117 protein-coding genes, 1 pseudogene, 2 riboswitches and 1 other annotated feature (1 of these 121 cut by a window edge) are annotated in these 115,343 nt (G+C 41.0%); of the genes and pseudogenes, 97 read left to right on the top strand and 21 right to left on the bottom strand.

Features of this window, described 5'->3' with window-relative positions; all coding sequences use genetic code 11:
• The 7 genes from BrL25_RS03355 to BrL25_RS03325 form a co-directional block, all read left to right on the top strand.
• Window positions 1–855: the 3' portion of a glycosyltransferase family 2 protein gene (locus BrL25_RS03355; RefSeq protein ID WP_018673398.1), read on the top strand. It extends 99 nt beyond the left edge of the window; only the last 855 of its 954 coding nucleotides appear in the window; the start codon falls outside the window, past its left edge; its stop codon occupies window positions 853–855.
• Between the two features lie 160 nt (window positions 856–1,015).
• On the top strand, window positions 1,016–1,750 hold the full coding sequence (locus BrL25_RS03350) for a sugar phosphate nucleotidyltransferase (RefSeq protein WP_018673397.1): 735 nt from the start codon (window positions 1,016–1,018) through the stop codon (window positions 1,748–1,750).
• Window positions 1,751–1,773: 23 nt separating this feature from the next.
• On the top strand, window positions 1,774–2,229 hold the full coding sequence (locus tag BrL25_RS03345) for a dTDP-4-dehydrorhamnose 3,5-epimerase family protein (RefSeq protein ID WP_018673396.1): 456 nt from the start codon (window positions 1,774–1,776) through the stop codon (window positions 2,227–2,229).
• 14 nt (window positions 2,230–2,243) lie between these two features.
• Window positions 2,244–3,299: a dTDP-glucose 4,6-dehydratase gene (gene rfbB, locus BrL25_RS03340; protein ID WP_018673395.1), complete on the top strand. Its 1,056-nt coding sequence runs from the start codon at window positions 2,244–2,246 to the stop codon at window positions 3,297–3,299.
• A 27-nt stretch (window positions 3,300–3,326) separates the two neighbouring features.
• Entirely contained in the window at window positions 3,327–4,193 is an 867-nt protein-coding gene (gene rfbD, locus BrL25_RS03335; protein ID WP_018673394.1) for a dTDP-4-dehydrorhamnose reductase, read from the top strand.
• Entirely contained in the window at window positions 4,183–5,004 is an 822-nt protein-coding gene (locus tag BrL25_RS03330) for a glycosyltransferase family 2 protein (protein WP_018673393.1), read from the top strand. The genes rfbD and BrL25_RS03330 overlap by 11 nt, the downstream gene beginning before the upstream one ends.
• A gap of 20 nt (window positions 5,005–5,024) precedes the next feature.
• Window positions 5,025–6,122, top strand: a complete 1,098-nt coding sequence (locus BrL25_RS03325; protein WP_018673392.1) for a tetratricopeptide repeat-containing glycosyltransferase family 2 protein — start codon at window positions 5,025–5,027, stop codon at window positions 6,120–6,122.
• Between the two features lie 71 nt (window positions 6,123–6,193).
• Here the strand turns inward: BrL25_RS03325 and BrL25_RS03320 are convergent, their stop codons facing one another.
• Complete coding sequence (locus BrL25_RS03320; protein WP_018673391.1) at window positions 6,194–6,427, bottom strand: hypothetical protein; 234 nt, start codon at window positions 6,425–6,427, stop codon at window positions 6,194–6,196.
• Between the two features lie 207 nt (window positions 6,428–6,634).
• On the opposite strand from BrL25_RS03320, the gene BrL25_RS03315 reads away from it, so the two are divergent.
• From BrL25_RS03315 to BrL25_RS03240, 16 genes are all read left to right on the top strand, one after another.
• Entirely contained in the window at window positions 6,635–6,865 is a 231-nt protein-coding gene (locus BrL25_RS03315) for a hypothetical protein (RefSeq protein ID WP_018673390.1), read from the top strand.
• Between the two features lie 144 nt (window positions 6,866–7,009).
• Window positions 7,010–7,786 (top strand): HipA family kinase, encoded by a 777-nt coding sequence (locus BrL25_RS03310; protein WP_018673389.1) that lies wholly within the window; start codon window positions 7,010–7,012, stop codon window positions 7,784–7,786.
• Window positions 7,787–7,850: 64 nt separating this feature from the next.
• Complete coding sequence (locus tag BrL25_RS03305) at window positions 7,851–8,261, top strand: phage holin family protein (protein ID WP_018673388.1); 411 nt, start codon at window positions 7,851–7,853, stop codon at window positions 8,259–8,261.
• Window positions 8,262–8,660: 399 nt separating this feature from the next.
• Complete coding sequence (locus tag BrL25_RS03300) at window positions 8,661–8,975, top strand: YbjQ family protein (RefSeq protein WP_018673386.1); 315 nt, start codon at window positions 8,661–8,663, stop codon at window positions 8,973–8,975.
• A 242-nt stretch (window positions 8,976–9,217) separates the two neighbouring features.
• Entirely contained in the window at window positions 9,218–10,372 is a 1,155-nt protein-coding gene (locus BrL25_RS03295) for an MFS transporter (protein WP_018673385.1), read from the top strand.
• Window positions 10,373–10,479: 107 nt separating this feature from the next.
• Window positions 10,480–11,307: an amino acid ABC transporter substrate-binding protein gene (locus BrL25_RS03290; protein WP_018673384.1), complete on the top strand. Its 828-nt coding sequence runs from the start codon at window positions 10,480–10,482 to the stop codon at window positions 11,305–11,307.
• A gap of 15 nt (window positions 11,308–11,322) precedes the next feature.
• Window positions 11,323–12,003 (top strand): amino acid ABC transporter permease, encoded by a 681-nt coding sequence (locus BrL25_RS03285; protein ID WP_018673383.1) that lies wholly within the window; start codon window positions 11,323–11,325, stop codon window positions 12,001–12,003.
• Window positions 12,004–12,018: 15 nt separating this feature from the next.
• A complete protein-coding gene (locus BrL25_RS03280) occupies window positions 12,019–12,762 on the top strand; it encodes an amino acid ABC transporter ATP-binding protein (protein WP_018673382.1) in 744 nt (247 codons plus the stop codon).
• Window positions 12,763–13,075: 313 nt separating this feature from the next.
• Window positions 13,076–14,251, top strand: coding sequence for a WG repeat-containing protein (locus BrL25_RS03275; RefSeq protein WP_018673381.1), 1,176 nt, complete (start codon window positions 13,076–13,078; stop codon window positions 14,249–14,251).
• Between the two features lie 140 nt (window positions 14,252–14,391).
• Window positions 14,392–14,574, top strand: a complete 183-nt coding sequence (locus BrL25_RS03270; protein ID WP_018673380.1) for a hypothetical protein — start codon at window positions 14,392–14,394, stop codon at window positions 14,572–14,574.
• Between the two features lie 146 nt (window positions 14,575–14,720).
• Entirely contained in the window at window positions 14,721–14,987 is a 267-nt protein-coding gene (locus BrL25_RS03265) for a hypothetical protein (RefSeq protein ID WP_018673379.1), read from the top strand.
• Between the two features lie 74 nt (window positions 14,988–15,061).
• Window positions 15,062–15,246: riboswitch (Lysine riboswitch) on the top strand.
• 134 nt (window positions 15,247–15,380) lie between these two features.
• Complete coding sequence (gene dapD, locus BrL25_RS03260; RefSeq protein ID WP_018673378.1) at window positions 15,381–16,091, top strand: 2,3,4,5-tetrahydropyridine-2,6-dicarboxylate N-acetyltransferase; 711 nt, start codon at window positions 15,381–15,383, stop codon at window positions 16,089–16,091.
• Between the two features lie 73 nt (window positions 16,092–16,164).
• Complete coding sequence (locus BrL25_RS03255; RefSeq protein ID WP_018673377.1) at window positions 16,165–17,385, top strand: aspartate aminotransferase family protein; 1,221 nt, start codon at window positions 16,165–16,167, stop codon at window positions 17,383–17,385.
• Window positions 17,386–18,528, top strand: coding sequence for an N-acetyldiaminopimelate deacetylase (locus tag BrL25_RS03250; protein WP_018673376.1), 1,143 nt, complete (start codon window positions 17,386–17,388; stop codon window positions 18,526–18,528).
• A 332-nt stretch (window positions 18,529–18,860) separates the two neighbouring features.
• Complete coding sequence (locus BrL25_RS03245) at window positions 18,861–19,454, top strand: hypothetical protein (RefSeq protein WP_018673375.1); 594 nt, start codon at window positions 18,861–18,863, stop codon at window positions 19,452–19,454.
• Window positions 19,455–19,550: 96 nt separating this feature from the next.
• Complete coding sequence (locus BrL25_RS03240) at window positions 19,551–19,916, top strand: DUF4912 domain-containing protein (RefSeq protein ID WP_018673374.1); 366 nt, start codon at window positions 19,551–19,553, stop codon at window positions 19,914–19,916.
• 60 nt (window positions 19,917–19,976) lie between these two features.
• On the opposite strand, the gene BrL25_RS03235 is transcribed toward BrL25_RS03240, so the two are convergent.
• Both BrL25_RS03235 and BrL25_RS03230 read right to left on the bottom strand, forming a co-directional pair.
• Window positions 19,977–20,615, bottom strand: a complete 639-nt coding sequence (locus BrL25_RS03235) for a glycoside hydrolase family 73 protein (RefSeq protein ID WP_018673373.1) — start codon at window positions 20,613–20,615, stop codon at window positions 19,977–19,979.
• A 137-nt stretch (window positions 20,616–20,752) separates the two neighbouring features.
• Window positions 20,753–21,181, bottom strand: coding sequence for a DUF1885 family protein (locus tag BrL25_RS03230; RefSeq protein WP_018673372.1), 429 nt, complete (start codon window positions 21,179–21,181; stop codon window positions 20,753–20,755).
• Window positions 21,182–21,362: 181 nt separating this feature from the next.
• Here BrL25_RS03230 and BrL25_RS03225 point away from each other — a divergent pair, with 181 nt between their 5' ends.
• From BrL25_RS03225 to BrL25_RS03210, 4 genes are all read left to right on the top strand, one after another.
• A complete protein-coding gene (locus tag BrL25_RS03225) occupies window positions 21,363–21,887 on the top strand; it encodes a MarR family winged helix-turn-helix transcriptional regulator (RefSeq protein WP_018673371.1) in 525 nt (174 codons plus the stop codon).
• 226 nt (window positions 21,888–22,113) lie between these two features.
• Complete coding sequence (locus BrL25_RS03220; protein ID WP_018673370.1) at window positions 22,114–22,410, top strand: DUF3055 domain-containing protein; 297 nt, start codon at window positions 22,114–22,116, stop codon at window positions 22,408–22,410.
• A 283-nt stretch (window positions 22,411–22,693) separates the two neighbouring features.
• Entirely contained in the window at window positions 22,694–22,816 is a 123-nt protein-coding gene (locus tag BrL25_RS03215; RefSeq protein WP_081476759.1) for a GapA-binding peptide SR1P, read from the top strand.
• A gap of 179 nt (window positions 22,817–22,995) precedes the next feature.
• Window positions 22,996–24,909 carry a TolB-like translocation protein gene (locus tag BrL25_RS03210; protein WP_018673369.1) on the top strand — a complete coding sequence of 638 codons (1,914 nt, stop codon included), beginning with the start codon at window positions 22,996–22,998 and terminating at the stop codon, window positions 24,907–24,909.
• Between the two features lie 75 nt (window positions 24,910–24,984).
• Here the strand turns inward: BrL25_RS03210 and BrL25_RS03205 are convergent, their stop codons facing one another.
• Both BrL25_RS03205 and BrL25_RS03200 read right to left on the bottom strand, forming a co-directional pair.
• A complete protein-coding gene (locus BrL25_RS03205; protein ID WP_018673368.1) occupies window positions 24,985–25,500 on the bottom strand; it encodes a hypothetical protein in 516 nt (171 codons plus the stop codon).
• 160 nt (window positions 25,501–25,660) lie between these two features.
• Window positions 25,661–27,133 carry an aminotransferase class I/II-fold pyridoxal phosphate-dependent enzyme gene (locus BrL25_RS03200; RefSeq protein WP_018673367.1) on the bottom strand — a complete coding sequence of 491 codons (1,473 nt, stop codon included), beginning with the start codon at window positions 27,131–27,133 and terminating at the stop codon, window positions 25,661–25,663.
• A gap of 167 nt (window positions 27,134–27,300) precedes the next feature.
• On the opposite strand from BrL25_RS03200, the gene BrL25_RS03195 reads away from it, so the two are divergent.
• Window positions 27,301–28,269, top strand: a complete 969-nt coding sequence (locus tag BrL25_RS03195) for an NAD(P)H-dependent flavin oxidoreductase (protein WP_018673366.1) — start codon at window positions 27,301–27,303, stop codon at window positions 28,267–28,269.
• A 119-nt stretch (window positions 28,270–28,388) separates the two neighbouring features.
• Here the strand turns inward: BrL25_RS03195 and BrL25_RS03190 are convergent, their stop codons facing one another.
• Complete coding sequence (locus tag BrL25_RS03190) at window positions 28,389–29,021, bottom strand: YktB family protein (protein ID WP_018673365.1); 633 nt, start codon at window positions 29,019–29,021, stop codon at window positions 28,389–28,391.
• A 405-nt stretch (window positions 29,022–29,426) separates the two neighbouring features.
• Between BrL25_RS03190 and BrL25_RS03185 the strand changes: the two genes are divergently transcribed.
• The 4 genes from BrL25_RS03185 (at window position 29,427) to speD (ending at window position 32,419) form a co-directional block, all read left to right on the top strand.
• Window positions 29,427–30,029 (top strand): hypothetical protein, encoded by a 603-nt coding sequence (locus tag BrL25_RS03185; protein ID WP_018673364.1) that lies wholly within the window; start codon window positions 29,427–29,429, stop codon window positions 30,027–30,029.
• A 217-nt stretch (window positions 30,030–30,246) separates the two neighbouring features.
• Window positions 30,247–30,753: a DUF4446 family protein gene (locus BrL25_RS03180; RefSeq protein ID WP_018673363.1), complete on the top strand. Its 507-nt coding sequence runs from the start codon at window positions 30,247–30,249 to the stop codon at window positions 30,751–30,753.
• A gap of 340 nt (window positions 30,754–31,093) precedes the next feature.
• Complete coding sequence (locus tag BrL25_RS03175) at window positions 31,094–31,690, top strand: hypothetical protein (protein WP_018673362.1); 597 nt, start codon at window positions 31,094–31,096, stop codon at window positions 31,688–31,690.
• Window positions 31,691–32,014: 324 nt separating this feature from the next.
• Window positions 32,015–32,419, top strand: a complete 405-nt coding sequence (gene speD / locus BrL25_RS03170; RefSeq protein ID WP_003336632.1) for an adenosylmethionine decarboxylase — start codon at window positions 32,015–32,017, stop codon at window positions 32,417–32,419.
• Between the two features lie 112 nt (window positions 32,420–32,531).
• On the opposite strand, the gene BrL25_RS03165 is transcribed toward speD, so the two are convergent.
• From BrL25_RS03165 to BrL25_RS03155, 3 genes are all read right to left on the bottom strand, one after another.
• Window positions 32,532–33,275, bottom strand: coding sequence for a YhcN/YlaJ family sporulation lipoprotein (locus tag BrL25_RS03165; RefSeq protein ID WP_018673361.1), 744 nt, complete (start codon window positions 33,273–33,275; stop codon window positions 32,532–32,534).
• A gap of 51 nt (window positions 33,276–33,326) precedes the next feature.
• Entirely contained in the window at window positions 33,327–34,517 is a 1,191-nt protein-coding gene (locus BrL25_RS03160; RefSeq protein WP_018673360.1) for a hypothetical protein, read from the bottom strand.
• 102 nt (window positions 34,518–34,619) lie between these two features.
• Complete coding sequence (locus tag BrL25_RS03155; protein ID WP_018673359.1) at window positions 34,620–35,933, bottom strand: hypothetical protein; 1,314 nt, start codon at window positions 35,931–35,933, stop codon at window positions 34,620–34,622.
• A 194-nt stretch (window positions 35,934–36,127) separates the two neighbouring features.
• Here BrL25_RS03155 and typA point away from each other — a divergent pair, with 194 nt between their 5' ends.
• From typA to BrL25_RS03130, 5 genes are all read left to right on the top strand, one after another.
• The gene (typA, locus tag BrL25_RS03150) at window positions 36,128–37,954 is read left to right on the top strand and encodes a translational GTPase TypA (RefSeq protein WP_018673358.1); all 1,827 of its coding nucleotides are present in this window, start codon (window positions 36,128–36,130) and stop codon (window positions 37,952–37,954) included.
• Between the two features lie 159 nt (window positions 37,955–38,113).
• Complete coding sequence (locus BrL25_RS03145) at window positions 38,114–38,944, top strand: deoxyribonuclease IV (RefSeq protein ID WP_018673357.1); 831 nt, start codon at window positions 38,114–38,116, stop codon at window positions 38,942–38,944.
• Window positions 38,945–38,964: 20 nt separating this feature from the next.
• A complete protein-coding gene (locus tag BrL25_RS03140; protein WP_018673356.1) occupies window positions 38,965–39,303 on the top strand; it encodes a YlaH-like family protein in 339 nt (112 codons plus the stop codon).
• Window positions 39,300–39,572: a hypothetical protein gene (locus tag BrL25_RS03135; RefSeq protein WP_018673355.1), complete on the top strand. Its 273-nt coding sequence runs from the start codon at window positions 39,300–39,302 to the stop codon at window positions 39,570–39,572. The genes BrL25_RS03140 and BrL25_RS03135 overlap by 4 nt, the downstream gene beginning before the upstream one ends.
• Window positions 39,573–39,792: 220 nt before the next feature.
• Complete coding sequence (locus tag BrL25_RS03130) at window positions 39,793–41,247, top strand: hypothetical protein (RefSeq protein ID WP_018673354.1); 1,455 nt, start codon at window positions 39,793–39,795, stop codon at window positions 41,245–41,247.
• A gap of 102 nt (window positions 41,248–41,349) precedes the next feature.
• Here the strand turns inward: BrL25_RS03130 and BrL25_RS03125 are convergent, their stop codons facing one another.
• Window positions 41,350–41,688: a DUF5665 domain-containing protein gene (locus BrL25_RS03125; protein WP_018673353.1), complete on the bottom strand. Its 339-nt coding sequence runs from the start codon at window positions 41,686–41,688 to the stop codon at window positions 41,350–41,352.
• Between the two features lie 119 nt (window positions 41,689–41,807).
• Between BrL25_RS03125 and BrL25_RS03120 the strand changes: the two genes are divergently transcribed.
• Window positions 41,808–42,260, top strand: a complete 453-nt coding sequence (locus tag BrL25_RS03120) for a pyridoxamine 5'-phosphate oxidase family protein (protein ID WP_018673352.1) — start codon at window positions 41,808–41,810, stop codon at window positions 42,258–42,260.
• 211 nt (window positions 42,261–42,471) lie between these two features.
• Here the strand turns inward: BrL25_RS03120 and BrL25_RS03115 are convergent, their stop codons facing one another.
• The 4 genes from BrL25_RS03115 to BrL25_RS03100 form a co-directional block, all read right to left on the bottom strand.
• Window positions 42,472–43,740: a helix-turn-helix domain-containing protein gene (locus BrL25_RS03115; protein ID WP_018673350.1), complete on the bottom strand. Its 1,269-nt coding sequence runs from the start codon at window positions 43,738–43,740 to the stop codon at window positions 42,472–42,474.
• 331 nt (window positions 43,741–44,071) lie between these two features.
• The gene (locus tag BrL25_RS03110) at window positions 44,072–45,253 is read right to left on the bottom strand and encodes a tetratricopeptide repeat protein (protein WP_018673349.1); all 1,182 of its coding nucleotides are present in this window, start codon (window positions 45,251–45,253) and stop codon (window positions 44,072–44,074) included.
• 298 nt (window positions 45,254–45,551) lie between these two features.
• Entirely contained in the window at window positions 45,552–46,595 is a 1,044-nt protein-coding gene (locus BrL25_RS03105; protein ID WP_018673348.1) for an aldo/keto reductase, read from the bottom strand.
• Window positions 46,596–46,802: 207 nt separating this feature from the next.
• Window positions 46,803–47,474, bottom strand: a complete 672-nt coding sequence (locus BrL25_RS03100) for a YhcN/YlaJ family sporulation lipoprotein (protein ID WP_018673347.1) — start codon at window positions 47,472–47,474, stop codon at window positions 46,803–46,805.
• Between the two features lie 262 nt (window positions 47,475–47,736).
• Here BrL25_RS03100 and BrL25_RS03095 point away from each other — a divergent pair, with 262 nt between their 5' ends.
• From BrL25_RS03095 to BrL25_RS03085, 3 genes are all read left to right on the top strand, one after another.
• Entirely contained in the window at window positions 47,737–49,071 is a 1,335-nt protein-coding gene (locus tag BrL25_RS03095; RefSeq protein WP_018673346.1) for a PhoH family protein, read from the top strand.
• Window positions 49,072–49,547: 476 nt separating this feature from the next.
• Window positions 49,548–49,985: a hypothetical protein gene (locus BrL25_RS03090; protein WP_018673345.1), complete on the top strand. Its 438-nt coding sequence runs from the start codon at window positions 49,548–49,550 to the stop codon at window positions 49,983–49,985.
• A 118-nt stretch (window positions 49,986–50,103) separates the two neighbouring features.
• Window positions 50,104–50,673 (top strand): hypothetical protein, encoded by a 570-nt coding sequence (locus BrL25_RS03085; protein ID WP_018673344.1) that lies wholly within the window; start codon window positions 50,104–50,106, stop codon window positions 50,671–50,673.
• Window positions 50,674–50,765: 92 nt separating this feature from the next.
• Here BrL25_RS03085 and BrL25_RS03080 read toward each other — a convergent pair whose 3' ends face one another.
• Window positions 50,766–51,269, bottom strand: coding sequence for a hypothetical protein (locus BrL25_RS03080; protein WP_018673343.1), 504 nt, complete (start codon window positions 51,267–51,269; stop codon window positions 50,766–50,768).
• Window positions 51,270–51,363: 94 nt separating this feature from the next.
• Between BrL25_RS03080 and BrL25_RS03075 the strand changes: the two genes are divergently transcribed.
• The gene (locus tag BrL25_RS03075; protein WP_018673342.1) at window positions 51,364–51,999 is read left to right on the top strand and encodes an MBL fold metallo-hydrolase; all 636 of its coding nucleotides are present in this window, start codon (window positions 51,364–51,366) and stop codon (window positions 51,997–51,999) included.
• 82 nt (window positions 52,000–52,081) lie between these two features.
• On the opposite strand, the gene BrL25_RS03070 is transcribed toward BrL25_RS03075, so the two are convergent.
• Together BrL25_RS03070 and BrL25_RS03065 are read right to left on the bottom strand one after the other, a co-directional pair.
• A complete protein-coding gene (locus BrL25_RS03070) occupies window positions 52,082–53,059 on the bottom strand; it encodes a coiled-coil domain-containing protein (protein ID WP_018673341.1) in 978 nt (325 codons plus the stop codon).
• A 97-nt stretch (window positions 53,060–53,156) separates the two neighbouring features.
• Window positions 53,157–54,260, bottom strand: coding sequence for a hypothetical protein (locus tag BrL25_RS03065; RefSeq protein ID WP_018673340.1), 1,104 nt, complete (start codon window positions 54,258–54,260; stop codon window positions 53,157–53,159).
• 126 nt (window positions 54,261–54,386) lie between these two features.
• On the opposite strand from BrL25_RS03065, the gene BrL25_RS03060 reads away from it, so the two are divergent.
• The gene (locus BrL25_RS03060) at window positions 54,387–55,574 is read left to right on the top strand and encodes a class I SAM-dependent methyltransferase (protein WP_018673339.1); all 1,188 of its coding nucleotides are present in this window, start codon (window positions 54,387–54,389) and stop codon (window positions 55,572–55,574) included.
• Between the two features lie 90 nt (window positions 55,575–55,664).
• Here BrL25_RS03060 and BrL25_RS03055 read toward each other — a convergent pair whose 3' ends face one another.
• Both BrL25_RS03055 and BrL25_RS03050 read right to left on the bottom strand, forming a co-directional pair.
• The gene (locus BrL25_RS03055) at window positions 55,665–55,937 is read right to left on the bottom strand and encodes a DUF2626 family protein (RefSeq protein WP_018673338.1); all 273 of its coding nucleotides are present in this window, start codon (window positions 55,935–55,937) and stop codon (window positions 55,665–55,667) included.
• Between the two features lie 94 nt (window positions 55,938–56,031).
• A pseudogene (locus tag BrL25_RS03050) lies at window positions 56,032–56,740 on the bottom strand (helix-turn-helix transcriptional regulator).
• A 231-nt stretch (window positions 56,741–56,971) separates the two neighbouring features.
• On the opposite strand from BrL25_RS03050, the gene BrL25_RS03045 reads away from it, so the two are divergent.
• The 3 genes from BrL25_RS03045 (at window position 56,972) to BrL25_RS03030 (ending at window position 59,334) form a co-directional block, all read left to right on the top strand.
• Window positions 56,972–57,352, top strand: coding sequence for a Spx/MgsR family RNA polymerase-binding regulatory protein (locus BrL25_RS03045; RefSeq protein ID WP_003336663.1), 381 nt, complete (start codon window positions 56,972–56,974; stop codon window positions 57,350–57,352).
• A 317-nt stretch (window positions 57,353–57,669) separates the two neighbouring features.
• Complete coding sequence (locus BrL25_RS03035) at window positions 57,670–58,431, top strand: enoyl-CoA hydratase/isomerase family protein (protein ID WP_018673337.1); 762 nt, start codon at window positions 57,670–57,672, stop codon at window positions 58,429–58,431.
• Window positions 58,432–58,572: 141 nt separating this feature from the next.
• Entirely contained in the window at window positions 58,573–59,334 is a 762-nt protein-coding gene (locus BrL25_RS03030) for an RsfA family transcriptional regulator (protein ID WP_018673336.1), read from the top strand.
• A 116-nt stretch (window positions 59,335–59,450) separates the two neighbouring features.
• Here the strand turns inward: BrL25_RS03030 and BrL25_RS03025 are convergent, their stop codons facing one another.
• Window positions 59,451–59,918 carry an N-acetyltransferase gene (locus tag BrL25_RS03025; RefSeq protein WP_018673335.1) on the bottom strand — a complete coding sequence of 156 codons (468 nt, stop codon included), beginning with the start codon at window positions 59,916–59,918 and terminating at the stop codon, window positions 59,451–59,453.
• Window positions 59,919–60,121: 203 nt separating this feature from the next.
• On the opposite strand from BrL25_RS03025, the gene BrL25_RS03020 reads away from it, so the two are divergent.
• Genes BrL25_RS03020 through BrL25_RS03000 form a run of 5 tightly spaced genes read left to right on the top strand, consistent with a single transcriptional unit; the run spans window position 60,122 to window position 64,965 of the window.
• Entirely contained in the window at window positions 60,122–61,468 is a 1,347-nt protein-coding gene (locus tag BrL25_RS03020) for an acetyl-CoA carboxylase biotin carboxylase subunit (RefSeq protein ID WP_018673334.1), read from the top strand.
• Window positions 61,469–61,473: 5 nt separating this feature from the next.
• Entirely contained in the window at window positions 61,474–61,686 is a 213-nt protein-coding gene (locus BrL25_RS03015) for an acetyl-CoA carboxylase biotin carboxyl carrier protein subunit (protein WP_018673333.1), read from the top strand.
• A 49-nt stretch (window positions 61,687–61,735) separates the two neighbouring features.
• Window positions 61,736–62,620, top strand: coding sequence for a hydroxymethylglutaryl-CoA lyase (locus BrL25_RS03010; RefSeq protein ID WP_018673332.1), 885 nt, complete (start codon window positions 61,736–61,738; stop codon window positions 62,618–62,620).
• Between the two features lie 13 nt (window positions 62,621–62,633).
• A complete protein-coding gene (locus BrL25_RS03005; RefSeq protein WP_018673331.1) occupies window positions 62,634–63,407 on the top strand; it encodes an enoyl-CoA hydratase-related protein in 774 nt (257 codons plus the stop codon).
• Between the two features lie 16 nt (window positions 63,408–63,423).
• On the top strand, window positions 63,424–64,965 hold the full coding sequence (locus BrL25_RS03000) for an acyl-CoA carboxylase subunit beta (RefSeq protein ID WP_018673330.1): 1,542 nt from the start codon (window positions 63,424–63,426) through the stop codon (window positions 64,963–64,965).
• Between the two features lie 90 nt (window positions 64,966–65,055).
• On the opposite strand, the gene BrL25_RS02995 is transcribed toward BrL25_RS03000, so the two are convergent.
• The gene (locus BrL25_RS02995) at window positions 65,056–65,745 is read right to left on the bottom strand and encodes a TIGR00266 family protein (RefSeq protein ID WP_018673329.1); all 690 of its coding nucleotides are present in this window, start codon (window positions 65,743–65,745) and stop codon (window positions 65,056–65,058) included.
• A 149-nt stretch (window positions 65,746–65,894) separates the two neighbouring features.
• On the opposite strand from BrL25_RS02995, the gene BrL25_RS02990 reads away from it, so the two are divergent.
• From BrL25_RS02990 to BrL25_RS02760, 46 genes are all read left to right on the top strand, one after another.
• Window positions 65,895–66,836 (top strand): ketopantoate reductase family protein, encoded by a 942-nt coding sequence (locus BrL25_RS02990; protein WP_018673328.1) that lies wholly within the window; start codon window positions 65,895–65,897, stop codon window positions 66,834–66,836.
• A gap of 5 nt (window positions 66,837–66,841) precedes the next feature.
• Entirely contained in the window at window positions 66,842–67,252 is a 411-nt protein-coding gene (locus BrL25_RS02985) for a DUF3397 family protein (RefSeq protein WP_018673327.1), read from the top strand.
• Between the two features lie 18 nt (window positions 67,253–67,270).
• Window positions 67,271–67,828 carry a helix-turn-helix domain-containing protein gene (locus BrL25_RS02980; protein WP_018673326.1) on the top strand — a complete coding sequence of 186 codons (558 nt, stop codon included), beginning with the start codon at window positions 67,271–67,273 and terminating at the stop codon, window positions 67,826–67,828.
• A gap of 119 nt (window positions 67,829–67,947) precedes the next feature.
• A complete protein-coding gene (gene bshC, locus BrL25_RS02975; protein WP_018673325.1) occupies window positions 67,948–69,573 on the top strand; it encodes a bacillithiol biosynthesis cysteine-adding enzyme BshC in 1,626 nt (541 codons plus the stop codon).
• A gap of 148 nt (window positions 69,574–69,721) precedes the next feature.
• A complete protein-coding gene (locus BrL25_RS02970) occupies window positions 69,722–69,973 on the top strand; it encodes a hypothetical protein (RefSeq protein WP_018673324.1) in 252 nt (83 codons plus the stop codon).
• An 87-nt stretch (window positions 69,974–70,060) separates the two neighbouring features.
• Entirely contained in the window at window positions 70,061–71,143 is a 1,083-nt protein-coding gene (locus tag BrL25_RS02965; RefSeq protein WP_018673323.1) for a YheC/YheD family endospore coat-associated protein, read from the top strand.
• A 137-nt stretch (window positions 71,144–71,280) separates the two neighbouring features.
• Window positions 71,281–72,540, top strand: a complete 1,260-nt coding sequence (locus BrL25_RS02960; RefSeq protein ID WP_018673322.1) for an adenosylhomocysteinase — start codon at window positions 71,281–71,283, stop codon at window positions 72,538–72,540.
• Window positions 72,541–72,682: 142 nt separating this feature from the next.
• Window positions 72,683–73,845 (top strand): IS3 family transposase gene (locus tag BrL25_RS02955; RefSeq protein ID WP_099327220.1). Its coding sequence is split into 2 segments (ribosomal slippage): window positions 72,683–72,962 and window positions 72,962–73,845, totalling 1,164 coding nucleotides; the frame shifts between segments, so codons are not numbered across the junction.
• 132 nt (window positions 73,846–73,977) lie between these two features.
• Window positions 73,978–74,409, top strand: coding sequence for a division/cell wall cluster transcriptional repressor MraZ (gene mraZ, locus BrL25_RS02950; RefSeq protein ID WP_026315176.1), 432 nt, complete (start codon window positions 73,978–73,980; stop codon window positions 74,407–74,409).
• A 19-nt stretch (window positions 74,410–74,428) separates the two neighbouring features.
• Window positions 74,429–75,361, top strand: a complete 933-nt coding sequence (gene rsmH / locus BrL25_RS02945; protein WP_018671868.1) for a 16S rRNA (cytosine(1402)-N(4))-methyltransferase RsmH — start codon at window positions 74,429–74,431, stop codon at window positions 75,359–75,361.
• 61 nt (window positions 75,362–75,422) lie between these two features.
• Window positions 75,423–75,851, top strand: a complete 429-nt coding sequence (locus BrL25_RS02940; protein WP_018671867.1) for an FtsB/FtsL family cell division protein — start codon at window positions 75,423–75,425, stop codon at window positions 75,849–75,851.
• A gap of 62 nt (window positions 75,852–75,913) precedes the next feature.
• Window positions 75,914–78,160 carry a PASTA domain-containing penicillin-binding protein gene (locus BrL25_RS02935; RefSeq protein WP_026315175.1) on the top strand — a complete coding sequence of 749 codons (2,247 nt, stop codon included), beginning with the start codon at window positions 75,914–75,916 and terminating at the stop codon, window positions 78,158–78,160.
• Window positions 78,161–78,231: 71 nt separating this feature from the next.
• Window positions 78,232–80,154 carry a stage V sporulation protein D gene (locus BrL25_RS02930; RefSeq protein ID WP_018671865.1) on the top strand — a complete coding sequence of 641 codons (1,923 nt, stop codon included), beginning with the start codon at window positions 78,232–78,234 and terminating at the stop codon, window positions 80,152–80,154.
• A gap of 117 nt (window positions 80,155–80,271) precedes the next feature.
• Window positions 80,272–81,750, top strand: a complete 1,479-nt coding sequence (locus BrL25_RS02925) for a UDP-N-acetylmuramoyl-L-alanyl-D-glutamate--2,6-diaminopimelate ligase (protein ID WP_018671864.1) — start codon at window positions 80,272–80,274, stop codon at window positions 81,748–81,750.
• A 47-nt stretch (window positions 81,751–81,797) separates the two neighbouring features.
• On the top strand, window positions 81,798–82,763 hold the full coding sequence (gene mraY / locus BrL25_RS02920; protein WP_018671863.1) for a phospho-N-acetylmuramoyl-pentapeptide-transferase: 966 nt from the start codon (window positions 81,798–81,800) through the stop codon (window positions 82,761–82,763).
• A 1-nt stretch (window position 82,764) separates the two neighbouring features.
• Complete coding sequence (murD, locus tag BrL25_RS02915; RefSeq protein ID WP_018671862.1) at window positions 82,765–84,138, top strand: UDP-N-acetylmuramoyl-L-alanine--D-glutamate ligase; 1,374 nt, start codon at window positions 82,765–82,767, stop codon at window positions 84,136–84,138.
• 67 nt (window positions 84,139–84,205) lie between these two features.
• Entirely contained in the window at window positions 84,206–85,297 is a 1,092-nt protein-coding gene (gene spoVE, locus BrL25_RS02910) for a stage V sporulation protein E (protein WP_018671861.1), read from the top strand.
• A 30-nt stretch (window positions 85,298–85,327) separates the two neighbouring features.
• Window positions 85,328–86,428, top strand: coding sequence for an undecaprenyldiphospho-muramoylpentapeptide beta-N-acetylglucosaminyltransferase (murG, locus tag BrL25_RS02905; protein ID WP_018671860.1), 1,101 nt, complete (start codon window positions 85,328–85,330; stop codon window positions 86,426–86,428).
• Between the two features lie 99 nt (window positions 86,429–86,527).
• Window positions 86,528–87,433, top strand: coding sequence for a UDP-N-acetylmuramate dehydrogenase (gene murB, locus BrL25_RS02900; RefSeq protein ID WP_018671859.1), 906 nt, complete (start codon window positions 86,528–86,530; stop codon window positions 87,431–87,433).
• Between the two features lie 15 nt (window positions 87,434–87,448).
• Window positions 87,449–88,705: a UDP-N-acetylglucosamine 1-carboxyvinyltransferase gene (murA, locus tag BrL25_RS02895; protein ID WP_018671858.1), complete on the top strand. Its 1,257-nt coding sequence runs from the start codon at window positions 87,449–87,451 to the stop codon at window positions 88,703–88,705.
• 89 nt (window positions 88,706–88,794) lie between these two features.
• On the top strand, window positions 88,795–89,928 hold the full coding sequence (locus BrL25_RS02890) for a cell division protein FtsQ/DivIB (RefSeq protein WP_018671857.1): 1,134 nt from the start codon (window positions 88,795–88,797) through the stop codon (window positions 89,926–89,928).
• Between the two features lie 71 nt (window positions 89,929–89,999).
• On the top strand, window positions 90,000–90,713 hold the full coding sequence (locus BrL25_RS02885; protein ID WP_026315174.1) for a DUF881 domain-containing protein: 714 nt from the start codon (window positions 90,000–90,002) through the stop codon (window positions 90,711–90,713).
• Between the two features lie 11 nt (window positions 90,714–90,724).
• Complete coding sequence (locus BrL25_RS02880; RefSeq protein WP_018671855.1) at window positions 90,725–91,465, top strand: DUF881 domain-containing protein; 741 nt, start codon at window positions 90,725–90,727, stop codon at window positions 91,463–91,465.
• A gap of 2 nt (window positions 91,466–91,467) precedes the next feature.
• Complete coding sequence (locus BrL25_RS02875; RefSeq protein WP_003336699.1) at window positions 91,468–91,818, top strand: small basic family protein; 351 nt, start codon at window positions 91,468–91,470, stop codon at window positions 91,816–91,818.
• 232 nt (window positions 91,819–92,050) lie between these two features.
• Window positions 92,051–93,247, top strand: coding sequence for a cell division protein FtsA (gene ftsA, locus BrL25_RS02870; RefSeq protein ID WP_051088592.1), 1,197 nt, complete (start codon window positions 92,051–92,053; stop codon window positions 93,245–93,247).
• Window positions 93,248–93,364: 117 nt separating this feature from the next.
• On the top strand, window positions 93,365–94,513 hold the full coding sequence (gene ftsZ / locus BrL25_RS02865) for a cell division protein FtsZ (RefSeq protein ID WP_018671853.1): 1,149 nt from the start codon (window positions 93,365–93,367) through the stop codon (window positions 94,511–94,513).
• A 487-nt stretch (window positions 94,514–95,000) separates the two neighbouring features.
• Window positions 95,001–96,017: a sigma-E processing peptidase SpoIIGA gene (gene spoIIGA, locus BrL25_RS02855; RefSeq protein WP_018671851.1), complete on the top strand. Its 1,017-nt coding sequence runs from the start codon at window positions 95,001–95,003 to the stop codon at window positions 96,015–96,017.
• A gap of 1 nt (window position 96,018) precedes the next feature.
• On the top strand, window positions 96,019–96,741 hold the full coding sequence (sigE, locus tag BrL25_RS02850; RefSeq protein WP_018671850.1) for an RNA polymerase sporulation sigma factor SigE: 723 nt from the start codon (window positions 96,019–96,021) through the stop codon (window positions 96,739–96,741).
• Window positions 96,742–96,934: 193 nt separating this feature from the next.
• Entirely contained in the window at window positions 96,935–97,714 is a 780-nt protein-coding gene (gene sigG, locus BrL25_RS02845) for an RNA polymerase sporulation sigma factor SigG (protein WP_018671849.1), read from the top strand.
• Between the two features lie 211 nt (window positions 97,715–97,925).
• Window positions 97,926–98,204, top strand: a complete 279-nt coding sequence (locus BrL25_RS02840; protein WP_018671848.1) for a YlmC/YmxH family sporulation protein — start codon at window positions 97,926–97,928, stop codon at window positions 98,202–98,204.
• A 116-nt stretch (window positions 98,205–98,320) separates the two neighbouring features.
• Entirely contained in the window at window positions 98,321–99,151 is an 831-nt protein-coding gene (gene pgeF / locus BrL25_RS02835) for a peptidoglycan editing factor PgeF (protein ID WP_018671847.1), read from the top strand.
• Window positions 99,148–99,852, top strand: a complete 705-nt coding sequence (locus tag BrL25_RS02830) for a YggS family pyridoxal phosphate-dependent enzyme (protein ID WP_018671846.1) — start codon at window positions 99,148–99,150, stop codon at window positions 99,850–99,852. Before pgeF ends, BrL25_RS02830 begins: the two co-directional genes overlap by 4 nt.
• 39 nt (window positions 99,853–99,891) lie before the next feature.
• Window positions 99,892–100,326: a cell division protein SepF gene (locus BrL25_RS02825; protein ID WP_018671845.1), complete on the top strand. Its 435-nt coding sequence runs from the start codon at window positions 99,892–99,894 to the stop codon at window positions 100,324–100,326.
• 25 nt (window positions 100,327–100,351) lie between these two features.
• Window positions 100,352–100,615, top strand: coding sequence for a YggT family protein (locus BrL25_RS02820; RefSeq protein WP_018671844.1), 264 nt, complete (start codon window positions 100,352–100,354; stop codon window positions 100,613–100,615).
• 16 nt (window positions 100,616–100,631) lie between these two features.
• Entirely contained in the window at window positions 100,632–101,405 is a 774-nt protein-coding gene (locus tag BrL25_RS02815) for a YlmH family RNA-binding protein (RefSeq protein WP_018671843.1), read from the top strand.
• Window positions 101,406–101,510: 105 nt separating this feature from the next.
• Window positions 101,511–101,993, top strand: a complete 483-nt coding sequence (locus tag BrL25_RS02810) for a DivIVA domain-containing protein (RefSeq protein ID WP_018671842.1) — start codon at window positions 101,511–101,513, stop codon at window positions 101,991–101,993.
• Between the two features lie 82 nt (window positions 101,994–102,075).
• Window positions 102,076–102,326 (top strand) — a binding site (T-box leader).
• Between the two features lie 117 nt (window positions 102,327–102,443).
• Complete coding sequence (gene ileS / locus BrL25_RS02805) at window positions 102,444–105,224, top strand: isoleucine--tRNA ligase (protein ID WP_026315173.1); 2,781 nt, start codon at window positions 102,444–102,446, stop codon at window positions 105,222–105,224.
• Window positions 105,225–105,378: 154 nt separating this feature from the next.
• Complete coding sequence (locus BrL25_RS02800) at window positions 105,379–106,149, top strand: TraR/DksA C4-type zinc finger protein (protein WP_018671840.1); 771 nt, start codon at window positions 105,379–105,381, stop codon at window positions 106,147–106,149.
• 15 nt (window positions 106,150–106,164) lie between these two features.
• Window positions 106,165–107,286 carry a mandelate racemase/muconate lactonizing enzyme family protein gene (locus BrL25_RS02795; RefSeq protein WP_018671839.1) on the top strand — a complete coding sequence of 374 codons (1,122 nt, stop codon included), beginning with the start codon at window positions 106,165–106,167 and terminating at the stop codon, window positions 107,284–107,286.
• A gap of 45 nt (window positions 107,287–107,331) precedes the next feature.
• Window positions 107,332–108,822 carry an MFS transporter gene (locus BrL25_RS02790; RefSeq protein WP_081621610.1) on the top strand — a complete coding sequence of 497 codons (1,491 nt, stop codon included), beginning with the start codon at window positions 107,332–107,334 and terminating at the stop codon, window positions 108,820–108,822.
• A gap of 166 nt (window positions 108,823–108,988) precedes the next feature.
• Window positions 108,989–109,090: riboswitch (SAM riboswitch) on the top strand.
• Between the two features lie 193 nt (window positions 109,091–109,283).
• Entirely contained in the window at window positions 109,284–110,210 is a 927-nt protein-coding gene (locus tag BrL25_RS02785; protein ID WP_018671837.1) for an ABC transporter permease, read from the top strand.
• A gap of 3 nt (window positions 110,211–110,213) precedes the next feature.
• On the top strand, window positions 110,214–111,167 hold the full coding sequence (locus tag BrL25_RS02780) for an ABC transporter permease (protein ID WP_018671836.1): 954 nt from the start codon (window positions 110,214–110,216) through the stop codon (window positions 111,165–111,167).
• A gap of 15 nt (window positions 111,168–111,182) precedes the next feature.
• Complete coding sequence (locus BrL25_RS02775) at window positions 111,183–112,196, top strand: ABC transporter ATP-binding protein (RefSeq protein WP_018671835.1); 1,014 nt, start codon at window positions 111,183–111,185, stop codon at window positions 112,194–112,196.
• A gap of 2 nt (window positions 112,197–112,198) precedes the next feature.
• Window positions 112,199–113,191 (top strand): ABC transporter ATP-binding protein, encoded by a 993-nt coding sequence (locus BrL25_RS02770; RefSeq protein ID WP_018671834.1) that lies wholly within the window; start codon window positions 112,199–112,201, stop codon window positions 113,189–113,191.
• Between the two features lie 33 nt (window positions 113,192–113,224).
• Window positions 113,225–114,850 (top strand): peptide ABC transporter substrate-binding protein, encoded by a 1,626-nt coding sequence (locus tag BrL25_RS02765; protein ID WP_018671833.1) that lies wholly within the window; start codon window positions 113,225–113,227, stop codon window positions 114,848–114,850.
• Between the two features lie 190 nt (window positions 114,851–115,040).
• Window positions 115,041–115,340: a DUF3899 domain-containing protein gene (locus BrL25_RS02760; protein ID WP_018671832.1), complete on the top strand. Its 300-nt coding sequence runs from the start codon at window positions 115,041–115,043 to the stop codon at window positions 115,338–115,340.
• Window positions 115,341–115,343 lie beyond the last annotated feature (3 nt).

The following is a 115,343-nucleotide window of genomic DNA, read 5'->3' as shown; positions in this document are numbered from 1 at the left end:
GATCAGAGTTATTCCAATTTGGAGATTATTGTTGGTGATGACAGCACGAACGATGAAACCGAGCAGCTGATAAAACCTTATTTGGAGAAGTATCCACAGCTTATTTATTACAAAAATCCGCAAAATTTAGGGCAATTTGAAAATGACTTAAAGCTGTTGGAGCTGGCAAGTGGGGAATACATTAACTTTTTAATGGATGATGATTTATTTCATCCAGATAAAATTAGTAAGATGATGGTCTATTTTCTACAGGATCATCAAGAAGAGATTGCATTGGTAACTTCTAAACGGGCAATTATCAATGAGAATGGTGCCGTTCAACCAGATATCGCGGAAACACAAACAGGCTTCTTACAAGATACAATCTTAGATGGTAATGAATTAATTAATATGTTAGTTGGCTTACAATGGGGGAATTTTATTGGGGAGCCGACGACGGTATTATTTCGGAAAAAATATTTAACAGAACCCTTTGGCAGCTTAGTAAATAGAAAATATACATGCACAGTGGATATGGCCTCCTGGATCGTATTGCTACGAAATAGAAAAGGTGTTTATATGACGGATACATTGAGCTATTTCCGCATGCATCCTGCTCAACAAATCAAGCAACGTGAGATCATCATTGCCGGCTCTATTGATTTAGTACATTTGATTTTACAGGCACCTTCCCTTGGATATTTACAGGAAAAAGATAAGCTGGTCATGGCCTACATTAATACACTTCGTTTTATTCACGGTGCACTCTGCATTACTGATCCGAATGAAGTGTCAGATGATACGTTAGAATTACGTTCTTACCGAGAACAAATCATAGCAAAATTATTTGAAGTCACGAAGATCAAACCACAATGAAATCATTCATGCCTAGGCTTTTGTTACAGGACTGAAGCTGGATTTCTATACTTAATGAGCGGATATTGTCTGTAAGCATACTATAACATATCGTGCGGATATGTAGATCTGTGCTATTCATGATTGACCTGAACGTCAAACCATTTAGGGAGGCCTATACATGAAAGGAATTATTTTAGCCGGCGGAACAGGTTCTAGATTGTATCCCTTAACAAAGGTTACCAATAAACACTTGTTACCGATTGGAAAATATCCGATGATTTATCACCCTATTCATAAGTTAAAAGAGGCAGATATTCATGAGATATTAATTGTCACTAGCCGTGAGCATATGGGAGACGTAGTTAATTTGTTGGGAAGTGGCGTAGATTTTAATATGCAATTCACGTATAAAGTACAAGATGAACCCAAGGGAATTGCACAGGCATTAGGAATGGCGGAAGATTTTGCAAATGGAGAGCTGATTACGGTTATTTTAGGTGATAATGTATTCTCCGATAATATTTCGAACTATGTTACGAGGTATAGAGAACGTGGTACTGGAGCCAATATCTTGATAAAACAAGTTGTTGATCCTGAGCGTTATGGTGTACCAAAGTTGGAGGATGGAAAAATTGTTTCCATCACAGAAAAGCCGTCTCAACCAGACAGTCATTTTGCTGTAACAGGTATATATATGTATGATTGGAAGGTATTTGAAATTATTAAAACTCTACAGCCTTCAGCACGTGGAGAATTAGAGATTACCGATGTGAACAATGCGTATATTGAGCAAAATGAGATGACTTACGATGTACTTCAGGGATGGTGGACAGATGCAGGCACCCACCATTCAATTTTACACGCAAACCAATTAGCGGCCACATTAGAGCTGGATAAGTTAGTAGAAGACTAAGCAGATAGAGGAGGAGATAAAACGTGATTGAGGGCGTGAAAGTAAAAAAGCTAGTAAAGTTCGCTGATGACCGGGGATATTTTATGGAGGTATGGCGTGATGATGACCTATTGTTAGAAAAATTCGGTCAATTATCTGCCTCCTTGACATATCCAGGTGTGATTAAAGCATTCCATTACCATAAAAAGCAGGACGATATATGGTTCTTCCCCGTTGGTAATGCGCAGGTCGTCCTGCATGATCTAAGAGACGATTCACCGACTAAGGGAAAGACAGACGTCTATTATATGGGTGAGAACCACTTAATATCTCTGTTTATTCCGCGTGGAGTGGCGCATGGATATCGGGTGTTAGGGCAACAGCCAGCCGTCATTACTTATGTAACGAACATTTCTTATGATCCCAAAGATCCGGATGAATACCGGATTGCCCATGATGATAAAACAATAAATTTTAATTGGAACACGGTATTTAAATAAGGAGGAAATAGACTATGAAAGTATTGGTGACAGGTGGAGCGGGATTTATTGGGAGCAATTTCATTCATTATCTCCTGCATCAATACCCCCATTATAAAATCATTAATTTAGATTACCTCACATATGCCGGTAATCTAGAGAATTTACAAGACATTGAAGAACATCCTCACTATCGTTTTGTGAGAGGATCTATTTATGACAAGAAATTAGTAGAAAGCATTTTGGCAGGAGAAAAAGCTTTATATTCCGATGATGAAGCTCCGATTGATATTATTATTAACTTCGCAGCAGAATCGCATGTTGATCGTAGTATTTCAGATCCAAGCTACTTTGTGAAAACGAATATAACAGGCACACAAGTGCTCTTGGAATTTGCTAAACGACATAAGATCAAACAGTTCCTTCAAGTATCCACTGATGAGGTATATGGTTCATTAGAAGAGACAGGATTGTTTACAGAGGATTCCCCGCTGGCCCCCAATAGCCCATACTCCGCTTCCAAAGCAGCAGCAGATTTATTAGTCCGTTCCTATCATCAAACGTATGACATGTATACAAATATCACACGTTGTTCTAACAATTATGGACCATATCAATTTCCAGAAAAATTAATACCACTGGCTATTACCAATGCGATTTCTTATGAAAACATTCCCGTATATGGAGATGGACTACACGTTCGCGATTGGTTGCATGTAGAAGATCATTGCCGAGCTATTGATCTTGTTATGCATAGTGGCAAGCCCGGCGAAGTATATAATATTGGCGGCAATAATGAATGGACGAATCTGAGTTTGCTCCAGACATTGCTCCGCGAGTTACATCGTGAAGAGAATTTGCTTCAGTTTGGTAAGGATCGCCCAAAACACGATCGACGCTATGCTATTGATTCCACTAAAATACGAACAGAATTAGGGTGGGAGCCCATTCATACATTTGAAGAGGGTCTTACTAATACGATTCGTTGGTATCAACAAAACGAACAATGGTGGAAGCGAGCTAAAACAGGGGCTTTTCGCGAATATTATAAGCAACAATACGGTCATATCATCCAAGACCATATGCATTAGCGTGTGAAGGAAAAGGGAGGGAGCAGTGTGAAAGTGCTGGTCACTGGGGCACAAGGGCAACTAGGCCGAGACCTGGTTGCATGCTCACAGGGCATGGATCATGTAAAGGGATACAGTCGACAAGAATTAGATATTACACAATTGCATCAGGTAAGAGAGCAAGTGCAAGCTTATCAACCTGATGTTATTATTCATGCAGCAGCTTATACCAATGTGGATCAGGCTGAAAGCGAACCTGATCGAGCTTATGCAGTTAATGCTTGGGGAACACGTAATGTAGCACTTGCTGCTCAAGAAGTAGGTGCCAAAATGATTTATATTAGCTCAGACTATGTATTCTCTGGGCAGGGAAGTGAGCCGTATGTTGAATTTGACCGTCCTGCTCCGAAAAGTATCTACGGAAAAAGTAAGCTAGCTGGAGAAGATTTGACAAGATGCTTATGTCACAAACATTTTATTGTTCGGACTTCCTGGGTATTTGGGAAGTACGGTCATAACTTTGTGAAGACAATGGTAAAGCTTGGACAAAAACAAACAGAAATCTCAGTTGTCTCTGATCAAATTGGATCACCGACCTATACTGTTGATCTTGCATTATTTTTAATGCAAGTAGCTAAAAGCGAGTGTTACGGCACTTACCATGTTTCAAATCAAGGGAGTTGTTCGTGGTACGAATTTGCCGAGACGATATTTGCCGAATATCAGCTTAATGTAAAGGTTATTCCAATAACAACGAAAGATTTTCCTCGACCTGCCCCCCGCCCGGCCTATTCGGTTATGGATCATATGGCCATTCGTTTACATGATTTCCAACTGCTTCGCCATTGGCGAGATGCATTGCATGCGTACCGTCTAGATTGTAACGAAGCAAAGGAGGAGAGTTATGACTCCTAACCTCTCGATTGTGATTTTGACACGTAATGGCTTACCTTTTACTAAAATGTGTGTTGAAAGTATTAAAAAGCATACAAACGATTATGAACTTATCTTTGTTGATAATGGCTCTACTGACGGGACGATTTCATATCTGAATTCTCTTCCCCATGCAGTTGTTATCTCTAATGGTGAAAATCGTGGTTTTGCAGCAGGCAATAATCAAGGATTTCGAAAGGCTCGGGGTAAGTATATTGTTATGCTAAATAATGATACATTGGTCACTCCCAAGTGGAGCCAGTTACTCATTAATTGGCTAAATAAGGATTCGTCACTATGCATGGTTGGCCCCCGGTCCAATAATTTATCAGCAGAACAGCAAATTAGTACAGAAGAAACGGTGGAGATTGCTACTGTTGATTCCTTTGCGATTGATTGGACCAATCGTTATGCCAATCATGGCTTCTATGGACGCAAGTTGATAGGGCATTGCATTTTATTTAGACGGAGTCTTCTTGAGCAAATTGGTGGATTAGATGAACGATTTTATCCAGCAAGCTATGAGGATGATGATTTTTGTCTACGTGCTCGTCTGTATGGGAAAAAGCTATGGGTTGCAAATGATGTATTTATCTATCACTTTGGCCATGCTTCCTTTTTAGTAAATAGAATTACGTATCGAGAATATTCGTGGGATAACGCAAGGCGGTTTATACAAAAATGGCAACTTCCCTTTAGCATCCATCAGTTAGAAACACGGGGGTATGACCCAAATGATATTGTGGAGCGGGTTGGAATATTTGATCCGCAAAGGCATGTCGAGCCTATGTAACAGGAGATTGGGGGGAAGGTATGGCTACGATCAGTTTATGTATGATTGTAAAAAATGAAGAGAAATCTATTGCTCGTTGTCTGCGCTCTGTCAAGGGAGCTGTTGATGAAATCATTATTGTGGATACCGGTTCAACTGACAAAACGATTAAGGAAGCAAAGGCATTCACCAAGAAGATTTTTCACTTCAAATGGGTAAATGATTTTTCTAAAGCACGTAATTTTTCTTTTCAACAAGCTACGATGGATTACATTATGTGGATGGACGCAGATGATGTACTAGAGGAAATTGATCGAAAAAAATTACAGCTGTATAAACATAAGATTGACCCGAATATTGATGTAATAATCATGCCTTATCATACTAGTAAAGATGAATTTGGCAATGTCATTCTTCCTTATTCTCGTGAAAGAATTATAAAGCGAACCCATAAACATTCCTGGGTAGGCATGGTTCATGAATATATTGAGTTTTCCTTTGGCAGAAGCTTTAAGATTGATATTGCTGTTACCCATCGTCCACGTCAGCAAAAAAATCATCAACGAAATTTACAACTATATGAAAATGCGATAGCAGATGGCATTTTGCTAACTCCAAGGGATAAATATTATTATGCCAATGAATTAAAGGATAATGAAAGATATGAAGAGGCAATCGAAATTTATCAGAAATTTGTAAACAAAGAATTACCACGAGTAGAGGAACCAGAGCTGTTAATGGAGCACATATGCTTTTGCTATGAGAGATTACATCTCCCAGAAGAAGAGATCAGATATGCATTAAAAAGCTTGGAATATGGCCTGCCACGAGCTGAGGCATGCTGTCGGCTGGGATATTATTGGTTACAAAAAAATGAACCTAAAAGGGCGCTTTTTTGGTATGATCTCGCTACTACATTAACCAAACCTAAATCGTGGGGGTTTCGTAAAGAAGCGTGTTGGACCTGGCTCCCACATTTGCAATTATGTGTTTGCTACGATCGCTTAGAACAGTTCGAGCAGGCTTACAAGCATAATGAATTGGCACGAGCATACCGACCAGCAGATCCAATTATTCTGGGCAATCGTGCGTATCTAACAAATCGGCTGGAAGAAGAGGGTATTCCCATTCCTTCGTAACCATAAAGAGTGGAAAAACAGCGCTTCTCGGGAAAAAGAGAAATGCGCTGTTTTTTTGAAAAGAAATACTGTTAGTAGCTATTGTCTTCGTTTTGGTGTTTTCCCTGATGTGAATTAACTTCCATATGTCTCAAAGTCGACTTTACTTTATCCGTTTGTGACTGATAGTCAGTGATAACTTCTGTTAGAACGGCTACGGATTCCTTTAATGTAGGCTCATTGCTAATATGATCAATGGCTCTATGGATATGCATCATTTTATTTTCTGTTTCTCGTAAGAATTCCACTAATTCCATGCCATTCATTTTTGTTCACCTCATCATTCTGATTCGGGTTAAGACCGTTTCTTTATCATAAGTGTGTGTTACAGAGCTTTATTGTATGCATGATGAAATCAAGAAAATGAGAAGTTCTATACATAGCAAAAATTTGGTCATATCTACTGTTTCTATCGTCCAAGCAATGCTTTTCTTTTACTCATATCTTAGAGTATCACAGTAGGAGGTGTTTTTATGGGGAAAAAGCATTGTAAGTGTAAACAACGTCATCATCGCCATCATCATGAAAGTCGTTCTGTAGAGCATCATTGGGAAAGTTCTAAATCTAGTAGTAGTTCAGTATGGAGTAACCATGAAAGACCAAAAAAACGTCAACATCGCCATGTCACTGTCATTTTAAATCCAGGGGAAACTTTAGTGGTTCATGCAAGACACGAAAGAAAACATAAGAAGCATTTTTCATAATTTTTGTACTAACAAGGGGCCATTGGCTATAGCCAGTGGCTTTTTGTTTAAAGAATAGATTATCAACCATTTATGTTCCGAAAAAAAATAAGCCGTGCCAAACCTTACATGAGGAAAATAATAATAAATAGAGGAGGCATGGCTATGAGAAAGGAAGGGATAAGCTGGGTACCTGTTCGAAAATATGACCGCCCTTTAGGCCCTGTTTGGCAGGTTAGAAAAGGAAAGAAAGGAAACCAGCAAACTGGTTTCTTTAAATATATGAATAGAAGTACAGTAAAAAAGCTTGGCCCTGTTTTAGCTATGGAATTACTTTCGTATAGGCTTGCACGCAAATTAGGAATTTCAGTAGCTAAAATCGAAGTAGTCACAATTCAAGGGAAAAGGGGCGTAGTTTCTCATAAAAAAAGGAAAGGGCGCCTTTATAGCTGGGAAGAGTTTTATCAGCGAAAAGGACCAAGGGCTATCAACGAATTGCAATCCCCAGAAAGATTGATAGAGCTATTCATCTTTGATATTTGGATTGTCAATGTAGATCGTCATAATGAGAACATCATAATATTCCCTACTCAAAAAGCATATGATTTTTATGCTATTGATCATAGTATGTCCCTGTTGGGGACCTTTACTTTTCGAAAAATCCCATGGTATTCCAAACAGTGGGAACATGTAGCTCTATATAATCATCACTACTTACAGGGTCTTACCCACTTTATCAGAGAATATAATCAGGTAAAGCCATTTATTCAAAAGATTCAACAGCTATCACCTGTGGTTATAAAACAAACAGTAAGGCGAATTCCCCTTTCTTTATTAAGTAAAAGGCAAAAACAGCAGGTGGAACGAGTTCTATTGAATCGACAAAAAAAATTACATTACTTGGTACAACTCTGGTTATTGGAATATAAGGGACAGTTATAAGCATAAGAAAAGGAAGGTACCTCGGTTTATACCAGCCAACAGGCAGGAGGAGGTAGCCAGAAATATGATGTACTCAGGGGAGGACAGCTCTCATCTCATTTGGACTGGGGCCGTAATTGCCATTTTCACCTATTTAGTGGGAGGCATTGATAAGCTTTTTACGGCATTTTGCATTTTTATCGTTGTCGATTATATAACAGGAGTACTTGCTGCTTGGTATACGAGGTCGCTTAGTAGTCAGGAAGGGTTTCGAGGAATTGCCAAAAAGGTTGGCATGTTTGCCTTTATCATTATAGCGAATCAATTGGATTTAATCAGCGGGAGTAGTCAAGGATTCTTACGAGATACAATCATTTTATTTATGATTGGGAATGAAGGGATTTCCATAATAGAAAACTGTCATCGGTTAGGTTTGCCTGTACCGGATTTTTTATTGCGAGCGCTGGAAAGTGTAAAGAAGATAAAAAGAAAATGATTAATTTTATGGTTACAGGGTACTTTGTCCATGCACAAAGTACCTTGCCTCGTTCATACATAAAAGAAAGAGACTGGAGATATATATTTTCTTACGAGTGTTTTACAAAAATAGACAGTTTTTTTAAGAAAGAAAGCGTATAATACAGCGTACTGGGAGGAGGAGTGACAGATGAAATTTACCTGCATTTATTGCTGTAGTATATTTCATGATAAACAAAGGTGCCCGATATGTGGCAGTTCAGAGGTAAAGCCAATTATTGTAGAGGTGCAAAATGCTACTGAAACTATTGTGATTCCAGCAAAAAGAGATTTTCTTTAGCACAAATTTGAAACCTGCAGTCACTGTGAGACGTAATACTTGTTAAGACAAGAGATCTAACAGCTTAAGGAGGACAACATGCTAATAACCACAACACACACTGTTCAGGGTAGAGATGTCGAGGAGTATCTTGATATTGTAACGGGCGAAGCAATTATGGCTGCCAACATTGTTCGAGATTTCATGGCAGGAGTCCGAGATATTATTGGCGGCCGAAGCGGTGCCTATGAGAACAAGCTAGCAGAAGGAAGAGATATTGCCATTAGCGAGATGAAAGAGAAGGCTACTCAAATAGGCGCTAATGCAATTATTGGTATTCATTTAGATTATGAAACGATCGGTAACGGTATGTTGATGGTTGTTGCCTCTGGCACAGCCGTTCGAATTCGTTAATTTTTTATTGAAAATCATTGGATTCAGATACCCGAAGAAAGGCCTCTCTTTGCTAACGTGAAGAGGGCTTTTTTATATGGAAATAAAATTGAGGAAAATCAGTCATTGCAAAACGAGCCCAGATCACTACAATTAAGTTATTATACAACACGTACATAACGGAGCTGATTACAATTCAACCCATTCATAAGAACAAGTCATTTCTTTTATTAATGTCAGGAGAAATCGTTGCTGGAATAACTATGTGGGTATGTCTGTTACTAAATCTACAGTTTATGTCACAGATTATGAAAACCAATTTAGGAACCGGCCTGTTACTCATGACAGGGATGCTTGCTAGCATTCTATTTTTACCAACAGTAGGGAAAATGATTGATCTGTACGATAAGCAAAAGATTTTGATTGCCTCTTCCTGTATCAGATGTTTGGCCCCTGTTTTTATGTATTTTGCTATTAGTTACACTTCTATTGGCTGGCTAGTTGCTTCGTTAATTGTAAATCAAGTAGCTGGTTCCATGTATTTACCAACAGTACGGGCAGGCTTACCAGCTTTGGTTGGAGAGGCTAATCTTCTGTCTGCAAACACACTTTATATGAACATTGCTACCATGGCTAGAATTGCGGGTACAGCTGTTGGGGGCTTGCTACTAACATTGTTTACGATGCAGACGGTTACTATGGGGGCGTTTATCGGTTTTCTGATGCTAGTAATCATTGTATTGTTTGTTCGAATTCCGCAATCGCATCATAAACGCAAACAAACAGGTGAAAAACTGAAATTCACAGAAGTTTTTGAAATAATGAAAAAAGAGCCATCGGTAACCGTTGGGCTGATTAGCACTGGGGTAGTGACACTCTTCTTAGGCGGATTTAATCTATTGGTCTTGGCTTTTGGTAAATTGCAGGATTCCTCGACGATTATGGGATATATCTATGCGGTAGAAGGTTCAAGTGTACTTCTTGCAGGAGTTTTCGTACAAAAATTGGTAAGTCAAGTAAACTTAGTAAGGATATCATCCTTGCTCGTAGTGGTCATTGGAATTGCAGAATGGGGAATGTCATTTAGTACAAGTTCAGTCATGGTTTTACTTTCATTTGGATTGCTTGGTTTTACATTAGGCTTTATATTCCCGATGGTAACTACCGTGTTTCAAAAAAGGTTACCAGAAATGGTACAGGGACGTTTTTTTAGTTTTAAAGAAATTGTGGACCGTATTATTATTCAGGTGGCTATGCTTATTACGTCTGCAAGTTTGGATTTTATTGGGTTATCTTCCTTTCTTATACTAATGAGTATCTTCACGGTATGTACGGGGCTTCTTACATACCTATACGGAAAAAGACAAAACCTAGTGGTAACACATCTTGGGGGAAAGAATGAATCGATACAAAGATAAATACATTTCATGCAAAAATTTACTCTAATCATTATTGACAAGTTGCGAAAATGTTACTATGATTTTTAAAGGGGTAAAATACGATAAGATAACTGGGGGTTTAACAAATGAAGAAAGCTTGGTACTCTACTGCACTTGTTTCTATTTTAGCGCTCTCTCTATTTGTAGCTGGTTGTGGGTCATCTAATCAGGGAGCCACAGGCGAGCAAGGGGGAAACACAACAGCGAAAAACTCCTTGGAAGCGATCAAAACAGCCGGGAAGATTCGCATTGGTACGGAAGGTACCTACGCACCTTTCACCTTCCATGATTCTACAGGACAGCTGACTGGCTTTGATGTGGAAATCGCTCGTGAAGTTGCAAAACGTCTTGGGGTAGAACCTGAATTTATTGAAAGCAAATGGGACGGGATGATTGCAGGACTTGAAGCAAATCGTTTTGAAATGGTTGTAAACGAGGTGGGCATTCGAGCGGATCGTAAAGAAAAGTTTGATTTCTCCGATCCGTATATCGTGTCAAAAGCGGTGCTAATTGTTAATGAAGATAATAATGAAATCAAGACTTTTGCAGATTTAAAAGGAAAAAAATCAGCACAGACATTAACAAGTAATTTAACAGACCTAGCCCGAGATAATGGAGCTGAAATTGTACAATCAGAAGGATTTAACCAAGCTATTGAACTTTTATTATCCAAACGAGTGGATGCAACAGTTAACGACGGTTTATCTTTCCTCGACTTTAAAAAACAAAAGCCTGATGTGAAAATTAAAATTGCAGCTGAGCATCCTAATGCTACTGAAAATGGGATTATGTTTGCAAAAGGCAAACATCCTGAACTAATTGAAGCAGTAAATAAGGCTCTGCAAGAGATGAAAGCTGATGGTACTTATTTGAAAATATCCGAGAAATATTTTGGTGCAGACGTCTCCAAATAATACAGATAGGACTGAATGGAAGTGGAACAATCTGATCGTATTATCGGTATTATCGTGGATTCATTTTTCCCGCTGTTAAAGGCGGGAATTTTGTTCACGATACCTCTTACGTTACTTTCTTTTATCATAGGATTAATACTTGCCTTTTTTACAGCGATTGCTCGTTTATCCACGAATAAATTGTTGTATGGAATTTCCAGCTTTTATGTATGGGTTGTTCGAGGTACCCCATTGTTAGTGCAATTATTTATTATTTTCTATGGGTTACCTAAGCTAGGCATTACAATTGATCCATTTCCTGCTGCCATTATTGGTTTTTCCTTGAGTGTGGGAGCGTATAACTCCGAAGTTATCCGTGCAGCTATCCAATCGGTGCCTAAGGGGCAGTGGGAAGCGGCATATACAATTGGGATGACCAGAAATCAGGCAAGACGTCGAATTATTCTTCCACAAGCTCTTCGTGTAGCGATACCTCCGCTTGGAAATTCGTTTATCAGTTTAGTGAAAGATACCTCTCTAGCCGCTACCATTACGGTGACAGAGATGTTTCAGATATCGCAACAGATTACTGCGATGACATACGAGCCCTTGGTACTATACTGCGAGGTTGCGGTCATCTATCTGTTTTTCAGTACGATATTGTCAGCATTGCAAAGCCGTGTGGAACATCGTCTGGAACGCCGTATGGCTAGGTAGGAGGAGAGAACCAGCATGATTGAGATAAAAGGACTTCATAAAAGCTTTCAACAAATTGAAGTATTAAAGGACATATCTGTAACTATTAATAAAGGGGAAACCGTCGTCATCATAGGTCCCTCAGGTTCTGGAAAAACTACACTGCTTAGATGCATGAATCTTTTGGAAATACCTACAAGAGGAAGCATGCAAATAGGAGACCAACGTCTAGACTTTATTCCTACTACTAAAATGAAGGAAAAGGAGTTGCTTCCTGTTCGTAAGCAGTCAGGAATGGTTTTTCAGAGTTATAATCTTTTTCCACACATGACAGCGTTAGAAAATGTGATGGAAGGACAGGTTATCGTTAAAAAACGTTCTAAGGAAGAAGCGAAGGCGAGAGCGGAGGAAATGCTTACAAAAGTGGGCCTCTTTGATCGGATGAACATGTATCCTCATCAGCTATCTGGAGGACAGCAGCAGCGGGTAGGTATTGCCCGTGCGATGGCATTAGATCCGGAAGTGTTACTGTTTGATGAACCAACTTCTGCGCTAGACCCAGAATTGGTTGGTGAGGTATTGAAGGTCATGAAACAGTTGGCAGAAGAAGGTATGACAATGGTGATCGTGACACACGAAATGAATTTTGCGCGAGATGTAGCCGATCGCATTATTTTCATGGATGGTGGTGTCATTTTGGAGCAAGGAACTCCTGAAGAAATCTTCGAGCATTCGAAAAACGAACGAACTCACCAATTTTTACGTCGTATACAAGCTTAAATGAAAGAGCACTGGAGCTAATCCAGTGTTTTTTTTGCTTTCTTTTACCAATAATAAGCTCAGATCAGAATGTAGGTATAGCGTTATTTTTTACGTAAAAAAATTGGTAAAAAAAAGATGAAAACGTTTTGGCAACTGAGTACGTCTAATAAATAAGTAAACAGGAAAGCCTAAAAGACGAGGCCAAGGAATGAGACAACTTTAATAAATAGCACTTATTTTTTATGTAAAGAATACATAGCGAGTAACTTAGTAAAAACGACGTGTCTCTTCTTCAATAATGATAGGAAATTTGCGGAAGCAGGTGGATAGTATGAACATCTCTAAATGGACAAAAACAGGTATTGTCGCAGTACTTTGTCTGCCATTAATACATGTAGCGGGTTCACAAAATTTTTTACTGGCAGCCGAGAAACCAGCATTTGTAGCTCAGGTGTCCAAAGAGACAACAGGGGCTACAGTACCAGGAGCACAAACGATAACAAGCCCCTCTGGTGTAAAAGAAACTGTTTCAGCTGATGATAGACAAGAGGTTCGCCTATATTCCATTCAGGATCAAGATAAACATGGTTTTATTGATGCAACTGGAAAGGTAGTGATCGCTCCTCAATTTGAAGTGGTTGGTGAATTTCATGAGGGGCTTGCCGTTGCTAAGAAGGATGGGAAATACGGATTTATCAACCAACAGGGCTCATTTGTTATCCCAGCTCAATATGACGAAGCAGATTCATTCTCAGAAGGAGTAGCTGCTGTTAAAACAGGGGCTCATTTTGGTTTTATCAGCAAAGATAATAAGATGGTGATTCCAGCAAAGTTCCAATTTGCTCGTAGCTTTCAAAATGGTCTAGCTGCCATTGGTGAAAATCATAAATATGGTTTTATTAATAAGCATGGGCAAATCGTGATTCAACCAGAATATGAGATTGTCTGGGGCTTTCAAGAAGGCACTACTGTAGCGTATAAGGATGGAAAAGCAGGTTATCTTGACCAAACAGGAAAAGTCATTATTCCCTTTACCTATCAAATTGCTAATCCATTTCAAGAGGGGCTAGCCTTAGTATATGAAGGTGAAGAAAAAGGATATAGTCTCATCAATAAGCAAGGCCAGGAAGTTGTGAAACCAGATGGGTTTGAACCTGGAAGCTTTTCAGAAGGAGTAGCCGACGTGATGGTAGCTGTGGACGGAGATTATAAAGCTAGCTATATTAACAAAAAAGGGGAGTTTTTACTTCCACCTACCTATGAACGTACATTACCTTTTTCAGAAGGACTCGCTTCCGTCAAGGTGAATGGCAAATATGGTTTTATTAATAAGCAAGGTAAAATGGTCATTAAACCTCAGTTTGAATCAGGCGGTGTATTTCACAATGGCTTAGCTTATGAGGTGACCCATGACGAACAAGGATATAGCTTTTGTTATGTAAATAAACAAGGTGAAATCGTTTGGAAAAGTTCAGTTATGAAGGAGTTTCCAGGGGATTTGGAATAGCTGTGTCGAAGCTCTCGCGAATTAGTAGCGAGAGCTTTTATTGTGAATAAAAATATGTCTAAAATGTGTCTAAAGTCATTTGAATGTTCTGTCAAATAAAGTATAATATTGGTAATGATTTGGAAAGGGGAAATAAAACCATGGAAATCGGCATTGCTATGTATCCGATCATAGGTTTCATAGTCTTCTCTTTCATCTTGTTCTACTACTTGTATAAAGGTCTTATGAAGGATACAACAAAGCACGATGAGGAGCATGTATGGGTTGAATACGATACTAGCTTTATGAAGGAGACTCCTCACTCACAGAAGAAAAAAGCGTAATCAGCAAATGTAAACACAAAAATGGATAAAGCACTCCTTAAAGGGGGTGCTTTTTTACTTCTGTAATTTTTAAATTTGCTGAATTGTATGTTATAAATAAATGGAAAGGATTCGAATTAGGTAGTTTCTTAAAAAGGAGAGCGTTCATGCGTAAACCATATCTGATTGGACTTGTGCTTCTAGCTGTTTGGTTTGTTTGGTTCCTCTATGGATTAAGGTTTTACCGAGGAGAACAATTTAGTTCCTTATTTTTATTAGTTGCTTTTGGAACTGGAGTTTTTCCCATCTATTTTAGTTTTGTTCATTTATTAATTGGTAAACGTTCTAAGCAATGGATCAGTTGGGTTGGGATTGTTGCTACAGCGTTTGTGATCGTACCCGTTTCCCTTTTTCTTTTATACCGATTTGCTTAAAAAATCCATTTGTACAAAGCGGTTGTCAGGTAAGGGTTTATCTGATAAAGTGAAGTGAAAATTACATAAGAATAATCCAAAATAGAGGTGCGCAGCGGATGAGTCATCCTGTTTGCTTTACATCGCCGGGACGATGAGAACAGGATAAAAGGTCAATGCGCCGAAGTCGTTGCTGACCGGCAATCTACGGCTGGGGTGTACGTGAATAACGTACGTCTTGTCATGAAAGGTGTGCCTTTCGTGGAGCGCTATTTATGAGTTGCCATGGTAAAACCAGCAATGAGTAGGCGAATCCGCTCATTGCTTTTTTGCTTATCAAGGGGTTATTCTTTTTCCAAACAGTAATTTTGCAAAAGCTATTACATAAACCAAATTGGTAGGAGGAAACAATCGATGAACATGATGGATGCCCACGAAATTATCAGCTTTATTCAAAAGAGCGAGAAGAAGACGCCTGTGAAGGTACATGTAAAGGGTAATTTAGAAGGAATTGATTTTGGTAAAAATACAAAAACCTTTATTACAGGCAATGTAGGTGTGTTGTTTGGCGAATGGAAGGACGTACAGCCTGTACTTGAAGCAAATAAGGACAGTATTGAAGACTATGTAGTAGAGAGCGATCGTCGTAATTCTGCAATCCCGATGCTAGATACAAAAGAAATTCAGGCACGTATTGAGCCGGGCGCTGTCATTCGTGATCAGGTACACATTGGAAATAATGCGGTTATTATGATGGGCGCCGTGATCAATATCGGTGCTTCTATCGGAGAAGGTACTATGATCGATATGGGTGTTATTATTGGCGGACGCGGAACGGTTGGTAATAACTGCCACATAGGAGCGGGAGCTGTCATAGCGGGCGTCATCGAGCCACCTTCTGCGACTCCTGTCATCATTGAAGATGATGTATTGGTTGGAGCAAATGCTGTTATTTTAGAAGGTGTACGTATTGGCCAAGGTTCAGTGGTTGCTGCGGGAGCTGTCGTTACACAGGATGTTCCTGCGAACGTAGTAGTGGCGGGTACACCGGCAAGAATCATTAAAGAGATTGATGCAAAAACCAAGTCCAAAACGGAGATTATGCAAGAACTTCGTCAGCTATAAATATGTAAGAAACCGTAAGGCATATATCATATCAGCTAGTAATTGATTGAGCTGAATAAAGGGGCGTCTTCCCATGACGGATTGGCTACAAAAAGATGAAACCTATTTGATGTCCACCTACAAACGATTGCCGATTGCAATTGAAAAGGGAGAAGGCAATTATTTACTTGATACAGAGGGAAAAGCGTATCTTGATTTGTTTACTGGTCTGGCTGTCTCTGTTCTAGGCCACTCTCATCCCAAAATTGTAGAAGCTCTTGTAGAACAGGGAGAAAAATTCTTGCATATCTCCAACATTTTTTTGAACAAGCCAGCCATCACATTGGCAGAGCAGTTAGTTAAGCATACAATTCCAGGAAAAGTATTTTTTAGTAACTCAGGGGCTGAAGCAACAGAAGCGGCGATTAAGCTTGTCCATAAATGGGCTAAAATGACCGGAAGAGAGAACGCTGGGGTTGTTGTGCTAAAAAATAGTTTCCACGGTAGAACGCTTGGAGCTGTCAAACTAACAAGACAAGCCCATGTTTACCAGGATTACCCTCTGCCAACCTTTCCTGTATATGAGGTAGCTCCTGGTGATATAGAAGGGTTGCAAGAGATTATCACTACGTATTCACCTGTTTGCTTGTTAATGGAGCCTGTTCTCGGATCAGGTGGAGTCATACCGCTTTCTGAGCATTTTTTGGAAGCAGCTTTTGCTCTGTGTAAAGAACGTGACGTGCTATATGCCATGGATGAAATTCAAACAGGCATGGGGCGAACTGGGAAACTATTTGCCTACCAGCATACGTCAGTACAACCTGACCTCATCTTATTTGCCAAAGGTGTAGGCGGTGGATTACCGCTTGGTGGGGTGATCGCTGGAGAAAAACTGGCGAATCTTTTCAAGCCGGGAGATCATGGAACAACGTTTGCCCCATCTCCATTGAGTGCAGCATTGGGCAATGCGGTTATGGGAGCATTGTTGAAAGATGGATTACTTGACGAAGGTAAAAAGCAAGCTGATTATTTGTGGGATCGCATAGCCCATTTAGTTGATGAATATCCACAGCTCCTATCTGACATTAGAGGTAAAGGTATGATGCTTGGTATCCAGACGAAGCTTACTCCAGAAGAGGTCAGCCAAGTTCAAAAAGGGATGCTAGAAGCGGGCTTTTTAATTGATGTTACGCAGAAAACGATTATTCGCCTGTTACCTCCGCTCACCCTAACCAGCGAGGAAATTGATCAATTTATGGTTTGTTTCCGTGAAGTCTTGGAGCAAACGGCCCACGTGAAGGGAGAGATTATGTAAATGTCATCTCCCTTTGTAGCTATTCGTCGTGAGCTACACAAAATCCCAGAACCTGGATTTTCTGAGGTTAAAACGCAGCAGTTTTTGCTTTCGTTTATTGCTCAATTACCCCAGGAGCATATTGAAGTGACGACTTGGAAAACGGGTGTGCTGGTTAAAGTGAATGGGACATCTCCAGAGCGGATGCTAGCTTGGCGTGCTGACATGGATGGACTACCGATTGAAGAGGATACCAGCTATGATTTTCGCTCGGAACATCCAGGATATATGCATGCATGCGGACATGATATCCACATGGCAATTGGGCTTGGTATTCTGAGTGAGTTTGCCAAAAGTCCTGCTGTAGATGATCTATTGTTTGTTTTTCAACCTGCAGAAGAGGGGCCGGGCGGTGCGGAACCGATGCTAGCAAGCCCTGAATTTCGTCGCTATCAACCCGAGGCTATCTTTGCTCTGCATATCGCACCAGAATATCCTGTTGGAACCATTGCAATGAAAGAAGGGGTTTTCTTTGCCAACACTTCAGAATTATTTATTGAGGTGAAGGGGAAGGGGGGGCATGCAGCTTATCCGCATCTTGCCAATGATATGGTAGTTGTAGCGGCCCATCTTGTGACCCAGTTACAAACGATTGTTGCACGCAATGTGAATCCACTAGATGCCGGAGTAATTACGGTAGGTAAAATAGAGGGCGGTACAAAGCAGAATATTATTGCTGAGGTAGCTCGATTAGAAGGAACGATTCGCACACTGTCTCAGGATTCTATGCATAAGATTAAACAGCGGATCGAATCGCTTGTTCAAGGGATAGAGATAGGCTTTGATTGTGAAGCGACAATTGATTACGGTGCCATGTACTGTCAGGTATACAATGATCCAAGGCTTTCAAAACGATTTATGACCTGGTTGGAACAGCAGGATGATGTTACGCTGGTTCAGTGCTCGGAAGCGATGACTGGAGAGGATTTCGGATACTTTTTGGCTGATATCCCAGGCTTTTTATTTTGGCTTGGCGTAGATACTCTCTATGGATTACATCATGCTAAGCTGGAGCCAAACGAACAGGCCATCGGGAATGCAATCGAAATCGTTACCCGTTTCTTTCGCCAATATGCAAACGTTATGTCAAATGAAAACAACTAAAAAGTAACGAAAGACGGCCTGTGGGTCGTCTTTTGTTATATGCAAAAATAAGCCTTGGTTATCCACAATCTAATCTAAGTTATAGAAGGGAAAAGTAAGCCTTTCGATCAGAATGGGCATCAGATCACTATTATCCACTTGTGAATAAACGTTGAGAACATATTGTGGATACTGTGGATGAAGGTAAAAAAGTTCTTTTTTAACCACAACTATTTAAGGTATGGTGCGTCTAAGATATAGAGAAAACAAAAAGGAACAAATATCCTTTTGATGTGAAAGCATACAAGTACAGCTTCGGCTTTCTATATATTATGATTGATGGAGGAATTTAGATGAAAAAGAAATGGATAGCAGGCTTTGCAACTATCATCGTTGTAGCTACAGCAACGACTGCATGGGGAGATACAAGCATACGTACATATTTCAATGGTGAGCGCAATACCAAAATAGAAATTACGGCTTCAACACTTGATGCGACACAAGAATTAATTAATAGCCTTGGTGGCTTTGCTACTTATGATAGAGAGACAGGCAAATTGTTCATCGATAAGCCGAACGTGAATATTATGGTGTTAGAAGGAGTTCAGCAAAATAAAAACAATGATATCGTGCTGACTAATCCGGTAACAGGTTTTCTGGAAAAGAACATTCCACGTAACTTCGGAGTGTATGTAGAAGTAGATAATGTCGTTGATGCTAAAGATATGAGTGTTAAAGTAAATATTATCGGTCCAGATGGCAATGTGGTGGATAGCAGCAAGGAGAAATCCTACTCTGTTCGCGATGGTGGATTCTTTTTCTCCCAACCCTTTGTATCCACAAAGTTAAAAAAGAACGGTACGTATAAAGTACAATTGACAATGAAAAAAGAAAAAGATGCAAACATGATCGTTGTAGGAGAAAATTCCTTTACAGTAGGGAAATAAAATGCTCTTCCACCGTTTTCAAAATTAGCTACCTGATGATATAATAGTTAGAAGTAATTTCTATTATGTAATGTAAGAAAGGAAAGATGAAAGCGAATGAAGACAAAAGCCACGCGGTCATCAACAGATACAGACGGCCCGAGTATACGTATTGCATGGAAAGACTCCCAATCCATTTTAGCCTCTTGGCTTGTGACGGAGGAATACCAACAAGAGATTGAGCAAGAATTTTCCATTCCATTCCATGAGTTACCGTTAGTTCTGCGTCTGTATGATGTAACGTACCGGATTGAAATTAAAAATGACGGGCTAGACAGCTACACAGATTATGACATTAACTACCGAGCAAGCAATTGGATTCTCTACGGAGTAATGGAAGGGTGCAAATATTGTGTCGATCTCGGCATACGTATGGTAGACGGAAGATTCTATTCGCTAACCAGATCCGAAATACTTTCGTAACACCTATAGGAAAGACAGGACCCGATTAGGGAACCTGTCTTTTGTTTTTTCATCACGCATCTATTTACCTTCACGACATTTGTCATACACACGTAGCACTACTGCTAATACAGCCCAGACAGGCATAGGTTTATCTAAGTCATTTAACCATTCAGGGGACGTGATGATTCCCTCTGCTAGGGCACGCTTACCTACTTCTAGCTTCCAAGTGGCTACAAATTCCTCGGATGGGGCCTTTTTTTGATCATACTGGGTTAGGTTGTAGGCTTCGATTAATTTTTGTAGCTTTTCCGCATATTCTGGATCGGTAGCGTAGCCGGCTAGTTTTAGATGTTGGGCTGCTTGAAAAGGGGTAGTTGCTTGAATAACCGTTTTATAACGAGGGGTTAACAAGATTTGTGAATGATCTTCAATGGATTCAAGAAAGCTGTTATAGGCTTTGAATTCTTGTGTTTTCGTCACCCATGTACCTTGAAGATATTCTTTTGTTTCTACATGTACAGAGCCTGCTGGTCCTACCCCTTTTATTCCAAAAATGTTGTAGGATATCCGACCTGTAGCAGGATCTCTTGGGATGGAGTTACCAAATCCAGATTCTAAAATAGCTTGAGCAATGGTTATGGAGGCGTAAATATGATACTTTTCAAAGGCAAGCTGAGCTGGTGCACTTACAAGCGAAATGAAATCAGAGCGTTCCATAAAAAAGCACCTCCTTTAGACTGAATGTTGGAGTCAAAGAAGGCACTTATAATGATATAAGCACCTCCACTATGTATCATATTGGGGGGGTGCCATTTTGCTTGGACATATGTACAAAACGCTAAAAAAATACAAATTTAAGGCTTACGTGGCTGAAAATATTGAATTCTTCCGTTGAATAGATGAAGTTCTCCTTTTAGTTCACGGGCCAAATAGCGACAGTATTCGTTGCCTTTACTTTTATCGTTTTGAGTTGCCGTGTCGGGAATACTAACCTGAATGAAAGCGCGCTCCTGATCGTCTTTTAGATGTGTGCCTACGCCAATGATCACATATTTATAAAGATTCTGATCTTTACCCTTTAAAATGAAAAATGTGTCTTTTCCTTCCGCTGGTTCTTCGATATGATAGGGAAAGGAGGCATCTGTATAACTCCAATCCAATTGTTGACCTGTTTTACTGGTTTTATCTTGGTATTTTTGTAAAAATGTTTTGACATCATCAAGAGTAACCGTGGAGGCGATGGAACCATCTACTAGATATACATAGGCGGATTGCATATTCACGAATCAGTTCACTCCCATATCAAAAGTACGGATTTTTTCTACTTTAAGTGTAGCATTACAGTTCAGGCTTCTGCAAGCGGACACAAAAAACGGAAAGCAATTGATTATATTTTCTGAAAATAGTACAATGATGAAAATTTATACTTGTAGAGAGACAAAAATCAGTTGGGGGAATGGGAAAATGAAGGATACAGCGGTACGACAGGTGCATGAAGCGTTAAATACATTACGAGCAATCAATGTTGTGAACAAAGACGATTGGGAAAGAGCTGCAAAGGCAGCGAATTTGGACTCATCTGTACAATTAAATATTTTGTGGATCATTTGCTGCTACGAAGGAGTACGTGTTACACAGATTGCTGATTGGACGTTTTGGCATCCCTCATCTATTGTTATTCATATAAAAAAGCTGATGGAAAAACAATTAGTAAGCATTGAGAAATCCGATATTGATGGAAGGGTTGTTCATGTGTATCCTACAGGCGCAGGTCGTCAGGTTATTGAAAAAAGTAGGAAAAATACGCCTAGTCTCTTCCGTTTGACAGAGGCTTTGGAAAAATTGAAAGAACGTTACTCTGTTGTAGTAGTAGAACTGTTTTTTGAATGTATATCATTCCTTGCTCAGACATTGCACGGAGCAGATAAGGTGAGATGGATCCAGGAAGGCGAAGAGCGTTTTCCTGAGAATCAAAGCTCTGCCGGTTGAATATCCTCTGTAATAAGTACGGAAATAAAAGGTAAAAGTTTCAAATTATTTAAAAAAGGTTACATTTGAATGTGCAACTTTTTCAAATGTAAGGAATGGGCTTGATCGAAAGGAACTTTTTTATCTTCCATCTCATATTCTAATAAAGCCATCGTTGGGCTTATAACTAGGTAAAGATAGAATAGATGAGGAGATAAAAGATCATACAAGATGGGAGGGTATCGCGATGGAAGCAATGGAATTGTTGTATGACGTGAACGAAGATGCTAAAGTTCGTTTTCTAGGCTTTGCAACCGACACAACTCGCTATGATTTTGGAATCGTGTATACACATCGTTTTTTCGGGAAACCACTGGTGGTATGTATGCAGACAGGGCAATCAACGCTACTAAGTTCAGAAGACACCATGAATCCAAAGCATCTGCAACAAATCTTTAAATTGACTTGTCTGACCCAAGCAAATGAGCTCTCTCAATTCTTTCGTGATAACTTACCGTCCATGCCTTTTCAGGATCAATACTAGCCTAGATACAGTAGATAGTTGGAATATGACAGCCCCCTTCGCAATGAAGGGGGCTGTTGTTTTGGCTTTATTAAATGATTTAAAGTTAATGTGACATACTAATTATTCGGCTAATAATTGATTTGGGATTATAGCAATAAAAAACGGGCCAAACAGTTACATTCATTAGCCTATTGACAGTTAAAGTATGACGTATTAAGATTAATGTAACACATTTATAAAACTAATGTGACATAATAATTCAGTTCATTTGCAAGTACATTTATTCCATAGGGGGCTTATCATGACGACAATCGTTTGTCAGAAATGCGGAGACATCATTGAACATTTGGAATCACCACAGGTGAAAACGCTTTATGGTTTATGTGATTGCCCGTGCCATCAGCATGATAATGAACACGAATAGGTTTTGAAGATGTATTTTTTGAATATATCTAATTTCATTGATTATGTAGCACACTCTTTTTGAGTGTGTTTTTTGCTTTTTCATTTCCTGTCAAATATTTTTATTTACTTCTACATTTAAATGATAAATAATAAGAAGGATAAAGATATTGGAAATATTTTGTCGAGAGGAGTTACAAAATGAGGAAGAAAAGCTTTCAGCGATGGATAGCTGTTTTTGCCATGGCAACGACATTGGTTAGCAGTGTGAATCCAGCTTTCGCTTCTAATTATGATGAGGAAAAGATTTTAGTGAATGGCGATACTGCAGCTGCTCCCTATGGTATGGATTTTGATGGAGATTATGCTGTATGGGTAGAAGAATCTGGGAAGAATTATTCCATCGTGGTTTATGATGTGGATGATGAAAGTATCAAAAAGAAAATTTCTAGCAATAGTTCTAAGAAGGTAGCTCCGCGTATTGATAGAAATACAATAGTGTGGGCTCAACAGGAAAAAAATGGATATGAACTATATGCGTACGATCTAAAAAAAGATAAAGAACGTGTTCTTACAAACCAAGATGCAAGAGTAACTGATCCAGAAGAAATAGTTTTTAAGGACAATGTTGTAGTTTGGAAAGACAAGCGTGATGGTGGAACAAATATTTATGCGATTGAAGTAGGAAGTGACAAAGAATATCGCATATCTACAGGCGGAAAAGCAAGCCATCCTTCCGTTTATGATGACCAAGTGGTTTGGCAAGATGAACGTAATGGAAGATCCGAACTGTATCAAAATCAATTGGGTTCTTCCAAAGAGAACCTAACGTACTGGGGAAAATCTAAACCAACAAATCCCGTCATTTCTGATGATGACATTGCTTTCTTAAACAAATCAACCGGAAATATTGAAAAAACGCAAGTAGAGAGCAGTAAAAGCAAAGTGTTAACTCATGAAAAAGGAACTGAAGAGCTGTTTGATTTTAACGGACGTTATCTGTTATATGGATCGGGCAGCTCATTGTATTACCTAGATACAAACAAAGATGATTTGATTAAAGTCAATAATGATTTCAATCATAAAATGCCTCCTGTGATGAGCGGGCGTTATGTGCTATATGCTTCTGGTAAAACCAATAATTTGACATTGAAATTATTTGATACGAAAAAAGAGAAGAGCAAAACGCTGGGCAAGGGCGAAAATTTAAAAAATGTATCCTCTCCAGCAGCTAGCAAAAACTATGTGGCTTTTGTGAAGGAAGGTAAAAAAGAGTCTCGCGTAATGCTGTATGATGCAAAAAATCGCAAAACGATTACAATCTCCCCAGAAAAGCATGAAGCTGAGCATCCAGTGGTAAGTGATTCTTATGTGGTTTACTACGATAATGACGATAAGGTATTAGTGGCCTACGATATTGAAACAGGTGAATCAACGAAGATTACTACAAAGAAAACAGACGTAGTAGAGGGCTTGTATGCAATTTATAAAGACCATTTTGTTTGGGTAAGTGGTGGAAAACGTTCGAATACTGTTAACCTAACAAACTTGAAAAAGAATAAAACTTCTGAACTGCATGACTCCAAAGGTGGCATTCGCAGTGTAGCTATCAATAATCAGGCTGTAGCTTTGATTGATGGAGACGACGATAAGTACCAAGATATTGTCATTTACGATTATGAAGATGGCGGCCGTATTATGAAGGAAGAAGTGGAAAATGCAAAAGGTATCGGTCTTGGCGACAGATATGCAGCTTGGTCTGCTTACAATAGTGATACAAAAGACAAGGACATTTTCGTGTATTCCTTCAAGATGAATCGTACTGATCTTCTGTATGAAGAAGAAGGCGATCAAGAGAATCCAATCGTATCAAATAATATTATTTTCTATGAGACTGAAGTAGAAAAAGGTGGAGACGCAGTAGATAAATATGTCATGTATGACATGGATAGACAACGTTTCAGATCTCCATTTGTTAGTGAGGCTGATCCTTCTGAGATCGCAATTGGTGGCAATCGTTTAGTATGGGTGGATGACCGTGATGATGAAGGTCTATATACATCTGTACTTGGTTCTGATGACGACGATGACGACGATGAGGACGATGAGGATTAATACTAAACAAAAAGGCTGGTAGGATGTAATATCCTATCAGCCTTTTTATCTAATCAGTGAACCGTTATCTATTAATTAAAACATTTTACCGAAAAAGTATAGAAAGAAAATGCCGAACCCATCTAACAGAGTTAGCCACAATAGAAGGGATAGTGGCGGAGAAAAATGCTGCGTTTTCATTTCGCCAATATAATGATTGGCCATTAAGATGTTGGAGAAGAGGACAAGTAAGATATTGGGAGTCACCATCAGTAAGCTTGGGAATTGTAATCCTCTTGCAATTAGGTTAACTAAAGAGGCAGCAAGTAGTACAGTAACACCGTATACGACAGTCTCCAAACTAATTTGGATCAGCCAACGTAGACTGATTTTCTTATAACCGATTAGATAAGTGGTTCCGAATAAAAGAATCCAGCTACAACTAGCGGATATAATGACCCAGTACGCACCGAGATCAAATGACCAATGATCAAAATGTAAGCTGAGACTAGCTCCATATAAAGCAGAGCCGCCAATAGCAAGGATAAGATACCCAATCCATAGAAGGTAGGAATAGGGATTCGTGGTGGTGGATGTGGTAGTAGTGTTCATGTCATTTCTCCTTTTCTCAGGCGACGTAGGGCATATCTTATGTAAGTTCTATCTATTTACTATACGTCATAGAGTCTAGAAAAGTTTCGAAGTTTATTAGACAAGGGCCAAAAAAATCCCCTCCTTGTCCATAATGGCAAGGAGAGGACCTTTTTATGTGTTATTCATGTATTGCCGCTTGGCGTTTGACAACCTTGATGGTTTGAATGGTTTCATCTTCAGGACCCTGTACAGGCAGACCTACACGGAGGTTTTCTTTGATGTAATGAATGTTATCAGATGTGATAACCTCGCCTGGGAATAAAATTGGAATCCCAGGAGGATACACCATGATAAATTCCGTAATAATTCGACCTTCTGCATGCTCCAGAGGGACAATTTCTGTTTCAGAATAAAAAGCATCACGTGGAGAAAGAGAGATCACTGGAATTTCAGGAAGTGAAATTTCAACCAAATCACTTGGTTGGGCATGAGCAAATTCAACAGCTAAATGCTGTAAGGCAGCTACTAGTGTACCAATGGTTTCTTCTGTATCTCCAGCTGTCACAAAGCAAAGAATGTTGTAGAGATCGCTCATCTCAACTTCAATATTATATTTTTCGCGTAACCAATTCTCGACTTCCCAGCCAGTAATACCGAGATTACGTACATGAATGAGCAATTTAGTTGGGTCCATTGCGTACTCAGCCGGCATTCCTAATATTTCTTTCCCTACACAACGTAGTCGAGGAATTTTGTTAATGGCTTCTCTAGCGGCGCTAGCCATACGAATAGAATTTTCTATCATTTGTTTTCCGTGTATGGCTAAGTGTTGTCTAGCCATGTCTAAAGAAGCCAGCAAAATGTAAGAAGTGGAGGTTGTTGTTAGCATGCTCAGAATGGTTTTCACTCTGTCGACGTCTACAAGCCCTTCTCTTACGTTTAAAATAGAGCTTTGGGTAAGAGAGCCTCCTAGCTTGTGAACGCTGGTAGCAGCCATGTCTGCGCCTGCCTGCATAGCGGATAATGGCATATCTTCATGAAAATGTATATGAACACCGTGAGCCTCATCTACTAGAACAGGGATATTATACTCATGGGCTATTTCTACGATTTGTTGTAAATCCCCTGCAATTCCAAAGTAAGTAGGATTTATTACCAATAAGGCAGCTGCATCAGGATGTGCAGTTAATGCTTTTCGAACTGCTTTTGGCGTAATGCCATGAGCAATCCCTAGCTGTTCATCCATGATTGGATGTATAAATACTGGAATGGCACCGGCAAAAATAATGGCAGCTGTCACAGACTTATGCACATTTCGAGGCAAAATAATCTTGTCTCCAGGGTTGCAAGTCGCCATGATCATTGCCATGATAGCTCCGCTTGTCCCTTGAACAGAGAAAAAGGTATGATCGGCACCAAAGGCTTCTGCTGCCAAATCCTGTGCCTCTTTAATCATTGCTTTTGGATGGTGTAAGTCATCTAGTGGGGCGATATTGATTAAATCAATCGATAACGCGTTCTCTCCAATGAATTCTCGGAACGTAGGATTCATTCCCGTTCCTTTTTTGTGGCCTGGAATATGAAATTGAATGGGATTCCTCTCTGCATGTGCCACCAATCCGCTAAACAAGGGGGTCTTATCCTGTTTCATTATCGTATCGCCTCACTTTATTTTATAATTGTTTGAAAAACAACAAAATTGAGTATAGCAAATTAGGGGGGGAAAGCAAGTATTTTTTTTGCATAAACCCTATGGTGGCAGGATTTATCCCTTTTTAAGCAGAAAGTTTAAGAATAAAGGAAAGGAGGGAATTAGCAATGGAGACCAGAATTACCTCGTTACTTACTATAATGTACCCCATCGTACAAGGAGGATTAGCACATCTGGCGTATGCCGAATTAGCAGCCGCAGTATCCGAGGCAGGTGGACTAGGACAGATAACAGCTATGTCACTCTCTTCGCCAGATGCTTTGCGGACTGAGATTCAAAAGGTGCGCACATTGACCACAAAGCCTGTTGGTGTTAATTTTGCTATTGGACAACATGAGCGACCATATGAAGAAATGTTAGATGTGGCTATAGAAGAAGGTATTGGTGTTATCAGTATTACAGGAGGGAATCCAGAACCTCTAATTCGCCGAACGGATGGACATGGCATGAAACGTTTGGTGCTTGTATCAACAGTTAGACAAGCACAAAAAGCGGAAGCTGCTGGGGCTGATGCAGTGATGGCAGTTGGTCAGGAGGGTGGTGGTCATTTAGGGCGAGATGATATTGGAACCTTAGTACTCGTTCCTCGTGTTGTTGATTCGGTTAATATCCCTGTACTTGCAAGTGGAGGAATTGGTGATGGTCGAGGACTTTTGGCAGCGCTTGCATTAGGGGCAGAAGGTGTGGAAATGGGGACGAGGTTTATAGCTACGAAAGAGTGTATTCATGCACATGCTGCCTACAAGGAGGCGCTTATTCAGGCTACTGAGCATGATACCACTGTGATTAAACGCTCACTAGGCACTCCTGCGCGTGTAGTACGTACAAAAGGCTCTGAGTATATTTCCGAACTAGAGAAACAAGGTGTAGGATATGAAGGCTTGCGAGAATATATTAGTGGTTGGAACAATCGTCGGTTTATCTATGAGGGGGATGCAGAGCATGGATTTGGTTGGGCAGGACAAGTGGTTGGCCTAATCCATGATGTTCCTACTGTTCAGGAGTTGTTCGATCGAATGATGGGGGATGTCAATGCATTTCAAACAAATATGCAAAAAATGTTCCAAGGCAAGTAACGACACTGTTATTAATTTTTTATTAAAAAGAAGAACAGGTTCTTTACAATTACATGAAAAAGGACCTGTTCTTTTGCATATAGATAGTAGAAAGCATCTTTATTTACTAGTAAATACTTCTATTCATGGCGATTTAGCATGTACAAACGAGTAAGGACTTGGAATGTTTCCTCTAAGTGAGCAATAAGTGAATCACCGTTTCGTAGGATTGGATCATCCTTATCAATTGTGATTCCGCAAAGAATTTCTGCTTTTTTTACCGTTTGCAGACGCTGGATAAGATGCAATAGCCCTTCTTCACCCAGCTCATTTTGTGAAGTACTATGTGGTTGCATATGATCTGGTGACCAATGAAAGTGTCCTGGCACAAGTGACATGATTTTTTTCAAATGCTTTTCCATGTTATGCCCAATTTCTTGTTTAAACGGAGATTCATAAATAAGGGCATACCAAACAAACAGATGAGTGCCCCACAGTCCAATTTGGAAATGAGGATGTTTTTTGTAACCACGTTTATCATTTGCCCAAGCTACCCATGTATCTTTAGGTGGATTAACTGTACGACGTGCATGTTTTGCTACATGATAAAACATTTCATCTCCTAGTGCTAGTCCAAGCTGAGGAGCAAAATGTTCTCCCAGAAAGGTTAATTTGGGACGAATTTGATCTTTGATTCCTTCCATTCTCTCGTCTAATCCTTCAATGGAAAAAACCGCAAAATCCTCGGAGTGAAAGCCAGAAAAAGTGTTCATATGTAAACTCCTTTCAAATGAGTACACGATTTGTTCTATTGATTTGTAAATGCCTCTTTCCTTTCTCACAAAGCAAAAAGGGCTCTAGAGCCGTGAAGAAAGCGAATCTCTCTCCATATGATATCATACCACACTAATAAGCAGACTATCGGGGATTTTCCCAGAATGTAACTAGTTTGGTTTCATGACCTAAAATCGGGGTAAGTAAGTAACAGAACAGCATCCCTATTCGTATCCAATAGACGTAAGAAACGCCATCTCTCACTGGTTTTTCTTTAAAAAAACGCCAAAAAAACTTGAATGGGAGTGTCACAAAAATAGCTGAACAGTAATAGGATATACAACCCATTCCCAAGGGCTTATTTATAATCTGACTATTCAGTATATTTTTGGGGGATGAAGTGTATGAAAAAAACCTATAACGAGTTAGAGTACAGCAATATCATTGTTTGGTTTGACCGAACTACTTTCCTTTCTTTATTGGATACGCTTCATCAGAATGGATTAACTGTCAGAGTTAAAGAAGCAACTCATTCAATTCGAATGGATATTACAGCAGATAGCGGTGGGCATCAGTTAGTTTTAGCTAAAAGCGGAGAACGATACAAGCTTGAGGAATATCACTACGCTGTTCGGGACATTAGGCTAGCGATGATATTGTATCAATTTATTGAACAGACAAAAGGGCATGCAGTGGTCAAAATCATTAACGAACATCAAATCCTAGTAAAAAACATCAGATACGGGGAAGCCGTACGAATTGTTAAGATTAAAGGAGCTGAGAAAAAAGTGATCTATGAAAAAGCATGTAATGTGACCATGGACCAAGTGATTGCTGCCCTGAAAAGAAGGGATGCCGAAGAAAGAATTCCTGTATTACGACTAGAACTTGATTATGAATTAGCGACGCTATTCGATGCAATACAAAGCAAAAATAACGAGCAAGTGCAACGCTCAAAGGCACAATTAAGATTGCTGCGTAAGGAAATGTTATTACTGGAAGTATAGCTGAAATCATGATGGAATGGGCAGGGTGAGAATGAACCTTCAAGACACAGAGTTTATATGAAAAACGGCTTCTTCGATAGGAAGAGAGGCCGTTTTTCTTGTTACTCACAATAAAATGTGTAACTTTTTTACTGGAAACCGTTTCAAGTAATTGATCTCTTAATAGCTTGGCGGTAAAATGGATAAATATGAGTTGGTCGAGAAAGGAAGTATTTCTATGCAGCAAGTTTTACTGGCGATTCAGTCACCGTATGTTCTTCTAGGATTATGCGGATTTATACTGCTGAGCCTCGTGTATATTATCGTCTTACATACTAAAATGAATCGGTTACGAAAAAGAATGGATCGTTTCTTTGTTCGAGGCGAGGGAGACAACCTAGAAGAAACAGTTAATCGCTTGCTTGTTGATATGGATGCATGGGAAGGAAAGCTTAGCGATCAGCAATTTGTAGTGAATCGCTTATCCCAAAAAATGGCGACACAAGCAGGAAGTGTTGCAGTGCATCGGTACAATGCCTTTGGAGAAATGGGAAGTGATTTAAGTTTTTCTTTGGCATTTTTAGATGAACAAAAAAACGGAGTAGTCATTACAAGCATTTATGGTCGAGAAGAATCACGGACGTATGCTAAGCCGATTGAAAAAGGGACATCTGTTTACCATTTATCAGAAGAAGAGCTGATGGTGATTAAAAAAGCGATGACTTCTTCTGTATCCGTCCTATAAATTGTATAAATCTGCGAGATAGTGATAATATAGGAGGTTTTTTCATGTAATTGTCTATAAACTCTCTAAATCGCTATTTTCTTTGGAATCCTGTGTTTATTAGGCAGGATTTTTATTTTTTTTTGTGTATAATAAAGAGTAGAGAAGTGTATAAAGATAAAAGTAGGTGATCCGCCTTCATTACCCATTTTGAGTTTAGACTCACGGGGCGGCAAGGTCAGGTTCTACAGCGATCTTTTGTGGATACTTAGCTCCCTTTTCCGTGTTACCAGTCAACCAACCAGATACACATACGTAGCCGATTGGTATTTAGGAAAAACAATGAATTGGGGAGATTTGTATGGCACAGCGTTTAGCTACAAATTACGCAAACGCCTTTTTTACCATGACAGAGCAGGAATTAAAGCAATTTGTTCAACTCTTTGCAAAGGAAAGAGTTCTCTTAATGGAACAGATATTTGAAAATGGGGATCGTGACATCGTCATTGTAGATGGTAGTTCCGAAATACATCTTGCCTTCCAAAAATTTGAAAAACATTTTATTTGCGACAGTTCCTATACAATCAAAGATATCAGTCTTGCCAACGTGATGCGAAAAGCAATGAAAGCTTTTAAGGGTCATGCTGTTGTGCACCGAATTTACGAAAACTTCACGATTATTTATCATTATGATGAAGGTTCAGTGACAAAGATTGAAGAAGTAAATGACACCGAGGAATCCGTCATTTTTGAGCAGGACGGCGCAAGCTACGCCAAGGAATTGCAACATTTATATGCACAAACGTCTAGTGAACAAGAAATTACACAGTTGCGCGAAGAGACGGATCGTCTTCTTGACCTACGCAATTGGGTAGGGATACACAAACCAGACACGGTATCAATAATTGATCAAAAGTTATCTGCCGTTTCACATCGTTTGTTTGTACTAGAAGCATAAAAGTAATCAAAAAATGGGCACTGCTGGTGCCCACTTTTTGTATAAAAATGATTAACTAACGTTACCCAGAAAGCCTTGGTAGATCAAGAATTTTTGAAATTTTTTTGGATTTATTTGTGAAAAAATTTAATATTTGCAGAATTTATTTTTAAAAAAGTATTGTATTTTTCCCAGAACCATGATAATTTAAATCTCGTTGGAAAAACTAGATAGGAACCAGGATTCACTTCAAAGGGTGGACCAAAGACCCGCCCCCGTTAGTGAATGACGCAGGTCCTAGCGATGTTTCATTATCACACATGCTAGGAAGGGGGAACCGGAAGAATGGAATATTCTACTTTCGGAAGACACGTTGCCATTGACACATGGGGAGTACAATTTGATTTACTAAATGATGCAGATTTCTTGAAGAAACAAATGGTAGAAGCAGCAGAAGCATGCGGTGCGACTGTTCTAAGTGTACAGTCTAAACAATTTGCACCTCAGGGAGCAACTGTATTGGTTCTTTTGTCGGAAAGTCATCTTTCCATCCACACCTACCCAGAGCGCGGATTTGCCGCTTTGGATTGCTACACATGCGGGGAGACAGTGGATCCGCAGGTTGCCATTGATTACATGGTTTCTGTATTAAAACCGGAGAAAGTCTTTGCTAAAAAACTAATTCGTGGTTTAGGTGAATTAGAAGTTGTGGAACCAGAAATGAAGCTTTCTGCAACGACTAACGCATAAGACAACCATTATTATCGAACAAACAAGCAGAGGCGTCCAGCTAGTAGCAGGCGCCTCATTTTTTATTATACAAAAACAGGGCAGACGGTTAACGTTGCCCTGTTTTTGTTATTTAACGGAATGGAGCAGTTATTGTACGTCCAAGATCAGTAACTAACGCACCAAAATCTGAACCGACGTTAGATAAATTGCCCGTTACGGTATTTGGACCGGTCGTCATGTTAGTGCTAGTGTTAGAAAAGTTCGAGCGATAGTTGCCATCGATGCTTTTTACACGCGATAACATCTTGGAGTCAGATGTGACATAAACGCGATGATGAGGTGCTGCTTTAGCAACTACATCGTTTACCTCTCGTTCAATCGTACGGCGATGAGATGAATTTTTATGATCTTTCAACTCAATACCAACAACAGCTTCATTTCCATGGACGACGGTAGTCGCTGATTGGACGCCCTTAACCTTCTTAGCAGATGCTGTAATACGATCGGCAAGCTCACGATTATGAGCATGGTTTGCAGACATACCATGGTAACGTTGGCCATTGTTTGCGTAACCACGCATACGAGTGTCTGAGGATTGGTAAAAGCCCGTATAAGGGTAAGTTCCTCCATAGCCATTGTAATTACCAGTACCAAATGTTCCATAACCATTGTAGTTACCAGTACCAAATGTTCCATAGCCGTGGTAGTTACCAGTACCAAATGTTCCATAACCATTGTGGTTACCGGTACCTATTGTTCCATAGCCACTCGTTCTGTAAGATTGGGTTTGAGTACCTTGCTTTGGAGCAGTTCCGCAAGCAGTAACCGCTGTTAACAGTAAAAGACATGAAGCTGTATACAGGATTTTTTTCATGTTTGTTGGCCACCTCCATTAGGTAGTGTTAACAGAAGGCGACCGAATTACTTAGGAAGTGAACACCAAGGAAAGAGCAGGAAAGGCCAGTCCAGGAGCATCCCAAAGGGCTTTATAAACGGAAATTAGATTTTTGGATGAAAATAGTGTAGAACACGAAACGGGAAAGAGCAGAGTAGTTTGCAGGACCGGTTTACCATAACGAAAAAGAGTGGCTTGTGGACAAAAAAGTTGCTCGGTCTGTAATGGATGATAATCATTAGGAATGTCTACTTTAGGGATAAACAACACTTCTGGCTGATTCTGTAACCAAGAACGAAAGTATACCCGTTTCTTTGCTTGTGCTACTAAACCAAGCGCTATCTCATGCTCTGGCAAGTCAGGGAGCAGATGAAGGGAGTTTGGTTCATCTAGGGAAAAGCGAAAGAGGGGACTACCTCTGCGATCAAAACGATGGGTACCTACGCCAGACTGACGCCTCGGATCATACCAAGCCTTTAGTCTGGGCGAAGGAGCTGACTTCTTCTTATACTCTATTTTAAAATCTTGTGATAAAAAACAAGGAAGTAACAAACGTTGTAAGGCACTTGGACTTAGTAAACAAATGGTACGCTTTGTTGGAGTATAAAATGACATATGCGAAAGGCTAAAGGTATGAAACCAGTGTGCTTCCGTTTGCATATATTCCCAAGCGGCCTTGGTAGGTAGTCTTCGGAATTCGTAGGAAAAAGGGTTGCCCAATGAAGGCTGGAAGTATAAACGGGTTTCTTGCTCGGAAATTTGGACATGCCTTGCATCAGCATAGGTACGTTTATACATAGAGATAGTTGCTGTAAAGCCGTTTGGTGGATCGGGTAATGAATTGTTTATTACATGTTCTGCCAAAGAGTGGTCATATATAATAGGGGATTCATAAATCATATCGCGAGCAATCAGGTATCGATTGTCAGACCGAAAAACACGGTAAGGAGCCCATTTTGTTATCGGCAACTCTGGCTGCTGTAATAAAGTTGGAGTGATAGCATGTATGGAAGTGCTTCCATCTTGCCAAATCAAGCGAAGCTCTCCCTGATATTGCAACTGTTTGTGAACGAAAGGGGAAAGTAAGTGTTCTTCTTCCAAATAAAAGTGGAAAGCAGCTAAGTCTCTGGAATGAGCGGCTAAAGCAGCTAGTAGTTTAGTTTGGAAATTACTCAATACATCTGTAGCAGTTTCATCATGCGGGAATGTGGAGTTGTTCAAGAAAAGCCCTCCTTTACTGAATCTTTAAACAAATGTAACGGAAAATCCACTTCATTCACGATCAAAAAAATGTAAGATGGAGTAGGTAAAAAATGTGCATTTTTATCCTAGCTCAAGTAACAGATAAGAGGGAGCTGTAACACAAAATTGTGTGGAATGTGGCTCGGTAACTGTACGATTCACACCCCATCCACAAATGATGGAAGAAAAAATCTTACTAATTCGACCATGAATCCATCCAGTTGGTATCTGTTGGAAACTGGGAAGCTTATAGCAGTCTTGTACTAATAAAAAATAACTGTCCATTGGTTTGCTGTGATATAGATGGTGATAACCGCTCAATATAAGGGAAGGAACTTTTTCATCAATGTGAAGAAGTGGGGAAGGGAAATCATCCCCGGATAGCAACGTTGGTAAGGAATAAAGGAGATGAGCTCCTGTTAAGTCCTCTGGTTCGTTCATATCAATAACAGATTCTCCTAGTAATGTGACAGAGGGATACAAGGTGCCAATGTAGTGAAAGGGTTGATAACAACTATGACCTTCCAAATGAGTAAGTCGTAATCGTGATGTTGCTGGTAACCATTGTCGTCTAAAAGAAGGCTGTTGCAAATAAAGTCGCAAAAGTCCTGCAAAGATCTCAGTATCAACCCAGAATGGACTAGAGACTTCCATTGAGGATGGAGTTACAATTTGCTGATGATGTCCATGATTTTCACGGGACGTGGAGAGTCGATTGTCCATTTGTTTATACAAATTTGTTATGAGCTCGTTCATAGCGGGACGCCAATGTTCAAAAAAGGTAGCGCCATCTTGATATTGGATCAACCTAGTGTGAGGGTTAAACTGAGATGTAGCTTCTAGTGTTACCCTCCAAAATTGGGATTGATAAAAGCTACCGTCACTACGGCAGAGCCATTGTTTCTCTTGTTGTATTTTGATTTGAGAACGCAATTTATATGGTATTTTTTCTTGAAAAAACCGTTTGTGCTCCAAGCCCATTTTACTGATAAGGAAATGCCAATCACGAAATTCACCCAATTGCTCCAGAGTGGATGGTGGTGGAAGCTGTTTTTCGTGTTGGCAAAACTGTTGAAAGACTCTCCACCTATTGTCATGTAAGGTAAGGTTTTTACGCGCTTGATGAAAGGCAGTAATCGCAGCAGATTCGGTTAGGTGTAAGGTGATGGCTTGTCCCATCTCTTTTTTTGTTGACCAGAGGGTGATGTGTAAAACGCTATGTATGCAAGATTGCCCAGAATCAGCAAGTCCGTTGCTCCAAGAGAAGGTCTGGGACTGGCATTCCGTGATGTGAATGATCAGCAGTAGACCAAATTGATCGGCAAGCCGTAATAAACTTGAACAAATGGATGATAAGGTAGGCGTTATGACAAATGGATCAGTGTCGTGGGGCATATCATTGCCTCCTTCCGTGCATTGGTGTCATTTATTCCAGTCTAACATGTGAGTGCAGTCAAGAATTGGCAAAGCATGGCGGAGGAAATAGCGAAAGTTCTCGACAGGAATCGGGTATTTCTCCACATTTTATAGATTGTGAATGAACCTATTACCTGTTATTATGGAGTGTATGCAAAGACGAGGAGGAACTTATGAAACGCCTTGATATTCGTAATATCGCAATTATTGCCCACGTTGACCACGGGAAAACGACACTGGTTGACAAACTTCTAATTCAGTCCGGTACATTCCGTAGCAACCAACATGTGGCTGAGCGTATGATGGATTCCAACGATCTGGAACGTGAGCGTGGAATTACAATCTTAGCGAAAACCACATCTGTAAAATATATGGATTACACCATTAACATTCTGGATACGCCTGGTCACGCCGATTTCGGTGGTGAAGTAGAACGTATCATGAGCATGGTAGATGGTGTTTTGTTGATTGTTGATGCTTTTGAAGGTTGCATGCCGCAAACTCGTTTCGTTTTACGCAAAGCATTAGAAGCAAATGTAACGCCGATCGTTGTTGTGAACAAGATCGACCGTGATAATGCTCGTCCACAAGAAGTAATCAATGAGGTTTATGACCTATTTATTGATTTAGATGCAACAGAAGAGCAATTGGACTTCCCAATCGTATATGCTTCTGGAATTCAAGGAATTGCTGGTAAGGAGCCGGATAACTTATCAGAAGACTTAAAACCATTATTTGATACAATTATTGAAGGCATTCCAGCTCCAGAAGCAAATGAAGAGGAGCCGTTACAATTCCAAGTAACGATGCTTGATTATAACGACTTCCTAGGTCGAATTGGTATTGGTCGCGTTTATCGTGGTGTTATCAATCTAAATGACCAAGTATCCGTTGTAAAACGTGATGGTAGCATTAAGAGAATGCGTGTGCAAAAGCTATTTGGTTTCCAAGGCTTGAACCGCGTTGAACAAAAAACAGCCCGTGCCGGTGATATTATTGCTGTAGCCGGTCTAGAAGATATTAACGTAGGGGAAACGGTTTGCAACGTTGATAAACCAGATCCATTGCCACTCTTGAAAATTGATGAACCTACACTACAAATGACTTTCTTGGTTAACAACAGTCCATTTGCTGGTAAAGAAGGAAAGCACGTTACTTCTCGTAAACTACGGGATCGCTTAATGGCCGAGCTAGAAACAGACGTATCGTTACGTGTTGATGAATCTGATTCAGCAGACGCATTCGTTGTTTCTGGACGTGGTGAGTTGCACTTGTCTATTTTGGTTGAAAACATGCGTCGTGAAGGCTACGAGCTAGGTGTTTCTAAACCAGAAGTAATCATTCGTGAAATTGATGGTGTGAAAATGGAGCCAGCTGAGCGTCTTATCATCGACGTTCCAGAAGAGCACACGGGTCCTGTTATGGAAACATTGGGAGCACGTAAAGCTGAAATGGTGAACATGATTAACAATGGGTTTGGACAAGTTCGTTTAGAATTCCTAATTCCTTCTCGCGGATTGATTGGTTATCGTACAGAATTCATGACCATTACACGTGGATACGGTATCCTGAATCACTCCTTTGATAGCTATCGCCCGGTTGTACCTGGTATCGTAGGTGGACGCCGCGCAGGTGTATTGATCTCAAATGATACAGGTACCTCTAGCACATATGGTTTGATGTCAGTAGAAGATCGTGGAACTATGTTTATCCATCCTGGTACTGATGTGTATGAGGGTATGATTGTTGGAGAGCATAGCCGTGATAACGACCTGACTGTTAATGTAATCAAAGAAAAGCATGCTACCAACGTTCGCTCTGCTAACAAGGATGAGACAGTTAAAATGAAAACTCCTCGTATCCTAACGTTGGAAGAAGCACTTGAGTACTTGAACGATGATGAATTGTGTGAAGTAACACCTCATTCCGTTCGACTGCGTAAGAAATACTTGAACAAGTCAGATCGTGAGCGTTATAACAAAACGAGACGTTTTGAGTAGTAAAGTATATTTTTGTTATCTCACAAATGAATGAGGAAAGAACAGCCGTTTTGGAAGCACTCCAAGGCGGCTTTTCTTTTGACTAGGCAAGCAAAGATTGCTACAGTAGACATGTTAGACATAAAGCAGATAGACAAGAAAACCACGAGGTGAAATAGATTGAAAATTGGATGTCATATTAGTGTAGCAAAAGGATTAGAAAAAGCTGCTATGCAAGCTGTTCATTTGGGGGCACAATCCTTTCAAGTGTTTACAAAGAACCCACGGGGGCTCAAACCTAAAAAGATTGATCACAAAGATGCAGATAAAGGCGTAGAAATTATGACCAAGCATGATATTACGCTAGTTTGCCATACACCTTATATTACGAATCTCTCAACACCTAAAGAGGATTTGCAGGAAGTAACAATTCGGTCCATCGTTGAGGATTTACACATTGCGGAAGCGTATGGCGCTGTTGGTGCTGTTGTACATTGTGGGAAGCATGTAGGGGAAGGCGAAGAATATGGCACCAAGCGTATGGTGGAAACGCTTGACTTGATTCTAGAGCAGTACAATGGTCCAGTGAAGCTATTGCTTGAAAATACGGCTGGACAAGGTACCGAGCTAGGCCTAACCATTCGTGCGTTAGTGGAGATTCGCAAAGCAAGTAAATATCCAGAGAAGATTGGATATTGCTTTGATACGTGCCATGCATTTGCTGCGGGACAATGGGATGAAGAAACCTTTGATAAATTATTGGAGGACATGGAGCAGACCGGATATTTAGATAATCTAATTTGCATCCATTTTAATGACAGTAAAGTTCCTTATGGAAGTCGAAAAGACCGACACGAAAAGATTGGTAAAGGTGAAATTGGTAGTGATGCATTAGCAAAATTCTTACGCTCTGAGAAATTGCAGCATTTACCTGTTGTTCTTGAAACGCCAGTTGATGATGAACAGGAATACGCTGAGGAAATGGTTTACGTACGCAACCTACAAGGATAAGAATAAAGGAGAGGTAGAGAATGGAGTTGTTAGAGCTAGCGTCCATCTATGACCCTGCAAATCCCCAAGCATTAACATGGTACGATCATTTTTTTATGTGGGCTGATTTACAACGTTATTGGATCATTTTTGTGTATCTATTACTTGTTTATTATCTGGGATTTGCAGAAAGGATACGCATGCCAATACTAAAAACAGCTTTATTAATTATCCTGCTCTTGCTCGGTTCTGTTATTTTTGCCATCCTAGATACACAACTACCGGTGCGTGGTGGATTATTTGTAGCTATTATCATTCTGACCATTGTTAAATTGCGTACGAGACCTAATCGTACTCGTGACACAGAGGCAAAATCATGAGACTAGCGGATGCCTTGTTTAATTGGTTGCAAATTCGAGTTGTCATGGATTTGCGAAAAAACGATCGTTCTGCAAGCGATACAGAGGCTTTTTTTCAGCAGATTTTACGTGAGGATCATAAGATCGATCAACTTCAAGTTCAAATTGAAGAAGGTAGATATCTTGTTACGTATACAATTGATAATGAGCAACATGAAATGACTTTTGATCGTGAAGCTGTTGACGTTTTGTTGACTGCAATCCAGAATGAACCTAAATATGCTGATTAAGGTAAGGTATCCCGATGATTTCCTAGAAAGCTAGAAGGACAAGTCAAAGTAATGATGATAGATAAAAGCTCTGCCAGCTAAACAGCGGCAGAGCTTTTTACTTGTTGGATGATTCCTATGTATGATTAATCCACTCACTATAATTTTTAGCTAACTTTTCGCAACTTTTTCCTATCAAGAACCGTCTAGGGAACAGATAATTTGAAAAGGGGCAAGTTCCATGAATAAAAAAATAACAATTTTATCGGTAGGCGTAGCTTCTGCTGGTGTACTTTTTGCTGTCGTCCCATTGATGGCCAACGCTGACTATGAGATCAAGGCACCTAACACTGCTCTTACACCTACCTCTGTGAAAACAGCAACGGCTTCGACGGATGGTATATCTAGCTATGCAAAAAATATGATGCCGGCAGGCCAAGTACGAGAGAATTATTTATATAACATAGAGAATTTAGAAAAGGAAAATAAGCTGTTTTTACAAATGCTCCTACAAGATTATAAAGATCGGGTTTATGTTGTTGTAAAAGACCCAAATATGAACTTCGAGAAAAAGCTCAAGGATGTTATTGAAGAATATGGAGATGAGTGGCAAAGTATTTTCAAAGAAGATTTTGATCATATTTACCTGTCTGTACGAGCGTTAGAGAAGGGATTTGACTCCTATTCGGAAGAAACAACAGGTGATGTGACAACAGTTGCTGGTAAGGTTCAACCAGGTGTAACAAGGGTGGTTATTACTACTGAAAAAGGAAATAAAGTTGAAGTGCTACAATTCACTTCAAAGCAAACTTTTCGTGTAAGTATGCCGCAAACATCCGCAGGAGAGATGCTAACGCTACAAGCATACCAGCAAAATAAATTAGTTGAAAGTGCGAAATTGCGGATTAAAGACGCTCCTGTACTTACGGAGAATGCATTTATTTACTCCTTGGCAAAATATAACTCACATCAGAATGAGGTTTTATTCCAAGGGAAAGTAAAGAGCTCCGCTGACCAAGTCAAAATTACGTATAACGGAATAACCAAAGAAATACCAGTCAAACAATTCTGGAGCTATGTAGGTTCCTTCTCATGGCAGATGCCTGTAACCGGTGCTACAATTCCCTCCTCTGCTAGTGTGGAAGTCTTTTCGAAGGGTAAGCTGATTGATCGTCAAACCATTCAGGTAGTAAATATCTGGAAGGATGTAGATGGAGCATGGGAAATGTTTAAACAGTGGCAGGGGGATGCCTACTTCGATGGGAAAGACAAAATGCTTCGTTTAAAAGGTAAATGGGATAATCTAAGGGAAAAGCTGGAGAAATTACCGAAACAGGCCTTAGATCCAATGAAGGTAGTGGTAACATTCCCAGATGGCAAGAAGTATGAACAAAAGATAGAAGCTATCATTGAGCAAGGGCATCAGGATGAGTATGTGTTAAAATTTCCGTTCAAGGGTTCAAATCATAATGTTACAGCTGTACATGTTGCTTTTTATAATGGGGATACGGTATTGTATGAGAAAGATTTAGAGGTTAAAAACTATGCCAAGTTAAAGTCAACCGATAACCCGCAATATGATAAAGAAAAGCAAAAAGAACAAAAAAAGAAAGAGAAAGAGCAAGAGAAAGAACAAAAGAAGAAAGAGAAAGAACAAAAACATAAAGAGAAAGAGCAAGAAAAACGCAAGGCTTGATAGAGAATTGTGAGAGCCATTGGCGAGATTAACAAAACAGACCAAACGGATGGCAAAAGCCAGGACAGTACTGTGTCCTGGCTTTTGCTGGTAGCTAAACACTTACGGACGATAGGATTGTACATACGTAATAATTTCTCTTATGTAATCGCCAATGATAGGAATGGACAAAAATTTTGATAAAAGAGAGCCTAGTAACGCTAGAACAATGGCAGTACCAATGGTTAAGCCTAATCCTCTAGCTAAGCCTGCAACAAAATTGGTCCAAATTAATCGGCGAGGGGTAGTATAATTCAGCACGATATCAGCGAATCGAATATCTTCCAAATACAGACCTATTTTGTGTAGAGTGGCATTTAATTGGCGAACCTGTTGCAATTCTTCTACGGCTTTTTCTAATTCTTGTACGAGGCGATCGGGTGAAGCGGGTGGAGTGCTCAAAAAATTTCTCCTCCTTATGTTTGATGTAAGAATGGTATCTTTTTCATATGGCATCATTGCTAGAGCGCCTAAGCCCATGTACAATAAACAATATGTAATGAAAAGAGGAGGATGATGATATGGCAGAAACAGTAGCACAATCATTATCTGAAGAATTGTTTGAATATCTACAACATGAACGCTATGTAACGTTAGGAAGTATTGACCACGAGACAAAGGCCCCTGTTTTAAGTGCAATTTCCTGGGTAGTGGCAATGGATAATCATACGATTCGAATTGCTCTGGATAGTCGTTCGCGGATTCTTACAAATGTAAGTCAGGAACCAAAAGTAGTGCTTAACTTAATCGGCTGTGGTTCTACTTATGCGATTAACGGAATTGCTACGGTTATAGTAGACAAAATGGAAGGCGTACCGCTTAAATTAAACATGCTAGAAGTAAAAATTGAAAGCGTAAGGGATATTATGTTTTATGGCTCTCGTATCAGTGTAGAACCTCAGTATGAAAAGACTTATGATCTAAAAGCAGCAACCAAGTTAGATCTACAGGTAATGACAGCACTTCGAACATAAGCTATTACTTAGCATAAGCGAAAAGAATCGGGCTCATGCAAGCTTTTGAAAAAACGACAATATTGGTTACAAAAAAAGAAAGGTGGTTTATTCCATCTTTCTTTTTTTACATATATGAAAAAATGATAAAAGCAAATGAAAAAGGCTAACTATGCATAAAGATCGGATAGTTAGCCCTGTGGATATCAAGTAAGACTTTTAGTAAAAAGAATTAAGCTTCAGCTGTAAAAGTAATAGAACGCTCGTACATTTTAGCTGCTTGCTCAAAACGCTGATTTTTTAAATGAATGTGACCCAATAATTGGTATGTTTTAATTAAAAACGCTTGCATATTTTTGATTGTAAAATAACCTCTAGCATTTTCTAGATGGATGAGAGCTTCATCATCTTCTCCTTGCATTAACATCACTTCGGCTAAGATAAATTGTGCCTCAGCCAACATTTTTTCGTTATCAGAAGAAATAACAGATTGGCAAAGGGTTTTCGCTTCATCTAAACGCTTTTGCAACCGATAGACATCAGCTAAAGCTATACGTGTAAAATTAAGAAGCTCGTCTTCAGTTTGATTAGATAAGAATTTCTGAGCTTGTTTCAGACAGGCTTCTGCTTTTTCGTAAACCATTGTCTCTTTGTACATAAGCCCTAGATTTAATTGCACTTCTGCCAAACGAACGGGATTGTTGGCGATCTCAAAAATAGATAAAGCTTGTCTATAGAAGGATTCTGCTTCTTGATATTGTTGAATTTGATGATAACAATTTCCTAGCGATAGATAAAGATCGCCGCTCTTATATAAGATTCCGTAATTTTTGTTTAATTCTTTTGCTTGTTGTAAATGTTCAATAGCTGAATAAAATTCACCTAATTTACTATGCATGCTACCTACATGCAACAAAACAGAGATACGCAATAAGCCACTAATTTCATACCGATTTAATAATTGAAGAGCTTCGTTCAAAAGATGAACGGCTTTTTCTGGTTGATCGTGCTCACAATAGAAGTGACCGAGGGAATCTAGGGCGCGAATCAAGACAGTTGGGTTATCCGAATCTTGGGTGAGAACAATACTATTGCTATAGTGATCTTCTGCTTGTTCCAAGCGACCATCCACTTCAGCTATTTTTCCTTTTGCCCAGAGATAAACACCCTCTTCAGATTGTGGAATAACAGCACCTTGTAGCTTTAACAGCCACTTACGAGCAATTTCCCATTCTTGTTCATCAATACGATTAATAATGTGGCGTAAGGAATTTTGAATTTCGACAAGCGTGAAAGAAGGGTTTTCAGTTTCAGTCCATAGTTCTTTAATTTCAGTATGTAGTCGTTTTGCCAATTGTTCCAAAATTTCAGGCGATGGGATAACCTGACCTTTTTCAATTTGGCTGACATAGCTACGATTACAAATGCCTTCTGCCAAATCTTCTTGTGTCATCTTTAGCCTTTTGCGGAATTCGCGCAGTCTTTTTCCTACTTGCGTCATATAGCAAACACCCTTGTTATTAATTTTGATTGTTTCGTGAATAATATTATTATACAACTTATTATACAAAATGTAACAATTAAATTTGGGTTGTGAAAGAAATATACAGTATCAAAATTAAAGTTTTAGCCTAATTAATAGGTCTTTAATCATTATCAAATATAAACAAACACGAAAAAGAGGCGATATAAAGCCTCTTTTTCGTGTTTGTTAAAAATATATTGATATAATAAATTGATTATAGTTCTCAACAATTTATTTGTGTAGTAAAGATAAACGAGCAATTTTTTCGGGTTGTTGAGAATGTGTACTGATTCTAAGAAGTACTTCATTAGGAACGTACGACATACTGAGTAGATCGTTCTGCCGTAAAATATTGCATAGCTTGTTCTAAATGATAGAGTGCTTGCTCATAATGCTCACAATCGGTCAAAATATTAGCATAATTCAGGTTGATCTCAGCTAGCAAATGGGGGTTGTTGCAATTGTGAATGATGCTTTCGCAGAGCTCCTTTGCTCGCTGATAGTAACCCATATCCCGATAAAGATGAGCTAGCTCGTTTGTAGCGTTATTAAACCAATGCTTTTGATCTAATTTTTGCAAAATATCAATTGCTTTTAACAAGTATTCCTCGGATTTATCGTAGCATTTCGTTACGCGATACAAAATACCCAAGTTATTATACGTATTAGCAATGAGCTTTTCATCGGGTACGAGCTTTAGCACATCAAGGGCGAGAAGGTTATATTTCTCAGCCTGCTCATGTTGGTGCAGATGCAGATGACAAATAGCCAAGCCCATGTAGATAGAAGTACTCTTGTACATGGTCCCATATGAATCATTCAATTGAACTGCCTGGTTTAGTAGCTCTATGGCCGAATAGTATTCTTCTAAGCTTCCATGCATTTTAGCAGACGTATATAGAAGGGAAATTCGTAATAAACCGCCAATCTCAAAACGATTCACCAATTGTAGTGCTTCGGTTAAGAACGGTATTGCTTTTTTCGCCTGACGAGTCATTCCATAGTAATCTCCTAGGGATTGAAGACTGCGCACTAAGGAAACAGGATCATCTACATCACGAGCAAGAGAGATGCTTTGGAGCAATAGTTCCTCTACTTCCTCAAAGCGCTGATCATGTAAGGCTAGTTCAGCTTTCGCCCATAAATAAATGCATTGATCTTCCGTGCGTAACTGCTGACCTTTTAATTTAAATAACCACTTACGCGAAATCTCAATATCATTTGCTTCTAAGCGATTAACAATGTGCCGCAATGCGTTTTGAATTTCTACTTCAGAAAATCCAATCGGTGATTCCGATTCGGTCCATAATTCTTTTAAATCGGTTTGTAAACGCTTAGCCAATTGATCAAGAATTTCGGGTGATGGTATAACATTTCCCTTTTCGATTTGACTAACATAACTACGGTTGCAAATACCAACAGACAATTCTTCTTGAGTCATACGTAGATTTTTACGGAAGTAACGTAAACGCTTACCAACATGTGTCACAAATATATCCACCTTTTCCCGTTTTTATTTTTTATTATACATAGAAATTACTAAATTGACATATTTTTCTTACTATTATAAGATATATTTGTAAGCAAAATTGCAAAAGGTCAATGGGGGTGCGTTTTTATGAAGAAGTTCGGATCCGACGCTTGGGGCTAATTGCTTATTATTGTTAATTTTACCGCCATTTTAATGATCCTCTCGACCTACTAAAAAGTTCCTCACAACTAGTGAGGAACTTTTTTTCAGTCTGTGTGAAGCATACTGTTTTCGAGTCAACTACCCAATCAGCCAATTATGCTTCATGTAAAACGGGTGTTGGTTTCGTTTGAGTATTAGACATATGCTGTTTCAGACGTTCGTTGTACCCATTTACCCAGAGTGCATCAATCATTTCAAATTGTTCTTTTGTAAGTGGAGCTACTTCAGACGCTAGTGCAAATTCTTTTAACGTTGCATCGCTCGTAATGTTAGGAAGAACGCTTACTACACTTGGTCTGAATAAAGAGAACTGGATTGCTAATTGACCAATCGTTCTATCTTTGCCATCAAATAATCCTTGTTGCTTCATTTCTTGTACAACCTCAACACCAGCTTGCATCCAATCTGTAGGGCGATGACTACGGTGATCGCTCTTATCAAAGTGTTTATCAGGATCATAGCTACCATCCAATAAACCAGAAGCGTGAGGGACACGAACGATCAAAGCACGTTTTTCTTGTTCAGCAATTGGGAATAGATTACGCGCAGGATCCTGTTCTACAATGTTGTTGATAATTTGAATAGCAGCATAGCCTGGACGCTTCAAAGCTGCAATGGATTCATCTTCCCAACCGATGTCAGGACCCATAGCTGCTCCGTAATGACGAATTTTTCCTTCTTCTTTTAAACGCTCCAATGTTTCATGAATCTCGTCACTTAGTACGGATTCCATACGTGGATTGTGTAATTGATAGAAGTCAATATAATCAGTACCTAGTCGTTTTAAGCTTTGCTCACAAGCATAACGGATATTTTCTTTGGACCAGTTTTGTGGCAATTCAGAATGCCCTTTTCGTTCGCCAGGAATATTATAAATGTCGTAGCCAAATTTCGTAGCAATGACAACCTTGTCGCGAATATCACCAAGTGCATCTTTTAGGATGGTTTCTCCTAATCCGCTTCCATACACATCGCCTGTATCAAAAAAAGTTACCCCATATTCATCATAAGAAGAGCGAAGCAAGCGTTTTCCCATTTCTACATCAGAAACGCCCCACCATTTAGTTGCTACAGACCATACGCCGAAACCTACTTCAGAGACAGAAAGATCTGTGCCGGGAAGAGTTCTGTATTTCATAGATAATCTCTCCTTCTTAATAATAAGAATAATAATCAACTATGCCTTATCTTACCATGATTGTTTTACGCTTTGAAAGTTCTTATATACATACATGTGACTGAATGGTGTCAAGTACTGTCAATCTGACAAAAAGCAGGAAGCAACAAAACAACCTATCCAAAGCCAACTGGTGTGAGGCAGGGATAGGTTGTAGGCAGGGTATGCTTACTGATTCATATAGGGTTGAGCTGGCTTTTGCTGAGGTTCTTTTTCGGGTCGCTTCATTTGCTTGGCCCCGGGTTTCTGTGATCTGGTACCTGGCTGCTGACGATTCTGAGAAGGTTGTTGTACCTTCTGACGTACATCACTTGGGAATTGAGGGATAAGACGTCCCGTGATATCCGCCAGTTCTTCCATAATACCAGCTACCGGTCTGCCATTCTGCATATCAGCTTGTACCTCTACTAAACGCTGACGTAAATCTGCATCTGCAGTCACTAAGGCTGTAGCACCTTGTGGATCTTCCTTGAGTGCCTCAGCTACAGAGTATTTAACAACACCGACCTCGGGCCGATCTAACTTTTCATCTACGTCAATGGCTACAATGGCATACTTGCCTAAGACAACGGCTGTGGACTTTTTAACGTTTTTTACTCGATTAGCCAGTTTAACCAGACGATCAGCTGTAGCTTGCGGAGATTGATCATAGGTAGGGGCAGGCTGTGTTTGTTCAACTCGTTGTGTTTTTGGTGCATTTGGATGACTGCCTTGTTGGGAACCTGCTACATTCTGAACAGTTTTAGGAGTTCCTGCTCCCTGTGTCCCAGTTTTTGGGTTATTGGTTTGGCAAGCTGTAAGTAATAAGCAACAAGCTAGAGTAGAGATAAGTCGTCTCATATTTGATCAATCCTTTCCACGGAACTCACTCCGATATTATGCCCCTAGTGTTTGCTCTCCATTGCTTTTTATACGAACGGACAAGGAGTTCGTCTATCTTTTATGCTTGTTACATAGATATGGACTATCAGTAAACTTTTACACACTCTTCCTGTAGGTCAGGTTCCCCTAAAAAAAGCAAAGAAAGAGAAGAAAACCAACAAACAAGAATAAAAAATATGCATAAAATATGGAAGATGGGTAAGGGGAGGCGAATCATGATTTGAAAAAAATCTATGTAATTGATACCAACGTACTCCTGCAAGATCCAATGGCGATCTACTCCTTTCACAACAACGATATCGTCATTCCGGCAGTCGTATTAGAAGAAGTGGATTCAAAAAAGCGATACATGGATGAAATTGGCCGTAATTCTAGGCATGTATCCCGGCTCTTGGACCGATTGCGACTCAATGGCCATTTGCATCAGGGCATACAGTTGGAAACAGGAGCTACTCTGCGGGTGGAATTGAATCATTCTGCGATGGGAAATATGCAGAAACAATTTCATGAGATGACCAATGATAATCGAATCCTAGCAGTAGCACTTAATCTACAAGAAGAAGAAAATACCACTGGACAAGGACGTCCAGTAATTTTGGTTAGCAAGGATGCTTTAATGAGAGTCAAAGCAGATGCATTAGGGTTAACCGCAGAGGACTTTTTATCGGATCGAGTGGTTCGGGAGTATTCAAGCATTTATCTTGGCTATGAAAAACGAACAGTTCCCTCAGAGGTAATAAAGCTGTTTTACAACACCCGCCGTCTATTTCTAGAGACAGTCTTTCCTCATGAAGAATTTTACCCACATCAATTCCTGATATTAAAGGATGAATGTAATCCATCAATTTCTGCAATTGGTAAAATTGATGAAGAAGCGAGATATTATGAACCTCTCGTCTCCGATGATGATCATATTTGGGGTGTGAAAGCTCGCAACGCTCAACAAAAAATGGCCATTGAACTACTATTGCGAGATGATATTCCGTTAGTCACCATGACAGGGAAAGCAGGGACGGGCAAAACCCTGATTGCGCTTGCCGCAGGATTATTACAAATTGAGGATTTACGAAAGTATAAAAAACTGCTGGTTGCAAGACCGATCGTACCGATGGGAAAAGATATTGGTTATCTTCCTGGTGAAAAAGAAGAAAAGCTCCGCCCTTGGATGCAGCCAATCTACGATAATTTAGAGTATTTATTTAACACAAAGAAATCTGGTGACTTAGAAAAAATTCTAGATGGAATGGGGAGTATTCAGGTGGAGGCTCTGACCTACATTAGGGGGAGATCTATTCCGGGTCAGTATATTATCATTGATGAAGCGCAGAATTTAACAAAACATGAGGTCAAAACCATCTTAACTCGGGTAGGCGAGGGCTCTAAAATTGTATTAATGGGCGATCCAGAGCAAATAGATCACCCATATTTGGATGAAAGCAATAATGGACTTACCTATGTGGTTGAAATGTTTAAAGAGCAAAAGCTAGCGGGTCATATCAAGTTAGAAAAAGGGGAGCGTAGTGTGTTAGCTCAATTGGCCGCAGATATTCTATAAGGTGTTTTGCCATTGCGAAAAAATGTATAAAAACATCTTGTCCTACGTAAGATATAGCTGTCGAGGTTGTTGGTAACGAACGTTTGGGACCACTCCAGAAGAATCAGGCGTCATTTCACTAGACAATGCTAGTGGAGTGCCTATTTTAATCAGGAGGCGAATGGTCGCACGCGAGAATCGTTACTACCCCAAATGAAATGGCTAATCAATTTTTCTTTAGAAATCGCTTTTTCAAAAGGTAGATGTACTAAAGAAGAGTGATGGATTGCCTACCCATTTAAAATAACCCGACCAGAAGCCGTCTCTTTAAAGAGGCGGTTTTTGTCATTCGTGTTGTTTTTCATAAGGATCCTGTTTATTTTGCTTCTTATTATTGGTGTAAAATAGTAATAATTAAAATAGATTTACATATAAAAATATTGTTTACATGCCCGTCTCTCTTGGGACATACATATGTACCAAGGAGGGACGTTACCATGGTGACATTAGATTCAACCATTTCCTTTTTGATTTATATAACGGCTGTTTCCAGTGCGGCTGCTGGGGTAACAGAGATAGCTAAAAGCGCTATTCCTTTTTTAACGTATGATTATGTACCAGATAATGATAGCTATGAAGCACATTGTAAGGCTGGGAAAAAACAACATCTTAAGAAGTTATTTAATCTCGTATTCTCTGTTTTAGCAGCAGGCTGTATCTTCGCCGAATTAGGATTAGATCCCGCACAAATTCTGATGGGAACAAATACAGCTTACGTAGCAGATGCATGGGGGGCGCGGATTTGGACATGGGGAATTGTGGCTGTGTTCGGATCGCCTTTATTTCATTCCATCTTAAAAATCTTACAAGGATACCAACAGACGGTTAGTAGCCATTTACCGCCTAAACCAAAGCAGAAAATCGATGGGAAATAAGCTGGAATGAAATTGGGTAAAAACTTGCGAACTTTATTACCCCTAGGGTAAGATATCGATATTGCTGTGATTGTACTTTACAACATATGAATGAATACCAAGGTAGGGGAACATAGATATGATAAATTGGAAAGTGATTGTGGGAAGTGCTGTACTTGCGTCTGTTGTAGCGTTAACAGGTTGTCAGCCTACGGGGACCACATCCCCAGCTCCTACAGAAAACACGACTCTCGCTCCCACATTTGATCCTGAAAATGCCAAGGAGTTTGGAATCCGTGGAGCCCATGTTGGAGAAGGCATTAAAGAAGCCATGGCTGCCTTAAAACCGGAAAAATATGAATTTATGGATATGATTAGTCGTGAATCGCTAACGGTTGAACAGTTAGCAAAAGGGGAAGGAAATATTACTACTGGCATTTTATTTGCAGACCAGGCGCAGGTTCTGGTAACGGTCCAAAAAGGAGTAGTAACCAGCATCATGGTAGGTGGTATTCCGCAGGAGCAAGGTGATAAATTTAAAACCAACAGAGGATTGTCTATGTATGAAAGTATAGATAAGGTTAAGCAGCTTTATGGGGATGCAGCTGGGGATAAAGAGCTTACGTATAAAGGAAGTAAGTATCAAGTAACATTTAGCTTAAATAACAACAAGGTCATTGGTTATCGTTTTGATGTGTTGGCTAAGTAGCGGCTAATCTCACAAGTAAAAGAGCATCTCTTACTGGATGAGGCAGTAGGAGATGCTTTTTGTTTTATGTGTATGTTAGAGACAAATGGAATTTATTTGAAAGGAATGCCAGGATGCCAGTCCAGCACAACTTTGTAACGGCTAGCCAATTGGTCAAGTAACTCCTTGTGAGTCGTGTCTGCAATATAGATGGTTTGATCCTTTGCAGTAAACGAAATCAGGATATACTGCTCCATCTGCTCATATGCTTCCTGATGATCATGAGTAAGAGGATTGTTAGAAAAGCGAAAGAAGCTTACGAGATTAGCGTATACGTATTGACGGTCATTTAGACTGATGAAGCCATAATCATTCAGCTTCGGGTTTGCCACGCCCTCTGGAAGCAACCACAAGGAGAAGCATTCGGTTTCGGCTTGATATCTGGCTGCAATCTGCAATAATTGCTGTTGGTCGTCTTCCGTGGAAACGATCATTAATTTTTTATCCCGATCGATTACTTTTACTTGTTCACCAATCTTATGTACGATTTGCGCATAAAATCCGGGGAGTTTTCCTTTGGGCATTTCTAATTCAACACCATATAAAAGAGGTACCATTGTTTTGCCTCCTATCTCTCTGATACTATAATACTGTAGCAATTATTGCCATTGTATGTAAAGACAACGGCTAAGGCAAGGGAAGGAGTTTTTTATGAACATAGAAGTACGCTCTGTTGAATTGGGACCGTTTGAGACAAATGCTTATATGATTAAAAATGTGGAGACTGGGGAGACGATTGTGGTTGACCCAGGTATGAATCCTGGCCCTTTATTGCAAGCAATGAAGTCAGAGAAGGTAGTGGCTATTCTACTAACTCACGCTCATTTAGATCATATTGGTGGACTGACAGAGCTTCGTGAACAGACTAAAGCGCCAGTCTATATCCATTCGATCGAGCAAAGCTGGCTGACAGACCCTGAATTAAATGGCTCACAACGCTTTGGATTCGCACCCATTATCTGTGAACCTGCTGAATACATGGTAGAAGAAGGGCAAGAGCTCCAACTAGCTGGCTTGTCAATTCAAGTGTTACACACACCAGGTCATTCTCCGGGAAGTGCGACATACGTAATCGGTCAGCATTGTTTTAGTGGAGATGTTTTGTTTGCTAACTCGATTGGACGCTCGGATTTAAGAGGTGGAGATCATCATACATTGATTCAAAGTATTCATGAGAAGCTATTTGAACTACCTGACGAGACAATTGTCTATCCTGGGCATGGACCACTGACTACGATTGATCGGGAAAAAACGTTTAATCCGTATGTTTCTGGTTCATTCGGATAACTGTTCTTTTAGATATGTAAAAAGCTAGCACAGGTATTTATCCTGTGCTAGCTTTTTTTACTTGTATGGAAAGGAATTCCCACTACAAAATATTGAATTTCACTTTGATTTGTAGCTTGTGTTCATCCAAAGTGGCTTCCTGTACTTGAATGTTTGGGTTGATTAACGCAGGATAAAAACTGAGGTCATATTCTTTTGACATTTCCTCTGCTGTGCTTTCTGGGAGTTCATAACCATCAAACATTAGTTTATTAATATGAAACCTTAATTCTGTGGGGGAGACCACTTCGTAAGAACCTATAATTTTCAAATTCACCTGATTGTAGTTACCTACTACTTCCAGTTGGTTATGGTCAAACGCGAAGTATGCGTGTTGGAAGATCGGATCTTTTGAAAGCAAGAACTTATTAAATTCCTCTTCTGTAATCGTTAGCTTGTGAGTAAATAAGCCTTCGGACTGAATGTGATCTGGAGTAATTAGCTGAGGGAGATCTTGCATCACTCTAGCCAACACGCCAAAAAAGTCTTGGAACACGGGTAAGCCGCGCGAACGCCAATCCTCAATTAGATCTTCCATTAACGCTTCCACAGAAGAAGAATCAGGCAATTTTTGCAGATTCTCTTCCTTCAGCAGTTTAATGGCAATCATATCAGCGAGACGTTTTTCATACATCTGCCGTAATTCTCTAATCTTTTTCAGCTGACTTTGTTTTTGTAAAGACAAGTCATTGGCGCGAGCTAGCTCTATTTGAAAACTCTCCAATTTTTTCATGTCACTGGTAAAAATGGTTTCCAATAGCCGTGCACTTGTCAGCACCTGATTAAAATCGTCTGCACTAAACAGCAGGGTTAACAAGTCATTACGTTTCCCCATGTAATAGGCTCGAGCTACTTTTCCAGCATGTTTGCGTTTAGATGAGATCGTAAGTTCTTGCTTCTTTGCCTCTAGTTCAAGCTCTGCCAAATCCCTATTGAGTTTACTCTCATCGAGCTTTAAAAGCTGTAGATTACGTTCTAACTCCAACTGGGTTAGATGCTGTTGTAAAATTGTTTGTTCCAAAGGGAGAGCTTCCTCCGCTGTAGCTAAAGACGGAGGAAGAGCCAACAAGAAGCAAAGGAAAAATAGGATTCTTTTAGACATAGGCTTCTGTCAGTAATTAAAAGGAGCCTTGTTGCAGTTGAGATAGTGTAATAACTTCGTCAGTCTTAGGAAGTGTAAGTTCCCATTTAGGAGCTACATTATAATTAGATGTTTTTTGTTCAAAGGCAAACGAGATACCAATGGAACCTTTATCAGGGTTTTCTTTATCAGAAACCTTTACATCCCAATCTACTAATTGGTATGGGATATTGCTGTCTTTATCAATTACTACATAAGTATTTGCTTTTTGGATGTTAAAGTTTGATTTGATCAAATCTTTGTTTTTGTCAATTTCAGCAGAAACATCTTTCAAGCCTTTTTTCATTTCCTCAAGTTGATTGGAATCCTGTGCTAAGATATCTTTATAAGCAGGTGTTTCAGACAGAACTTTAACCACTTCTGGGATCACATTATCTACTGTTGTTTTCAAGAAAGGAATCAAATTATCATTAGTCAATTTCATGTTGATAATACGATCAGCTTTTACTTCAGCAGGTAGATTAGAAATATCTTCTTTTTTAGCCTCTACAAAGTAGTCAGGACCATAATGTTTAAAGAGTGAATCAACGATTTTAACAGATGCTTCTTTTTGTTTTTTCATTGTTTCTGGTGAAAAATCTGGTACAGCTGCTGGTTGGCCTTGAGCTTCAGCCATTTCTTTCATTTCTTTATAGTCAAGTTCAATGTATTTACCTTCTAATTTTTCCATACCAGGAATGAAGTTAACGGCAGGAACTTTAACCCACATTTTATCTTGATTCATAATCATTGGAATTGAGAAAGTGGTGTTAACACCTTGCATATTTACTTTAGCATCAAGAATAAGTTCTGTTTGGAAAGGCTCTACAGATTGGTTTCCACGATAGGAAAGCTCGGAATTTTTTAATACCTCTAGAACCATTTTTGATTGCGGATCGTTTTGCAATTGCTCATCTGTTGCATCCACTTTGAACTTTAAGGAACCACTAAAACTGTAAGAGTTCAAGGAAATTTGTTTCTTAAAAGCTTCTTGTGCTACATCTTTTCCTGATTGTTGTTTAGCCCCACAGCCAACGAGAAGAAGGGCAAACATAGCAAAGATAGCAAGAAAGATTGGTAGCTTAGTCTTAAACGTTTTCATCATAAACCTCCTAAATTTTTGCATAATACCTCTACCATTATAGACGTTCTTGACTCGTTTGTGTGTAAAAAAAAACGTTGTCTCATTTTTAACGAATTTATTTGTAGTTGAAGGGGTTGCAAATCCATGACATCAGAACTAAGAAAATATCTATGCAAAGAAATGAAAAATCAGAAGAATAAAATGATTCGATTTGTTGAATTCATGGCTATTTGTTTATATCATCAAGAATTTGGCTATTACATGAAACAGAGAAACAAGGTAGGTAAAAAAGGGGACTTTTATACTAGTTCTCAGGTTGGTGACATCTTTGGTGAGACATTATCTGATTCTATTCTCCTATTTTTAAAACAGAACGAATTTAGTAACCCCGTGTTGATGGAAGTGGGGGGAGGAACAGGGAGCTTAATGCAACAGATTTTGACCAGAATCAGAGAGGTAGATGCTCAATTATATGCGAGACTAAGAGTAATTATGGTAGAAATAAGTCCGTATCATGCTCACATACAAAAAGAGAGTCTACAATCTTTTTCGCTTCCAAAAATGTGGTACAAAACTGTAGAGGAGGCGGCCAAAAATGAACGATTTCAGGGTGTCATTTTCTCAAATGAATATTTTGATGCATTCCCGGTCCATTTAGTAGAAAAAGCACGTGGCGAATGGTATGAGATAGGCATTGGCTTCGAGCAGGAAATGGAAACGAAAAAGAAAAAAAGTTATATCTCACCCGCATCGAATACCGTGGAGGTAGCAGATTCAGACGAAGCTCAATCTGTTATTTTTCTTGAAGGATATATGCCCGAGGTATCGTCAGAAATAACTGCTATCATAAAAGGACTTCCAAAAGGATTACCAGATGGGATGCGGATAGAAGTACAGGCAGGGGTAAGCGAGGTGATGGACGCCTTGAGTAGCATGCTAGAGCGTGGGCGAGTGGTTAGTATTGACTACGGGGATTCAGCAGAAGATTTGTATCATCCTAGTCGCAAAAATGGAACGCTTGCTTGCTACTATCAGCATCAGATGAATGAAGAGTATTTAGAGCGGATAGGAGAACAGGATATAACCGCACATGTTAATTTTAGCAGATTGATGGAGTGCGGAGATCGTGTAGGACTTGTTACAAAATCGTTTACACGTCAAGATCAATTTTTACTTGCAAATGGTATCTTAGAAAAGGCTCAGGCTCATCAAGATACTGATCCTTTTACAAGTGTAGCAATGAAGCGAAATAGAGCCATCCAACAGTTAATTTTACCTAGCGGCTTGGGGGGGTTATTTCGAGTCCTGATTCAGGAGAAACTGGACAAATAGATAAAGAAAATGAACGCGGGAAAGGTAGTGGGACAAACAAAAAAGCGAATTCCGTTAAGGGATTCGCTCTTTGCCGTTTCATAACTACTATTACATTAATAAGTGCAGGAAAGAATGTTCTCCTCCTGCAGATGCTGGTGGCATTCCGTAGAACGTGTAATACGTAAATCCCACAAATGAAACAAACATAAAACAGAAGAAAAGATTCAAATAGGTTCTTTCCGTGAGACGCATATAACCAAGGGCCAGGAAAATAGCAGTCAATCCGAAGAACAACAATGACATCGGGAATAATTGACCCCAGAAGGCCATAATAGCGATCATTAGTGTCCAGAAGCTAAGTACGCGAAACATACGATCCATATGTATCCCCCCTTTGGCAGAACTTTTTGAAAAGATTGTCGTTTTCATTATATAGGACATGTCAAGCAGTGTAAACGGTTGAGGTTTGACAGAATTATGTCAGGTGCTCTTTTAGATTAGCGATTACATAATTACATGACTCGCATCCACCAATCATCGATGTTTCAGGTATCAGTTCAATATCCCCAAAGTAGGCTTGGAAAATACCTTCTAGCATGGCGTGATGCATTTTGCAGATGTTTGCTGGATGTTTTTTGGCAATTTCTGAAAAAGTACAGTTAAATACGCGGAAACGTACTCGTTGATCATCTGTTACTTCAAACTGAGGACGCAAACCCTGTGCTAAAGCAATTCGATAGATACAATCCATTTTGTCTTCCAGTGTACGTGAAGGAGTCAGTTTGTTTTTGTCCTGAGCGCGCTTAGCCGCTTCTAGACCCAAAGCGTTTTCCCATCGTAACTAAAGCTTCCTGTCCTGCTACCCCCAAGGAAAGGAGCGATTCAATAGCAATGTCTGCCAAAAGCTGATAGTCTCTTGGAGGAAATTGCAGGCTGACAACCTCTTCCGAAATCGAGTAAAGTCGACTAGGTCTTCCGCCCTTTCCACTTTTGTCCAGTTGAGATTGGAGTAATTGAACGTCTTCCAATTTAGTCAAATGCAGACGAGCTACGTTAGGGTGAATGGAGAACTGTTCCGCCACTTCATGAACTGTTACAGGTTTGCTTGAATCGGTTACATATTGATAGATAGAAAAACGTGTGGGGTCTGCGAGGGCGCTGGTTAATTTTTGCGCCTTTTCCATTAAAAATCCCCCCTTTCAAAAACATTCGTCTTATAGTGTAGCCCATTTCTAGTGAATTGTTAAGCTTCTGTTATATATCTTTGATTTGTAAATAATTTTTATTAAGATTTTATATTAAATACTATTGACATAGTGTTTAATGAAGGACTAGAATCTACTATATAAAGTAAAGTGACTTTATCAATACATGTATATTACCCATTAGATATTTATTATATGGAGGAATGCAATATGGCAACAGCTATGAAAGATGCAAATCTCGGTACGCTGACATTTTTTACATATCCGAGCTGCACATCCTGTCGTAAAGCGAAAGCGTGGTTGGCTGAAAACGGAGTGAATTACGAAGAACGTCACCTGTTCAAAAACCCACCAAGCGTGCGCGAACTTTTGGAAATAGCTAAGATGACGTCAAGCGGTTTGGATGAATTGTTATCGACTCGCAGTCAGAAATTTAAAGATTTGGACATGGATATTAATGACATGACCGTATCTGAACTTTTAGAAATGTTGAGTGAAGACCCTGCATTATTGAAGCGTCCTATCTTAACGGACGGTGAGCATCTAATTGTTGGCTACAACCAATCAGCTATGAAAGAATTTTTTCTATAAAAGGAATTGAGTAACTAATTGGATTTACCGCTATTTTATCATTTATCAAAAGAATGTCCACATTGTAACAGGCCTTGAACTGCTTTCCAGCACATTTGCAAGCAAGCCTGTACGCGTGGACGTTTTTTTGTTGTATATAAAATTTGTTGTATATCAAAAATAGAAAAGCCATGACGATCATGTTAGTACTTGCTAGTACTAACAACAAGTGAAAATGTTAAAAAATCATTGATTCTACCTAAATATAAAGGGAAACGGGTTTTCGCGACGACCTTGTCCATACTACAATGGAAACAGTTGCGAAGGGAGTGTTTATCGTGTACCAAAACATCTTAGTACATAAGCAGAATGGTATTGCCGAGATTATCTGCAATCGTCCGCATGTACGTAATGCTTTAAGCCTAGAGATGATGGATGAATTGCAGGATGCTCTTACGAGTTGTGAAAAAGATGATTCCATAAAGGTGATCTTGTTTACTGGAGAAGGTAGCGCATTTGTATCTGGTGGTGATTTACATCAATTTGGTGCTGTTAAGGGAGCTGACTCCCTGCCTTTATTACAGAAAGCTGAGCAATTATTAACAAGAATCGATTCCTTTTGTAAACCAACCATTGCGATGGTAAATGGTCCAGCTATCGGTGGTGGAGCTGAATTTGCCTGCGCTTGTCATTTTCGCTTCATGAGTGATCAGGCTGTCTTTCGCTTTGTTCAAATTCATATGCATATTACCACGGGCTTTGGAGGTGGTAGTCGTCTTTTTGCGAAAATGCCAGAATCTATCGCATTGCGGTTACTGTTAACTGGAGAGAAGCTCGGACCTCAGGAAGCCCTACAGATAGGGTTAGTGGAAGGTGTGTATCAGGCGGACAAGCTTAGAGAGAAGACATTAGAATTCGCAGCAGCGATTGCTAAGCAGCCATTGAAGAGTATTTCAGCTTATATGAACATGCTAACTTGGAAGAAAAAAGGTGTATCCTTACAAGAATCGATTCAATTGGAGCTTGAACAATGTGCGACGTTATGGGGAAGCAAAGAACACCTTCAGTATATACAAACATTCTTTCGTAAAGGTAAGTAGCTAGGTTAAGTAGATTTACTCCCGTTTAAAGAACAGCCAGCTTGGGGATACTTTTTTCTAGTAATTGTTATTCTACAAGAGTAGGGAAAAGCATAGAATGAACTACATCGTTCTTATCAGTTAACGGGAGGGACTTTATATATGGTAGCTTCAAGACAAGATGCTTGGACAGAAGATGATGATCTGGTACTCGCAGAAGTAACGCTCCGCCATATACGCGAGGGTGGTACCCAGTTGGCAGCTTTTGAAGAAGTAGGACAGCGGCTGGGACGGACCTCCGCCGCCTGCGGGTTTCGTTGGAATAGTACTGTGCGCAAGCAGTATGATGCTGCGATTTCTATAGCTAAAGCGCAGCGTCAGCAAATGAAAAAGCTGGGACGAATCCAGCCCGAAATCCGTTTGGATAACAAGATATCAGCTGACCCCATAGAAGGTAGTGCACCAGAGTTACGTGAAAAGCAAAAGAGTGAACCGATGTTGGATTCCATTATTTCTCAACAGCTTCATCTACACGAAAGCACTGCTCAGGTTCAGGAAATCAAGCCAGCTGTAGCCATGCCAATACCTACGTTCACACAGGCTATAGAGACGTCCAGAGTGATGGGCGAGGAACAGCAGGTGGAATCCGCTATCAGACTGTTACAGGGGTATAAAGATATTGTTCGCCGATCTAAGCAGTTAGAACGGGAATTGGAACAACGTGAGCGAGAAATAAAAGATTTAAAAGAGCATAATCTACAGCTAAGAAAAAATTTAGAGGACCATATTGGGGTAAACAACGACTATAAAGCTTTGTTGCAAATTATGGATCGTGCAAGACGATTGGCATTTTTAAAAGAAGAGGAATCATCCAAGCCGGTCTTTAAAATGGATTCAAATGGCAACCTAGAGCGAATTGAATAATCGATAAAAGTATGTGGATGAGCGGTCCTGAAGGGGATCGCTCTTTTTGTACATACAAAAAGAGCTGACACTAGAATGCGTCAGCTTACTCACAGGTATTTCATAAATAAGAAAAGTTAATCTTGCAAACCTACCGTGGTAGGTAACCAGACGTAGGGATTTTCTCCTCTATCGCGAACCGGGTTATATTTTACAGGGAAGAATCCCATTTTTGTCCAGAATTGATCTGCTCTACAACGCGAGCTGGTTTTAATTGGTAAACCAAAGCTCTTGGCATGGTTGACTAGTGCGGTTCCGTAATCATTGTTTCGATATTCTGGTAATACTTCTAGTTTCCATAGTTCAAAATAATCTTGTTGGGGTTGAAAATAACGATCGTATTTTGCGTCAATTTTGTATAGACTCATGCGGGCAACTAGACGATCTTCATGATAAATCCCGTAGAAGGGAGATTCAGAGTCGTTTTCGATAATATTGGCTTGCAAATCTTCTTTCATGGACAGCTCTTCAAGACCAAACTCACGGAATTTTTGGAACTCTTCCAATGTTTTGTAATTAATATGCAAGCGTACTACTTCATACATTTATATGGCCCCCTTTCAAAAATAACATCTGCTTTTTTATTATACACTTGATTACTCAAAAATGCTTAATATGAATACTGATAAGTGTGCTTTGATGAAATATTTGGTTTTATGAAAAAATTTTAGCTGACATCTAGAACAATTGACGAATTAGTGGCAAAATAAAGAAGAGACTAATTTTTTGCAAAAAGGAGGGTGAGGTCGTGAAAAAAGTTTGTATCGCCAATCGGGGAGAAATTGCAAGACGAATCATACGTACTTGCAAACAGATGGGGATAGCAACTGTAGCTGTATATTCCGATGCTGACCAAGAAGCTTTATTTGTCAAAGAAGCAGATGAAGCGATTCGAATTGGACCACCACCGGTACCACAAAGCTATTTAAATATGGAGGCGGTTCTGAAAGCCGCTAGGGAAGCAGGTGCGGATGCTATCCACCCTGGCTATGGACTACTCTCTGAAAATAGTGAGTTTGCAAAGCGATGTGAACAAGAGGGCTTGCTCTTTATTGGTCCATCTGCATCTGTTATCGAGCAAATGGGAGATAAGGTAAAAGCTAGACAACTCATGCGTAGTGCAGGAGTACCTGTTGTTCCAGGTATTGAAGACCATCTGGAAACAGCAGAGGATGCTGTACGATTAGCGGCATCAATTGGATATCCGCTCATGCTTAAAGCAAGTGCAGGGGGCGGAGGCATAGGTATGCAGGTATGCCACGGTGATGATGAGATGCGTCAAGCTTTCCTTTCCGCTAAAGGACGCGCAAAAGCTTATTTCGGAAATGATACGATGTTTTTGGAACGTTACATTGAACAGCCGCATCACATTGAAGTGCAAATAGTAGCAGATCAAAAAGGAACAACGCTACACTTGTTAGAACGTGAATGTTCTATTCAACGTCGACATCAGAAGGTTGTTGAAGAAAGTCCGTCACCGTTTTTAGATGAAAAGACGCGGGCTAGTGTGTGTGCCATGGCCATAACAGCAGCCGAGGCGGTTGGATATACTGGTGCCGGAACTGTTGAATTTATCATGGATGGGGATCGCAATTTTTACTTTCTTGAAATGAACACTCGTTTGCAAGTGGAGCATCCTGTAACAGAAGAAATGATCGGGATTGATTTAGTTGAATGGCAACTCCGCATTGCACGGGGTGAAGCGTTATTTTTTACACAGGAAGAGGTTAAAGCAAAACGACATGCAATAGAATTGAGAATTTATGCGGAAGACCCTGTTACCTTTTTTCCATCACCGGGTACGATTACCGTCTATGACGTACCACAGATGGAAAGCGTTCGTATTGATGATGCAGTGGAGGCTGGTACGATTGTGACTCCGTTTTATGATCCCATGATCGCTAAGCTGATCGTATCAGGTGAGACACGCGAACAAGCGGTTTTTCTAGCACAGCAAGCGGTGGAGAACTATAAAATTGAAGGTTTAAAGACCAATCTTCCGTTTTTACAGGATCTTTTAGCACAACCAGCCTTTCGAAAGGGCTGCTACGACACCCATTTTATCCAACAAATGAGAGAACCTAAAGGAGTGTAAATGAGATGAAACAAGTAACAGCAAGTATGGCGGGGACCGTTATTCAATTATTGGCACAAGCAGGAGCTGAGGTAAGTGCGGGAGCAGACGTTGTTATGTTGGAATCCATGAAAATGGAAGTGCCGATTCAAGCGGAATCTTCTGGTAAAGTAGCGACTGTTAAAGTCAATGTAGGAGATTTTGTTAATGAGGGCGACGTACTTCTAGAGCTAGAATAATTTTTTTGTAAACAAACTGAGCGATCGTTCGGTTGGGGGGTGAGTTCATATGCAGATTACAGTGTATGAAGTAGGACCGAGAGATGGGTTACAAAATGAAGAAGCGGTCATCAGTACTACACATAAAATCGAGCTGATTAAGAAGCTGACTCAAGCGGGAATTCGCCATATTGAAGCTACCTCGCTTGTGCATCCCAAATGGATTCCACAATTGTCCGATGCCACAGAGGTGCTTGCTGGTGTACCCCGACTAGATGGTGTGCAATATAGTGTGCTGACTCCCAATCTGAGGGGGCTACAACGAATCACTGCGAATCAGGTGGATGAGGTAGCGATCTTCATGTCGGCAAGTGAAACCCACAATCTCAAGAACATTAATAAAACACGAGAGGATACCTATCCTGTATTAGCAGAAGTGGCGAAAGAGGCACAGCGGATGGGACTACGTGTCCGAGGCTATATCTCAACTGTGTTTGGATGTCCTTATGAGGGCGAGGTTTCTTTGACAGAAAGTATGAGAGTCGTGGAGAGGCTTCTCGCTATGGGTGTATATCAGCTATCCATCGGGGACACCATTGGAGTCGCAACACCGCGTCAGGTACACGAGGTATTTGTAGCTTTTGAAAAAGAGTGGGGAGCTACTCGGTTCGCTGGTCACTTTCATGATACAAGGGGAACGGGTCTCGCTAATGTGGTAGCGGCCCTACAGCATGGAATTACTACGTTTGATAGCTCGATTGGTGGTTTGGGTGGATGTCCTTATGCTCCCGGAGCCGCAGGCAACATTTCCACGGAAGATGTTGTGTACTTATTGCATGGAATGGGTTATGAGACCGGAATTCAATTAGATAAGCTGGTAGAAGCTGGTCAATTTATTCAGAGAATATTGGGCAGAGAATTACCATCTAAAGTATTAAAGTCCACAGCAGGATGATAAGGAGGGGCGTATGAGTATTCAACTTGAAAGACAAGGTCAGGTGGGTATCCTTACCATTCAGCGTCCAGAGGTACACAATTGCTTAAATTTTGTGACGTTAGAGCGTTTGCAGCGTCTACTGCTAGAAGTAGCAACGGATCACAAGGTCCGTGTTGTAGTCATTACGGGTGCTGGTGATAAAGCCTTTTGCTCAGGAGCAGATCTAAAAGAGCGAAAAACGATGCCACAGTCACAAGTTCAGCAGTATATTCGCACGATTCGTGACGTATTTACCCAAATTGAGCGTTTATCCGTACCTGTCATTGCTGCGATAAACGGAATTGCTTTTGGTGGCGGGTTAGAGCTTGCTCTTGCTTGTGATTTACGGGTTATGAGTGAGACAGCACAAACGGGCTTAACCGAGACATCACTTGGCATTATTCCGGGTGCTGGAGGGACACAGAGACTGCCCAGGTTGATTGGTAAAGGGAAAGCGAAGGAATTGATTTTGACAGCACGACGAATTGGAGCCAAAGAAGCACTAGAAATTGGCTTGGTTAATCAGATTGTTCCAGCAGATCAGGTGCTAGATGCTTCCCTGTCTCTTGCTCAACAGATCGCGTTGAATGCACCGATGGCCCTTGCTCAAGCTAAATGGGCGATTGATTATGGTATGGAGGTGGATATGGCAACAGGATTAGCGATTGAGAGCAATGCTTACCAAATCCTAGTGCCTACCAAAGACCGGCTAGAAGGACTTGCAGCTTTTGCAGAAAAACGAAAGCCCGTATATCGTGGTGAATAAGCTGGGGGGATAAAAGATGAGTCAATCAATAGAAGAGCTATTGCGGCAACGGATGGAGCAAGTAAAGCAAGGCGGGGATCAGAAATACCATGAGAAGCAAAAGGAACAGGGTAAGCTGTTTGTGCGCGACCGTCTGAATTTATTGTTCGATGAAGGAGAGTATACGCTTGAGGATGGATTGTTTGCGAACTATAAAGCAGGTAATCTCCCGGCCGATGGAGTAGTTACCGCTATCGGAAAAGTAAATGGACAAACCGTATGCGTTATGGCCAACGATTCTACAGTGAAGGCGGGATCATGGGGCTTTAGAACGGTAGAAAAGATTATTCGTATTCAAGAGACAGCAGAAAAGCTATGTGTGCCTTTACTGTATCTGGTGGATTCCGCAGGAGCACGAATTACAGACCAGTTGGAAATGTTCCCAGGTCGTCGTGGAGCAGGGCGCATCTTCTATAATCAGGTGAAATTATCGGGTAAAATCCCGCAAATTTGCGTTCTGTTTGGTCCTTCTGCCGCAGGTGGGGCCTATATTCCAGCCTTTTGTGATATCGTGATCATGGTGGAAAATAATGCAAGTATGTACTTAGGGTCTCCGCGGATGGCTGAGATGGTTATCGGCCAAAAAGTATCTCTGGAAGAACTAGGCGGGGCTCGAATGCATTGTAGCGTAAGCGGTTGTGGAGATGTTCTGGCTGCTAACGAACAAGAAGCTATTGCGTCAGCTCGTCGTTACCTTAGCTTTTTCCCGTCACACTATCAACAGCTACCACCGGTGGTAAAAGCAAAACCTCCAGTGGACGCAGCACAAGATATTAATGCACTTATTCCAGAAAACCAGAATGCACCTTTTAACATGTATGAGTTGATTGAAACATTGGTAGATAAGGGATCATTTTTTGAAATAAAGAAGCTATTTGCTCAAGAATTAATCACCGGTTTAGCTCATATAAACGGAAAACCAGTAGGTATTATAGCGAATCAACCGCGTGTCAAAGGTGGCGTATTATTTGTTGATTCAGCAGATAAAGCTGCTCGCTTTGTAACCTTGTGCGATGCGTTCCATATTCCTCTCCTGTTCCTTGCTGATGTACCAGGATTTATGATCGGAACAGCGGTAGAGCGGGCTGGCATTATTCGTCACGGAGCTAAAATGATTTCGGCAATGGCTGAAGCTACGGTACCAAAAATTTCTGTTATCGTAAGAAAAGCATATGGGGCAGGTCTGTATGCAATGGCTAGTTCTGCGTTTGAACCAGATGCCACCCTCGCATTGCCTCATGCTCAAATTGCTGTGATGGGACCCGAGGCAGCTGTAAATGCTGTATATAGTAATAAGATTCAAGCGATTGAGGACCCACAGGAGCGACAGGCATTTATTATGGAAAAACGTCAGGAATATCAAGAGGATATTGACATTTATCTACTCGCTTCAGAAATGATTGTGGATGCTATTGTAGAGCCGTCTAATCTAAGAAATGAATTAATCTGTCGCTTTGATGCTTACCAAAGCAAACAGCAAATCTTTACCAATCGTAAGCATCCGGTTTATCCAGTGTAAAAAAGGGGACTCCGTGGTTAGGAGTCCCTTTCTAGCGTTCCTTATCTAACGACGGGAGTTAATATTTACATAAGTCTCCAATTCCGTTAATTACCCGCCGTTACCGGACTTTCCCATGCTAGCTGCAATTTTACCTGCCAATCCGGCGATAGTCATGGTTTGTAGCCAAATCTTACCTGGGCCACGCAAGGTTGTTAAAAATAAACCTTCTCCGCCAAAAATAACATTTTTAATGCCTTTTACACGTTCGATGCTCATATCTACAGAGGATTCATAGGCTGCAACATGGGCTGTGTCTACCTTTATGACCTCGCCGTGCTGCAAATCCATCTCAGCGACTTCGCCGTCCAGCTCTAAAAAGACCATTCCGCGACCGCTTAAACGCTGCATGATGAAGCCTTCACCGCCAAAAAAGCCCGTGCCTAACTTCTTTTGAAAATGAATGGAGACATCAATGTTTTCTGTACCTACTAAAAAGGCATGTTTTTGGGCGATAATTTCGTTTCCTGGGTGAATGGTAATCGGAATTATTTTACCAGGAGCCGCAGGTGCAAAGGCAATCATTCCTGGCGTACGTTGAGCTTCAAAAAATGTGAATGTTAACGATTCTCCAGTAAAGGCTCGTCCAAGAGATTTAAGCATGCCTCCTTTAAAACTAGTGTCCATTTTCATATTTTCACTCATCCAAATCATAGAACCCGATTCAGTAAACAGTCGCTCACCGGGTTGCAAGTTAAATTGGAGAGCCTGCATGGTAGAACCCATAATATGATATTCCATAAGATACCCACCTTTAGTTGATTTCAACGGGATTATAAGTTAGTTTTCAGAAACATTCCACAAAAATTTTTATGGAAGGCATTTTCCGCCTCGCGATTATTTGTTATGCTGATTATATCTAACTTCTTTGATAAAGGTTGGGAGGATTTATGAATATCGCAATCATTGGTGGCGGGTCTGTAGGATTATTGTTGGCTGCCAGATTGTGTCTAGCAGGTTCAAAGGTGCAGGTAATCACACGTACGCGACAGCAGGCGGATGAACTAACGAAGCACGGTCTACTATTGCACTCTTTACAAGGCGAACAGAAACGAATTCACATACAAGCCGTCTCGATGGAGGGTGACCTTCCGAAAGCTGATCTCTATGTGTTAGCGGTCAAACAGACAAGTCTTACTGAAGTATTGCCTGTTTTACGTAAAATTGATCCGAGTGCACGCGTCCTTGCGGTGCAAAACGGCATGGGTCACGACGATCATCTGAAGGAGGTGCTTGCTCTTAATCAAATTTATTTTGGTGTTCATGCGGAAGGTGCTCGCCGCCACTCTTACACGGAAGTGGAGCATACAGGTAGGGGAATTTGGCAAGTAGGTTCGATTATTGGACAAGCACAGGAGTCACTTCCTGTAGACCCAGTAATCGAAGCGTTCCTTTCTGTAGGGGAGGTAGCTGGGCTTACCATCAAGTATGTTTTCGACATTCATGGAGTGATGTGGCGAAAGTTAATGGCGAATGCTGTTATTAATCCACTTACAACTCTATTTGAAATTCCGAATGGCGCATTGCTTGAGTCTTCAGATACAGTAACTCTTATGAAAAGGCTATTTGTAGAGGCTAAAGAAGTCGCATCCCTACACGGGCAAAAAATTGACGAGTCTACTTGGCAGGAAATTGTACAAATTTGCCGAAATACATCCAGAAATTATTCTTCGATGCTACAGGACCTGCTGAATTGTCGTCCATTGGAGATTGAAGCGATCAATGGCTATATTGTAAAGCAAGGAAGAGAGCGTAATATAGCAACACCACATCAGGAGGCAGTCTACAAAGCTACTCTCCTCAAAGCAGGCTTGATGGCCCAAAGGGGATAAGTCCATTGCTCTTTCTCTTTAAAAATTTTTGGGGTGTATTAACAATTTTTCCTTTCGCAGCTTTCATAATCACGTTCTTTACAGTATTTTTTTGGAAAAAACAGCAAAAAAAAGCTATTATGTGGTCTGTGAATATTACGAATATTTTTTTAGTTATCTCCGTCACTCAGATCTATAAAGGGTTATGGCCTGAAGCGGTTTCTGCTTGGATACTAATTCTATTGTTTCTTCTTGGCTTGGCAGGAATGCTGTTCTATCTACAAATGAAGGTGCGTGGAAGGGTTTCGTGGAAAAAAATAGGTTTTGCTACCTGGCGAATTTCCTTTATTTTGTTCGTATTTACCTATTTTTGTCTTTTTTCAACCGGCATCTATAAAACGATGCAGGCCGCGCATGTTGGTTTGTCTATCATGTAACGAAGGTTGGTGCATAGGATGACGTTACCCATAGAGCTAATTGGAAACAAAATTAGGGCCGTTCGTAAGGAAAAAGGATATACCTTGGAAGTTATGGCCTCAAAAACCGGTTTAAGTAAAGGCTTATTAAGCCAAGTAGAAAGAGGAATCTCTCAGCCATCTTTGGAATCTTTATGGCGCATTACGAAAGCTTTAGAAGCACCATTGATTCACTTTTTTGAGGATGTAGAGCAAAGTCATATTCATGTGGTGCGTAAAGACAAGCGTAGACTTATGGTGTTTCCAGATTCTACTGGTACGTATTCGTTATTATCAGGCGGCGGTGCTTCTAAGCTAGCAGTCATGGAAGTGCGACTACAGCCTGGAGAACAGGCGAAGGATGTCTTTGTCTCTCATGAGGGAGAAGAGTGTCTAGTTGTAGTAGAAGGTCAGTTACAGGTCAAATTGACAGAGGATGAGTATCAATTAGAAGCGGGTGACAGCATCTACTTTGACAAGGCTCAGTTGCATACGGTTGCCAACGTGAGTGATGCTCTAACCATTGCCATTTGGTCCGTCTCTTCACCTCGGTTTTAAAAAATGGATGACAAAAAATAAACTTGCAGGACACTTCACGGGAGGGGTCCTGTTTTTCGTGCTTGCTCGCCGTGCTATAATTTAAAATAACAATTTGAAAGGGCGAAAGTAGGAGACGAATGAAAACGACAAAATGTTATGTACCAACAGCAAATTCATTTCAGAATGATTTTCAAAAGGAAAGCCCCAAAGCTCTCTCCTTTTTTACATATGCTCCCTATGACCCTAAATCGTATGTTACTCGCATGCATTACGTGTCTAAGCAACGCTATCCGCATCGCAATCTCTTGGCAGATGCTCTAGTTTCTTATAACCAAGAAATCGGAAATCATGAAGCGGCTTTTCATATGATAGAGAAACTTCGTGAATCTGATTCCTTAGTCGTGGTAGCAGGGCAACAAGCGGGACTGTTTACTGGTCCTCTTTATACTATTTATAAAGCAATTGATGTGATTCAATTAGCCAAGCAGGCATCTGCACAATTAGGGGTATCAGTAATCCCGATGTTCTGGATTGCTGGCGAAGACCACGATTGGGAAGAGATTAATCATTTTTACCAACTGACGCGAACGAAGGAGATTCGCAAAGTAAAAGTAAAAGCAAAACATGTCAAGAAACACTCCGCTACAGATATGACAGTAGAACAAGCAGATATGTTACGAGTCATTGAAGACTTCTTTGCTGAAGAGACTGAGACAGACTATAGCGAGACAATCCGATGTTGTTTAGAAGAGACTGCTCAACGATCACACACACTAGTGGATTGGTTTGCACAATTGATGGCACGTCTGTTTGGAGCACATGGGTTGGTATTCATTGAATCCTCACTACCCACTGTCCGTCAGCTCGAACGGCCTGTTTTTGAACAAATCATCCGTGAAAATAAGGAAATGAATGAGGAATTATTACAAGCGCAGGCGGACCTGAGAGAGTACGGTTATCCTGAACAACTGGACATTCAACCACAACAAGCGAACTTCTTTTTCTATGAACAAAAGGAACGCTTATTAATGGAGCGGGTCGAAGGTGGTTTTCAAAGCAAAGATGGAGGCAAGATTTATTCACAGACAGAATTGTTATCTATTCTGCAAGAAGCTCCAGAACGCTTTAGCGCCAATGTAGTGACACGCCCCTTGATGCAGGAGCATTTATTGCCGACCTTGGCTTTTGTGGGTGGTCCAGGGGAAGTGGCTTATTGGGCTTACTTTAAAAAGTACTTTGCTTCATTTGGCTATGAGCTACCGATTGTCTTGAAGCGAACTTCGATCACGTTGATGGAGGGCGCTCTACACAAAATCAAAGAGCAAAAGGGAATCAGCTATGAGACGCTACTTAGTGGATTTTCTGATTGGAAAGAGAAGTGGCTACAATCACTGGACGATCATGGGTTTGCGCAGCGCTTTGAACAGAAGAAACGTGAACTTGAAATGCAGTATCAGGACCTGTTACAAGATGTAACAGCATACGATAAAGGTTTAGCACAATTGGCTCAAAAAAATGTAGAGCGTCTGGTACAGGATGTTGATTTTATGCAAAAACGTACCGAAGAAGCCGTTCTTCGAAAACATCAAGTGGAAGTGGAGCGCGTTCAGCGGCTGGAACAATCCGTAGTACCTCAGGGCAACTGGCAGGAGCGAGTATACCCTATTTTTACGTACCTGAATCGCTTTGGCCCTGATTTAGTGGATCGATTGGTGGGGATTGACTTCGAACGCGATGGATCCCATCAAATTGTCTATTTATAATTTTATCTATGGAATTAAGGTAACAGCGCTCTAGCGATTGGAGCGCTGTTTTTGTTATAGAGATGGATATTCCTATTCTTTGCTTGCAAATAAGGTAGGCTCTGTTGTAGAATCACCCCAAATCTATCGCTTGTTCGGGAGGTACTGTATGAAGGTAGTATTACATCAAATTTCAAATAAAGTGGGATTACGTGAAACGCAATTAGCAGACGCGATACAAAATGGGGATGTCACAGGAGAAGTTCCTAACCAAAACCCATATTCAAAACTTGCCTGGGTCGATCTTTTATCTTTACAGAATTATATGGAGTGGTTATACGAACAAGGTAAGATAACGGAACAAAAATTTTTAAAAGGCATTCGCCATATTGAATTAATGAAGCAGAAGTTAATGAAGTGAATCAAAAATAATGGATAGGCTAGGCGAACCTATCAATTATTACATCATAAACTGCCATTAAAACCTGCAAAAGAGGTGGAACTGGCAGTGCAGAAGAGACGAATCGGTATTTTAACGTATAGAAACGGCAAACGCTTTGGTGAACCTCTATTCTTTCGTCATTTGCTTACAGAGGGAGAAAAGCTTGGGGCGACTGTGTTCCTGTTTTCACCAAAGGATGTTTTTGAATCAAAGCGTCAGATAAGAGGATTTGTTCCTGGCCCTGATAAGTCATGGAAAAGTAAAATGTTTGATTGGCCTGATATCGTGATAGACCGCTATCGGTACTATCCGAAGCCACAGCATCAGGCCTATCTTGCTTTCCGTAAACGTCCGTTGTTTACCTATGCTAATAGTCGGTTCAGTTCGAAATGGAACGTACATCAGGTGTTAAATCAACAGTCCTCTATGCAACCATGGCTACCAGAGACGTTTGCCTATGATAAGGATGTACTCAGCAACATGCTACAAAAATATCCACTGATTTATGTAAAGCCAGCTCAGGGAACAGCGGGCCGAAGTATCTTGCGCATCAAACAGACCTCTTCGGGTTATGATCTATTAGGGAGAGGGTTGCATTTAAATAAGGTGAGTCACAAGATAAATACTCGCACCGAACTTCATCGTTATGTAAAGGAATGGGTAAAAACTCAGAGAATGGGTGAAGAGATTTTCCTTGTTCAACAAGGGCTACAGCTTGATTTGATATCGGGGCGAACCGTTGATACTCGCATTCTTATTCAAAAGACGGAATGGGGAGAGTGGGATGTGACGGGTCTTGGTATGCGCATAGGAGGGGTAAAAAGCTCTACCTCAAATCTACATGGGGGTGGGCTAGCAAAAGATGCACAAAAATTGCTTGTAGAGCGTTTTGGTGAACCTAAGGCAACCAAGATCTTACACAACTGTTACGCGCTCGCACATCAAACAGCTGAAGCGGTGGAATCTAACTATGGACGCATGATTGAGCTGGGGCTTGATGTAGGAATTGATGTATCAGGACGGCCTTATTTAATCGAAATTAATCCGAAGCCTGGACGTGACATTTTTCGAAAATTAAAACGTAAAAAGGTCTATCAGAAAGCGGTAATTCGTCCTATTCAATATGCGTTGTATTTGTTAAAAGAATAACAGATTACTCCACCTAGATGATAGAGTATGGTGAACTGCACAAAAATTCAATATAAAAAGGTGATGTAATTCCTACCTATGTGGTATGATATAAAAGAAGACGGGTTCACATTTACAAAAAGGAGGGTTTTTAGCAAATGACTATAGTTCAAGAGAGCATCGTAAAAGACATGGCCCTAGCGCCTAACGGCCATTTAAAGATTGATTGGGTAAAAGAACACATGCCGGTGTTAAACCGAATTCGGGAACGCTTTGAACAAGAGAAACCATTCGCGGGTAAAAAGGTAGCAATCTCACTTCATTTAGAAGCAAAAACAGCTTATCTGGCAAAAGTGATACAAGCAGGTGGTGCTGAAGTTACTATTACCGGATCTAATCCTTTGTCAACACAAGATGATGTATGCGCTGCTTTGGTGGAAGATGGTATTCGCGTTTTTGCTAAATATAATCCGTCCGAAGAAGAGTATAAAGAACTTCTCATTAAAACGCTGGAAACTCGTCCGGATTTTCTAATTGACGACGGTGGGGACCTTGTGACTCTATTACATGGGGAACGTCGTGATTTGTTAGAAAATGTAAAAGGTGGAGCGGAAGAAACCACAACAGGTATTCTACGCTTACGTGCTCTTGAAAAAGAAGGGAAGCTTGAATTCCCGATGGTAGCAGTTAACGATGCGTATTGCAAGTATCTATTTGACAATCGTTATGGTACAGGTCAATCTGTATTTGATGGTATCAATCGTACAACAAACCTAGTTGTGGCTGGGAAAACTGTAGTTGTAGCAGGCTATGGTTGGTGCGGTAAGGGCGTAGCAATGCGCGCAAAAGGTTTGGGTGCGAAGGTAATCGTGACAGAAATTGACGCAATTAAAGCCGTAGAAGCATACATGGATGGATTTGAAGTTATGTCTATGGATGAGGCAGCTAAGCTAGGTGATTACTTCGTTACAGTGACTGGTAATCGCGATATTATTCGTAAAGCTCACTTTGAAAGCATGAAGGATGGGGCTATTTTATCTAATGCCGGCCACTTCGATGTCGAAGTAAATAAGGTAGAACTACATGATATATCGACAAGTAAACGTGTTGTTCGTAAAGATATTGAAGAATTTGTCTTGCAGGATGGTCGTAAAATCTATCTGTTAGCAGAAGGTCGCCTCGTGAACCTAGCTGCAGGTGATGGACATCCTGCTGAAATTATGGATATGACCTTTGCTTTACAAGCTGTAGGTCTTGAATATGTTAGCAAGAACTACGAGGCAATTGGTAAGAAGGTATTAAACGTACCATATGAGCTAGATGAAACAGTGGCTCGTTATAAATTGGAAGCGCTTGGAAAAAATATCGACAAATTGACGCCAGAGCAAAAAGATTACCTAGAAAGCTGGGTCGAATAGGTAAGAATCTCGCTGGGAAATGGCATCAAAAAATGAAGAAAAAAACCTGCTGACAAATGAAGTGACCCAGTAAATTGAGACAAGGAAAAAGCACCTCCTGAATCGTATTAAACAATATGATTTGATGGGAGGTGCTTCTTTCATGGGTACAAGAGTTTCTTATCCAGAAGAGGTGAAGTGGCAAGTCGTAAAGATGAAGCAAGAGGGTTATACGAATAAACAGATTATGGATGAACTTGGTATCAAGGATAAATCTCAGATAAAGACATGGATGAAGTGGTTTCGTAATGGAGAAACGTATCGGTTTGCTCAACAGGTAGGCAAACAATATATGTATGGAAAATACGGACAAGATCAGCTAGACGAGATAGCTACCAAAGACCTGAGAATTCGTCAATTAGAGTTGCAGATAGAAGTCCTAAAAAAGTATCAGGAATTTCAAAGGAGGTGAAAAAATCGAGCCTAATTGACGTTGTAGAGAGCTTTAAAGATCGGTTTACTATTACGGAGATACTAAAATTGTTTGCTGTACCACGAGCAACGTATTATCGCTGGAAAGCGAAGTTTCAAAACACAAGTACAGAACTTGAATACCTAATTGAACAACTCTGCTTGAAGTATCACTATCGTTTTGGTCATCGCAAGATAACTGCTTTACTAGGTCGTATTTATAATAAAAAAGTGAATCGTAAAACAGTGCAGAGGGTTATGCAAAGGAAAAATTTACAATGTCGTGTAAAAGTAAAGCGCAAGACGTTTAGTAGTGGCGAGAGTAAAATGATTGTTTCAAACAAGCTGAACCGGGAATTTATAGCTTTAAAGCCAAATGAAAAGTGGGTAACGGATATTACGTATTTACCTTACGGTCAAAGCATGTTGTACTTATCTTCGATAATGGATCTATATAACAACGAGATCATTGCTTACCGAATAAGTGACAGACAAGATGTTTCTCTCGTTCTAGAGACGCTTGAACAAGCCACGAAAACTAGAGACGCGCGAGGTGTCCTTCTCCATAGTGACCAAGGTTCAGTTTATACCTCATACGCTTTTCAAAATAAAGCAAAAGAAAACAGCATTACCACGAGCATGTCCCGTAAGGGAAATTGCCATGATAATGCTGTCATTGAATCCTTCCACTCCTCGCTAAAGTCGGAAGAATTCGCCTCTCCGAAGAGAGAGTTCCTAACAAATCTAATGGTATTACAAAAAGTAGAAAATTACATCTGTTTTTACAATCAGGAACGAATTCAGGAAAAATTAAACTACCTGTCCCCATACGAGTATGGAAAACAGGTAGCATAGGTGTTTTTTCAATGTCTCATTAACCTGGGTCAGTCCAAAACGGCAGGTTTTTTTTCTATAATAAGAAGAGGCAAGAAGTGGGGAAAAGTGGGGGAGAGTGGTGTCTCTCGGAAGGAAAGTGGGGATGATGGAATGTTCATGGGTGAGTATCAACATAACATCGATGATAAGAACCGTCTGACAATCCCAGTTAAATTCCGTGACATGCTTGGCTCATCCTTCGTTGTAACCCGCGGCCTTGATCGTTGTTTATTCGTCTACCCGATGGAAGAGTGGAAGGCGTTAACAGAAAAACTAAAATCTCTGCCATTTACCAAAGCTGATGCTCGGGCATTTACCCGCTTTTTCTTTTCTGGTGCTACTGAATGTGAGTGGGACAAGCAGGGAAGGGTAAACATACCACCTCATTTGCGAGAACACGGCCATTTAGTGAAAGAATGTGTTATTATTGGCGTGCAGAGTCGCATGGAAATTTGGAGTAAGACAGAATGGGATGCGTATTCTTTGGAACAAGAGCATTCTTTTGGCGAGATTGCTGAAAAGCTCGTTGATTTTAATTTGTAGACTCGGGAGTGACGTCATTTTGTTTCACCATGTTACCGTTTTATTACAGGAAGCCGTAGAAGGATTACATATTCGTCCTGATGGAATATATGTGGATTGCACCTTAGGTGGGGCAGGTCATAGTGCTTTAATTGCCTCAAAACTAGGTGATCAGGGGAGATTAATTGCTATTGATCAAGATGATGTAGCACTTGCAAATGCTAAGGAAAAACTACAGGCGTATAAAGATAAAGTGACTTTGGTTAAGAGTAACTTCCGCTATCTAAAGGATGTCGTACAGGATTTAGGTCTTGATGGTGTTGATGGAGTGTTGTTTGATCTAGGTGTCTCCTCACCTCAGTTGGACGTAGAAGAGCGTGGATTTAGCTACAATGGTGATGCCCCGCTGGATATGCGCATGGATCAACAAGCCGACCTGTCTGCTTATGACATTGTAAATGAGTGGGAGGAAGCTGAAATATCCAAGATTATCTTTGAGTATGGCGAAGAGAAGTTTGCCCGGAAGATTGCCCGGCAAATCATCCTTCATCGTGAGAAGGCGCCGATTGAAACAACAGGACAGCTTGTAGAGATTATTAAGGAAGCCATTCCAGCTCCGGCTCGTCGTACAGGACCTCACCCGGCGAAGAGAACCTTTCAAGCCATTCGTATTGCTGTGAACGATGAATTAAATGTGTTCAAGACGGCGGTTTCAGACGCCATTGATATTTTGCGTCCGGGTGGCAGGGTGAGTGTCATTACTTTCCATTCGTTAGAAGACCGTATTTGTAAGCATGCTTATTTAGAAAAAGCGCAAGGCTGTACATGCCCACCTGGGTTCCCGCAATGTGTATGCGGAAATGAACCGATTGTTAAGATTATCACAAGAAAGCCAATGCTACCGTCTGAAGAGGAACTTACAGATAACCCACGTGCCAGATCGGCTAAATTACGTATTGCTGAGAAGAAATAACACCTAGGATAAATCTACACCGAAGAAGGAAGCCAGTTATACTTAGCAGGGGGGGACTAAGTTGAGTTATTATTCCCGTGGGAATTTGGCATATGAAGTAAACAGACGTTCTCCATCTCCAAAAAAGATGAAACGTACTGTTAAGATCAGACCCGGGGTACCCACAAGTGAAAAGTTGATGTACTTGTTGCTCATCTTTGCTTTGGTCATTGCCACAAGCATTATAGGCTTCCGTTATAATCAAATTTCGCAAAATAACTATCAGATTCAGGTATTGACAAGAGATATTGCTAAAATCAAGGGCGAGAATGAAGCGATGCAGTTAAAAGTGGATGAAATGAGCAGTCCCAAGCGTATTGGAATTGAAGCGGAAAAAATGGGAATGGTCCTTGATATGAAATCTGTTCGCAATATGGGTGGCATTTCTATAGAAGACAGTAAGAATAAGACAAAAGACGGAAAAACCAAACAAACCGAAAAAGTCCAATAATGTTACTCGCGCAAGAAGGAGTAGCATTTTCTTTTTTTGTCAGAGAGGAAGAGGGAGAGTCCGTGACAACAAAAAAGCGAATGAACATGCGTATTTTACTTGTGGGAATGGGAATTTTGCTCGGTTTTATACTTTTGGTATTACGCTTGTGGTGGGTACAGGTGGTAGATGCTAGCTGGATTAGGGGAGAAGGTGAGGCTCAGTGGAATCGAAATACGACCTTATTGCCTAAACGAGGGAGCATTCTGGATCGAAATGGAGAGGTACTTGCTTTTGAGGGACGGGCCTATCTAGTGGAAGCACAGGTACGTCCAAAGATATTGGCAAATGGAAAAAATGACACGGATGATTATGTGAAAGACCCCGTGATGACAGCGATGAAACTATCTACAGTGATCAATGAGCCGCAGTCCAAAATTCTTGAACGTCTCACTAAGAATCCGAATGCAATCTGGGTTAATTTAGGTCCTGAAGCCGCAAAAATAACCTTGGAACAAAAGGATAAAATCTTAGCTATGCAATACCCACTCGATGAAAAAGGGGTTAAATCCAAACAAAATCAATTACCTGGGATCAAAATCTCAGAAACAACCAACCGCTTCTACCCAAAAGGAAAATTCGCTGCTCATGTATTAGGTTTTCTCAATGCTGAAGGAACACCTGTGATGGGGATTGAACGGCAATTTAAGAAGGAATTGAAGGGTGAAGAAGGCACTCTAAAGATGGTAAAGGATGCGCTAGGCTATCAGTTACCAGATGGGAAAACAGAGTTTAAAGCTGCAAAAGATGGTCAAAATATAAAGCTTACCCTTGACGATCAGATACAAACATACGTAGAAGAGGCATTAGATAAAACAGATGTAGCATTTCATCCAAAGGCGATGTCAGTAATTGTATCTGATCCCACTACGGGCGAAATCCTCGCGATGGCTAATCGTCCGCAGCATGACCCTAACAATTACCGTACTATCGTCAATTATATGAATTTTGGCGTGAGCTATACGTTTGAGCCAGGTTCAACATTTAAAATTGTTACACTAGCGGCTTCTATTCAAGAAGGTGTGTTTAATTCTAATTGGACCTTTAAATCAGGACATTATAAAGCATGGAAGACTGGCGCGCCTATCAAAGATCATAATGGTGTTGGATGGGGCACTATTGATTATATAACTGGTGTACAGCGTTCTAGTAACGTATTATTTGCTATGCTAGGTAACGAAAAGCTCGGACAAGTTAAGCTTGAGCATTATTTTAAAGCTTTTGGCTTTGGAAACCAGACGAAGATTCAACTGCCCGGTGAAGAACAAGGGAACTTAACGAACGTTGAAAAGATAAATAAATTTTCACCGCGTGACTTGGCTGTTACTCCGATTGGACAAGGGGTAACGGTAACACCTATTCAGCAGGTCATGGCTGTGGCTGCTATTGCAAACGGTGGTAAATTGATGCAACCACTCATTGTAAAAGAGCGTATCGATCCACGGACAGGTCAGGTGATAGAGCGGTATCAGCCTAAAGAGGTTGGGCGTCCGATCTCAGAAGCAACGGCACGTGAAACCCGTAAGATTTTGCAAACCGTCGTTGATGGTGATGTGAATTCAGGAGCGACTGGCCGTAACTTTAAATTGCAGAATTTTAGTGTAGCTGGGAAAACTGGTACGGCGCAGAAGTATAATGAGCGAGGAAAAATCATTGATAATAAATATATTTATTCCTTTATTGGATTTGCTCCTGTAGAAAATCCGAGATTGGTGGTTTATGTTGTAGTCGATGATCCGGGTGGCGGAGCATCCTATTCAACTGCTAGTAGGGATGTAGTTGCACCAATGTTCCAAGCGATTATGGAAAAAAGCTTGCAATATTTGCAGGAGAAGCCTGATCGAAGTGCCTTGGCTGCTCAAGCTACTGTGGTAGAAGAAAAGCAATTACAGGAGTCCACTGTACCACAGCTTACAGGTATCCCTTTAAAGGAAGCAAAGGAACGGGCAAAGCAGGCTGGCTTTAAGGAAGTAGATGTGGTTGGTGAGGGAACCAATGTGATTAATCAAATTCCTGCTCCTTATGAAAAAGTAGGCAGCACCACGACCATACTACTTGCCTCAGATGGCAAAGCCTCAATGAAAATGCCGAATTTTAAAGGGAAATCATTGCGGGAAGTACTGGAGTATGGCAATTTGCTAAATATTGCAGTAAGTGCCACAGGTAGCGGATACGTCGTGGAACAAAATGTAGAAGCAGGTACAATACTGACTGGTAAAGAGACGATCCAAGTGAAGCTGTCTCCTACATATGTGTCTGTAGACAAGTAGTTCTAACACTCCTCTTTGGCGAATAGGGTAGGAAAAGACAAACCTTATTGGCAGGGAGGAGTGTTTGCTGTATGCGGGTTTCCAATGTTACCGTGCGTCGGCGCATATTCATCGCACTCGTGGTGGGAATATTCTTGTTTATGGCTATGGTTTCTCGGCTGGGCTATATCCAGTTAGTTCAAGGACAATGGTTGCAGGATGAAGCCAATGACCTATGGAGCCGCAATGTAAAATTCGAAGCAAAACGCGGTAATATCAAAGACCGACATGGTGAGGATTTGGTGAAAAATACAACGGTTCCCTCCGTGATGGCCATACCGGCACAAATAAAAAATCCTGAAGAGACAGCTAAGAGGCTCGCAATTATTTTAGGGCAGTCAGAGCAAAAGATACTAACTGAAATTAGCAAACGTTCTCAAATGATTGTACGGGTTCCTGGAGGACGCAAGATTTCACAGGAAAAGGCTAAGGAAATACAAGCTCTTGCCCTGCCAGGAGTAAAAGTAGCAGACGACTCCAAGCGTTTCTATCCAAATGGTTCGTTCTTAGCACAGGTACTCGGTTTTACTGGTATTGATAATCAAGGTCTAACTGGATTGGAAAAGATGTATGATAAAATATTGACGGGAACACCAGGCCATGTATCTTTTCCTGCTGATGCGGGTGGGCGAGCTATGCCTGGACACGCGGAGAAGTACGTGTCTCCAGTAAACGGCATGGATATGTACCTAACCATTGATAAACAGATTCAGACCTTTATGGAGCGTGAGCTTGATCAGGCGATGGTTGCGTATCAGCCAGATGATATTCTGTCAATAGCGATGAATCCGAAAACGGGCGAGATTTTAGGAATGGGGAGTAGACCTACCTATAATCCAGATCGCTACCTAGAGTTTGCACCAGATATTTATAATCGTAATTTGCCGATTTGGAAAACGTACGAACCGGGTTCTACATTTAAAATTGTTACATTAGCAGCTTCCCTAAATGAAAAAGTTGTTGATTTAAAAGAAAGCTTTTTTGATCCGGGTCATATAAATGTAGCTGGAACATTCTTACGTTGCTGGAAGCGGCAAGGACATGGTTCCGAAACGATGTTAGAAGTAGTAGAGAACTCCTGTAACCCTGGGTTTGTGGCAATGGGACAACGTCTTGGAAAAGAAAGGCTGTTTGAATATATCAAAAATTTTGGGTTCGGTCAAAAAACTGGCGTTGATTTAATCGGGGAATCGAATGGCATTCTGTTTAAATTAAATCGTGTTGGACCCGTCGAATTAGGCACGACTTCATTTGGGCAGGGGGTATCGGTAACACCGATTCAACAGATGGCAGCAGTCTCGGCCACAATCAATGGTGGTAAGCTAATGAAGCCTTACATTGCCAAAGAGTGGAGGGATAGTGTTACACACGACATTATCGCTCGCACAGTGCCCACTCAGGTGCGTCAGGTTATTTCCGAGGAAACATCTAAGCAGGTGCGCAGTGCATTGGAAAGCGTTGTTTCCCGTGGAACAGGGCATAATGCATATATTGAAGGCTATCGGGTTGGGGGAAAAACGGGTACTGCCCAAAAATCCGTCAATGGACGTTATGCAGCTAATGAATACATCGTATCATTTATTGGATTTGCTCCGGCAGATGACCCACAGATTCTCGTGTATGTAGCTGTTGATAATCCAAAAGCACAGGCATTTGGAGGTACGATCGCAGCTCCTGTTGTCAAAAATGTGTTAGAATCCAGTCTGCCTTACCTTAATATAGAGAAACGCCCTAGCGATATTGAGCGTGAGATTGCATACGGTGATAAAAAGTATGTTGAGGTACCTAATTTAATAGGAATGGCCATAAAAGAAATTGCAAATTCATACTATACGATGCCTTTAGAGGTTTCCGGTAAGGGAACTCATGTGATAAAACAGTCTCCAAAACCGGGGATAAAGGTGGAAGAAGGCTCAAAAATTCGCGTCTACCTTGGTGACAAAACGGCCAATTAGCTATACAATAGATGTTCGTAGAGGGAGATAGCTTTTTATCTCCCCTTCTTATCGCATTTCTACTTTTGAAAAGAAACATCTTTTGTCTATACTAGTTGGAGATTGGGGTGCCATTGTATGTTGTTAAGGGAGTTACTTGCTCCTTTGCTAGTCAGTCATATAAAAGGTGATGACCAAGTAGTTATCACTGGAATAACGGCTGACTCGCGTAATGTTAAGCCCGGGGACTTATTCATCTGTCTGTCTGGTTTTACTGTAGACGGTCATGAATTTGCGGCCCAAGCGGTGGAAAAGGGAGCAATCGCCATTATTGCTGAGCATGAAATCGAGGTGGACAAAACAGTTGTCATCGTACCAGATTCAAGGCGGGCAATGGCATTCTTAGCTGATCGGTTTTTCGGCTCTCCATCACAGAAGCTAAAGCTGATTGGGGTTACAGGAACCAATGGAAAGACGACGACGACACATTTGATTGATAAAATCCTAACAGACCAACAGAAAAAGACGGGCTTGATTGGAACGATTCACATGCGTATTGGGGATCAGATTGAGAAGGTGAAAAATACGACACCAGATATTATTGATCTACAATCTAGTTTCCGCCGAATGTTGGATATTCATACGGATTATGGCATTATGGAAGTTTCCTCACACGCTCTTGATATGGGACGTGTACATGGCTGTGACTATCATACAGCGATTTTTACGAACATGACGCAAGATCATTTAGATTATCATAAGACATTTGAAAACTATCGTCAGGCAAAATCTCTGTTGTTTGCCCAATTAGGAAATAGCTATGATCAACAATCGTTGAAAACAGCGATCCTGAATGCAGATGATGAGGTGTCGAAGTATTTTGCTCATGTAACACCAGCTCGTGTGCTTACATATGGAATAGATCAACCAGCGGATGTGAGGGCTGTTTCTATTCGTGTTACATCTGCTGGAACTAGCTTTTCCGTGCAGAGTTTTACCGGAGTGGCAACAGTAAATATGAAATTAATGGGCAAGTTTAATGTATATAATGCATTAGCAGCTATTGCGGCTACCCTTGTTGAAGGAGTTCCACTGGCGGCTATTATCAAAAGCTTAGAAGAAATTCCAGGGGTAGACGGACGTTTTGAACCAGTGTCGCTTGGACAGGATTATGCTGTAATTGTAGACTATTCCCATACGCCGGACAGCTTAGAAAATGCACTGATTACAGCAAAAGAATTTGTAACAGGGCAACTGATCTGTGTGGCAGGCTGTGGTGGAAATCGCGATCGTACGAAACGTCCAATTATGGCTCAGATCGCAACGAAATACGCTGATTATAGCGTCTTAACTTCAGATAATCCTCGTTTTGAGGAGCCAGAAGCCATCTTGGCTGATATGGTAGGTGGATTACAGGACGTCGATCAAAAACGCTTCACTACAATTGTGAATCGACGCGAAGCCATTTTGCATGCTATTTCGCAAGCAAAACCTGGGGACTGTGTTCTAATAGCAGGGAAAGGGCACGAAACCTATCAAGAAAGTAAAGGTGAGATCTTTCCGTTTGATGATCGGGAAGTAGCAAAGGAAGCTATCCATGAACAGAAAAGAAAGTAACAACTATGACTACTCATTAGCTACTAGGCAAGAAAGGAGGTAGGGGCATGCCATTTGATAATGTCTTATTTATAACAATCATTGCAGCCTTTCTCATTGCTGTTTTAATTGGTCCGCTGTTTATTCCTATGCTTCGCCGATTAAAGTTTGGTCAAAGCATTCGTGAAGAAGGCCCCAAATCTCACCAGAAAAAAGCGGGAACACCTACTATGGGGGGAACCATCATTGCCATGGCTCTCCTATTAACCGTGTTAAAATTTTCGAAGTGGAACACGGAGTTGTTGTTTTTAATTGTTGTTACGTTTGGATACGGACTTATCGGTTTTCTTGATGACTTCATTAAAATTAAAAGAAAACATAATTTAGGCTTAACTGCGAAGCAAAAGTTCTTAGGCCAAATCCTATTAGCGATTGGTGCTTATTATTTACTATTGCAGATGAATCATCCAACAACGCTGACCATTCCAGGAACATCTTTAGGGATTGATCTGGGATTCTTCTATTTCCCTTTCCTCGTTTTTCTACTCGTGGGAAGTACAAATGCTGTTAACCTTACAGACGGCTTAGATGGATTGCTGGCAGGCACAAGTGCCATTGCTTTTGGAGCCTACGCGATCATTGCTTGGAATGCGTCAAATATGGATACGGCTATCTTCAGTGCAGCTGTGGTTGGCTCTGTTCTGGGCTTCCTCGTGTTTAATGCTCATCCAGCACGGGTATTTATGGGTGATACTGGCTCACTTGCCTTAGGGGGAGCGTTAGCAGGGATTGCGATCATGACCAAAACAGAATTGCTACTGGCGATTATCGGAATTGTTTTTGTCATTGAAACGCTATCGGTTATTATTCAAGTTGTGTCTTTTAAAACTCGCGGAAAACGAGTTTTTCGTATGAGTCCCTTACACCATCATTTTGAGCTAACTGGTTGGTCTGAATGGCGTGTGGTGGTAACATTTTGGCTTGTGGGCATTCTATTTGCCGGATTAGGTGTTTATTTAGAGGTGATACGTTAACATGGATATGTATAAAGGAAAGCTCGTTGTTGTATTAGGTCTGGCAAAAAGCGGTGTGGCGGTTGCAAAACTGTTACACCGTTTTGGTGCTATTGTCATCGTAAACGATCAAAAATCACGTGAGGAAGCTACTGGCTATGAAGAGCTGGAAGAGCTAGGGGTACAAGTTATTACTGGTGGACACCCGAATGATCTCATCTCCAAGGATGTAGCATTAGTGGTCAAAAATCCTGGGATTCCTTATGAATCAAAGCCTGTTCAGCAGGCTTTAGCAATGTCGATTCCAGTTATTACAGAGGTAGAGCTAGCCTATCGTTTGTCCAAAGCACCATTAATCGGTATTACTGGCTCTAATGGGAAAACCACGACGACTACCTTAGTAGGACTTATTTTGCATGCAGCTTCAGTGGATGCTATCGTCGGTGGAAACATTGGCACGGTGTTATGTAGTTTGGCGGAAGAGATGAAGCAAGATCAGTATTTAGTGGCTGAATTAAGTAGTTTTCAATTGATGGGGACCGATACGTTCCGTCCTCATATTGCTACGATCTTAAATCTGTATCCAGCGCATCTGGATTATCATCATTCGTTTGAAGAGTATACCAAGGCAAAATGTAAAATTTTTGCCAATCAGACGGAAGACGATTATGCAGTTCTGCCATATGATCATGAACCCGTGATGCGGGTTTGCCAAAACATTCGAGCAAAAGCCTTTTATGTGAGCATTAAACAAGAGGTCCCTTGTGGGGCATTTATCAATGATGGTATTGTCTACTTTAAAAATGAGGATGGCAAGCTAGATGAGATTATGAAAGCTACAGAAATCTCATTGCCTGGAGAATTCAATCAGGAAAATGCACTGGCGGCTATCGTAATGAGTAAATTAGCTGGTGCAGACTATGATGCAATGAAGCATGTATTACGTAGCTTTAGTGGTGTTGAACATCGTTTAGAATATGTTGATACGATTGATGATGTTAAATATTATAACAATTCCAAAGCTACTAACTCCGAAGCTGCTATTCGTGGTATTGAAGCATTTGAGGAGCCGGTTGTCCTTATTGCAGGTGGACTAGACCGGGGAGTAGATTTTGCTGAATTAGTTACACCATTGAAAACCAAAGTAAAAGCAATTGTGACTTATGGGCAAACCTCGCCCGTTTTACAGAAAAGAGCCGAAGAAGCAGGGATTGAACTTCGTTTTGCCGTCGATACTGTAGATAGTGCTGTTAAACAAGCAGCGGCTATCGCGGAAGCGAACGACGTGGTCTTGTTAAGCCCGGCTTGTGCTAGTTGGGATATGTTTCCTTCCTATGAAGTAAGAGGGAGCATGTTTAAGGATAGCGTGCATAAACTTAGAAACAAGCCTATATAAACATGTCCCTTTGTGAGCTAAGACAAAAATGAAATCAAAGGGACGAGGTACGAAAGGATGGCTTGCTATGAGTAAAGTACGTTCTGCCCCTGATTTTGTTATCGTTTTTGTCACTCTGCTCCTGTTAGGAATAGGGATTGTGATGGTTTACAGCGCCAGTGCCGTATTTGCCCAACATAAATTCCAGGACCCGTACTTTTTTACCAAGCGGCAGATCATCTTCGCGATATTGGGTATTGTTTCCATGTATGTGATGATGAATATTGACTATTGGGTATGGAAGAAATGGGCCAAAGTCGGATTTATCATAAGCATGGCGTTGCTCGTTGTGGTTCTGATTATCGGGCGAGAAGTTAATGGTTCAAAAAGTTGGCTTGGATTTGGCTCCTTCGGTATCCAGCCTGGGGAATTTGCCAAATTTGGGGTTGCTGCTTTTTTAGCCAGATGGCTATCGGATAATCAAAAGAATATCGTTTACTTTAAAAAGGGATTGTTTCCTGCATTGATAATCCCAGTTGCATGTTTCGGGTTAATTATGTTACAACCTGATTTAGGGACTGGAAGCGTGTTGATGGGTATGGCGGTTCTAATGATTTTTGCCTCTGGAGCAAGAATAAGTCATTTCATCGGGTTGGGGATGATTGGTGTCGCTGGTTTTGTTGGATTGATTCTTTCAGCACCATATCGAATGGCCCGGATTACCTCATTTCTTGATCCATGGTCAGATCCATTAGGCTCGGGGTATCAAATCATTCAGTCACTATATGCAATTGGGCCAGGCGGTCTGTTAGGACTTGGATTGGGAGAGAGCAGGCAAAAGTTTTCCTACTTACCTGAGCCTTATAATGACTTTATTTTCTCCATTATTTCTGAGGAATTAGGCTTTGTTGGCGGGACGCTGGTGCTGTTATTATTCTTGCTGCTGTTATGGCGAGGTATGCGAGTAGCGATTACTGCTCCTGACCTGTTTGGGAATTTGTTAGCTCTTGCTATTATCGGCATGATCGGTATCCAAGTAACGATTAATGTAGGCGTTGTAACGGGGATGTTTCCTGTAACGGGGATTACCCTGCCATTTTTAAGTTACGGTGGTTCCTCGTTAACGCTAATGCTTACACAGGTAGGCATCTTGCTAAACATCTCCCGCTTTTCCAGATGACAGATAACATAAATAGAGATGGGTGATATTATGAGAGTCGTGTTAACAGGGGGAGGAACTGGAGGACACATCTATCCGGCGCTTGCGGTTGCAAAAGAAATTTTGCGTCATGAACCGCAAGCTGCCTTTTTGTATATCGGTACCCATAAAGGGTTGGAATCTACTATTGTCCCCAAATTTAACATTCCCTTTCAAGCAGTAGAGATAGCAGGCTTTAAGCGAAAACTCTCTTTTGATAATGTGCGCACAATCATGAAGTTTATACGTGCTGTCTCTGATTCAAAACGGATGCTAAAAGAATTTAAACCAGACGTTGTTATTGGTACAGGCGGATATGTTTGTGGACCAGTTGTGTACGCAGCAGCAAAGCTTGGTATTCCGACGATTATTCATGAACAAAATATTGTACCTGGTATTACAAATAAATTTTTATCTCGTTATGTGAAGCAGATAGCAGTCTCTTTTGAGGAGTCCTTGCCATTTTTTCCACAGGCAAAAACAAGCTTTATTGGTAATCCGCGAGCTACGGAAGTCATACATAGCGATCCTAGTAAAGGAAGAAGCATGCTAGGACTACCACGCGATAAAAAGATAGTGCTAGTTGTTGGGGGGAGTCGTGGGGCTAAAGCGATCAACGAGGTGACGCTCGCATCACTAGCTCAGTTTCATACGTATTCTGACTGCCACTTTGTCTATGTAACGGGTGCTGTTCATTATGAATCGATTAATGAACGTGTTGAGCAAATGACAAATCGACCAAGCAACTTTACGTTGGTTCCATACGTCGATCATATGCCAGACCTACTTGCAGCAACGCATGTGATCATCAATCGAGCAGGAGCCTCTTTTTTAGCAGAAATCACGGCACTTGGCATACCGTCGATTCTCATTCCATCTCCGTATGTAACGAATAATCACCAGGAGAAAAATGCACGAGGATTAGAAAGAGCCGGTGCGGCAGCCGTCATAGTCGAAAAAGAGTTAACATCAACAAAACTGATGTCCACGCTTCATAGCATGTTGACAGACGAACAAAAGTGGAGCAATATGCAAAAGGCGTCACTCTCATTAGGAATGCCAGAAGCTGCAAGTAGTCTTTATCAACAGATAGTAAAAGTAGTAAATCGCTAATAATAGGCGTTTGTCACGCTAGATCGGAAATGCGCATAGTATGAGAGCAAACGCGTGATTGAAAAAGTTCCGACCTAGCATTTGTGTCAGGAGGTTCTTATGAGGCATGTAGCAGAAGCATTAGAACAAGCAAATGTTGGAAAGGTTTGGGTTGAAGAACCTCTCGCCAAGCATACCACATGGCGAATAGGGGGACCGGCAGACCTGATGATCCAGCCTACAGATAAAGAAGCGCTCATTCGGGCGGTTCAAATTATCCATCAACATGAAATTCCCTGGACTGTTATTGGGCGCGGTTCCAACCTTCTAGTGAGGGATGGAGGGATACGTGGAGCCGTGTTTAAGGTGGCTCAGGGTTTAAGTCACTGCGAGTTTCAGGGAGAAACGGTGTGTGTTGGTGCAGGGTACTCTATGGTACGCTTAGCAGTAGAGGCAGGAAAGCAGGGCTTGACTGGATTAGAATTTGCAGGCGGGATTCCTGGATCTGTTGGAGGAGCTGTCTACATGAATGCCGGGGCGCATGGATCTGATCTTTCACGTATTCTAACAAGTGCCGAAATCCTTTTCAACGATGGAGAGACGAAGATAGTTAGCAAGGAAGAGATGCAGTTTAGCTATCGCACTTCCCTATTGCAACAACGCAAGGGTATAGTTATTGAAGCTACTCTTCAATTGCAGACCGGTGACCGCAGAGAGATTGCAACGTCGCTGGCAAAGTTTAAAGAGCGCCGGCTCAGTACGCAACCTTTCAACTCACCTTGTGCGGGTAGCGTGTTCCGTAATCCGCCTGGAGATCATGCAGGGCGTCTGATTGAAGCGTCAGGGCTAAAAGGCTTTACCATTGGGGGGGCTCAAATATCAGAGATGCATGCTAATTTCATCGTAAATCGAGGAGGAGCCACGGCGACCGACGTCCTCACCTTAATTGAGCATGCTCGTGCTACGGTACTGAAAAATTATAACGTAGATTTGCATACGGAGGTTTTGGTGATCGGCGAGGGGTAACACGGAGGTGAAAGTTTGGAAGCTTTTGCTATCGAAGGTGGAAAACCTCTGTCCGGAACGCTACGGATTCATGGAGCCAAAAATGCTGCTCTGCCGATTCTAGCTGCGACTGTACTCGCTGAAGGGCAGTTTCATATCTACGATGTACCACATTTGAAGGACATAGAAGTAATGCTCAAAATTTTGAGCGAAATTGGAGCGAAAGTAAGTCACGAAGATCATACTGTCATGATTGATACAGTAGGTATCAATCAGACTCAAGTACCTGAAGATCTAATGGGACAAATGCGTTCTTCCATTTTCCTTATGGGCCCACTATTAGCTCGTTTAGGGGAAGTAACAATTTCACGTCCAGGAGGCTGTGCCATCGGGGAGAGAAGAATTGATCTTCATCTTTCAGGCCTAGCTGCTTTAGGTGCCCAATACATTGATGCTGAGGGCTACATTACTTTCCGTTCACCAGCGCTCGAAGGTACTAAAATATTCTTAACGTTTCCAAGTGTAGGTGCAACGGAGAATATTATGATGGCTGCTGTTCTGGCAAAAGGTACGACCCGGATTTATAATGCCGCACGCGAGCCCGAAATCATTGATCTGCAAAATTTCCTAAATTCAATGGGAGCAAAAGTCCGCGGAGCAGGAACGGATACCATAGAGATTGACGGTGTTCCAAGGCTGAGAGCCATCAGTTATCGTGTTATCCCGGACCGGATCGTGACGGGCACGCATCTGTTAGCTGTAGGATTATCAAAAGGTCATATAGAGCTTAGTAATACGATTCCAGAACATTTAACAGCTTTGGTTGAACTGGTACGTGGTAGTGGTGTTGAAATCAAGACATACCATGATATAATGGAAATAAAAAACACTTCTCGTCCACGGGCGATTAATCGCATTATGACGTCTCCCTATCCTGGTTTTCCAACCGATTTGCAAGCACAGATGATGGTGTTTCTATCTCTAGCAAATGGAACCAGCTTGATGAAGGAGACAGTGTTCGAAGGCAGATTCAGGCATGTTACTGAATTAGAGAGAATGGGTGCTTCCATCTTTGTTGACCTAGGAACAGCTTTTATCCGTGGTGTGGATAGGTTTTATGGGGCTACAGTGGAAGCTACAGACTTGCGTGCAGGAGCTGCACTCGTATTGGCTGGTTTAGCTGCCCAAGGCACTACTTATGTTGAACAAACGCAGCATATAGATCGAGGGTACGAACGTATCGAGAGACAACTGCAACAGTTGGGTGCCTCTATCTCTCGTATAACCATATAGCATACAAAAGTGGGGGAGCGGCATGGATGTTATGCCGCTTTTCACGCTGTAAAAGGATAGGGAATAGCGAACCGTAGGGGGGAGAATATATGAATAGGTATAGAGACGACAGAATACCGCTCGTTAAAAATGCTACGCCGCGCAAGAAAAAAGGAAACCGCCGTTTAATTATTATTCTGGCTATCTTTTTCTTACTAGTCTTAGGCGTGGTATTCTTCCGCTCTCCTTACAGTAAGGTAACTGATATTCAAGTCTATGGTAACATTTTATACACCAAGGAGCAGATTATTCAGGCGTCCACTCTTACCAACGGCATGCAGTTTTTAAATGTATGGGATAGCGATGTTGAAGCAGGTATTTCCACATTAAAGGGTATCAAAGATATCTCTATCTCTCGTGATTTCCCTGGTATCATTCGCTTAAATATTCAAGAATACCGCCGAACGGCCTTGTATGTAAATGGACAAAAGCAGCCTAGCTATTTATTGGAGGATGGGACGATCTTAGCTCCTCCAACCCAAGTCCTTATGATGGACAGACCCATTATTCAAGCTTGGGCAAGTAAAGATCCAAAAATGTTAAAGCAGTTGGCTGAAGCTCTTGTTTCACTACAAGGAGGCGTTTTGCACCAAATCTCTGATCTATCGCTAGTACCTACCAAATATGACAATCAGCAAGTGGTGCTAAATATGCGGGATGGGAATGAGATTCGTAGTACTCTCTCGCAATTAAAGAAAAAACTACCCTGGTACCCGTCCATTGTGCAGGAGATTCCTAAGGAGCAAAAAGGAATTGTTAACTTATTAGATGTGACATGGTTTGAGGAATACGGTCATCATGTGACTAACCAACAACAGTTACAACAACTAACAAATCCTGATGGTAGCTTAACGAATGAGTCAGGCACAGGTACAGATACGTCTGCTAATGGAAGCACTGAGAATCGTACGCAGGATCAATCTTCACAATCACCGGACAACAACGGTCAAAATAATAATAGTAACCAAAAGAATGGACAAAATACCGACAATCAACAAAATGACATTCAGAATAATGGAAATGATAACCAGAATGAAGGTAGTCGGAATACCTCGAGCACAAACAATAATCAGAACCAGAACAATAATCAGAGCCAGAACCAGAACCAGAACCAGAACAATAACCAGGCTAATAGTAATCAAAATAACCATCCAACAGAAGAAACAACTACTTCTTTTGAATAAAATTCGAGGAGTTCAAGCAACTAATAGAGCCAGCTAAGTGTCTAGAAGGAAAATGAAAGGTGACAAAAGGCATGCGAGTTAGGAAATTTCATGTTTATCTTACGCTGGTCATGTTTAGTACCGGATTTCTGATGGCTAACTCCATCGAGCTGACCCAGCTACACAAAAAAGTGGTGCAAACAGAAAAAGAATTTCAGCAGGAAACCAAGCTGAATGAACGTATTATTGCCGAACGGGAAAAGAATCGGGCACTTGAGCAGCAATATACGGAAACTCAGCGTAAAATATCTCAAGTAGAGACAGCTATGGCCAATCATCAATCTGAAGCGGCATCGCTCTTAACAGCTTTAGACCGCTCGCGTCTACTGGCTGGAACGGTACCGGCGACAGGAACTGGTTTAATGGTTACCCTTCGAGATAACCCTAGTCCAATTAGCACTAATGTTGTACAAAATATTGTCCACGAACAAGACATTTGGAGAGTGGTAAATGAGCTATTTGTTGCTGGGGCAGAGGGAATTAGCGTGAATGACCAACGCTTGGTTACCAGCTCCTCGATCCGTTGCGTTGGACCTACTGTTATTGTAAACGGGGTAAAATCAGCAGCGCCTTTTGTAATTAAAGCAGTGGGAGATCCTGTTACTTTAGAAGGAGCGCTTCATTTACCAGGCGGGGTGATTGATTCATTTGACGGATTTATAAAAATTGAAACGGCGAAGAAAGATTCCATAGAACTACCTGCTTTTGTAGGTGAAGTGAAAATGGGAACAAGCTCTTCCTCCTAACAGGTGATACCATGCTGGAAAACCGTAAAATTACGTTTATATTAACCATTATTAGTGCTATCATAGGAATTATGCTAGCAACCCAAATTCAGAGCACAAAGCATCCTAAACAAGCGGATGCGAGAAGTGTGATTGAACTTCGTAAAGCTCTACTGAAAGAACAAGAAAAAAGTAAGAACCTTTTAGCCGATATATCTAAACAGGGAGAACTTTTAGCTCAATATGAAGCATCTCTAAGTTCTGTAGAGACAATCGGTGTTATGAAAGAAGAATTAAACCGAACCAAAAAATTAGCAGGTCTTGATGTTGTAGAAGGAAAGGGTATTATCATCCGTATTGAGAACATGGAGGTGCCAACTGGCAATCAGTGGGAAGAGGATGCTCCTCACGAATCAGCATCGAGCCTGATGCTGGATGTTGACTTGCGTTGGTTAACCAATGAGCTTTTAGCAAATGGAGCTACTGTGATTGCTATTAATAATAATCGGCTTATTTCTAATAGTTCAATCCGAAATGTAGGCGAAGAAATCCAAGTGGACACAAAAACGATTCGCTTGCCGTATGAAATTAAGGCGCTTGGAGATCCAGATACCTTACTGAGCAGTATGAAGCTAGAAGGTGTTGAAAGCACGTTTCAATCGATGAATAAAATTGTAAAAATGGAAGCACAGGATCATCTTATTATCCCGCCGTTCACAGGGAACAAGCAGATGCGATTCATGAAACCGGTGAAGTCAAAAGGAGATTCATAATAATGTGGTTGCCGATTGTAGGATTGATTGCAGGAGTAATAGCGGGATTTTATCTAAACATCAATGTACCTCAAGAATATAGTAGCTATGTATCAATTGCATTGTTAGCTGGTTTGGATACAATTTTTGGTGGCATTCGGTCCTATTTGGAACGAGTGTTTAATGTTCGGGTCTTTTTATCTGGGTTCTTTTTCAATACGCTGTTTGCCGCTGGACTAGCTTTTTTAGGAGCTTTTCTCGGCATTGATCTATACATGGCAGCGATTGTTGCATTTGGGGTACGCTTATTTAATAATCTGGCTATTATTCGTCGCATTCTGCTGGCAAAATGGTTAAATAAGCGCGATGTGTAAATAAATGAGCATCGGGTTCAACCAAATTATAACTTGGTTACAATTACCATTGTGATTTTTAAAAAAGATTGTAAGAAAAAAAAGGGAATGGGTATCCTGTGTGGAATAAAATATGCAGATGTCATCACTTATTTAAAGTACAAGTTGAACTAGGGGAGGTGTCACTGGTTTGGTAAACAGTCAAAATGATCTTATTGTCAGCATCGATATTGGTACCTCTAAAGTACGCGTTATGATTGGGGAAGTAAATAACGGTAATATCAATATTATTGGTGTAGGCCAATCCCATTCAGAAGGCATTAGCAGAGGAACTATTGTAGATATCGACCAAACCGTGCATGCAATCCGAGAAGCAGTCGATCATGCTGAACGTATGGTAGGGGTAACAATTGAAGACGTTTATGTCGGAATATCTGGCACCCATATAGAGCTATTCGAAACGCAGGGCGTGGTAGCCGTTTCCAGTGAAGACCGCGAGATTCGTGAAGAGGACATTGATCGTGTTGTTCAAGCTGCAAAGGTTGTCGCACTTCCGCCAGATCGTGAAATTATCGATGTCGTACCGACGGAATTTGTTGTTGACGGTTTAGGAAAGATAAAAGATCCTCGGGGAATGATCGGCGTTCGTCTTGAGATGGAGGGTACCATTGTCACAGGATCCAAAACAGTGATCCACAATGTTGTACGATGTGCACAACGAGCTGATTTGCAGGTTGCTGGTATCTTTTTGCAACCATTGGCTGCAAGCTCCGTCGCTTTGACTAAGGACGATAAGAATCTAGGGGTCGTTCTAGTCGATATTGGAGCGGGCTCGACCACCATCGCAATCTTTGAACAGGGTCAATTAGTAGCTACTTCCACGCTCGCAATCGGTGGAGACCATATCACCAATGATATTGCTCTCGGTTTACGCACACATACAGAAGTAGCAGAAAAAATGAAACGAAAACATGGGTGTGCTCTGATTGATGAAGCATCCGATGAAGAAAAATTCAAGGTAACACGTATCGGCAGCGAAGTGGAGAAACAATTCACTCAAGTCGATCTTGCCAATATTATCGAACCACGTGCCGCAGAGATTTTCAATTTGATTGAAGACGAAGTGTATCGTCTTGGGTTCCAGAATGAAATCGCTGGTGGATATGTTTTAACCGGTGGCACGGTTTGCATGCCAGGTATGTTGGAGCTCGCTAATGAAGAGCTTGCAGCACCTGTCCGCATTGCTATACCGGATTATATTGGTGTGCGTGACCCGGGATATACCATCGGTGTGGGCCTCATTCAATATGCCTCGATGCTGACGAATTATAAGGCCAAGAAGCCTGCCCCTGCAAAAGCGGCAAGCCGTCCGGCACCATCAGCACCGAAACGGGATTCTCAAGGGAATTTCATTGAAAAGATGAAGAATTGGTTTAGCGAATTCATTTAAACAAACCAGCCGAACAGATAAAGAAGTTCAATAAAATTCGCCCCGTCGTCCTACAACAACGGGTTTTTAACAAAATTGAGAAAAGCGTGTATGAATGAATGAGGAGGAACTTTCAAGATGCTCGAATTTGACTTGGATATGGAACAATTAGCGCAAATCAAGGTTATTGGTTGTGGCGGCGGTGGCAGCAATGCTGTAAACCGAATGATTGCAGGTGGTGTAAAAGGTGTTGAATTCATTACGGTGAATACTGATGCCCAGGCGCTACACCTGTCTAACGCTGATATCAAGCTACAAATCGGGGAAAAGTTGACACGTGGTCTTGGTGCCGGTGCGAACCCTGATGTAGGTAAGAAAGCAGCAGAAGAAAGCCGCGAATTGGTTGAGAATGCACTGCGCGGGTCTGATATGGTATTTGTTACGGCAGGAATGGGTGGAGGTACTGGTACTGGTGCAGCTCCTGTGATTGCTGAAATTGCTAAAGAGTTAGGCGCCCTAACAGTTGGTGTAGTAACAAGACCGTTCTCTTTTGAAGGCCGTAAACGTTCTTTGCAAGCCGAAGCAGGTATTGCCGCTTTAAAAGAAAAAGTAGATACACTCATTGTTATTCCAAATGATCGTCTACTTGAAATCGTTGATAAAAATACACCTATGCTAGAAGCTTTCCGAACAGCTGATAATGTACTAAGTCAAGGTGTACAGGGTATCTCTGATTTGATCGCAACCCCTGGTTTGATTAACCTTGACTTTGCTGATGTCAAAACAATTATGACTGAACGCGGATCTGCTCTTATGGGTATTGGTGTAGCTAGTGGAGAAAATCGTGCAGCAGAAGCCGCTCGTAAAGCAATCTCCAGTCCATTACTAGAAACTTCTATTGATGGAGCTCGTGGTGTATTAATGAACATTACAGGTGGTACTAGCTTGAGCTTGTATGAGGTAAATGAAGCAGCTGATATCGTTTCCTCTGCAGCTGATCCAGAAGTAAATATGATTTTCGGTGCGGTTATTAACGAAGATCTAAAAAATGAAATTCTTGTAACAGTTATTGCAACTGGTTTTGCTGATAACCAACGCCATGTTCCGACGGCAACACGTCGCCCACAGGCTGAACTACAACAACAAGCTACTCGTAGCACAGCACCGCAACAAACATCCGCTCCGTCACGTTCACGTGAAATGGAAGAAGACAAGTCTATTAATCTAAGCAATCTGGATAATCTAGACATCCCGGCATTCTTGCGCAATCGTCGTCGTAAGAAATAATAAATCGGATAAAATAGAGTGGAGGAAGAATCATCTTCATTCACATCTAACAAACATAGAAAAACCTTGTTTTCTGTAAAGAGAGCAAGGTTTTTTGTTATTTGATTTGCCACCTTTTCTAGACCTTTACAAATCTACTAAAAACGGTTTACTAGATTCGGTTGAGTTTTCCTTTTATAAGCAAGGCGGTCTTTTTCAGGAATACATGAGGAAGACTGTTTTTTATATTTTCTCACATTCTCTTCATAATGTAATGACTCTACATCATTCAGAAGGAGAGGTAACTGGCCTGAAGTTTGGTACCTCAAGATGAACAGGCAAAGGTCTAGTATTCTATTATTGCTAAACGAGGCTATTGTCAAGGAAAACAGGATAACATCACCTTGTTTTTTCAACAAAAAAAGGGAAAAAACGCGGTCAAGTTTTGACAGACTTTACATATACATTGAGATATACTGTTTTTGCCAGACGGAGGTGAAGACAGTATATGGTCGTCTATCTGGATATCATTCTACTCCTGAACTTTGTAATTGATGCCTTATTATTATGGTTTACCGCTTTTTTTCGAAAAGAACGAATTGTTTGGTGGAGATTATTACTTGCATCAGCAGTAGGTAGCTGTTATGTAGCCTTTTACTTTTTTCCATTTTTTTCAGGAATATATGCGTGGTTTACAAAGCTACTTTTCTCTTTATTTATTTTATGGATTGCATTTGGATTTAAGCGACTTACACATTTTTTACATCATCTGGCTATTTTTTATTTTATTTCATTTGTTTTTGGTGGGGGGGTATATGCCCTTACTCTATTGACTACAAGTCAAAATGAAATCATTCAAGGCATAGTGGTCACTCATAACGATAGTTTTGGAGTAGGAACAAAGCCAACGTTACTCATCGTGTGTCTAGGGATTGTACTAGTATTTCTGTTAAGCAGGAAAAGCTATCAGTCAATCCAGGAACCAAGAAAAATAGAAGCATTTTTAGTGGAGGTAGAGGTGAAAATCTCCAATCAAATGATCTTGTGCCGCGGATTGGTAGATACGGGCAACCAATTACATGAACCAATAACGCGTATCCCAGTCATGGTTATGGAGTGTAGATTATTTGAACAGGTTTTGCCATTACCTATTTTAGAAGTAGCTAGAGAGGAGGGAGAAAAGCTTCAGCGACTGGAGAAAACGATGGATGAACTTCCGCTGGAGTGGCAAGGACAATTACGTCTCGTACCGTTTCGGAGTGTTTCTAGAGGAATGGATTTCATGGTAGCCATTCGTCCAGAGCAAGTGACGGTGATACACAATGGGCTACGCCTCGTTACAGAACGTGTATTAATTGGATTAAACCCGATTGCGTTATCAGCAGACGGCAGATATGAATCGATTGTGCATCCTGCATTAATCCAACGAGAAGAAATAAATGAAGTCATCAATGAAACCGAACCAGTTCAACCAGCTAACAAGATACAAGTAGTTCATACATCATCATTAGAACAGGAGGGCTAGCATGTACGTAAAAATTCGTCTATATGTCCAACTAATGTGGTATCGCATCTTGCTAAAAATTGGAGTGAAAGCAGAAGAAATCTATTACATAGGTGGCAGTGAAGCGCTTCCCCCGCCCCTAACACGCGAAGAAGAAGAAATCTTGCTCACTCGCCTTCCATCCGGTGATGGGGCCGTTCGAAGTATGTTGATTGAACGCAATCTACGTCTTGTTGTCTATATTGCCCGAAAATTCGAAAATACAGGTATTAACATTGAGGATTTAGTTAGTATTGGAACGATTGGTTTAATTAAAGCAGTGAATACTTTTGATCCTGAAAAAAACATCAAGCTGGCTACCTATGCTTCCCGTTGTATCGAGAACGAAATTCTGATGTATTTGCGTCGTAATAATAAGATACGTTCAGAGGTATCATTTGATGAACCATTAAATATTGATTGGGACGGAAATGAGCTACTACTTTCTGATGTATTGGGTACTGAAAATGACACGATTTACAAAAATATTGAGGACCAGGTTGATCGAAAGTTATTGCATAAGGCGCTCGACAAGCTCTCTGACCGAGAGCGCGTGATTATGGAATTACGCTTTGGCTTAGCTGGAGAAGAGGAGAAGACGCAAAAGGATGTAGCTGATCTATTAGGTATCTCACAATCCTACATCTCGCGTTTAGAAAAGCGAATAATTAAACGACTACGAAAAGAATTTAACAAAATGGTGTGACGCATAATTTATGAACCTCTGGAAATACTGTTCCTATCCATACCAGAAAGTGGTTATTACGAAACCATTTTCCCTGCCACCCTGTTTTATGAAATGGGATCATTTGCCTCTCCTCCCTCGAATGCTGCGGGGAGAGGGCAATAAGGCAGAGTACATACGGATAGGGACTTTTTTTCTCTGAGGAGGGAATGGTGTGTCACGCAACAAGGTTGAGATTTGTGGAGTAGACACTTCAAAGCTTCCGGTATTAAACAACAAAGAAATGCGGGAGCTCTTTGAACGATTACAGAGCGGTGAGCACTCTGCCAGAGAAAAGTTGGTGAATGGGAACCTACGTCTGGTGTTAAGTGTTATTCAACGGTTTAATAATCGTGGAGAATATGTAGACGATCTGTTTCAGGTGGGTTGTATCGGTTTGATGAAAGCGATTGACAATTTTGATCTTGGGCAGAACGTTAAGTTTTCGACATATGCGGTTCCCATGATCATTGGAGAAATCAGACGATACCTGCGCGATAACAATCCGATTCGCGTCTCACGTTCCTTGCGAGATATTGCTTATAAAGCGTTGCAAGTGCGCGACAGTCTAACGAATAAGCACTCACGTGAGCCCACCATCATGGAAATTTCTAGTGCTTTAAATGTTTCGAAAGAAGATGTTGTGTTTGCTCTCGATGCGATTCAGGACCCCGTTTCTTTATTTGAGCCGATCTATCAGGACGGTGGAGATCCTATCTTTGTAATGGATCAGATTAGCGATGAAAAAAACAAAGATATCTTCTGGGTCGAGGAGATTGCTCTTCGAGAAGGTATGCAACGTCTAGGGGATCGGGAAAAAATGATTCTGTCCATGCGCTTCTATGAAGGGAAGACCCAGATGGAAGTAGCAGAGGAAATCGGGATATCGCAAGCACAGGTCTCTAGGTTGGAAAAAGCGGCGATTTCCCATATGCAAAAGCATGTTCAATCGTAGCTAATACAGCACAAAATGACTGAATGCACCAAAGGCCATTTCCCATTGGCAAAAATTATAGCAGGCTTTATACCCATGCCTTGTTCAAGCGATGATATGTTGCTTGAACAAGGCTATTTTTAATGGAACTACTTTTTAAAATGAAAGACACATATACATAGTAACGAAGGCTTGTAGGCGAGTAGTTGAAAAGAAAGAGTGGTGAACTCTCATGGTGAAAATTTCGGAATTTCAAATCAAAGAGGTCGTCAACATTATAGATGGAAAGCGTTTAGGACAAATTTCTGATTTGCAAATCGACTTAAAAGCAGGGCGTGTCGAAGCGATTGTCGTCCCAGGTGAAGGCCGTTTTTTTGGGTTATTTGCAGGTTCAAATGAGCATGTTATTCCTTGGCGAAATATTGTTAAGATTGGAAAGGATGTTGTATTGGTACGTTTAGAGGAACCAATTAGACTGGAGTCCAAGCGTGCAGATGAGGAGCTTTCTTAAAAATTGACAAAAAGGACAACAGATATCGCAAAAATCCGGGTGATTTACTTGCCCTGACCGCTACAAAACCAGTAAGATATTAGAAAGGGTATTGGATACGAGAGGAGAGCAGATACATGGAGCCATTTCAGTTAAACAATACGACCCGCACTCTACATCTGAAGAAATGGGAGTCTGCTTATCCTGGACTAACAGCAGGATTTACGACAAGGTGGGGGATGGAGAGTACAGATCGCCCGCAAATGTGTAATTTGGGATTACATGTGGGAGATAACCCTAACCATGTAATTAAAAATCGCCAAGAACTTGCTGATCAGCAAGGATTTTTGTTTGATACTTGGACCTGTGCTGATCAGATACATGGCAATAAAGTAACCAAAATCTCTGCCGGCCAGATTGGAGCCGGCAGAGATAGTTTAGAGAGTGTCATTGCAAATACAGATGGATTGTATACCACTGAGCAAGGTGTCTTTTTAACTTCCTTTTATGCTGATTGTGTTCCCCTCTTTTTTCTTGATCCATTCCGCAAAGCAATAGGACTGGCTCATGCAGGGTGGAAGGGGACGGTTTCCTTAATCGGACGGGAAATGGTGGAAGCCTTTCGTCGGGACTATCAATCGAATCCAGAAGATATCTATGTAGCAATTGGACCTAGTATCGGGGTCTGTTGCTATGAAGTGGACGAGCGCGTGATGCAACAGGTTCGTACAGCAACTTCTCAATGGGAGCAAGCTGTAAAGCCTAGTAACAAAACCAGTCATGGTATGTTAGATTTACGCCAATTAAATCAGTTGATAGTTGAGGAGGCAGGGATTCTTGCCGACCATATTAGTACGACACATTATTGCACAAGTTGTCGCAACGATTTGTTCTTTTCGCATCGAAAAGATCAAGGTAACACAGGTAGAATGGCTTCATTTATTGGGTGGAAGGAGCAAACAACATGACTAGAATGGTAGCAAAAGCTACAGTTGAACAGCGTATGGTCGACATTGAACAGAAAATATCGGCAGCTTGTAAGCGATCAAATCGTCAGCGTGAAGAGGTAAAAGTCGTAGCTGTGACGAAATATGTAGATACACCTGCAATAGGAGAAATCATCGCAGCTGGGCTTACCCACATTGGGGAAAATCGAATTCAAGATGCTCTTCCAAAATACGAAGCGTATAAAGACAAGGCGGTCTGGCACTATATCGGTCATTTACAAACAAACAAGGTAAAAGATGTAGTGGGACGATTTACTTACATACATTCCCTAGACAGATTATCATTGGCCCAAGAAATCGAAAAACGTGCTAGTAAGCTAGGAATTGTCGTTTCTTGCTTTTTACAGATAAATATTTCCCAAGAGGAAACAAAATTTGGTTTACATCCAGATGATGTCTTGGCTTTTGTCAAAGAAATTAGTAATATGGAACACATAAGCGTTGATGGATTAATGACTATGGCACCGCAAACAGAAGACCCCGAAGAGATTCGGTATGTGTTTCGGGGCTTGCGCGAATGGCAACAACGACTCAAAGAATGTAACCTACCTCGTATAACTGTCCGGGAATTATCAATGGGCATGTCTGGAGATTTTGAGATCGCGATTGAAGAAGGAGCCACGTTTGTGCGGCTGGGCTCCGTACTCGTGCAACCGGAATAGCAGAATAAGAGCGGCTTTGTCCGGAGAGGAGGAAGGAATTTGGGTGTCATGAATAAACTTATGAATTTTTTTGGTCTGGAAAATGAAGAGTACGTGGAAGAGTATGTGGAAGAAGAGCGTGATCAGGAAGCTCCTCCTAAGAAAAATGGGCAGAAATCATCATCAGCGGCAGGAAGTAATGTGGTGAGCCTGCATGCAGCCAGAGACCGGGAAGGTATTAGGCTCATGCTATTTGAACCACGTCATTATAGCGATGCACAGGATATCGCAGACAGTTTGAGAAATAGAAGACCTGTTGTAGTTAATTTACAACGTGTCGAGAACGATCAGGCAAAACGCATTATTGATTTCCTCAGTGGAACGGTATATGCCTTGAATGGAGACATCCAGAAGGTAGGGGAACAAATTTTTGTTTGTACGCCTGATCATGTAGATATCCAGGGAACCATTTCAAGCGTAATAGTAGAAGAGTAAGACATCAAGTTACTGGGGTGAACAGATGTATACATTGGTTGCAATTATTAATTTTGCGTTTCAAATCTACTTTTACATGGTAATTGCCTATGTCTTTATGTCATGGGTACCACAAATGAGGGAAACGTCTATTGGTCAATTGCTGGAACGATTGGTAGAACCTTACCTATCTATTTTCCGTCGTTTCATTCCGCCTCTTGGCTTTATTGACTTATCTCCGATGGTTGCAATGCTTGCATTGTATTTTGCTAGAGAGGGCCTATTTTCTCTATTGAGTAGGTTCTTGTAAAGAGAGCGATAAGTAGATGAGTATTTACCATCATTTTAAAAAAGAAGAATATCCATTCGTAGAACGGGCGTTGGAAATGCTAAGGTTAGTGGATGAGCGGCAAATCATGCGCTTAACGGATTTCCTTGATCCACGTCAACTTTTTATCCTACAAAGTCTAACTTCACAAGTCCAAGACGTCAAAGTATCGGCATCCGGTGGATACGATGGTGCAGAGAGGGTGCGTGTTTTACTACACCCTTCCTATATCGTACCTGAGGATGTCGATTTTCGCTTGCGATTGTTTGAAATTAAGGGTAATCAACGTTTTGTTGCATTGGAACATCGGGATGTAATGGGGGCATTATTGCATGTAGGCTTAAAACGGGAAAAATTCGGTGATATCTTGCTTGGCGAAGATTCGTGTCAAACAGTCGTAGCCGAAGAAGTGGCAGATTTTGTACGAATGCAGGTTACTAACATCCATCGAATTCCCGTTAGTTTGCAAGAGCTACCTTTAGCGGATCTCAAAGTACCTGAGAAAAAGGGATCAAACAAGACCTTCACCGTGCTATCTGCCCGACTGGATGCCATTATTGGAGAGGTGTGTAACCTTTCACGAGCAAAGGCGTTGCTTCCAATTCGTGCTGGGAAATGCAAAGTGAATCATAAAGTCGTCGAAGACCCCTCGCATAATATTAATCAAGGTGATATGATTTCGCTTGGTGGCTTTGGGCGATTTGAAATTACAGAGGTAACTGGCCCGACTAAAAGTGGTCGCTTACGTCTGACAGCTTTTATTTTTTCATGATTACTCGCATTTTTTCCCGAGTCATGGCAGGAATTTTTATAGAAACTGTCGAAAATATGGGGTAACTTGCCAACATAAGAAAACGGGGAAAGTGAGGAACTGTCTATGCCATTAACGCCTCTTGATATACATAACAAGGAATTTAGTTCCGGTTTCCGCGGTTATAATGTGGATGAAGTCAATGAGTTCTTGGACCAAATCATAAAAGACTTCGAGCTTATGATCAAGGAAAAAAGGGAAATTGAAGAGCGTATGTCGCTATTAACGGAGCGTTTGGACCATTATAAGAACTTAGAAGAGAATTTGAGTAAATCAATTCTAGTTGCTCAAGAAACAGCAGAAGAAGTGAGAAACAATGCGCGTAAAGAGTCGCAGTTGATCTTAAAAGAAGCTGAAAAGAATGCCGATCGAATTATCAATGAAGCCTTGGCTAAATCACGCAAGGTAGCAATTGAGATTGAAGAGCTGAAAAAACGCGCTTCTGTCTATCGCATGCGTTTTCGCACATTGCTTGAAGCACAATTAGAAATGATAGAGAATGGCGATTGGGACGATTTGCAAAAAATGGATTCTTCCTATGAAGGATAACGAACGGAATAAAGCATTGACGTTCTGTTAAAGATGGAATTATAATGTATAGCAAGTTTTTATTCAGTTTTTACCCATATAACAAACAACGATGATTGGGATAGTAAAGGTGCCAAAATCCGTAACAGAGAGCCAGGCGGTGGTGAAAGCCTGGACGGAGCTGACCCTCGAAAATCACCCAGGAGTTCAAACCTGAAAGCGTCTAGCATGATGTGAGTAGGTGAGCGTTACATTCACGTTACGAATGAAATGAGTGGACATGAAAAAGGCGGATCATCTTGCCATATCATGTTTATTAGGGTGGTACCACGGGAAGCTTTTCTCGTCCCTACGGGGATTAGAAAGGCTTTTTTTGTTGGAAAAAAATAGCTGTATATGCTAATTAGCCTGTAATCACCCGGCAATAAAACTGGTATCGTAACTATAATCAAGGAGTGAATACAGATGAGTATCGATTATGGAAAGACGCTTAACCTGCCAAAAACCGAATTTCCGATGCGTGGAAATTTGCCAGTTCGTGAGCCTGAAGTAGAAGCAAGATGGGAAGAAATGGACATCTATAAACAAGTTTTGGAGCGTACTAAGGATCGCCCAAGCTTTATTCTACATGATGGCCCTCCTTACGCGAACGGAGATATCCATATTGGTCATTCTTTAAATAAAACATTAAAGGATATTATCGTACGCTACAAATCAATGGCTGGTTTTTATGCACCGTATGTTCCTGGTTGGGATACACATGGTCTACCAATTGAGCAAGCAATTGTAAATGCACAGAAATTAGATCGTCGTAACATCGAAGTTAACGATTTTCGTAAACGTTGTGAAGAATATGCGTGGGGCTATGTAGAAAAACAACGCGATCAATTTAAACGTTTGGGTATTCGTGGCGATTGGGAAAACCCTTATGTAACTCTGCTACCTGAATATGAAGCGGCCCAAATTCGAGTGTTTGGTGCCATGGCTACAAAAGGTTATATTTACAAAGGTCTGCGTTGTGTATATTGGTCTCCATCTTCTGAAACAGCCTTAGCTGATGCAGAAATTGAATACTACGACAAACGTTCTGCATCTATCTACGTGCGTTTCATGGTGGGTGATGGAAAAGGTAAATTAGATCAAGACACTGGTGTTATCATCTGGACAACTACTCCTTGGACTCTGCCAGCCAATAAGGCTATCTCGCTAAATCCTGATTTGGAATATAGTGTAGTGGTTGCAGATGGAAATAAATATCTAGTAGCTTCTGGTCTAATAGAATCCGTAACCAAAGAAATTGGTTGGGAGCAAGTGGAAGCTGTACAAACCTTTAAAGGCTCTGATTTAGAAGGAATTGAAACACAGCATCCATTCTATGAGCGTATTTCCCCAGTAATTTTGGGTGATCACGTTACATTAGACGCTGGTACAGGTTGTGTTCATACTGCCCCAGGACACGGGGAAGACGACTTTAACGTTGCTAAGAAATACAATATCGAAGTACTATGCCCAGTTGATCATGAAGGAAAGCTGACAAAAGAAGCACCGGGCTTCGAAGGTCTGTTCTATGAAGATGCCAACAAAGTGGTATCTGAAAAACTGAAAGAAAACGGAGCTTTATTAAAATTAAGCTTCATCACTCACTCCTACCCACATGACTGGCGTACGAAAAAACCAATCATTTTCCGTGCGACAGAACAATGGTTCGCGTCTGTGGAAGGCTTCCGTAGCCAAATGCTACAAGCTATTAAAGATGTGAAATGGACTCCACATTGGGGCGAAACACGTCTTGCTAACATGGTGGCGGATCGTAATGACTGGTGCATCTCTCGTCAGCGTGTTTGGGGAGTGCCAATCCCAATCTTCTATTGTAAAACGTGCAACGAACCGATCATCAATGAACAAACTATTGATCATATCGCTAACTTGTTTGCTAAAGAAGGCTCTGGTGTGTGGTTTGCTCGTGAAGCCTCTGAGCTAATCCCAGCAGGATTGACTTGCAAGTGCGGTTGCAAAGAATTCCGTAAAGAAACAGATATCATGGACGTTTGGTTTGATTCAGGTTCCTCACATGAAGCAGTATTGCGTCAACGTGACAATCTAAGCTGGCCTGCTGATTTGTATTTAGAGGGTTCTGACCAATATCGTGGTTGGTTTAACTCTTCTCTATCCACTTCGGTAGCTGTTCATGGTAAGGCACCATATAAAAGCATCCTAAGCCATGGTTTCACATTAGATGGTGAAGGACGTAAGATGTCTAAATCACTTGGGAATACGATTGTTCCAAAAGAAGTAACAGACAAGCTGGGTGCTGATATTTTACGCCTGTGGGTTTCCTCTGTTGACTATCAATCAGACCACCGTATTTCTGATGCGATTCTTGCTCAGAATGCAGAGGTATATCGTAAAATCCGTAATACATTCCGCTTCTTGCTTGGTAACTTGGCTGGCTTTGATCCAACGAAAGATCGTGTAGAGTACGATCGCTTGCCTGAGTTAGATCGCTTTATGTTGGCAAAAGCGGCAGAAATGGTAAAACGTACACGCAAAGCATACGATGAATATCAATTCCATACTGTATATCAAACTGTGCATAACTTCTGCACGATCGAGCTTTCTTCTTTCTATATGGACATCTCTAAAGATCGTTTATATGTAGAAGCACCAAATGGTGAAGAGCGCCGTGCAGCACAAACCGTTATGTATGATATCTTGCTTGATCTAGTGAAATTGTTGTCACCAATCATCCCGCATACAGCAGATGAGGTATGGCGTTTTATTCCAGGTGTAACGGAGGAAAGTGTACAGCTTACCGATATGCCAGAAGCAAATGAGCAACATTTATTCAGTGCAGAAGAGCAGGCAAAATGGACGACTTTCTTAGAAATTCGCGATGAAGTGTTAAAAGCGATGGAAGAAGCACGCCGCAACAAAGTATTTGGTAATTCCGTCGATGCTAAATTAGTTCTTTACCCACACACGCAAGAAGTATATCAAACGCTTATGGATATGGAATATTTAGCAGATCTATTTATCGTAGCGGATATTGAAATGCATGAAGCTGGTACAGAAGCACCTGCGGAGGCTGCTAAACTAGAAGGTATTTCTGTAGTTGTACTTGCGGCTGAAGGTGGAAAGTGTGAACGTTGCCGTGTCGTGAAAGAAGACGTAGGAACAGTGGAATCGCACCCATCTACATGCGAGCGTTGTGCTACGATTGTTGACGAACATTTTTCACATGTAACCGAGTAAATTTACTAGGATGATTCGTTACAAATACCAATTTTATTGATTTTACAAAGAACGTTCTTATTAGGGAAAAAAATTCCCTAGTAAGAACGTTTTTTTGTGGGGCATACTACCAAAACGAGAGAGCTCTACACTTTTAAGTTAGGATGGTGCCCAGATGGATAAACAGATGCTGGCTCATGCAAAGGAGAGACTCCTTGATGAGAAGGAGAGCATAACAAAACGTTTAGAGGAAAACGATCACTATGGTATGAAAAGCGCTATGGGTGAAACTACCTCTGAGCTTTCCACTTATGATAATCATCCTGCCGATGTTGCTTCTGAATTATTTGAGCGGGAAAAAGATATCGCCTTGTACCAACTGGATCGCGAAACATTAGGCGAAATAGATCAAGCACTAGAGCATATAAATGCGGGGACATATGGAATTTGTACAGTCTGTGGAAAAGAAATTCCAACCGAAAGATTAGAAGCATTACCACAAGCACTTACATGCAAAGAACATGCCCCAGCTCCTGCTGTAAACAATCAGCGTCCAATTGAGGAGCGGTTTATGGAACCGGCCTTTGGACGAACTTCGATGGATGAAAAAGAAGCAAATTTCTTTGATGGTGAAGATGCATGGCAGATTGTTGAGTCATGGGGAACCTCCAGTACTCCCTTTTCTTTTCAAGACACGGATAAAACAGATTATAACCAGATGTATATTGAGTCAGATGAAGCTGATGGTTATGTAGAAGCCGTGGAACAGATAGGCTACACCGATATGTATGGCTACCATGGACCAGACAGTGTTCATTTTATGCGGAGCCGTACGTATGATCGTTACATGGATCAAAACGAGGGAAAAGGTTTAGTCGTATCGTATGACCAGTATTTAGACGACTTGGCCAAGCAGGAAGCGGATGATGATCTTAGCAACTTGTAAGATGGAGGTATTTAGTTGATTATAGAGCGGATTGAAACATACCCCTGCCTCCACAGGTTACGTGAGCCTTATGGCGATGCAAATGGCTACAAAAAGTATCGTTCCTGTTACATGATTAAAATTGTGACAAGCTCTGGTTTGGAAGGCTGGGGAGAATGTATTGATTGGCTACCTACGCTGGAAGTAGGCTTTCGCAAACGAATCATTCCTTACTTAATTGGCAAGCAGGCAACGGATCGAAATAAACTGGTCACAGTTGTGAAAAAGTGGCATCAACGAGCTGCTACCGGCGTTAGTATGGCCTTGATGGAGATTGTGAGTAAGAGTGGGGGACTATCCATAAGCGATCTATATGGAGGGATGTGGCGTGACACAATACCCGTCTATGCTTCGCTACAATCGTATCGGGATACACCTTACTGGGAACAGCAATCTTATAAACAAGTGGAACAGGCCGTACTGGATGGTTTTCAGATGGCAAAAATTAAAATTGGTGGGAGAACAATCAAAGAGGATCAAGCTCACGTACAACTCTTAATGGCTAAGCTCGACTCCCAAATGTCTTTTGCCCTGGATGCAAATCAGAGCTATGATGTGGCTAGTGTAGGAGCATGGCAGCAACTTTTTTTAAAATGGGGGAATTTGTTGTGGCTAGAGGAGCCCATGCCCATGGATCGCCTACATGATTATGTTTTATTGCGGTCTAAGCTACCCATTCCATTAGCAGGTGGGGAAAATATCTTAAATGTAAAGGCTTTTCACAGCCTATGCCAGATCGGAGCGATTGATATAGCCCAACCTGACCCGATGCATGAGGATGGGATCGACGGGTATCGTCATACGCTAGTAACCGTACGTAGTTTTGGCTATCGTGTTTCTCCACATGTATTTGATGGTGCCTTAACACGGTTGCATGCATTATTTGCGCAGGCCTGCCTGCCTGCATGGAGCAAGATGACAGGAGATGAAATAGAACCTGTTGAGTGGGATATTATGGAGAACCCTTTTACCCAATTAATTCCTCTCTCACCACATCAAGGAGTGGTTACGTTGCCAAAAGGAGTGGGACTTGGTATAGAGATCGATACGGATATCCTAGCTCACTATAGCTGGGATGGTAGTATATATCAGGCCTAAGTTATCATTTCATGATTACGTTGATCGTTTAAGAAAAGAGGACGTATGATGGCTCAAGCGCAAAATAACACGAAAAACCTCATAGGATTAACAGGTGTTCCGCTGGTTATGGTACTTGGCAATTCGATGTTAATTCCCATATTACCAACAATGAAAACACAATTACACCTAACTTCTTTTCAAACCAGCTTTTTAATTACAGCTTTTTCTATTGCTGCCGGGATCATTATTCCACTGGCGGGTTATCTATCTGACCGATTCAATCGCAAAGTGGTTATAACGATTGCTTTAACGTTATATGGAGCAGGCGGATTGCTTGCTGGGTTAGCGTCATTATGGTTAACCAATCCCTATTGGTTGATTATTTTAGGCAGGGTATTACAGGGGATAGGTGCGGCGGGAACATCACCTATTGCCATGGCGTTAGTAGGAGACTTATTTGATGGTGCATCCGAAAGTAAAGCGCTTGGATTATTGGAAACCTCTAACGGATTGGGTAAAGTGCTAAGTCCAATTTTAGGCTCTTTATTCGCTTTATGGACATGGTACGCAGTCTTTTTGGCATTTCCGGTCATTTGTGCTGTGGTACTAACCATTTTTTTGTTATTAGTAAAAGAAAAGAAACAAAATAAGCAGCCTTTGTCAGTTAAAGAGTATCTTGGTTCGATTGGCAAGGTATTTAAACAAAATGGAAAATGGTTAATCCCAGCCTTTTTTATTGGTAGCATATGCTTGTCTACGTTATTTGGTGTGCTTTTTTATCTATCCGATTTACTGGAAGAGACCTATCAAATTGATGGTGTGTTAAAAGGTGCTTTTTTAGCTATTCCCTTGCTGGCTATGAGTATCATGGCATTTATCACAGGGGCTATTATTAAAAAGAGATTAACTGTGATGCGCTTCTTTATTATTGCAGGGATGCTCTTACTTACCATCTCCTATGTTGGGGCAAGCTTTGTTTCTAACGTTTATTTCTTAATTGGGATTCTTGTATTTGGTAGCGTGGGAACAGGAATGATTCTACCCTGCCTCAATTCCATGATCATTGGGGCGGTTACAAAGACAGAGCGTGGGATGATTACGTCTTTGTATAATGGTGTCCGCTTTATTGGAGTAGCGCTGGGGCCGCCGATTTTTACATGGTTATTGGGATTTTCGACGGGTGTCATGTTTTATTCGATTGCTTCCGTCACGTTACTATTCGCTATAATTGCATTTTTTACTATCACGCCACAAAAAGACACCAATTCACAAGATGCTACGGAGGAAGGAACTGCAAAAAAAGAATCTTCAGCAGTTGGGAATTCGGGCGCTTCGATAGAATCAGCAGGTTCTAACAGCGAGAGCGAAACTTCCTCAAAGGACAAGAGCTTAGTGGATCAAAAGGCTTTGGATGAGATTACGGTGTTGTTAGAAATGCGGGAGGAAACAAAAGAAGAACAAAAACAGGGGCAGTTAAAAAAAGAACTGGGATTGGACCCGACAGATCTATTTGAGAAGCTGCTTACCAAAAAAGAAAAAGAGAAATCGAAATAGGTGATTAGCCTCCAGATTTGGGGGTTTTTTTGTTTATAAGATATTGCTGTATAAAAAAATTACCGCTAACAAAAATAAACAAATGTAAAAACTGGCGTGACTCTATTGACATTCCTAGTAACGATGATATGATAATTTATAAATTGATCCGATAACTTTATACAACTTCTTATCAAGAGCGGTGGAGGGACTGGCCCTATGAAACCCGGCAACCTTGATTCATTCAAAAGGTGCTAAATCCAGCAGAAGTATTTCTGAGAGATAAGAAGAATGGCACATACATATACATGAAGCCCTTCTTCTTAGAGAGAAGGGCTTTTTTGCATACGTTTTTCACATAAAATACGGAAATACAAATAGCAAAGGGCGATAGCAGATGGAAAAATGTATCCTTACAAGCATATAACCAAGTATTCCGATATAAAAAATAAGGTATTAGAGAGAAGCGGGGGAAACTAGGCATGTATCTGTTAAAAAGAATATGTACCATGCTGATTACATTATGGATTATCGTGACACTAACCTTTATCATTATGCAACTGATACCGGGTGATCCGTTTGCTACTGATTCGCAAATGCTACCAGCAGATGTAGTCCAAAATATGCGAGAAAAATATAATCTGGATAAACCAATTGCCCAACAATATTTGTTATATCTAAAGGATTTGGCGCAGTTTGATTTAGGACCATCTATACAATCAAAATCACGTGATGTAAACGCATTGATTGCTTCAGGATTTCCTGTTTCGGCTACGCTAGGATTACAATCGTTATTCTTAGCCTTATCGTTTGGTATTTCCTTAGGAATAATCGCAGCTCTTTATCATAACAAATGGCTAGATTACGTTTCGATGTTTATCGCTATCATTGGGATTTCTGTCCCAAGCTTCATTTTGGCTCCACTGCTAATCAAATTGGTTGCGGTTGAGTGGAAGCTCTTGCCGGCTGCCTCCTGGGGATCGTGGAAACACTCAATCCTGCCGTCTGTTACGTTGGCGGTCGGTCCAATGGCTATCATCGCCCGATTTGTCCGTGCTAGTATGCTTGAAGTCTTTAGTCAGAATTACATGAAGACGGCAGAGGCAAAAGGCTTACCTACGTTTGCGATAGTGGTTAAGCACGGAATTCGTAATGCATTGATACCTGTTTTGACATTTATCGGGCCGTTGTTTGCAGCGCTGATTACAGGTACGTTTGTGGTTGAGAAAATTTTTGCTATCCCAGGTATTGGCAAGTATTTCGTAGATGGCATCTTTAATCGTGATTATCCAGTTGTAATGGGAACAACTGTTTTTTATAGCATGGTCCTGATCTTGTCGTTGTTTTTGATCGATGTGTCTTATCGACTGGTGGACCCAAGAATTAAGCTAACGAGCAAGGGGGACTAATAGATGGCGCAATCTTCATTCCATTCTGAACAAGATCATCTTTTTCGACCTGTTGATAAGCGAGTTTTTGAAGAGAATCGAATTGATCGACCCAGCTTAAGCTATGGGAAAGAAATACTGCGAAAAATCATACAAAACAAGCTAGCGATGCTTGGTTTTAGCTTATTGATTCTTGTGGTTATGCTTTCGTTGATCGGTCCTCATCTTGTAGCTTTTAGTCCAGAAAAGCAAGATTTGACGCTTGGAAATCTCAAGCCTTCCAACACTCATTGGTTCGGAACAGATGATTTGGGACGTGATATGTGGGCACGTACCTGGGCAGGTGGACAGATTTCTCTCTTTATCGGTTGTATAGCAGCAACCATCGATTTATTGATTGGTGTAGCAGTGGGGGGAGTCTCCGGTTATATGGCAGGACGCGGCAAGGTAGGGGATCGAATTGACAGCTTCCTAATGCGTATTGTCGAGGTTTTGTATGGCATTCCTTATTTGTTGGTTGTCATTTTATTGATGGTGGTCTTAGAACCAGGGCTGTCTACTATCATTATTGCGCTTTCCGTGACAGGGTGGGTTGGTATGGCTCGCTTAGTACGTGGTCAAGTATTGCAGCTAAAACAGCAAGAATTTGTCCTAGCAGCAGAAAAACTAGGAACCTCTCACGTCAAAATTATTTGGAAGCATCTGTTGCCCAATGCTTTAGGAATTATCATAGTGAACCTGACCTTTACGATACCACAGGCTATCTTTGCTGAATCGTTTTTAAGTTTTCTAGGTTTAGGAGTACAAGCACCTAGTGCTAGCTGGGGAACAATGGCTAACGATGGTATTGGGGTTATTTTAAATGGTCAGTGGTGGAGACTGTTTTTCCCGGGATTATTTATTTCACTAACCATGTTTGCCTTTAATGCTTTCGGAGATGGCTTACAAGATGCACTTGATCCTAAAAATAAAAAATAGAGGGGAGGGATAATCATGAAACATTTGCTAGAGATAAATGAGCTGCAAGTTGGTTTTAAGACATATGGCGGTGAGGTTAAGGCTGTTCGTGGGATTTCGTTTTATGTGGATAAAGGAGAGGTGGTAGCCATCGTTGGTGAGAGTGGCTGTGGCAAATCAGTTACAGCACAGGCAATCATGGGGATGGTAAAGGAAGGAAATGGTATTAGAACGGAAGGCTCTATTCGCTTTGCTGGACAGGAAATGACAGGTTTGTCCAAAAAGGCATTGCAGGAGATCAGAGGTTCCAAAATAGGTATGGTGTTTCAAGATCCGATGACGTCACTAAATCCTACAATGAAAATCGGCAAGCAAATCGCAGAGGGCCTCGTAAAGCACCAAGGTCTATCCCTACAAGCGGCACACCAAAAGACGATCGATCTGTTGCGCCAAGTGGGTATCCCAGAAGCAGAGAAGCGGTATCATCAGTACCCGCATGAATTTTCGGGAGGAATGCGTCAGCGGGTCGTAATTGCGATTGCGATTGCCTGTAGCCCACAGCTATTGATCGCTGATGAGCCAACGACTGCATTAGACGTGACTATACAAGCGCAAATTCTTGATTTACTGCTTGAATTACAACAAAAAACCAATACTTCGATCATTATGATTACTCATGATTTAGGGGTCGTTGCAGAAATGGCACAGCGAGTTGTAGTAATGTATGCAGGTAAAATCGTAGAAACGGGGACAGCCGAGGAGTTATTTGAATCGCCTAGCCATCCGTATACAAAAGGGCTGCTAGACTCGGTACCAAAGCTGGATCGAGCTGGGAAGCATAGATTAGTTCCGATTGATGGAGCTCCGCCAGATTTATTTGCTCCGCCAAAAGGATGTCCATTCGCTCCTCGATGTCCATATGCGATGGAAATTTGCGTGGATCATCTACCACAGACGACTTCATTTTCATCTACGCATCAGGCGAACTGCTGGTTACATGACCCAAGGTCTCCACGACAACAAGAATTCAGAGCAGCAGGGAGGGCTTAAGAATGGTACGAAACCTAGAGATTACAGAAGATAGAGAACAATCCGAAACTCTATTAGAACTACGTAACGTAAAAAAATACTTTTCTTTAGGCTCTGATCAAACGGTGAAATCGGTTGATGACATTACGTTGTCCATTAAAGCGGGTGAAACCTTTGGTCTGGTGGGGGAAAGTGGGAGTGGGAAATCAACGCTGGGACGCACAGCGGTCGGATTGTATCAGCCTACAGATGGACAAATTCACTTTGCGGGTAAAGACATTACAACCTATAGTCGACAGGAAAAGCGTGAATTCAATCGGAATATGCAAATGATTTTTCAGGACCCATACTCCTCCTTAAATCCACGTATGCGAGTGGGTGACATAATCGGAGAGGGAATGGACGCCTATGGCATTGCGAAAGGAGCAAAACGTACCGAGCGTATCTATGAGCTGTTAGAAAAGGTGGGCTTGCGACCAGAACATGCAAAACGATATCCTCACGAATTTAGTGGGGGCCAAAGACAGCGAATCGGGATAGCCCGAGCATTAGCAGTAGAGCCTACTTTTATTGTGGCAGACGAACCAATCTCCGCCTTAGATGTTTCCATTCAGGCACAGATTGTCAATTTATTAGAAGATTTACAACAGGAACAAGGACTTACCTATCTATTCATCGCACATGATTTGGCGATGGTGAAGCATATCAGCGATCGGATCGGTGTTATGTATTTAGGTCAAATGATGGAGGTTGCAGATAGTGAGACATTATTTCACGAGCCACTTCATCCATACACACAAGCATTGTTGTCAGCGATTCCAGTGTCATCTACAACAGAAAAAGCAAAGAAAGAACGTATCGTGTTAACAGGCGAGCTACCAAGCCCGTTGCAGCCACCGATCGGATGTCCGTTTTCAACTAGATGTCCAGATGCAATGCCGATCTGTAGAGAAGCCAAACCAGAGTGGAGGGAGGTGAAGCCGGATCACTGGACGGCTTGCTACTTGCACCATTAAGAAAAGAGAGAGATAGACGAGGAGGAACCATCATTGAAAAAGCTATTATCGCCAGCGTTAGCTATGCTATTATTCCTAGTACCCACTTTGACTGCTTGTGGAAATCAAACAGGTACTGCAGGTACGCCTGAATCAGGAGCAGGTGTTAAACAAGAATTGACAGCCAATTTGGCAGGTGAGCCATACTCACTTGATCCTGCTATTGCTACGGATACGAAATCTTTTTGGATTATCGATCATCTTTATGAGGGCCTATATGCCTTTGATAAAGAAGGAAATGTGGTAGAAGGGGCTGCTAAAAAAGTAGAGATATCTCCAGACGGAAAAACCTATACATTCACCATTCGTGACGACGCCAAGTGGTCAAATGGTGATGCTGTTACAGCCAAGGACTATGAATATTCCTGGAAACGTGTCTTAAATAAAGAGACGGGAGCTACTAATGCATTTTATTTGTACTACATAAAAGGTGCAGAGGCTTATAATAAAGGGGAAGGGAAAGTAGAAGATGTCAAAGTAAAAGCAACTGACGATAAAACACTGGTAGTGGAGCTGAACGCACCTACTTCCTATTTCCCAAAAGTAATGATGAACAATGTCTACTTCCCCGTAAATCAAAAGGTTATAGAAGGAAATAAAAATTGGGTAGCAGAAGCAAGTACACTAGTATCCAATGGAGCTTATAAATTAGCTAGCTGGCAACATGACAGTCAACTAACATTAACAAAGAGTGAATCCTATTGGAACAAAGCTAATATCAGTATGGATACACTGAATTTTAAAATGGTGCCAGATGCAACTACTTACTACCAAATGTACAAAACAGGTGAGCTAGATATCATTGATACGTTGCCGATCGATGCTATCGACCAAGAAAAGAATAATGAAGAATATGTAAGTTTACCTAAATTCGGAACTTATTTGTATACTTTTAATGTGACACAGGAGCCGTTTACCAATGCTAAAATCCGTCGCGCATTTGCCTTGGCTGTTGATCGTGATCAATTGACGAAAAATGTGACGAAAGCAGGTGAGACACCAGCATATGCTTATGTGCCACAGGGTGTTAAAACAGCCGGTACTGACTTCCGTGGAGAAAAGCCAACCTATTTCACGTTTGATCCAACCGAAGCGAAGACGCTATTAGCTGAAGGGATGAAGGAAGAGGGATGGAGTAAACTGCCTACGGTCACATTGAAGTACAACAATGCGCAAAACCATAAAAAGGTAGCGGAAGCCCTACAACAAATGTTTACAACTAATCTTGGCGTCGATGTGAAGCTGGAAAACCAAGAGTGGAAAACGTACATTGATACCTACAAACAAAGTAACTTCCAAATGGCTCGTATGGGCTGGATTGGTTCTTTCCTTGATCCTGTTGCAATGCTCGATTACTATTTAGGCGAGAGTCCGAATAATCAAGCCAAATGGGTAAATCCGAAATTTGACGCGTTAATGGAAAAAGCAAAAGTGGAGCAAGATGAAGCAAAGCGTAATCAATACTTACATGAGGCTGAAGATATTTTCATGCAAGACTTGCCTGTGCTTCCACTCTTCTTCTATTCACAAAACTATTTGAATACCAAAGCATTGAAGGATGTAACATACAGCGTGTATAAGACTCCAGACTTGCGTTGGGCTAAAAAAGTAGCAGAGTAACAAGGGGCTAGTTTGTAGTAATTTGTTTCTATACGTATACCTGACATCTTAGGTCTGCTCCTGCCTCAAGAGGAGCGGACCCTTTTTTCAATAAAATCACATGCTGCAAAGTCACTACGCTATATAACACCAGCTTGGTTCATAAGAGCATCAGGAAAGTAAGAGGGTTCACCAGTAAAGGAGAATTGCTATGGATACAATTATGGATACGATGTTTCTAACAGGCTTACTCCTGGTGCTGGGAGGAGCGATTATTTATGTATGGTTAACCAATTTTTTTGCTACGTTTATGAAGGGATTTTACCTATTAGGTAGCACCTTATTTAAAAAATCCAAGGCACTTCAGCAAATTGATGCACAGCTTGCAGAGGATACAAACCTGCAAGAATGGAAAAGAAAACGAGCAAGACAACTGATGGTGCTCCTGTTAGCGGTAGGAATGCTTCTGATCATTCTGTCTCTGATTTGGGCTGGCATCCAGTTGTCATGACAC

This window comes from Brevibacillus laterosporus DSM 25 (assembly GCF_002706795.1).
Classification (GTDB): Bacteria; Bacillota; Bacilli; order Brevibacillales; family Brevibacillaceae; genus Brevibacillus_B; species Brevibacillus_B laterosporus.
The sequence above is the reverse complement of the archived record's forward strand: the minus strand, read 5'-3'. Positions and strand labels throughout refer to the sequence as shown.

Excerpts from the sequence above, each read along its gene's own strand:
- BrL25_RS03350 (WP_018673397.1), top strand. The coding sequence starts at position 1,016 with ATGAAAGGAATTATTTTAGCCGGCGGAACAGGTTCTAGATTGTATCCC.
- rfbB (WP_018673395.1), top strand. The coding sequence starts at position 2,244 with ATGAAAGTATTGGTGACAGGTGGAGCGGGATTTATTGGGAGCAATTTC.
- BrL25_RS03330 (WP_018673393.1), top strand. The coding sequence starts at position 4,183 with ATGACTCCTAACCTCTCGATTGTGATTTTGACACGTAATGGCTTACCT.
- BrL25_RS03325 (WP_018673392.1), top strand. The coding sequence starts at position 5,025 with ATGGCTACGATCAGTTTATGTATGATTGTAAAAAATGAAGAGAAATCT.
- BrL25_RS03320 (WP_018673391.1), bottom strand. The coding sequence starts at position 6,427 with ATGAATGGCATGGAATTAGTGGAATTCTTACGAGAAACAGAAAATAAA.
- BrL25_RS03315 (WP_018673390.1), top strand. The coding sequence starts at position 6,635 with ATGGGGAAAAAGCATTGTAAGTGTAAACAACGTCATCATCGCCATCAT.
- BrL25_RS03310 (WP_018673389.1), top strand. The coding sequence starts at position 7,010 with ATGAGAAAGGAAGGGATAAGCTGGGTACCTGTTCGAAAATATGACCGC.
- BrL25_RS03305 (WP_018673388.1), top strand. The coding sequence starts at position 7,851 with ATGATGTACTCAGGGGAGGACAGCTCTCATCTCATTTGGACTGGGGCC.
- BrL25_RS03300 (WP_018673386.1), top strand. The coding sequence starts at position 8,661 with ATGCTAATAACCACAACACACACTGTTCAGGGTAGAGATGTCGAGGAG.
- BrL25_RS03295 (WP_018673385.1), top strand. The coding sequence starts at position 9,218 with ATGTGGGTATGTCTGTTACTAAATCTACAGTTTATGTCACAGATTATG.
- BrL25_RS03290 (WP_018673384.1), top strand. The coding sequence starts at position 10,480 with ATGAAGAAAGCTTGGTACTCTACTGCACTTGTTTCTATTTTAGCGCTC.
- BrL25_RS03285 (WP_018673383.1), top strand. The coding sequence starts at position 11,323 with ATGGAAGTGGAACAATCTGATCGTATTATCGGTATTATCGTGGATTCA.
- BrL25_RS03280 (WP_018673382.1), top strand. The coding sequence starts at position 12,019 with ATGATTGAGATAAAAGGACTTCATAAAAGCTTTCAACAAATTGAAGTA.
- BrL25_RS03275 (WP_018673381.1), top strand. The coding sequence starts at position 13,076 with ATGAACATCTCTAAATGGACAAAAACAGGTATTGTCGCAGTACTTTGT.
- BrL25_RS03270 (WP_018673380.1), top strand. The coding sequence starts at position 14,392 with ATGGAAATCGGCATTGCTATGTATCCGATCATAGGTTTCATAGTCTTC.
- BrL25_RS03265 (WP_018673379.1), top strand. The coding sequence starts at position 14,721 with ATGCGTAAACCATATCTGATTGGACTTGTGCTTCTAGCTGTTTGGTTT.
- dapD (WP_018673378.1), top strand. The coding sequence starts at position 15,381 with ATGAACATGATGGATGCCCACGAAATTATCAGCTTTATTCAAAAGAGC.
- BrL25_RS03255 (WP_018673377.1), top strand. The coding sequence starts at position 16,165 with ATGACGGATTGGCTACAAAAAGATGAAACCTATTTGATGTCCACCTAC.
- BrL25_RS03250 (WP_018673376.1), top strand. The coding sequence starts at position 17,386 with ATGTCATCTCCCTTTGTAGCTATTCGTCGTGAGCTACACAAAATCCCA.
- BrL25_RS03245 (WP_018673375.1), top strand. The coding sequence starts at position 18,861 with ATGAAAAAGAAATGGATAGCAGGCTTTGCAACTATCATCGTTGTAGCT.
- BrL25_RS03240 (WP_018673374.1), top strand. The coding sequence starts at position 19,551 with ATGAAGACAAAAGCCACGCGGTCATCAACAGATACAGACGGCCCGAGT.
- BrL25_RS03235 (WP_018673373.1), bottom strand. The coding sequence starts at position 20,615 with ATGGAACGCTCTGATTTCATTTCGCTTGTAAGTGCACCAGCTCAGCTT.
- BrL25_RS03225 (WP_018673371.1), top strand. The coding sequence starts at position 21,363 with ATGAAGGATACAGCGGTACGACAGGTGCATGAAGCGTTAAATACATTA.
- BrL25_RS03220 (WP_018673370.1), top strand. The coding sequence starts at position 22,114 with ATGGAAGCAATGGAATTGTTGTATGACGTGAACGAAGATGCTAAAGTT.
- BrL25_RS03215 (WP_081476759.1), top strand. The coding sequence starts at position 22,694 with ATGACGACAATCGTTTGTCAGAAATGCGGAGACATCATTGAACATTTG.
- BrL25_RS03210 (WP_018673369.1), top strand. The coding sequence starts at position 22,996 with ATGAGGAAGAAAAGCTTTCAGCGATGGATAGCTGTTTTTGCCATGGCA.
- BrL25_RS03205 (WP_018673368.1), bottom strand. The coding sequence starts at position 25,500 with ATGAACACTACTACCACATCCACCACCACGAATCCCTATTCCTACCTT.
- BrL25_RS03200 (WP_018673367.1), bottom strand. The coding sequence starts at position 27,133 with ATGAAACAGGATAAGACCCCCTTGTTTAGCGGATTGGTGGCACATGCA.
- BrL25_RS03195 (WP_018673366.1), top strand. The coding sequence starts at position 27,301 with ATGGAGACCAGAATTACCTCGTTACTTACTATAATGTACCCCATCGTA.
- BrL25_RS03190 (WP_018673365.1), bottom strand. The coding sequence starts at position 29,021 with ATGAACACTTTTTCTGGCTTTCACTCCGAGGATTTTGCGGTTTTTTCC.
- BrL25_RS03185 (WP_018673364.1), top strand. The coding sequence starts at position 29,427 with ATGAAAAAAACCTATAACGAGTTAGAGTACAGCAATATCATTGTTTGG.
- BrL25_RS03180 (WP_018673363.1), top strand. The coding sequence starts at position 30,247 with ATGCAGCAAGTTTTACTGGCGATTCAGTCACCGTATGTTCTTCTAGGA.
- BrL25_RS03175 (WP_018673362.1), top strand. The coding sequence starts at position 31,094 with ATGGCACAGCGTTTAGCTACAAATTACGCAAACGCCTTTTTTACCATG.
- speD (WP_003336632.1), top strand. The coding sequence starts at position 32,015 with ATGGAATATTCTACTTTCGGAAGACACGTTGCCATTGACACATGGGGA.
- BrL25_RS03165 (WP_018673361.1), bottom strand. The coding sequence starts at position 33,275 with ATGAAAAAAATCCTGTATACAGCTTCATGTCTTTTACTGTTAACAGCG.
- BrL25_RS03155 (WP_018673359.1), bottom strand. The coding sequence starts at position 35,933 with ATGCCCCACGACACTGATCCATTTGTCATAACGCCTACCTTATCATCC.
- typA (WP_018673358.1), top strand. The coding sequence starts at position 36,128 with ATGAAACGCCTTGATATTCGTAATATCGCAATTATTGCCCACGTTGAC.
- BrL25_RS03140 (WP_018673356.1), top strand. The coding sequence starts at position 38,965 with ATGGAGTTGTTAGAGCTAGCGTCCATCTATGACCCTGCAAATCCCCAA.
- BrL25_RS03135 (WP_018673355.1), top strand. The coding sequence starts at position 39,300 with ATGAGACTAGCGGATGCCTTGTTTAATTGGTTGCAAATTCGAGTTGTC.
- BrL25_RS03130 (WP_018673354.1), top strand. The coding sequence starts at position 39,793 with ATGAATAAAAAAATAACAATTTTATCGGTAGGCGTAGCTTCTGCTGGT.
- BrL25_RS03120 (WP_018673352.1), top strand. The coding sequence starts at position 41,808 with ATGGCAGAAACAGTAGCACAATCATTATCTGAAGAATTGTTTGAATAT.
- BrL25_RS03115 (WP_018673350.1), bottom strand. The coding sequence starts at position 43,740 with ATGACGCAAGTAGGAAAAAGACTGCGCGAATTCCGCAAAAGGCTAAAG.
- BrL25_RS03105 (WP_018673348.1), bottom strand. The coding sequence starts at position 46,595 with ATGAAATACAGAACTCTTCCCGGCACAGATCTTTCTGTCTCTGAAGTA.
- BrL25_RS03100 (WP_018673347.1), bottom strand. The coding sequence starts at position 47,474 with ATGAGACGACTTATCTCTACTCTAGCTTGTTGCTTATTACTTACAGCT.
- BrL25_RS03090 (WP_018673345.1), top strand. The coding sequence starts at position 49,548 with ATGGTGACATTAGATTCAACCATTTCCTTTTTGATTTATATAACGGCT.
- BrL25_RS03085 (WP_018673344.1), top strand. The coding sequence starts at position 50,104 with ATGATAAATTGGAAAGTGATTGTGGGAAGTGCTGTACTTGCGTCTGTT.
- BrL25_RS03080 (WP_018673343.1), bottom strand. The coding sequence starts at position 51,269 with ATGGTACCTCTTTTATATGGTGTTGAATTAGAAATGCCCAAAGGAAAA.
- BrL25_RS03075 (WP_018673342.1), top strand. The coding sequence starts at position 51,364 with ATGAACATAGAAGTACGCTCTGTTGAATTGGGACCGTTTGAGACAAAT.
- BrL25_RS03065 (WP_018673340.1), bottom strand. The coding sequence starts at position 54,260 with ATGAAAACGTTTAAGACTAAGCTACCAATCTTTCTTGCTATCTTTGCT.
- BrL25_RS03060 (WP_018673339.1), top strand. The coding sequence starts at position 54,387 with ATGACATCAGAACTAAGAAAATATCTATGCAAAGAAATGAAAAATCAG.
- BrL25_RS03055 (WP_018673338.1), bottom strand. The coding sequence starts at position 55,937 with ATGGATCGTATGTTTCGCGTACTTAGCTTCTGGACACTAATGATCGCT.
- BrL25_RS03045 (WP_003336663.1), top strand. The coding sequence starts at position 56,972 with ATGGCAACAGCTATGAAAGATGCAAATCTCGGTACGCTGACATTTTTT.
- BrL25_RS03030 (WP_018673336.1), top strand. The coding sequence starts at position 58,573 with ATGGTAGCTTCAAGACAAGATGCTTGGACAGAAGATGATGATCTGGTA.
- BrL25_RS03025 (WP_018673335.1), bottom strand. The coding sequence starts at position 59,918 with ATGTATGAAGTAGTACGCTTGCATATTAATTACAAAACATTGGAAGAG.
- BrL25_RS03015 (WP_018673333.1), top strand. The coding sequence starts at position 61,474 with ATGAAACAAGTAACAGCAAGTATGGCGGGGACCGTTATTCAATTATTG.
- BrL25_RS03010 (WP_018673332.1), top strand. The coding sequence starts at position 61,736 with ATGCAGATTACAGTGTATGAAGTAGGACCGAGAGATGGGTTACAAAAT.
- BrL25_RS03005 (WP_018673331.1), top strand. The coding sequence starts at position 62,634 with ATGAGTATTCAACTTGAAAGACAAGGTCAGGTGGGTATCCTTACCATT.
- BrL25_RS03000 (WP_018673330.1), top strand. The coding sequence starts at position 63,424 with ATGAGTCAATCAATAGAAGAGCTATTGCGGCAACGGATGGAGCAAGTA.
- BrL25_RS02995 (WP_018673329.1), bottom strand. The coding sequence starts at position 65,745 with ATGGAATATCATATTATGGGTTCTACCATGCAGGCTCTCCAATTTAAC.
- BrL25_RS02990 (WP_018673328.1), top strand. The coding sequence starts at position 65,895 with ATGAATATCGCAATCATTGGTGGCGGGTCTGTAGGATTATTGTTGGCT.
- BrL25_RS02980 (WP_018673326.1), top strand. The coding sequence starts at position 67,271 with ATGACGTTACCCATAGAGCTAATTGGAAACAAAATTAGGGCCGTTCGT.
- bshC (WP_018673325.1), top strand. The coding sequence starts at position 67,948 with ATGAAAACGACAAAATGTTATGTACCAACAGCAAATTCATTTCAGAAT.
- BrL25_RS02970 (WP_018673324.1), top strand. The coding sequence starts at position 69,722 with ATGAAGGTAGTATTACATCAAATTTCAAATAAAGTGGGATTACGTGAA.
- BrL25_RS02960 (WP_018673322.1), top strand. The coding sequence starts at position 71,281 with ATGACTATAGTTCAAGAGAGCATCGTAAAAGACATGGCCCTAGCGCCT.
- mraZ (WP_026315176.1), top strand. The coding sequence starts at position 73,978 with ATGTTCATGGGTGAGTATCAACATAACATCGATGATAAGAACCGTCTG.
- BrL25_RS02930 (WP_018671865.1), top strand. The coding sequence starts at position 78,232 with ATGCGGGTTTCCAATGTTACCGTGCGTCGGCGCATATTCATCGCACTC.
- BrL25_RS02925 (WP_018671864.1), top strand. The coding sequence starts at position 80,272 with ATGTTGTTAAGGGAGTTACTTGCTCCTTTGCTAGTCAGTCATATAAAA.
- mraY (WP_018671863.1), top strand. The coding sequence starts at position 81,798 with ATGCCATTTGATAATGTCTTATTTATAACAATCATTGCAGCCTTTCTC.
- murD (WP_018671862.1), top strand. The coding sequence starts at position 82,765 with ATGGATATGTATAAAGGAAAGCTCGTTGTTGTATTAGGTCTGGCAAAA.
- spoVE (WP_018671861.1), top strand. The coding sequence starts at position 84,206 with ATGAGTAAAGTACGTTCTGCCCCTGATTTTGTTATCGTTTTTGTCACT.
- murG (WP_018671860.1), top strand. The coding sequence starts at position 85,328 with ATGAGAGTCGTGTTAACAGGGGGAGGAACTGGAGGACACATCTATCCG.
- murB (WP_018671859.1), top strand. The coding sequence starts at position 86,528 with ATGAGGCATGTAGCAGAAGCATTAGAACAAGCAAATGTTGGAAAGGTT.
- BrL25_RS02890 (WP_018671857.1), top strand. The coding sequence starts at position 88,795 with ATGAATAGGTATAGAGACGACAGAATACCGCTCGTTAAAAATGCTACG.
- BrL25_RS02885 (WP_026315174.1), top strand. The coding sequence starts at position 90,000 with ATGCGAGTTAGGAAATTTCATGTTTATCTTACGCTGGTCATGTTTAGT.
- BrL25_RS02880 (WP_018671855.1), top strand. The coding sequence starts at position 90,725 with ATGCTGGAAAACCGTAAAATTACGTTTATATTAACCATTATTAGTGCT.
- BrL25_RS02875 (WP_003336699.1), top strand. The coding sequence starts at position 91,468 with ATGTGGTTGCCGATTGTAGGATTGATTGCAGGAGTAATAGCGGGATTT.
- ftsA (WP_051088592.1), top strand. The coding sequence starts at position 92,051 with ATGATTGGGGAAGTAAATAACGGTAATATCAATATTATTGGTGTAGGC.
- ftsZ (WP_018671853.1), top strand. The coding sequence starts at position 93,365 with ATGCTCGAATTTGACTTGGATATGGAACAATTAGCGCAAATCAAGGTT.
- spoIIGA (WP_018671851.1), top strand. The coding sequence starts at position 95,001 with ATGGTCGTCTATCTGGATATCATTCTACTCCTGAACTTTGTAATTGAT.
- sigE (WP_018671850.1), top strand. The coding sequence starts at position 96,019 with ATGTACGTAAAAATTCGTCTATATGTCCAACTAATGTGGTATCGCATC.
- BrL25_RS02840 (WP_018671848.1), top strand. The coding sequence starts at position 97,926 with ATGGTGAAAATTTCGGAATTTCAAATCAAAGAGGTCGTCAACATTATA.
- pgeF (WP_018671847.1), top strand. The coding sequence starts at position 98,321 with ATGGAGCCATTTCAGTTAAACAATACGACCCGCACTCTACATCTGAAG.
- BrL25_RS02830 (WP_018671846.1), top strand. The coding sequence starts at position 99,148 with ATGACTAGAATGGTAGCAAAAGCTACAGTTGAACAGCGTATGGTCGAC.
- BrL25_RS02820 (WP_018671844.1), top strand. The coding sequence starts at position 100,352 with ATGTATACATTGGTTGCAATTATTAATTTTGCGTTTCAAATCTACTTT.
- BrL25_RS02815 (WP_018671843.1), top strand. The coding sequence starts at position 100,632 with ATGAGTATTTACCATCATTTTAAAAAAGAAGAATATCCATTCGTAGAA.
- BrL25_RS02810 (WP_018671842.1), top strand. The coding sequence starts at position 101,511 with ATGCCATTAACGCCTCTTGATATACATAACAAGGAATTTAGTTCCGGT.
- BrL25_RS02800 (WP_018671840.1), top strand. The coding sequence starts at position 105,379 with ATGGATAAACAGATGCTGGCTCATGCAAAGGAGAGACTCCTTGATGAG.
- BrL25_RS02790 (WP_081621610.1), top strand. The coding sequence starts at position 107,332 with ATGATGGCTCAAGCGCAAAATAACACGAAAAACCTCATAGGATTAACA.
- BrL25_RS02785 (WP_018671837.1), top strand. The coding sequence starts at position 109,284 with ATGTATCTGTTAAAAAGAATATGTACCATGCTGATTACATTATGGATT.
- BrL25_RS02780 (WP_018671836.1), top strand. The coding sequence starts at position 110,214 with ATGGCGCAATCTTCATTCCATTCTGAACAAGATCATCTTTTTCGACCT.
- BrL25_RS02775 (WP_018671835.1), top strand. The coding sequence starts at position 111,183 with ATGAAACATTTGCTAGAGATAAATGAGCTGCAAGTTGGTTTTAAGACA.
- BrL25_RS02770 (WP_018671834.1), top strand. The coding sequence starts at position 112,199 with ATGGTACGAAACCTAGAGATTACAGAAGATAGAGAACAATCCGAAACT.
- BrL25_RS02760 (WP_018671832.1), top strand. The coding sequence starts at position 115,041 with ATGGATACAATTATGGATACGATGTTTCTAACAGGCTTACTCCTGGTG.